This window comes from Actinoplanes sp. NPDC049316 (assembly GCF_040677315.1).
GTDB lineage: Bacteria > Actinomycetota > Actinomycetes > Mycobacteriales > Micromonosporaceae > Actinoplanes.
This window is the reverse complement of the sequence record NZ_JBFAQM010000008.1, coordinates 111,935-219,940: the sequence shown is the minus strand read 5'-3', so window position 1 is coordinate 219,940 and position 108,006 is coordinate 111,935. Positions and strand designations below refer to the sequence as shown.

Below are 108,006 nucleotides of genomic sequence, written 5' to 3'. Positions count from 1 at the left end.
ACCGCAACGCGGGTCACCAGTCCAGCGCAACGCGGGTCACCAGTCCAGCGCAACGCGGGTCACCAGTCCAGCGCAACGCGGGTCACCAGTCCAGCGCAACGCGGGTCACCAGTCCAGCGCAGCGCGCGGGTCACCAGTCCAGCGCAGCGCGCGGGTCACCGGTCCAGCGCAGCACGCACGACGCCAGCACAGCGCGACTCGCCGCGCGCGGGTCCAGCGCCGCACGTGCGACCCCAGCACAGCTCAGCGCGGCTTGCCTCTCGCTGAGGTGGGCCGGTCGAGCAGGCGAGCCGGGCACGATCCAGCGACCCGCCGGCCCGGCAAGCAACCCGGCCCGGCAAGCAACCCGACCCGGCAAGCAACCCGACCCGGCCCGGCCCGGCGGCCGGTCGCGGATCAGCGGGCCGCCGACCGGCCCAGCGTGCTCGGGCCGACCGGTGTCAGGCGCAGTCGCCCGTCTTTACGCCGCGGGTGCGCTCGATGCCGAGCCGCGCCGTGCTGGCTGCCTCCGCGGCCGTCAGCGCGAAGCCCACGTTCCGGTCGTCCGCCGCGGCCGCGAAGATGACGCCGAGGACGTCGCCGTTCGGGGCGATGAGCGGGCCGCCGCTGTTGCCGCTCTGCACCAGCGCGCGGATCGTGTAGATCTCGCGGGTCACGTTGCCCGAGTCGTAGATGTCCGGGCCGGTGATGTTGCTGACGTCGCGGACCCGGGCGCCCTGGGCGTTGTACGGGCCGTCGAGCGGGAAGCCCAGCACGATGGCGTTGGCGCTCGTGCCCGCCGGCTTCCTGACGAACTTCATGGTCGGCGCCTTGAGGCCGGGCACGTAGAGGACCGCCAGGTCGCGCTGGGGGTCGTACACGACGACTTTGCCCTGGAGGCGGCCGTCGTTCTGGGTTTCGACCTCGATCTGGCGGGTGCCCGCGACCACGTGCGCGTTGGTCATCACGCGCTCGTCGGCGTACACGAAACCGGAGCCTTCGATGCGCCGCGAGCAGCTCGGGGCGGTGCCCAGGACCTTGATGACCGACTTGCGGGAGTTGATCACCACCTGGCTCTTCGCCAGCGCCGGGTCGGGCGCGGCGACCTCGCGCGCGTTGGTGCGGGTCAGGCCGCCGAAGACGTCCGGGAAGCCGTTGGTGTTGAGCGACTCGCGCAGGCCCGCCGACAGCGCCTGCGCCTCCTCCGGCATCAGCTTGTTGATGCCGTTGAGGACCGCGCTGCTGCGTACCTGGCGGTTGATCTCGGGGAACGGCGTCGAGCCGAGGGGTACGGCGATGAGCCACGCGACCAGCAGCACGGCGACCAGCGACACGATCGCGCCGCCCGCGTCGTCGAGGCGCTGCATCGGGCGGCTCTCGATGGCCCGCCGCAGTTTCGTACCCAGCCACCCGGCCAGGGTCTGGCCGAGCACCGCCAGCGCGAAGATGGTGACGAGCGAGACCACCAGCCGCACCGTGCCGTCCGCGAACTGGTTGGCGATCAGCGGGCCGATCTGCAGGCCGATGAGCACGCCGCTGAAGAAGCCGCCGAAGGACAGCGCCCCGATGACGAAACCCTGCCGGTATCCGCTGATCGCGAAGACCAGCATGAGCAGGATCAGGATTCCATCGACCACAAGCACTCGCTCAAGGTAGAAGGGACGGTCACGAGACCACCTCGTCGGAGGCGGCCGGCGCCGAGGTCGCCGGGACGGAACCGTTGGGCAGCTGAGGGTCGGGCAACTCCATCATGGGCCCCGGGCGCCAGGGGCGGCTCCAACCGGCCATGTCGAGCAGCGCGGAGATCACCCCGGCGGTGAATCCCCACACCAGCATCCCGCGCACCTGGAACGCCGGGCCGATCCAGCCGCTGGGGTGGCGTACCCGGATCCGGTTGGCGGGGTCGACCAGCTCGGCGACCGGCAGCCGGGCGACGTGGGCGACCTCGGCCCGGTCGACCGGCCGGACCGGGTGCGGGGCGTGCCACCAGGCCAGCACCGGAGTGACGACGAACCGGCTGACCGGGATGTACAGGTCGGGCAGGGTGGCCAGCACGGTCGCGGTCGCCGGGTCCAGGCCGACCTCCTCGCGGGCCTCGCGCAGCGCCGTGTCCGCCGCGTCGCGATCCTCCGGATCGGCCGCTCCACCGGGGAAGGCCGCCTGACCGGCATGGTTGCGCATGGTGGCGGCGCGCTGCAGCACGAGCAGGTCCGGCTCGCTGGGACGGTCCTCTCCCAGCAGTACGAGCACAGCACTCGCCCGCCCACCGGTCGCCGGGGGCCGCAGGGTGGTGAAGTCTTCGGTACGCGCGGACGCCGCCCGGGTCAGCAACGGCTCCCACCACCCGGGCAGCTCCTCCGGCGCGCTCATCCGGCCACCGTCACGCCGGTGTGGTCGCGCACCAGGGCGCCGAGGGCCGGCTTGTCGAGCGCCTCGCCGGTGTAGACGTACCGTTCGCCGTTCTCGCGGAGGAACACCGTCACCGGCAGATTGATCTTGCCGAGTGCGGTGAGCAGCTTCTTGTCGCGGTCGTAGAGCGTCGGCATGCTGACGCCGTGGTCGGACGCGAACGAGGCGCCGGCGGCGCGGTCGTCCCGGGTGTCGACGCCGATCACGTGCAGCCGGCCCGTGGTGGCGTCGGCGAGCTCCTGCATGAGCGGCAGCTCTTCGCGGCAGGGGGCGCACCAGGAGCCCCAGAGGTTGAGGACCGCCGGGCCGCGCAGGGCGGTGAGGCGCACGGGCGCGCCGCCGGTGAAGCACGGCAGCGCGAGGTCCGGAAGACCCGGCCGGGCGCCGGCATCCGGCCCACCGCCGGCATCCGGCCCACCGCCGGCATCCGGCCCACCGCCGGCATCCGGCCCACCGCCGGCAGGCATCCCCGAAGCCTCGGCGGAGAGCCCGGCCGGGGAAGAACCGACGACGGAAGAGCCGGCAGAAGGGCCGGCCGAGGAAGAACCCGCGGCCGAAGAACCGACGGCCGAAGAACCGACGGCCGAAGAACCGGTCGAGGAAGAACCAGCAGCGGAAGAGCCGGTCGAGGAAGAGCCGGCGGAGGACGGCGGACCTGCCGCGGGCGACGCCGGGGCGGGCGGACCGGCCAGGGCGGCGCAGTCGGCGAACGGCGCGGGCGGCTGGTCGGGGCCGGGCTTGACCTCAGTCGCCGTGCAGGCGGCCAGGAGCAGCACCAGCGGTGGGGTCAGCCACCGGGCCAGTGCCGGTCCGGGCGCCGGGCGGCCCGCGAGGTCTCGGCTCACGGCGCCTCCGGTGCCGTGACCGCAGCCGCCGGGACGAGGTCGGGGTCGACGCCCGCCTGCGCGGCGAGGTCGCGGGCGCGGGGGCCCTTGAGCAGCTTGGCCGCCGGGGCCGCCTCGGTCGGGCCGGTGCCGTACGACGGGCACATCGTCGCGAGGGTGCAGGCGCCGCAGGCCGGTTTGCGCGCGTGGCAGACGCGCCGGCCGTGGAAGATGATGCGGTGCGACAGCATGGTCCAGTCGCGCTTCTCGATGAGGTCAGCGACGAGGTGCTCGATCTTGACCGGATCCTCCTCCTGGACCCAGCCGAAGCGGTTGACCAGGCGGCGGAAGTGGGTGTCGACGGTGATGCCGGGAACGTCGAAGGCGTTGCCGAGGATCACGTTGGCGGTCTTGCGGCCGATGCCGGGCAGCGCCACGAGCTCCTCGAGCGTGCCGGGCAGAACCCCGTCGTGCCGCTCGACCAGAGCCTGGCCGAGCTTGATGAGGGAGTCGGTCTTGGCGCGGAAGAAGCCGGTGGGGCGGAGGACCTCCTCCAGCTGCGCCCGGTCGGCGGACGCGTAGTCGGCCGCGGTCCGGTAGCGGTCGAAGACCGTCGGCGTGACCTCGTTGACTTTCTTGTCGGTGCACTGCGCCGAGAGGATCGTGGCGACGGCGAGCTGCAGCGGCGTCGTGAAGTCGAGCTCGCAGTGCGCGTCGGGGTGCGTCTCGGCCAGCACCTTGGCCATCTTGCGGGCGCGGCGCTTGCGGCCGATGGGGGTCTCCCCCGCGAATCGCTTGGCCGACCGGGCGAGGACGGCCGCACCGGCGGGTGCGGCGACGAGGGGACGACTCACGCGAGCAAGAGTACGTCGCACCACCGACATTCCCGGCCACGGAACGGACCGGGAATCGCGGCCTCGCGGCCACCGCACCGATGACCAGGCGCTACGGGGATCAGGCCGGCGCGGAGATCAGCCCGTTCTCGTCGATCTTGGCGGCGGTGTCGCCGAAATCGGCCGCCGACAGTTCCCGGACCCGCGCGCGCCCGCGCTCGTTCGCGGAGTCCCGGATGGGCCGCCCGGCGGAGTTCATCGCCGTCGACAGGAACTTGCCACCCTTGAACGTCCCGTCCTTGGTGACCGTGACGCGCAGGATGCCGCCGTACCCGAGGACGCCGCCGCGGCTCAGCGTCCGCCCGCCCCCGGCGAAGTTGCCCAGGCTGTACGCGATGAGCTTGCCCTTGTAGAACTGCATGCCGCGCAGCACGTGCGGCCCGTGCCCGACCACCACGTCGGCGCCCGCGTCGACGACGGCGTGGGAGAACTTGATCGGGTCGCCCCGGTTCTCGCCGAAGAACAGCTCGTTGCCCGGTTTCACGTGGCCCTTGTCGGCGCCCTCCGCGCCCATGTGCACCTGCACCACCACGACGTCGGCCTGCCCGCTCGCCTCCTGGATCACCGCCCGTGCCGCCGGGAGGTCGTTCAGGTTGTTCGCCCCCGCGTACGGCGAGAAGCCCACGACCGCGACCTTCACGCCCTTGACCTCGACGACCGTGATCTGGCCCTGGGCGCCGGTGTGCTTGAGGCCGGCGCCCTCGAGCGCCTCGACGGTGTTTCGGTATCCCTGCGTACCGAAGTCCTTGGAGTGGTTGTTCGCCGTGTTGAGCAGCTCGAAGCCGGCCTCTTTGAGGTGCCCGGCGTACGAGGGCGGCGACCGGAAGGCGAAGCAGTTGTCGCGCGGGGGCGTGCCGCACTTGGAGGTGCCGGTGTCCTCGGTGAGCGGCTGTTCGAGGTTGCCCATCACGAGGTCGGACTTGAGCCCCGGTTTGACCGAGTCGAAGAAGCCCTTGCCGTTGCCGGCGGGCAGCTTGTTGGGCGCGCTGCCCATGATGATGTCGCCCGTGGCCGAGAACGTGATCGTGTCCGGCTTCTCCGCAGGCGTCTCCTCCGGCTCATCCGCTGCGGGATCCGTCCCGGAGGCGCGCGAGGAGGTGGGCGCGGCGTGCCAGGTGGCGGCCGCGCGTTCCGGGCCGCGGTCGGCGAGCGCCACGCCACCGAGGCCGGCGCCGGCGAGGACCGCCACGACGAGGGTGACGGTCAGGATCGGCCGGCCGAACAGGCCGGGCCGGTGCGGTGGGGGCTGGGAATTCATCGATCCGGACGATACCGTCGGGCGACAAGCCGTCGCGACCGTCGAACGGCCGACCATCGCTCACCGAGAGCGACGGACTTTCGACGATCCGGCGGCCGTGGTGGTTACGCTGCGAGATCTGGATCGAGGGGTGCCGCCCGTTTCCGGCCCGCGTGCGCCTAGACTGATCGTGCGCGGCGAAGCGCGTATTCGGAGGTACAGCGATGGATGAGGTACTGGCTCGCAGCGGGATCTTCCAGGGTGTGGACCCGGAGGCGGCCGAGGCGCTCGCCAAGGAGATGGAGACGATCGAGTTCCGCAAGGGCGACATCGTCTTCAATGAGGGCGAGGCGGGTGACAGTCTCTACATCGTTCTCTCCGGCAAGATCAAGCTCGGCCGGCGGGCCGCGGACGGCCGGCAGAACCTCGTCTCGATCATGGGCCCGTCGGACATGCTCGGCGAGCTGTCGCTGTTCGACCCCGGCCCGCGGACGGCCACGGCCACCGCGGTGACGGACACGCGCCTGGCCCGGCTGAAGAAGTCCTCGCTGCGCCCCTGGCTGAACAACCGCCCGGAGATCGCGGAGCAGCTGCTCCGGGTGCTCGCCCGCAGGCTGCGCCGGACGAACGACGCGCTCGCCGACCTGATCTTCACCGACGTTCCCGGCCGCGTGGCCAAGAACCTGCTGCAGATGGCCGGCCGGTTCGGCACCCGCGACGGCGGCGTGCTGCGCGTGACGCACGACCTGACCCAGGAGGAGCTCGCCCAGCTCGTCGGCGCCTCGCGAGAGACGGTCAACAAGGCGCTCGCCGACTTCGCCTCGCGGGCCTGGCTGCGCCTCGACGGCAAGAGCGTGATCATCCTGGACCCGGAGCGCCTGGCCCGCCGCGCCCGCGTCTGACGAAGCCGAGCGGCGCAAAGAGCGCCGCCACGGACGAAGCAGCAGGGCGAAAGCGCCGCCACGGACGAAGCAGCAGGGCGAAAGCGCCGCTACTGAAGAAGCAGCGGCGAAAGAAGCCCGGAGCCCGTCGGAACACCGACACACCTGAGAGGCCGTCCGCGAGGACGGCCTCTTCACATGCGGACATGACGGACAACCGCGCCCGTTATGCCCCATTCGCCACCTGATCAGGCGACAAAGCCGCCCCCGCAAGATCCGTGTCGCACCCGGTCAGCCGCTCGTTACCGAGGTGGTCGAGAGGCACTACGACGGTCGAGAGGGCGCGGTTTTGAACGAGGTGGCGGGCGTGCAGCGCAGCGGGGTGACGACGTGACGGTGCTGGACACCGCGATCGACCCGCGCACCCCCGCGTACCTGGCGAGCCGCAGCGCGATGCTGGAACGGCTGGCCGAGCTGGAGACGGCGCTGGAGGCGGCCCGGGCCGGCGGCGGGGAGAAGTCGGTCACCCGCCACCACGCGCGCGGCAAGCTGCTGCCCCGCGAGCGCGTGGAGATGCTGCTGGATCAGGACAGCCCGTTCCTGGAGCTGTCGCCGGTGGCGGCGTGGGGCTCGGAGTACCCGATCGGCGCCAGCGTGGTCACCGGCATCGGCGTCGTCGAGGGTGTCGAGTGCGTGGTCATCGCCAACGACCCGACGATCGAGGGCGGCGCGGTCAACCCGTACACGGTCGAGAAGATCCGCCGGGCCGCCCGGATCGCGTCGGTGAACCGCCTGCCGCTGGTGAACCTCGTGGAGTCCACCGGCGCCGCCGCGCCGGCGGGCCCGCCGCCGGGCGGCGCGATCGCCCGCGACCTGAGCCAGCTCACCGCGGACCGGGTGCCGACGGTGTGCGTGGTGTTCGGGGCGACGACCGGGGACGCGGCGTACCTGCCGGCGCTCTCGGATTACACGATCATGGTGCGCGGGCACGCGAAGATGCTGACGATCCATCCGCAGCCGGTACGCTCCGCCACCGCCAACGGCCGTCCCGCCCCGGAGGTGCGCAGCGCCCCCACGGTGCCCGCGGGCGTGACCGGCCCGGCCGACCAGCTGGCCGAGGACGAACGGGACGGGCTGCGGCTGGCGCGGCAGTGCGTACGCCGCTTCAACTGGCGCAAGCGCGGTCCGGCGCCCCGCTCGTACCCGCCGGAGCCGCCCCGCTACGACGCCGAGGACCTGCTCGCCATGGCCGGCGCGGACCCGTCGTCGGTGTTCGAGCCGCGCGAGGTGCTGGCCCGGATCCTCGACGGCAGCGACTTCGACGAGTTCAAGCCGGCCCAGGGCACCGCGCTGGTGACCGGCTGGGGCGAGCTGCACGGGTACCCGGTGGGCGTGCTGGCCAACCTGGGCGCCCCCTTCTCGCCGGCCGACACCCAGAAGGCCGTGCACTTCATCCAGCTCGCCAACGCGACGGCGACGACTCTGCTGTTCGTGCAGTACACCGGGGCGCCGTCGGCCGAGCAGCACGAGGCAGCCGATGTACGCCACGGCGCCCCCCTGGTGCACGCGGTGGCCAAGTCGACCGTCCCGCACCTGACCCTGATGATCGGCGGCACCCCGGCGGAGGAGGCCGGGGGGATCTACGGCCGCGCGTACGAGCCACGGTTCCTGTTCAGCTGGCCGGTGGAACGCCCGGCGGACGACTCGGTACCGCTCGGGAAGCTCCCGGACGACGGCGTCATCGACCCGCGGGACACCCGTACCGTCCTCGGCCTCTGCCTTTCCGCCGTGCACAGCGCAACCGTCGAGGGCGCCGAGCACATCGGCGTGTTCCGACCCTGATGGCCGCCGACGCCTCGAGTGCCCCCGAAAGCTCGAGTACCCCCGAAAGGTAGAGCAGAGCAGTGATCCGACGTCTTCTGGTGGCCGACCGTGGGGAGATCGCCCGCCGGGTCTTCGCCACCTGCCGCCTGGTCGGCATCGAGACGGTCGCCGTCTACTCCGATGCCGACTCCGACGCGCCGCACGTGACGGAGGCGGACTACGCGGTCCGTCTCACCGGCGGCACGCCGTCCTCGACGTACCTGCGGGGCGACCTGATCATCGCGGCGGCGAAGCGGGCCGGCGCCAACGCGATCCATCCCGGCAACGGGGCGCTGGCCGAGGATCCGGAGTTCGCCGCCGAGGTGGCCGACTCGGGGATGATCTGGGTCGGCGCGCCGGCCAAGACGCTCGGCACGCTGCACAGCAAGATCGACACCAAGGGCATCGTCGCGGAGGCCGGCGTGCCGGTGCTGCAGACGCTGACCGATGTCGAGACGGTCACGGAGTTCCCGGTCCTGATCAAGCCCGCCGGCGGCACCGGCGGCGCGGGCATGCGGGTGGTCCGCGACCCGGTCACGCTGGCCGAGGCGGTGGCCTCCACCCGCCAGGAGACCGGCGACGACGTGTTCTGCGAGCCGTACCTGGAGAACGTGCGGCACATCGAGGTGCCGATCGTGGCCGACTCGCACGGCGCGGTGGTGCCGTTCGGCGAGCGGGAGTGCTCGGTCCAGCGGCGCTACCAGAAGATCATCGAGGAGACGCCCTCGCCCGCGGTCGACCCCGCGCTGCGCGAGCAGCTGTGCCGGGCGGCGATCCTCGCGGTCCGGTCCATCGGGTACGTGGGCGCCGGCGCGGTCGAGTTCCTGCTCGAGGAGGACGGCTCCTTCTGGTTCGTCGAGCTGACCCCGAGCCTGCAGGTCGAGCACGCGGTGACCGAGTGCGTGTCCGGGTACGACCTCGTGCGCCTGCAACTGCTGATCGCCGAGGGCGGGAACCTGCCGATGCCCGGCCCGCCGCCGATCCGCGGGCACGCCATCGAGGTACGCATCTGCGCCGAGGATCCCGCGTACGCGTGGCTCCCGGCCGCCGGCACCCTGCACCGCTTCAAGGTGCCGGACGTGGCGGGCTCGTTCCGGCCGCTGCCCCAGCCCGGCCTGCGCCTGGACGCCGGGGTGGTGGACGGCTCGGTGGTCGGCGGGCAGCACGACTCGATGCTCGCCAAGCTCGTCGCGTGGGCGCCCACCCGGCAGGAGGCCGCGCGGATGCTCGCGTCGGCGCTGACCCGTACCGAACTGCACGGGGTGGTCTCGAACCGCGACCTGCTCGTCCGCGTGCTGCGGCACGGGTCGTTCCGGGCCGGGGACATCGACACCGGCTTCCTGGACCGGCACCCGGAGGTGTTCGCCCCGCTGCTGTCCAGTGTGGACGCCGTACGCATCTCCTGCCTCGCCGCCGCCCTGGCCGGCGCCGCCGCCCGGCGCTCGACCGCCCCGGTGCTGCGCTCGCTGCCGTCGGGGTGGCGCAACGTGCCGTCCGGCTCGCAGACCGCCGTGTACGACGGCCCCGCCGGCCCGGTCGAGGTGGGCTATCGGATGAACCGGCACGGCGAGCTGGCGGGCTGGTGGGTCCGCGCGGTGGACCCCGAGGAGCTGGACCTCGCGGGCCTCGGCCAGGCGCCGACGCTGGACGATCACCCGCCCACGGTCGTGGTGCACGCGGACGGCTCACGGGTCGACCTCGACGTCAACGGCATCCGGCTCAGCCTCAAGGTGCACCGGGTCGGCGACGTCTCCTACGTGGACAGTCCCGAGGGCTCGGTCACGCTGCGGGAGCTGTCCCGTTTCCCGCTGCCGGCGCCCGAGGCCACCGAGGGCTCGCTGATCGCGCCGCTGCCCGGGGCCGTACGCCGGGTCCTCGTCGTGCCGGGTCAGCGGGTCCGCGCCGGCGAGCTGCTGCTGACCCTCGAGGCGATGAAGCTGGAGCATCCCGTCCACGCGCCCTCGGCCGGCGTGGTCGCCTCGCTGCCGGTGCACCCGGGCGCGGAGGTCGACACCGGCGAGCTGCTGGCGGTGCTGGACCCCGAGTAGTCAGCCGCGGCTGAGCACCGGGCCGTGCAGCTCCCCCGCACCCTGGCCGGCCAGGCAGCGGAAGGTCCGGTCCTCGGTCGTGGGCGGGAGCACGGACAGCGCCCACTGCGCCGCGTCCCGGCGGGCGGTGGTGCGCCGGAACACCGACCTGCTGCAGACCCGCAGCACGGCCGGATCGGTGGTGACGGCGTCGCGGTCACGGGGGTCCACATCGGAGGGCAGCGAGCCGACGGCGAAGACCTCCCAGCTGTGCCGCTTCGCGCAGGACACCTTGCGGGCCACCGGTCCCGTGCCGGCCCGCAGGGTGAAGCACTCGAGCTCGCCGGGACAGTACGACCGGGCGGCGAGGCAGCCGGGCAGCTGGGCCATCGCGGCGGGCAGCGCCGAGGCGGTCGGCGCGGCGAGCCGGGACGCCACCGAGCGGACGGCCGGCCCCTGCGCCGCGGCCAGCAACGACCCGCCGATCGACGCCGCGAGCAGCAGGGCGACGCCGAAGCCGCCGAACAGCCACTTCCGCTTGCCGCGCTTGGGGTTCTCGGTGTGGACGGTCGGCGTCTCGTCCGCGCCGGCGGCGTCACGCGTCGGCGTGACCGGCGGCACCGGTCGCGGCGGGGACGCGGTGTGGTGCGGGCGCGGGGCCGGCGGAACGAACGTCGAGGACCGGTACACGCCGGCGGACCCGTGGCCCGGGCTCAGGTGCACCCCCGCGAGCATGTCCCGCAGCTGCTCGGCCGTGGGACGGTCCCGAGGGTCGTTGGCCATGCCGTACCGCAGCACGTCGGTCAGCGAGCGCGGGACGCCGGGCAGGTCCGGGATGGGCTTGGTGAACATGTCCATCAGCGTGATGAGGCTGGGGCTGCGGTCGCCGTCCCACCGCGGCGGCCGCCCCCGCATGACCGCGTAGAGGGTGGCGCTGAGCGCGTACACGTCGACGGCGCCCGAGGGGTCGGCGTGCGAGAACATCTCGGGCGGCGCGTACGCCGGGGTCAGCACCTCGAGCGTCACCGAGGAGTCACGCATCTCGCCCAGCACGGCGAGGCCGAAGTCGGCGAGCACGGCCGGGTTGAAGTGCGAGTACAGGATGTTGGCCGGCTTGACGTCGCGGTGCAGCACGCCGTTGGCGTGCGAGTGCACCAGCGCGTCGGCGATCTTCACCCCCAGGTCGCGGGCCTCCACCGCGCCGAGCGGCGAGACCCGCATGCGGTCCAGGTACGACCCGTCGCACAGCTCCATGATCAGGTACGGGTGCTGGTCCACCGTCACGCCGACGTCGAACAGGTCCACCACGTGCGGGTGCGACGACATCCGCCCGGCGGCCTTCGCCTCGCGCAGGAACCGGGCCTGGTCCCGCGGGCTCTCCAGGGTCCGGTTCTCGACCTTGATCGCGACCTCGCGGCCGACCGAGTCCTGTGTCGCTCGGTACACGGTCGCGTACCCTCCGCGTGCCATGACGGACAAGCCGGACATGCCTGGCACGTAGGGCACGGGCAGGCGACCAGGCGGGGTTTCCGTCACGGCTTAGAAAATACGCGAAGCACGGGCTGGATCATCCCGGCACGTCAGACGCGTACGCGACAGATTCGGCCGGTTCCACGATGGAAAGTCCCAGAGCATCCCGCAATTCCTCGGCCGCGGCCCGCTCGCTGGCCTGCTCGGTCGAGTACGCGAGCAGCACCGCCTCCTCCGCCGCGTCCCGTGCCGCCGGCATGTCCCCGGCCGCCGCGTTCACCCTGGCCTGCACCATCGCGGCGACGACACCGCTGCGGACGTCCTCCGCACGCACCTCGCGGGCTCGCCGGATCCACGTGGCAGCCGCCTCCACCCGGCCCTCGGCCAGCAGCGCCGACGCGTACGACGCCAGCGCGTGCCGCCGCGGGAACAGCAGCGAGCCCCCGGTGTCGCTGGCGATCGGCGCGAGCAGGCCGATCGCCGTGCCCGGGTCGCCCGCCCGCATCCGCGCCTCGGCGAGCAGCACCCGCGGCCCCACCTGCGCGGGAGCGAGCGGATTGTGCGGTTCCACCGAGGTCATCACCCGGCGCGCGTCGGCCTCCGCCGCCTCACCGTCGCCGCGTTGCAGCGCCACGAAGCCGCGCAGCGTGCCGGCCATGCCCAGCAGCAGCGGGTGGCCGGTGCGGTCGGCGTACCCGAGGGCGTCGGTGAGCAGATCGTTGGCGTGATCGAACTCACCCAGGCCGCGCGCGATGACGCCGCGGACCACGAGCGCCAGGCCGCGGCCCCAGTCGTCGGACACCGCGTCGAAGTCCCGGTACGCCCGCCGCGCCTCGCCGTCCGCCTCCGCCAGGTCACCCAGCTCGGCGGACGCGTACGCCTCCACCGCCCGCAGCGTGCCGACCGCCCAGCCCTCGCCGACCCGGTCGCCGAACGGCAGGAAGATCCGGGCCAGCCGCCGCGACTCCTGCAGCCGCCCGGCGAGCAGCCGGGCGAACGCCGTGGTGCCGCGCAGCCAGGATCGGCCGACCGGGTCGCCCAGCTCGGCGAACAGCCGGGCGGCGCGGCCCAGGACGGCGTCCGTGCCCGCGAAGTCGCCCCGCGTGGTGGTGACCCAGGCGAGGTTCTGCAGTGCCCACGCCTGCCCGTGCCGGTCCCCCGCGGCCAGCGTCACCTGGTACGCGGACGCGAACCGGCTGCTGGCCTGGCTGAGCTTGCCGGCGAGGAAGTCGGCCATGCCCAGCCGGCGCATCGCGTTGGCGCGTTCCGGGGCGAGCTCGGCCTCGGTGGCCACGTCGAGCGCCTCCTGCCAGGCGAAGACCGCCTTCGGGACGTCGCCCAGCGCCTCCTGGGCCCGGCCCACGACGAGCAGGGCCTCGGCGCGGCACACCGGCTCCTCCTGGGCCGCCTCGGCGATCTTCTCGCCGTGCGTGAGCGCCTCGGTCGCCCGGCCCAGGCGCAGCAGCGCGCGGGCGTGCACCAGCTGGTCGGAGAGCGGCAGACCGTCCTTGGTGAGGGCGGCGGCGCGTTCGGCGTACGCGATCGACGCGGCGGGCTCGATGTTGGCGAGGGCCCGCCGGGCCATCCGGCCGAGCGCGGCCACCCCGAGCGGCGCGACGTCGCGGACGCTCGCCTCGGGACGCAGCCGCACCTGGTCGGCGAGCTCCACCGCGCACTCGACATGGGCGGCCACGAACGCGTCGCGCTCGTTCTCGCCCATGCTCAGCCGGGCAGCGGCGTCGTAGCCCAGTGCCGTGATCGATTCCGGCGCCGCCCAGCGGGCCAGGTACGCGTGCCGCTCCGCGAGGTCGGCCTTGCCGATGCCGGCGTACGCGGCCTCGCGCATCAGCGGGGTGGCGAACGCGTACCCGCCGCGGACGCGGTGCAGCATGCGCCGCTGCAGCAGCTCGTCGACCGCGCGTTCCAGCTCGACGGCGGCGACCGCGCCGGGGCGGGCGTCCCCCGCGGACCGGCGGTCACGCAGCGCCTCGACCGCGCCCGTGGGCACGGTGTCGCCCACGACCGCGGCGTCGCGCAGGACCGACCGCGGCTCGCCCGGCAACGCGTCGATGCGGGCAGCGAGCACGGCGGCCAGGTCACGCGAGAGCAGCTGGCTGCCCAGCGAGCCGGCGGCGAGCTGCCACTTGCCGGCTGCGTTGGCGCCGACCGCGGGCATCAGCGCGCCGCGCTCCATCAGCAGCGTGACCAGCTCGGCGAGGTAGAACGGGTTGCCCTGCGCGGTCGCGAGCAGGCGGTCCGCGTCCGGCTGCGGGAGCTTCCCGCCGTTCAGGTACGACGTCAGCAGCCGGGACGCGTCCGCGCCGCGCAGCGGGGGCAGGCTGTGGATCTCGGCGTCCGCGAGGCGGGTCAGCGCGCCGGCCGTACGCACGAGCTCGGGGCGGCCCAGCAGCAGCATGACCACCGGGCCGTCGAGGCGCGACAGCACGCCGCCGAGCGCGTCGATCGTCTCCGCGGTGGCGTCGTGCAGGTCGTCCACGATCACGACCAGCGGCGCCTCGCGGGACAGCGCGGTCAACAGCTCCGCGACCGCGATCGGGATGGTCTCGGTCTCCGGCCGGGCGCCACCGGCCGGCTGCCACTCGGCCACCGCCGCCGGCCCGACCGCGTTGCCCGGCGCCTCGCCGTACCCGAGCAGCGCGAGCAGCCGGTCGAGGTCGACGTCGGGGGTCTCGCCGTCGCGGGCCAGCCGGCTGACGACCTTGCGCAGCCGCTCCTCGACCACCGCGCGGGTCATCGTGGCGGCCACGTCCTTGGGCAGGCCGGCAGCCTTGCGCACGAGGTCGGCCAGCGGGGCGAAGCGGCGCCGCTCGCCGAAGGCCCGGCAGCGGGCCCGCAGCACCCGCGCGCCGGTGTGCGCGGCGAACCGGCCGGCGCCGACGTCGTAGCCGGCCGCCAGGCGCTTCACCTCGCCGGCGAAACGGGTCTTGCCGATGCCGGCCTCCGCGGTCATCACCATGACCCGCGGGGCGCCGGAGTCGATCACCTCGGCTAGCCGCCCGGCGACCCGGCCCAGCTCGGTCTCGCGGCCCACGAACGGCGCCTCGTCGCCGAGGCCCGAGCGCGTGCCCGGCGCATCGTGCAGGCCCAGCAGCTCGTACGCCGGCACCGGCTCCCGCTTGCCCTTGAGCCGCAACGCCCGCAGCTGCCGCCAGGAGGCGACGTGCCGGGTGCCCGCGGCGGTACGGGAGCCCGCGTACACCGCGCCGACCGCGGCGGCGTCGGCGAGCCGGGCCGCGGTGTTCACCGTGTCGCCGATGACCGTGTACTCGATCGCGGCCTGGATGCCCGCCACGACCTCGCCGGTGTTGAGGCCGACGCGCAGCCCGAGCGGCGCACCGCCGCCGCGTTCGTCGTCCAGCACCCGCCGGACCGCTCGCTGCATGCTCAGAGCCGCCCGTACCGCGCGCTCGGCGTCGTCCTCGTGCGCGACGGGGGCGCCGAAGACGGCCATGATGCCGTCGCCGGTGAGCTTGTCGACGTGCCCGCCGAACGTCTTGACCGCGCCGGCCAGGGCGGCGAGGACCCGGTCGGTGACCGCGCCGACCCGTTCCGGGTCGAGGTCCTCCGACCAGGAGGTGAAGTCCGAGAGGTCGCCGAAGAGCACGGTGACGATCCGCCGTTCGGCGGCCGGCAGCGTGGCCGCCGCGGGCAGCGCCGCGCCGCAGTTGTGGCAGAAACGGGCGCCGGGAACGGCCACGGTTCCGCACACAGGACAGGTCACAGCGGGTCCAACTCCTCCGAGGCGGGCTGTGATTCCCGCCTCAGGAAGTCGAGTTGCGCGCGGGCGGACCACTCCGCCGCGAAGCGCACCCCCGGGTCGACGCCGGGATACACCGCGTCGACGATCGCTTCCGGGGTGTCGGCGCCGGCGGCCATCGCGGCGCGCACCTGCTCGAGCCGTTCGTGGCGGTGGGCGAGATAGGTCCGTGCGAGCTCGGCGCAGTCGGCCCGCACCGGGCCGTGCCCGGGCAGCATGAGCATCGGGTACGCCCGCAGCGCGGCGAGGCTGTCCAGGTATGCCCCGAGGTCGCCGTCGGGCCACGCCACCACGGCCGTGCCCCGACCCAGCACGGTGTCCCCGGTGAAGATCGCGTCCTCGACGACGAAACAGACCGAGTCGGCGGTGTGCCCGGGCGTGGCGACGACCTCGATGTCGAGGCCGGCGAGGCGTATCCGCGGCGGCAGCGGGTCGCCGTGTTTCGGATCGGCCGCGAGGATCGGCACGCCGCCGAGCATCCGCGACAGCGTCTCGGTGCCCTCGACGTGATCGTGGTGCCCGTGCGTCACCAGGATCGCGCTCAGCGGCCGGTGCTCGGCCAGCGACGCGAGGTGCCCGGCGTCGTCCGGCCCGGGGTCGATCACCACGGCGTCGGGAGCGCCCGGTGCGCGCAGCACCCAGCTGTTGGTGCCGTCCAGCGTCATCGGACCGGCGTTGGGCGCACGCAGCGGCGTGACCCACTCCGGCAACCGCTCGACCTGCGACGACACAGACCCACCCCCCAGCGCATGGTACGTCGCCGAGTGCCGTGGAGCCGAGCACGGATTGTGCGACCCGGCCGGCCCACGGTCACGTTCGGCTATGAAACCCCCACGCCGTACGGTGCCGGGTCAGGCGATCTCCGCGATGACCTCGACCTCGACCGGCGCGCCGAGGGGCAGCTCCGAGACGCCCACCGCACTGCGCGCGTGCCGGCCCAGCTCGCCGAGCACGTCGCCGAACAGGTTCGACGCCCCGTTGACCACGGCCGGCTGGCCGGTGAAGCCCTCCGCCGACGCCACGAACCCGGTGACCTTGACGATCTTCACGATCCGCCCGAGGCCGACCAGCGCGTCGATCGCGGCGAGGGCGTTGAGCGCGCAGTAGCGGGCCAGCTCGGTGCCCTGCTCCGGCGTGACGTCCGCCCCGACCTTTCCGGTGTACGGCAGCTTCCCGTCCACCATCGGCAGCTGACCGGAGACGTAGACGTAGTTGCCCGACTGCACGGCCGGCACGTACGACGCCAGCGGCGGCACCACCGTGGGAAGCGTCAGCCCCAGCTCGGCCAGCTTCGCGTACGCGTCCGCGCCGCCGTCGCCGGAGACCGGGGTCGGTGCCGTCACTGCTTCGCCCGCTTCATGTACGCCACGAGCTGCTCCTGGTTGGGGCCCGGCACGACCTGCACCAGCTCCCAGCCGTCCTCGCCCCAGTTGTCGAGGATCTGCTTGGTCGCGTGGACCAGCAGCGGCACGGTCACGTACTCCCACTTCTGCATTGCTCGCCCAGCTCCCTGCGGTAGATCGGTTGCCTGCGCGACAGCCTAGTCACGGCCGGAGCAGCCTCGCGCCCGACCGGATTCCACTAACCTTCAGGGGAAGCCGCAACGGTGTTGATCAGGGGGTTCGATGACGGAACAGCCGCCGGGCCGGACCCCGCGGACGTCGTCCATCGCCGCCGAGGAGGCGCCGGCCTCGGACCTCGCCGACGCGCCACAGTGGCCGCCGCTGGGGGCGTACCCCGGCGAGCCGGGCCACCCCGGCCCCGCCGGACAGGCCGCGGCCGGCCCCGCCGGGCAGCCGGCGCCCGTGGCCGGGGCCGAGACGGTCGAGGGCGAGGTCGTGTGGCATCAGGAGCCACCGGCCGGGCCGTGGCACGCCAAGCACGAGAAGCCGGGCGAGTGGCGTACGCACCCGCCGGAGCATCTGGCCTTCGAGCACTCCCCGCCGGCCGAGGTGCAGCCCGGCGTCCAGCACGACCAGCCCACCGAGGCCATCCCGCTGAGCATGCTGCCGCAGCCGTGGGAGGTGCCGTTCGACCCGCACGCCACCGAGACCGTGCTGACCGACCCGCCACCGAAGCGGCGGCGTACCGCGCTGTGGGTGGCGCTCGCCCTGGTGCTGACGCTGCTGCTGTTCGGCGGCGGCACGTTGTCGGCGCTGATGCTGCTGCGCAACGCCGACAGCGGCAAGGGCTCGCCGGACCCGGCCACGGCCGTCGACCGGTTCCTCACCGCCGCGTACACGCAGCACGACGCGGCCGCGGCGGGCGACCTCGTCTGCCGCGAGGCCCGCGACGAGGACAAGCTCAAGCAGCGGATCGACCAGATCAAGGGGTACGCGAACGCCTACCAGGCCCCGGTCTTCCGGTGGAGCGAGCCCGCCGTCTCGGGGCAGAGCGAGAAGAAAGCCGTGGTGGCCGTCCAGCTCACGATGACGACGGACGACGAGAAGGCCGCCCAGCAGGAGCTGACGTTCACGGTGGTCCACAAGACCGGATGGCTCGTCTGCGACATCAACGGCTGAGCTGAGCTTGCCCGCAGCGGAGAACCGAAGGAAAAGATGAGGGCACGTACGCTCGAAAGCGTGGGTAGGAACAGTTGGCCCGCCCGTCTGCACGTGGTGACGGGTAAGGGCGGCACGGGCAAGACCACCGTGGCGGCGGCGCTGGCGCTGGGGCTGGCGGCCGGCGGGCACCGCACGCTGCTCGTCGAGGTCGAGGGGCGGCAGGGCATCGCCCAGCTCTTCGGCACCGAACCGCTGCCGTACGAGGAGCTGCGGATCGCCACCCCGGCCGAGGCCGACGGCGAGGTGCGCGCGCTGGCCGTGGATCCCGAGGAAGCCCTGCTCGAGTATCTCGACATGTTCTACAAGCTGGGCGCGGCCGGCCGGGCCCTGCGCAAGATCGGTGCGATCGACTTCGCCACCACCATCGCCCCCGGTCTGCGCGACGTGCTGCTCACCGGCAAGGTGAAGGAGGCGACCACCCGCTCGTCGGACGGCCGGCGCGCGTACGACGCGGTGGTGCTCGACGCGCCCCCGACCGGCCGGATCGGACGCTTCCTCAACGTCACCGCGGAGACCGCCAAGCTGGCGAAGATGGGGCCGATCAAGACCCAGAGCGAGGGCGTGGCCACCCTGCTCCGCTCGCCGATGACCTCCGTGCACGTGGTCACGCTGCTCGAGGAGATGCCGGTGCAGGAGAGCCTCGACGCGATCGGCGAGCTCGCCGCGCTGCACATCCCGGTCGGCCGGATCATCGTCAACGGCGCCCGTCCCCCGCTGCTGGCCGGCGCCAAGGTCACCAAGACCGAGCTGAAGCGCGGCCTGGCCGCCGCCGGCCTGCCCACCGACCCGGCGACCGTCACCGGGCTGCTGGCCGAGGCGAAGGCGCACCTCACCCGGCGCGAGCTGGAGGAGTCGCTGCGCGCCGATCTGGCCGAGTCGGACCACCCGATGGTGGAGCTGCCGCTGCTCGAGGACGGGGTCGACCTGGACGGCCTGCACCGGCTCGCCGCGCTGCTCATGAGTGTCTGATGTGTGTCCGACCCGACACACACTGCAGCTCTCCGCCCCGCGATGCAGCCTACGACTCAGTACGCTCGAAGCGTGGCTGATCAGACCGCACCGCGCCTGGACGTCGACGCCCTGCTCGCCGACCCGTCCACCCGGATCGTCGTGTGCTGCGGCGCGGGCGGCGTGGGCAAGACGACCACGGCCGCCGCCCTGGGGCTGCGGGCCGCCGAACGGCACGGCCGGCGCACCGTCGTGCTCACCATCGACCCGGCCCGCCGGCTGGCCCAGTCGATGGGCCTCAACGAGCTGGACAACACGCCGCGGCAGGTCAAGGGCATCGACACCGAGGCGACCGGCGGCGAGCTGCACGCCATGATGCTCGACATGAAGCGCACGTTCGACGAGGTCGTGCAGGCGCACACCTCGCCGCAGCGCGCCGCGGAGATCTTCGCGAACCCGTTCTACCAGGCCATGAGCTCGACGTTCTCCGGCACGCAGGAGTACATGGCGATGGAGAAGCTGGGCCAGCTGCGGTCCCGCGACGAGTGGGACCTGATCGTGGTCGACACCCCGCCGTCGCGGTCGGCGCTCGACTTCCTGGACGCCCCGGCGCGGCTGTCGCGCTTCCTCGACGGCCGGATGCTGCGCATGCTCATGGCACCGGCGCGCGGCGGGCGCAGCATGTTCAGCCTGGTGACGGCCTCGTTCGGGATCTTCTCCCGCGCGGTGCAGAAGATCCTCGGCGCGCAGCTGCTGACCGACCTGTCCGGCTTCGTCGCCGCCCTGGACTCGATGTTCGGCGGATTCCGGCAGCGCGCGGACGAGACGTACCGGATCCTCCAGGACCCGCAGACCGCGTTCCTGGTCGTCGCGGCGCCGGAGCGCGACGCCGTCCGCGAGGCCGCGTATTTCGCGGAGCGGCTGGTGGCCGAGCGGATGCCGCTCGCCGGCCTGGTGCTCAACCGCACCCATCAGGCGGCCCTGGATTCGGTGCCCCTGGCCGAGGCCGAGGCGGCGGCCGCTGCGCTCGACGCGGCGGGTGACCAGCAGACGACCGCGGACGCGCTGCGGGTGCACGCCGGGCTGTTGCGTCAGATAGACCGGGAGGTGCGGGTCGCCGCCCGGTTCACGGAGGCGTTCCCGCAGGTGCCGGCGGTGGCAGTGACAGCGCAGCCCGCCGACGTCCATGACGTCGACGGGCTGCGAACGATCGGCGATGCGCTCACCGCCTAGTGCAATCAGCGGGTCGAGACGAGCACCTTGTCGGCGCCCTTCTCGCGCAGTGCGGCTTCGAACATCTTCCGCCAGCTCGCCACGTGCGGGTGCCGGCGCAGCAGCGCTCGGCGTTCCCGCTCGGTCATGCCTCCCCAGACACCGAACTCGATCCGGTTGTCCAGCGCGTCGGCGAGGCATTCGTAGCGGACCGGGCAGCTGCGGCAGATCCTCTTCGCCACGTTCTGCTCGGCGCCCTGCACGAACAGCGCGTCAGGGTCGCCACTCTGACACGCCGCCATGCTGGGCCAGTCGCTGATCATCCCCATCTGTATACGTCCCCCCTTGCCATGACCCCCTGACGTCTGCGGGCTCATGTCCCCCAAGCCGTGCAGACGTCGTGCGATAGCTCGCCGGACCATCATGCTCCGTAGTCGGGCGATTACGCAACGTTGTCCCTCAAATACGTATCTCTCGGGAGTTACGGCCATCACGCCCAGACCGGACAGCCAAAAGTTCCCAGGAATTCGCAGAAAACGCCACGCGCTGCCGACCGTAGGGGCAGGATGATTCTGGGCGAACCGTGGCCATCTCGACACTTGGCCGGGCGCTTCTTTCGCGTACCCTGCTCACGTGAGCTCCTGGATGCGCAGACGCGATCACAACATCTTCGCCAATGCGACCTCGCTGCTGATCTGTGGACTGCTGGCCGGTGTCGTCGTGGCCGCCGCCGCATTTCCCGCCGTCGCGATGTCCGGCCTGGCCGCCAAGGCCGGCGGGGAGACCTTCGCGAGCCTGCCCAGCGAACTCAAGCAGGCCAGCGCCCCCCAGATCAGCCGAATCTTCGCGTCGGACAACAAAACGCAGATCTCGGTCTTCTACGACGAGTTCCGCAGTGACGCGCCGCTGAAGGACATCTCGGTTAACATGCAGCACGCGATCATCGCGGCCGAGGACCACGAGTTCTACAAGCACAACGGCGTCGACCTCAAAGGCGTCGCCCGCGCATTCGTGAACAACAACAGCGGCAAGTCCTCCACGCAGGGCGCCTCGACGCTGACGATGCAGTACGTCCGCATGTCCCTGGCCTATTCGGCGACCAATCCGCAGGAGGTCGTCGACGCCACGATCGACAGCCCCAAGCGCAAGATCACCGAGATGAAGTACGCGATGCAGGTCGAGAAGGAGCTCACCAAGGAGCAGATTCTCGAGCGCTACCTGAACGCGGCGCCGTTCGGCAACGGCGCGTACGGCGTCTACGCCGCCAGCCAGGTGTACTTCCAGAAGAAGCCGAAGGATCTCACGGTCGCCGAGGCCGCCCTGCTGGCCAGCATGGTCAAGGCGCCCACCGCGTTCAACCCGACCACCGCCAGCGGCTACCCGCAGGCGCTGGCCCGGCGCAACTACGTGGTCAACGACATGCTGGAGCTCGGCTTCATCACCCCCGACGAGGCGAAGAAGGCCACCAACACCAAGATCAGCAAGACGGTCAAGCGGACCGGCAACGGCTGCGTCTCGGTGGCGAAGAACCACTGGGGCTTCTTCTGCGACTACTTCTACCGCTGGTGGCTGAGCCGCGACGAGTTCGGCGCCACCACGTACGACCGGGAGCGGCGGCTCAAGAGCGGCGGCTACCGCATCCAGACCTCGATGGACATCACCGCGCAGAACGCGGCCCGGGAGAACATCGCGGACCACATCAAGGAGAAGAACAAGAACGCTCTGCTCCTGGCCGGCGTCCAGCCCGGCACCGGCAAGGTCCGCGCGCTGGCCGCCAACCGCCGCTTCAAGCTCGACGACCCGGACAAGCCGCAGAACAAGATCTCCTCGGACCCGCGCAAGGCCCGCAAGAAGATCCGCGGCACGTACCCGAACACCACCAACCCGCTGCTCAGCGGCGGCGGCGACATCACCGGCTACCAGGCCGGCTCGGTGTTCAAGATCTTCACGGTGGTCGCGGCCCTGGAGAACGGCTACCCGCTGGCCTACCCGATCGACGCCCCGCCCCGGTACGTGTCGAAGTACATCATCGCGCCGGGCCCCTCGACGTGTAACGGCAAGTACTACTGCCCGTCCAACGCGTCGAAGAACGAGTCCGGCGTCTTCAACATGTGGACCGGCTTCGGCGCATCGGTCAACACGTACTTCGTGCCGCTGCAGGAACGGGTCGGCGCCGAGAAGGTCGTGGACGTGGCGAAACGCTTCGGCGTGCAGTTCCGCGCCAAGAACGACGCCGACTTCGCCGCCACCGAGCAGTCCGCCCACCAGTGGGGCGCATTCACCCTCGGCGTCTCCTCCTCCACCCCGCTGGACATGGCCAACGCGTACGCGACACTCGCCGGCGACGGCATGTACTGCACGCCGACCCCCGTCGAGCAGATCACCGCGCAGGACGGCGAGAAGATCGACGTCGGCAAGCCGCACTGCACCCGGGCCACCTCGCCGGACGTGGCACGCGCCGCGATCGACGCGGCCCGCTGCCCGGTCGGCGACAGCGCCCAGCTCGGCAGCTGCCGGGGCCGGACGGCGCCGCAGGCGCACGGCATCATCAAGCACCCGATCTACGGCAAGACCGGCACCACGGACCACGACAAGACCGCCGCGCTGATCATCAGCAGCAACTCGCTGACCGTGGCGGGCTACCTGGTCAACCCGGACTACGCCGACCACTCGGACCGGATGTCGCACGGCATCGTCAACCCCGCGGTCTGGGACACGATGCGCGACTACATGAAGGGCAAACCCAAGGTCCAGTTCAAGAAGCCGGGCGACCGGAAGATCTCCGTCGGCGATCAGCGGTCGATCCCGGACGTGACCTGCGCGACGCTGGACGGCGCCAGGGCCCGGCTGGAGAGCGCCGGCTTCAGCGCCTCGATCGGGCCGGAGGTCGAGTCGAGCTGTCCCAAGGGCACCGCGGCCGGCACCAGCCCCGACGGCCGGACCATCAAGGGCGGCTTCGTCAGCATCCAGGTCAGCAAGGGTAAAGAGGACAAGAAACCCGACAACCCCAAGCCCGGCGACCGCGGCGGCATCTTCCCGCCGAGACCCGGGCGCCGATAGAGCGCGGACGGGCGGGTCACCCCTGAGGTGGCCCGCCCGTTCTCTGTCCCGTACGCGGGTCAGCCGAGCTGCCGGCGTACCTCCGCCGCCACGCGGCCTCCCTCGGCGCGCCCCGCCACCGCGGCCTGAGCCGCCCGCATGGCCGGGCCCATCTGGGCCTTCCCGCTGAAGCCGCCGTCGCGCAGCGCCCCCGCGACGAGTTCGGCGATCTCCTCGTCGCTCAGCTGGGCGGGCAGGTAGCGGTCGAGGATCTCACCTTCGGCGGTCTCCTTCTCGGCCTGGTCCGCGCGGCCGGCGTCCCGGAAGGCGGCCGCGGCCTCGCGCCGCTTCTTCGCCTCCTTGGTCAGCACCGCGAGCACCTCGTCGTCCGAGAGCTCCCGCGCGGCGTCGCCGGACACCTCGGCGTTGCGGACGGCGGAGAGCGCCATGCGCAGCGTCGACGTGGTCAGCTCGTCGCGACCCTTCATGGCGGAGTGCAGGTCGTCGTTCAGGCGGTCCTTCAGCGTTCCCATGGACGGTCAAACTACTCTGGCCGTCATGCGCAAGCGCTCCCTTATCGCCCTGGCCGCCTCGGTGACCGCCGCCGGCGGCGCCACGTTCGCGTACGCCTCCCTGGTCGAACGCAACCTGTTCACGCTGCGCCGCTTCACCGTCCCGGTGCTGGAGCCCGACGCCGAACCGTTGCGCATCCTGCACCTGTCGGACCTGCACATGATGCCCGGCCAGCACCGCAAGCAGGCGTGGGTCGCCGCGCTCGCCGGCACGGACCCCGACCTGGTCGTGGCCACCGGCGACAACATGGCGTCGCCGGAGGCCGTGCCGGGCGTGCTGCGAGCCCTCCGGCCGCTGCTGGACGTGCCCGGCGGGTTCGTCTTCGGCTCCAACGACTACCGCGGCCCGGTCTGGAAGAACCCCCTGCAGTACCTGCTGCCGGAACGCGAGTACGTCCAGGGCGCCGAGCTGCCGTTCGAGGACCTGCGCGCGGCGCTCACCGGCGCGGGCTGGGCGGACCTCAACAACGCCCGTACGGTGCTCAAGGCCGGCGGCCGCTCGGTGGAGCTCGTCGGCGTGGACGACCCGCACGTCGAGCGCGACGACTACCCGTCCGTGGCGGGCCCGGTCTCGCCGGACGCGGACCTGCACCTCGGCGTGACCCACACCCCGGCCTCCCGGGTCCTGGACGCGATGGCGGCGGACGGGTTCGCGCTGCTGCTGGCCGGCCACACCCACGGCGGCCAGGTCTGCGTGCCGGGCTACGGCGCGCTGACGACGAACTGCGACCTGCCGCACGCCATGGCGAAGGGCCTGCACCGGTGGCCCGGCTCGGACGCCTGGCTGCACGTCTCCGCGGGCCTGGGCACCCACCCGACGGCGCCGATCCGCTTCGCCTGCCGCCCCGAGGCGTCGATCCTCACGCTCATCCCCCGCTGACCACCGCGGGTGCGCTGCTTGACGGCGCTGCCCGGCAGTTGACCGCCGCACAGACAGAACCGGCACGGCCTGTGGAGGCCGTGCCGGTTCTGCGCTCCCGTGGTCAGCGGCTGACCTTGACCTCGTCCCACTTGGTCGCGGTCTGCCGCCACGACTCGCCCTGGTAGACGGCCTTCCACCAGCCGGAGTCCCAGGCAGTGATCTTCTTGCTGTACTTGCCGTCCGCGCCGGTCTGCACCGAGCCCTTGTAGAGGTAGTTCTTCCAGCTGTACGCGCGGAAGTAGAACTTCACGGTGGCGCCCTTGGGGCCGTACATCGGGCCGAACTGGTAAGCGTCCCGCTTGAGCTGCCCGGAGTGGGTCAGCGACTTGCCCCGCTTCACCGGCTCCGGCGACGCGTTGTAGGTCAGCGTCGTGGGCCGCTGCACGTTGAGCGAGAGCGTCCGCTCCAAGGTGTGGAGGACGATGTCGTCGTCGTACCAGTCGGCGTTGATGACGACGCTGTACTTGCCCGGCTTCTGGAACCCACAGAGGTTGATCCGCCCGGTGTAGGTCAGCGCGCCGCCGCTGCTCGACGACAGCCCCAGCACCACGAAGTCCGCGAGGTCGCCGCTCGGATCAGAGACGTCGGCCGTGGGGCTCGCGTCGCGGCCCGGGTCGGACAGCTTGAGCGTGATCGTCGAACGGTCGCCGCAGCCGGCGTCGCCGTCGATGACGACCGTGGTGGCGGAAAGCGTGGCGCTGGTGATGCTCACGTCGGCGAACGCCGGACCCGCAACCGCGAGCCCGGCCGTGACGGTGACGACGGCGGCCGAGGCAGTGGCCGCACACCGGCTGAGAAGCCGTATGGACATGGACGATCCTTCCCCTGATCAAGCGGACTTGATCTTGGATGAACGTCCGCCGGCCGGGCAAGCCACATGATCGATTCCCGCCGTTCGGCGGCCGCGCCCACCCGTCCCGGCACTACAAGATCAACCTGTCGGCCCCCGGCATCCGGGCCATGAGCTGCGGTTTTACGAGGAGGGGGATACCGATTTCGCGTGTGCGGGGCGGTCGGATACTATTGCTCAGCACGCCTCGGGGTGTGGCGCAGCTTGGTAGCGCGCTTCGTTCGGGACGAAGAGGCCGTCGGTTCAAATCCGGCCACCCCGACCACGGGAAAGTGCAGGTCAGGGCCGGTCTTCCGCACAGGGAGACCGGCCCTGACTTCGTCTCCGGGGGCGCCTTGGGGCAAAGCCCCGCGTAAACGGCCCTCAGAGAGCCTGTAGCAGCCGGTCGAGCACACTCACCGGTGATCGGCGGCGCGATCGCCTTACGCGCTCGCAGGGCGGCGTTCCACTGCTCGGCCAAGCCCTCGCCAAGCGCTCGCCGCATCGCAGCGGTGATGTGGGAAGTAGCGCGATCCGACCGATCCGTCAGCGTGCCCCATCCGGTCGTCCTTGAGCTTCTGCGGCACTCCTAGCTCGTCCATGCCGGTCTTGTGGGAGTGCCGCAATCCATGCGGAGTCAAGCCGGGGGCGAGCGGCGACCAGCAGGCATCAGCGCGGGCACCCGCGTCCCGGGCGCGCCGGGACACCGGGCCACGGCTCACCGATGATCGGCACGGGCCATGGCCGACCGGCGGTTAAGGCTATTTAGCAATCGATGTTGATCGACGTCAAAATTGAATGATCAGTCGCAACGACCGCTCGTAGGCGGCCACTCAGTGCGGGATATCAGAACTGACGACCACCTTCGGTGGCATCCGGCACTAGTTCTCCGATCAGGTCTATGGTTTTGGTCTCATGAAGGTTGGCGTCAACGCGACCTTCTAGTTCCGTGCCCTTGATAACGAAGCTTCTCGCAGTGGCTGTATAAGCTCCAGCACCAGGTACCCTAAATTTCGCCACACCTGACGAATCGGTATCTGCCAGCGCCTTGAAGTTCTTTCCCTGCACTAGCACCTCAGCGTTCGGCACAGGAAGTTGATAACAATCACTGGAGCTGGGCGGGCAAACCTTGACGCTCACGGCGACTGACACTGTGGTCGGATCCCTAAAGCGGACAAGATACACCGCCACCGCGCCCATGAGCACGACTGCGGCCAACGCGATAAAAGCGACCCTTGCAATACCGCTTTGGGGTGGAAACTTCCTAGTCATGCCCATCGCTATCCTCCAGATGGTCCCTGCCCGTCCGAGGGCTGAACCGGACGGGCAGGGAACCGTTACCCAATGAAATTCGTATCAGTTAAGGCTGACCTTCGTGAGGCTGGTCGACTTCTGGAGCGGCGGGCTCGGCTTGTCCGATCCAGTGTACGAGAGGGTGAATACGCCGGTGTTGATCGAGGCGCTCCATCCACATTTGCACCCCTCGATGTTGTGTTCGAAGTACGCCTTGCCGTATCCGTATCCGGAGCAATTCTTGCGGGCGTGAAACGCCATCCAGGCGCCGCCGTGGTCCACGTAGTCGGCACCACTGGAGTCTTGAACCTCGAAGACTGACGAGTCGAAATCGGCTGTCTTCAACCATGCCCGGTGGGACTGGTTGACGTTCAGATCGCTATACGCCCAGATGCCGTCCCCCTCCCGCGTCCAGCATGATGAGGTGAGGTCTTTTACGGCTAGACCGAATCCGTCGTACGGGTTGCCCCCCTTGCGGTAGTTTGTTTTGAAGTCCCAGTTGGCGAACCAGCTCAAGCTCAGTCCGTCGCTGTCGGACACGCGGGACCAGTAGCCGGTTACCTTGAAGGCGTCTCCGGGGATGGTTGTGAGCGTGGTGATGGTATCTGAACTGGTGCTCAGTTTCTGCGCTTCGGCGGCGCCTACAGTTTCCGAACTTCCCGTCACTGCAAAGGCAAGCGGATCACTCCCTGCCGCTTGGGCGACTTCGTCGAGCCCGATGTAGTCGTTGGGGTGGAGCCCGGCGTACGCAGCGATAGTCTCGTTGATGCGCTGTTGTTTCACCCGGGCACGATCAGCGGATGCGGTCTCGCTGTTTCGTTCGAGGGTGGAAGCATGGGCGCTGTCCGTGACCAGAATTGTCGATCCGAAAAGCGTCAATGCGCTGGTCAGGATCGCGGCGGATTTCTTGAGCAAGCTTAGTTTCCTCCCGTGTGGACGCGCACCCCTTATACGCTTAGATAGATTAACTTGATTGAGTATGCAAGATCAATGATCTCCGGTGTCCCCAACCTGACAGTGGAGTTTGGCCGGAGATCGGCTCGGAAGCTGTCTCACGGGTCCACCTCGCGCCCGACGGCGCGCGCAGTGGAGAAACCTTGAGCTCAGCTGTGATCTCGTTCGCCGGTGTACGGCAGCGCCCACCGTGATGCGCTGCGGCAGTCACGGTCCCGGTCACGGACCGTGTCAGCACAGACTGAACGCTCGATCACAGACCTCGAAAGCGGGCGACGATGCGGTGGCGGGCTTGGGGCGAACGTTGGGGCAACACCCGCCAAGCGAGTCTCGATCGACCAACGCAAACCACGCGCCCCGAGCACCCTCAGCAGCACAAGTTGGTGAAGTACCAGGTGGGTCGGTCCGCAAGATCCTCTTTCGGGACGAAGAGGCCGTCGGTTCAAATCCGGCCACCCCGACGGAGGACGGGCCACTTTTCACCAGGAAAGTGGCCCCTGGTGCTTTTCCAGGTCACGATGCGTCGCCGTGCTTATCCGGGTCGGGCCACGGCACGTCGTCGTCGAACGACAAGGACAGCGTGCTGTGGTAGGCCTCGCCGGCGTCGGACCGGGACCGGCGGTCCACCGGCTCGGATTCGCGCGGCCAGAACCTTGTCGCCCGGCTCGCATAGCCGTCCTGGCCCGGCGCCTCCCACTCGAGCCACACCGGGTCGCCCGGGTCGAAGGATGCGTAACCCTCGACCGCAGCCGCGCTGAAGTGCGCCCAGCATCCCGTGGGGGTCTCGGAGGAGTCGATGACTCCCCAGCCCTCGTCGTCGTGCCACTCCCGGATCGTTCCCGCCACCGGCATGGTGTCGAATGTAGGCGAGGAGGTCATGTCGTGACTGAGGACGTGGTGGAGGTCGTGGTCACCGCGGCCGATGCGGAGTGGCTGGCCGGGTTCGCCCGGCGGCTGGTCGAGGACCGGCTGGCCGCCTGCGGGCATCAGATCGCCGCGATCCGGTCCGTCTACCGGTGGGAGGGGGCCGTGCACGACGACCCGGAGGCGCGAGTGGCTCTGCACACCCGCGCCTCGCTCGTACCGGAGATCGTGGCGCGGGCCGACGCGGAGCACCCGTACGACGTGCCGTGCGTGCTGGCCCTGCCGGTGGCCGGGGGTAACCCGGCCTACCTGGCGTGGGTGGTCGCCGAGACGAAGGATCCGGCCTAGGCCGCGGCCTCGAGGTCTGCCCGGGTGAGCAGGGCGCGCAGCTTGATGCCGGCCTCGGACAGCGCCTCCGCGCCGCCCTCTTGGCGGTCGATCACGCACAGCGCGTGGTCCACGTGCGCGCCGAGCTTGCGGAGTTCGTTCGTCGAGATGACCACCTGGCCGCCGGAGGTGACGACGTCCTCGACGACCAGGACGCGGCGGCCGGCGACCTCGGCGCCCTCGGAGAGGCGGGCGGTGCCGTACTGCTTGGCCTGCTTGCGGACGAACGCGCAGGGGAGCTTGGCGTGCCGGCCCAGCGCCGTGACCACCGCGATGCCGCCCATCTCGAGGCCGGCCAGCACTTCGGTGCCCTCGGGGATGAGGACGGCCATCTGCTCGGCGAGCTGGTCGAGCAGCACCGGGTCGGCCTCGAACTGGTACTTGTCGAAGTATTCCGTGGCGGTGCGGCCGGAGCGCAGGACGAACTCGCCGGTCAGTCGGCTCACGTCGCGGACCTGCCGCGCAAGGTCAGAGTCAGTCACGAGCACACAGCCTTCCACCTCGGCTTCCGGCCTGTCCGCGCGGGTGGGGCGGCGGTTCACCCGTACGCGTAATTGCTTCTGACCGAAATTCGGGTTTGTCTGAATTCGACTAATTTGGGTTACAACCTCGACCCTTGTGAAAGGCCTGTCGTGACACCCTTCGCGCTCCTCTTCCTGATCGCCCTCGCCGGTTCGTCGTGCTTCGCCATCGGCCGCGCTCTCGGCCGCGGGGAACGCTACGAGAAGGGCTACCGGGAGGGCTTCCGGGACGGCGAGACCGGGTCGCTGGCCCGCGCCGCCCGGCTGATCCAGCTCAGCGACCGCCGGTCCGTCGCCCCGGCCGTCGAGGCGATCCTGGTGCCGAGCTCCGTCCCGCAGCAGCCGATGCCGGCGCGCACCGCGGCGCCGGCGGTGGTGGGCATCCCGGCCCGTCCGCAGCTCGCGCTCTGAATCCACAAGACGAAGGGGGGTACGGCCGAAGCGGCCGTCCCCCCTTCTCGCAGCTCAGCAGTAGAGGTTGCTGCCGGGGCTGACGCCGAGGATCGCGGTGAAACGGTTGTACGCGTCCACGCGGCTCTGCACCTGCGCGGGGTTGCCGCCGTTGCACTCGAGCGAGCCGTTGATGCTGCGGATCGTCTCGCCGAAGCCGCGGCTGTTGACCATGGCGTCGTGCGGGGTCATCGAGCCCGGGCCGCGCTGGGTCATCCAGTACCAGACGGCGGTCTGGTAGGCGACCGACGCCTCGTTCTTGACCCGGTCCGGGTTGTTCAGCAGGTCGATGCCGAGCGCGTCACCGGCCGCCTTGTAATTGAAGTTCCAGCTCAGCTGGATCGGCCCACGGCCGTGGTACGCGGACTGCCCGGCCGGGCACCCGTACGGCTGGCTGCGGTCGCAGTACAGCGGCCAGTTCGCCTGGTTGATCTCCTCGACGTACACCAGGCCGCCGGACTCGTGGTTGACGTTCGCCAGGAACGCCGCGGCCTCCTGCTTGCGGACCGTGTCGCTGCCGGTGGTGGTGAACGCCGGGAACTTCTTCACGGCGTCGAGCAGGCCGGCGTACGAGTAGAACGGGATCCGGTTCGGGAACATCTGGTTGAACTGCGCCTCGCTGACCGGGAAGCCGTTTCCGGTGCTCGGCGGGGGCGGCGGGTTGGTCGTGCCCGTGCCGCTGCAGCTGTACGGCTCCCAATACCAGGTGCTGATGACCGGGTCGTAGCCCGGGTTCTCGTACTTGGCACGGTAGTAGTTGCCGTTGGTGTACTTCACGATCGAGCCGGCCGCGTAGTAGGTGCCCGCGGCCCAGTTCGGGTAGTTGCAGTTCCCGCCGGTGTCGGGCGGGGGCGTGGTGCCGCCGCCGCACGTGCCGTTGTCCTGCCACACGCCGGAGCCGCCGGTGCTCGGCGCCTCACCCTGGGTCCACCACTTCGCGGTCCAGTTGTGGCTGCTGTACGACACCTTCATGCCGTTCGTGTAAACGGCGCTGCTGCTGTACGCCGCGGCGCACGCCTCGGCCGCGTTGGAGGCCGTCATGGGGATGACCGCGGCGGCCGCGCCTGCGACGGCGACACCCACCGTCGCCAAGATCGACAGGAGCCGTTTTCTGGGCATGGTTCACCGTTCCGCTTCGTGGGGATCAAGGGGGATGGATCGACTCAACTAGATGGGCGGCGGCCGCGTCAATATCTGTAAAGAAACTTCAGGGATTAATCTGAAACCGACTTGCCACCGCCCGATTGCTCCCGCTTGCGCCCGGACGAACCGACAGGGATCGCGACTCGACCCGAAAGGTTCAGCCATGACGATGCTCGGCCGCCTCGTACCGGACGCCGCCCTGTCGGAGGCCGCGTTCTCCGCCCGGCACCGGGTGCTCCGGGTACTGCTCTGGCTGCATGTGCCGGTGGTCCTCGTGCTCGGCTACTTCACCGGAGAGCTCAGCCCGGGTCACCACGCCACGCTGCTGCTCGCCGTCATCGGCGGCGTCCTCGCCTGCGGGGTCCTCGCCGGCACCGCTGGGAGCCAGCGCGGCCGCGCGATCTCCACCAGCGTGGGCTTCCTGCTCGCCGCGGATGCGCTCGTGCACGCCGGCGGCGGCTCGATCGACCTGCACTTCCACTTCTTCGTGGTGATCGTGCTGATCGGCCTCTACCAGGAGTGGACGGCCTTCGCGGTGGCCGTCCTCCTGGTGGCCGCCCACCACTTCGGCGTGGGTCTGCTCGCCCCCGACCTCGTCTTCGCCCACAGCGGGCACTCCACCTCGGCGCTGTTCTGGCGTGCCCTGCTGCACGCCGGCTTCGTGCTGGCGATGTCCGCGGCCCAGATCACGTACTGGCACTTCGACGCGGCCGCGCGCCGGGAGAACGAGGCCCGCCAGGCGCAGCTCGCCGAGGAGTCGGCCGTACGGCTTCGCGAGGCCGCAGAGGAAGCCACCCGGCGGGAGGAGACAGCACGCGAGGAGGCGACCGCCCAGCTGGCCCGCGCGGAGCAGATGGCCGTACGCCTCGAGCACGTCCTCGAGCGCACCAGCGAGACCGGCGCCCGGCTGCGCACCGACGCCGACGAGGCCCTCGGCGGCTTCGAGTCGGCCCTGTCGGACGTGGCCCGCACGGTTGAGCACGCCAGCGACCAGGTCGGCACCACCCTCTCGGACGCCGACGCGGCGCTGACCTCCCTCGAGGAGCTGCGGACGTCGGTGGCGGACATCGCCACGATCGCCGGCATGATCCAGGCGGTCGCCGACCAGACCAACCTGCTCGCGCTCAACGCGACGATCGAGGCGGCCCGCGCGGGCGAGGTCGGCAAAGGCTTCGCGGTCGTGGCCGGCGAGGTCAAGCAGCTCGCCGGTCAGACCGCCGAGGCGACCGCCCGCATCGAGGCCACGGTGCACGAGGTGACCACGGGAGCCGCGGCGGTCGGCAAGGCGGTGTCGGACATGACGAGCCGGCTGAGCTCGGTGGCCGACGCCCAGCGGCTCGCCTCCTCGGTGATGGGCGAGCAGGTCACGCTCGCCGGCCGCACCCGTGAGCTGGTCACGAGCGCGGCCGACGAGGTGGCCCACTCCACCGCGGGCATCGCCTCCTGAGAGATCAGGGCTCGGTGCGCTCGCAGTTCACGAACTCGCCGGTCCCGAACCGGCCGGCCACACAGAGGTCACCCACCTCGGTGTTCGCGCCGCCGTCCAGCACGTACCGGTCGTCCTCGTCGTAGTCGCCGGCGGTGAGGACGTCGTCGCCGGCCTCGCCGTAGACCCGGTCGACGCCGCCGCGGATGCCCTCGCTGCCGTCCAGCGTGTCGTCGCCGTCGCCGCCGCGGATGACGTCCGACCCGTGGCTGCCGTTGATGCGGTTGGCTCCCGCGTTGCCGGTCAGCGTGTCGTTGCCCCAGCCGCCGAAGAGGTTCTCGACGTCGGCGCCGATGGTGTCCTTCTCGCCGGACGAGCCGTCGTCGCCGGTCTTGCCGTCGAGGTCGGCGACCACGGTCACCAGCCGGTCGTGGTACGAGACCTCGTCGACGCCCGCGCCGCCCAGCATGACGTCGCTGCCGAAGTCGCCGTGCAGCGTGTCGTCGCCGTTGCCGCCCTCGAGCCGGTCGTTGCCGGGGCCGCCGTCGAGGTCGTCGGCGCCGCTGTAGCCGTACAGCTCGTCGTTGCCCTCGTTGCCGTTGATCCAGCCGTCACCGGTGTTCCCGGCCAGCCAGTCGTTGCCCTGGCTACCGTCGATGCCCTCGATGTCGGCGCCGACGGAGTCGCCCTCGCCGCGTGCCCCGTCGTCCCGCTTCTTGCCGTCGGCGTCCACCACGACCGCACCCGTACGGAAGTAGTAGTTGACCCGGTCCCAGCCCGGCCCGCCGTGCATGTCCTGCGCGCCGCGGCCCTCGCTCTCGTTCTGGAAGAACTCGTCCATGCCGTCGTCGCCGTACAGGACGTCGTTGCCGGAGCTCTCCTCGAAGTAGTCGTCGCCGGCCCCACCGTGCGCCACGTCGTTGCCCGACTCCGGGCGGATCCGGTCGAAGCCGGGACCGCCGTAGATGGTGTCGTTGCCGGGGCCGCCGATCAGCTCGTTGCTGCCGGCGCCGCCGTAGATGGTGTCGTTGCCACCGGCCGAGTAGATGTAGTCGTCGCCGCCGGCGCCCCAGATCGTGTCCGGGCCGTCGTCGGCGAACAGCTCGTCGTGCTTCGGGCCGCCGGTGATCCAGTTGGTGCCGGAGCCGGCCCGCGCGGTCATGCCGAGGTCGGTCCGGTTCTTGATCGAGTCGTTCTTGTCGCCGGTGTAGACCATGAACCAGGTCGGATTCTTCGGCGTCGTGCAGCGGACCTTCGTCGAGTCGCCGCTGACCGCCTTGCACCCCGCGCCGGCCTTGACGGTCACCACGTCGTCGATCGTGAACGTGCGGCCCGACCGGGTGACCACGACCTTGTTGGCCTTGCCGCTCGCGGCGGTGAACTGCACCTTGGTGTCGCCGACGACCTTCGCGACGCCGGTGGAGGCCGCCGACGCAGGCCCGGCGATCAGGGTGGTGCCGGCCGTCAGGAGACCCGCGACGGCCGCGGACAGGGCGATGCGCATGCGTACGTCGCTCACTGGTGTGCCACCCGTCCGAAGGAGGATTCCTCGACGCCCACCGAACGGCCGCTGACCGCCGAGCCGCCGCCGAGGCCGTTGCTGCCGCCGTACAGTCTCGTCACCGTGCCCGACGCGTAGCCGGCCTGGTCGCCGGCGACCAGCTCGCCCGGCGCGCCGACGACGGCGTCGAGGCCCTTGATCCCGTTGAGGTTGAGCAACGAGACGCCGGCGCCGAACCAGTCGTTGCGCTCGGGCGCGTCCGGGACACCCGTCGAGGACTGGGTGAGCGTCCACGAACCGGAACCGGTCAGGCCGTTGCGCGACCCGCGCAGCAGCACCACGGCGCCCGCGTCCACGGCGCTGCCGACGTCCTCGCCCGGCACCCCGACCAGCACGTCGGCGATGCCGTCCTGGGTCACGTCCCCGACGGCGATCGAGTCGCCGAAGTAGTCGTCGTCCTCCGACGCGCCCGCGATGCTCTTGTCGTGCTGGGACAGCAGCACCATGCCTTTGTGGGTGATGCCGGAGCCGCCCACCTTCAGGGTCACCACGACCCCGCCGTTGATGGTCCAGTTCGCCTGGGCCGCCGAGTCACCGACCACGACCTCGCCGTACCCGTCACCGGTCGTGTCGGCGATCGCCAGGACGCCGCCCAGATACCAGACGACCGCGTCCTTGGCCTCGGCCGCGGCGCCGGTCGCGGACCCGGCGACCACCGTGACCTTGTTCGACGAGACGCCGCCGCCGGTGCCCCAGAACTGTGTGACGGAGCCGCTGCCCATCCACGCCTGACCGTCGTCCTCCTGCGGCGCGCCGATCACCACGTCCTGGTACTTGTCCTTGTTGAGCTTGCCGACCGCGATCGCGCCACCGAAGTGGTCGCCGGTCTCCGCGCCGCCCGGCACGCCCGTGCTGTTCTGATCGATCCACTTCGCGCCGCTGGTCACGATCCCGCTCGCGCCGCCCTTGAGCACGACCGCGGCGCCGGCCTCCTTCTTGCCGCCCACCTTCTTGCCCGGGATGCCGATCAACAGCTCGTCCCGGCCGTCCCCGGTGACGTCACCGGCAGCCAGCGCGTCGGCGAACCAGTCCGACTCGGCGGAGGCGCCCGGCACCCCGGACGTGCTCTGGTTGATGTGCTTGACGGCATCGACCCGCAGCCCCGACGGGCCGCCGAGGAAGATCCAGACCGCCCCCGCGTGGTATCCCATCGCGTTCAGGTCGGCCTCACCCGCGTCGGACACGGCCAGGTCGTCGTACTTGTCGCCGTTGAAGTTGCCGGTGACCATCTCGGACCCGAAGCACACGCAGCCACCGCCGGGCATCTCCGTGGTGAGCCGGTCCCGCACCGGCGCCGACGAGTACGAGACGACCACGCCGAGGTTGCTGAACGCCGCGACGTCATCGCGCCCGTCACCGTCGAAGTCGGACCGGGTGGCGCCGCGGCCGGTCACCGGGGTTTTCGTGACCGGCGTGCGCAGGTGCAGAAGGGTGATGCCGTCGCGCACGATCTCCGTCGCGCCGGGCAGGTCGGAAGACAGAGCGCGGGCGGTCGCGCCGGCCTGCGCGCGGGCGGTCGCGCCGGCCTGCGCGCGCACCGCCCACGGGCGCGCGGCGTGGTCGCCGGACGGGGGAACGGGACGCTGGCCGGCTTCGGCCGGGGTCATGGCGAGAACGGTGGCGGAGGCCGCCGAGGCGGCCACGACGGCCGCCACGATGCGTACGGTTTTCACGGGGCTCCTAGAAGTCAGGAGCAGCACGATAGAAGATCAGCAATCGCCCTGCTGTCCCGTCCCTTGTGACCCGGGGCACAGAGTCAGGCTTTGCTCAGTTCCTCGGCGATGAGCTCCGCGATCTGCACCGTGTTCAGCGCCGCGCCTTTGCGCATGTTGTCGCCGGTGATGAAGAGGTCGAGGGCGCGCGGGTCGTCCATGGCGCGGCGGATCCGGCCGACCCAGGAGGGGTCTGTGCCGACCGCGTCGATGGGCATGGGGAACTCGCCGGACTCCGGGTCGTCGACCAGGATGACGCCGGGGGCGTTGCGCAGGATCTGGCGCGCCTCCTCGGCGTTCATCTCGGAGGCGAAGACCGCGTGCACCGCGATGGAGTGGCCGGTCACGACGGGGACGCGGACGCAGGTGGCGGAGACCTTGAGGTCGGGCAGGCCGAGGATCTTGCGGGACTCGTTGCGGAGCTTGAGCTCCTCGGAGGACCAGCCGTCGGCGGCCAGGGCGCCGGACCAGGGCACCACGTTGAGCGCCAGGGGAGCCGGGAAGGGGCCGAGGTCGTCCCCGACGGCCTGCCGGACGTTGCCCGGGCGGGACCCGAGCGTCCGGTCGCCGGCCACCTTGCTGAGCTGATCGTGCAGGACGTCCACGCCGATCTGGCCCGCGCCGGACACCGCCTGGTACGAGGCCAGTACCAGCTCACGGAGCCCGTACTCGCGGTGCAGCGGCGCGATCGCCATGATCATCGCCATCGTGGTGCAGTTGGCGTTGGCGACGATGCCGCGCGGGCGCCGGCGCAGGTCCTCGCGGTTGACCTCGGGCACGACCAGCGGGACGTCCGGCTCCATGCGGTACGCCGACGAGTTGTCGACCACCGTCACGCCCCGGCCGACGGCGACCGGCGCCCACTGGGCCGAGACGTCGTCGGGCACGTCGAACATCGCCACGTCGACGCCGTCGAAGACCTCGGGGGTCAGCTCGCGGACGGTCAGCTGCTCGCCGCGGCAGGCGAGCTCCTTGCCGGCCGAGCGGGACGACGCCACGAGGCGGATCTCGCCCCAGACGTTGCGCCGGGAGGTCAGCAGCTCGCGCATCACCGTGCCGACGGAACCGGTGGCTCCGACGACGGCGAGCGTGGGCTGCGACGACCCCATCAGAGGCGTTACCGGCCGGTGCCCGCGTACACGACGGCCGTCTCGGTGCCGCCCAGCTCGAAGGTGTCGTGGACCGCGCGCACGGCGGTGTCGAGGTCGGTGTCGCGGCAGACGACCGAGACCCGGATCTCCGAGGTCGAGATCATCTCGATGTTGACGCCGGCCTCACCGATGCAGGCGAAGAACTGCGCCGCGACACCGGGGTGCGACCGCATGCCGGCGCCGATCAGCGACACCTTGCCCACGTGGTCGTCGAAGAGCAGGCTCTTGAACTTGATCTGCTCCTTGATCTTGTCCAGCGCCGCCATCGCGGTGGGGCCGTCGGCCTTGGGCAGCGTGAACGAGATGTCGGTGCGGCCGGTGCCCTCGGTCGACACGTTCTGCACGATCATGTCGATGTTGATCTCGGCCTGGGCGACCGTCTCGAAGATGCGCCCGGCGGCGCCCGGCTCGTCCGGCACGCCGACGATCGTGATCTTGGCCTCGCTCCGGTCGTGGGCGACCCCGGTGATCAGCGCTTGTTCCACGTTCGGGTCCTCCATCGATCCGGTGACGACAGTTCCGGGCTTGCTCGAGTACGACGAGCGTACGTGGATCGGCACCTTGAACCGGCGCGCGTACTCCACGCATCTCAACATCAGCACCTTGGCCCCGCCGGCCGCCAGCTCGAGCATCTCCTCGTACGTGATCTGCTGGATGTGGCGCGCGTTGGCGACGATCCGCGGGTCGGCGGTGAAGACGCCGTCCACGTCGGTGTAGATCTCGCAGACGTCGGCGTTGAGCGCCGCGGCGAGCGCGACCGCGGTGGTGTCGGAACCACCCCGGCCCAGCGTGGTGATGTCCTTGGTGTCCTGGGAGACGCCCTGGAAGCCGGCCACGATCGCGATCGCGCCCTCGTCGAGCGCGGTCCGCAGCCGGCCGGGCGTCACATCGATGATCCGGGCCTTGCCGTGCACCGAGGTGGTCAGCACGCCGGCTTGCGAGCCCGTGTACGACCGGGCCTCGTAGCCGAGGTTGTGGATCGCCATCGCGAGCAGCGCCATCGAGATGCGCTCGCCCGCGGTCAGCAGCATGTCGAGCTCGCGGCCGGGCGGCAACGGACTCACCTGGTTGGCCAGGTCGAGGAGGTTGTCCGTGGTGTCGCCCATGGCGGACACCACCACGACCACGTCGTCGCCGGCCTTACGGGCGTCCACGATCCGCTCCGCCACGCGCTTGATGCGCTCGGCATCGGCCACGGACGAACCGCCGTACTTCTGCACCACCAGAGCCACGGCAGCCGACTCCCTTCCCACGCCGTACCAGCCTGCACGTCCCGACCCCGCGGGTTTCCAACCCCGCACGTGCCGACGCCGCCGGCACTGTCCGGCCGGCGGCGTCGGTCGAGTCGATCGCAGACCAGCCTAGCGGCGGGCGTCGGCATCGCTGACATGCGATCCCAGAATCCGGCCTGTGCGGCGCACCACCGCGCGACACGCCGGAGGCGTTCGGGTCCTTGCATCGACTCGTACGCGTCCAGCGGAGGCGAGAATGTCTCGATGCGCTCCCGTCCCGCCTCGCGTGCTTTGTCCGCGTTGGCCGCCGCCATGCTGACCGCCGGCGTCGCCGCATGCGGAGGCGCGGCGCCCGCGCAACCCGCACCGACGACCGCCTCGGCACCGCCCGCGGACGACGACGCGCGCATCGACCTCGCCGCCCGCGCGGCGCTCGCGATCGACCGCCGGTACACCGCGGTCTACACGCTCGACGTGGCCGGCCGGGACCCGCGGACGGTCATGGCCACGGTCGCCACGGACGGGAGCTGGCGGGTCGACATCCCGGGCGGCGCCCTCGGCGGCACGGCCGACGTCTCGATCGTGCAGACCGAGGCCGGCGTCTTCCAGTGCGCCGTCCCGTCCGCCACGAACCCGGTCGCGCCGTACTGCATCCACGTCGCCGACAAGGGCAAGCGCATCCCCAAGCGGTACGACCCGAAGGTGGAGCGCGTGTTCCGCCAGTGGCTGCCCGTCTTCACCGACCGTCAGTCCGCGCTGTCCGTGTCCGCCGCACAGCCGCTGCCCGGTTCATCGGGGAAGTGCTATTCGGTCGACGGCATCTCGGCCTCCCTCGCCGCGCCGGTCGACGTGGGCATCTACTGCTACAGCGACGACGGCTTGCTGACGGCCGCGCGGGTCGATTTCGGGACGCTGACGATCTCGGGTACGCCCGCAGCCGCGCCCCCGACCGTCGACCTGCCGGGCCCGGTGGCCGGCGGCAAGCCGATGGGCATGTCCTCCCCGCCGCCCACCACACCGCCCGTGACCTCGTCATCCGCGTCGCAGCAGCCGTCGATCGCTCCCTCGGCCGGGTGAGCTGACCGGGGGTTTCTCACGATCCGGGCGTAGAGTTAGCGCCGGGCGGGCCGACCGCCTAGGGTGACTTTTGACATGTGGTACGCGCTCCTTCTTCGCTGCCGCGACGAGGCCCCATCCGAGGCCGGCACCTCGTCGCGGAGTTGACGCGCGCCGGTCGGTCCTCGTGAACTGACCAACCTCCTGTAGGAGCTCGCATGTCCAGCGACGTCACCGTCGACCCGATCGCCCGGCAGCGCCCCAGCCGGATGCCGTTCGAGCGTTACACCCCGTACCAACAACAGTTCGCCGTCGACCTGCCCGACCGCCAGTGGCCGTCGCGGCGCATCGAGGCCGCCCCGCGCTGGTGCGCGGTGGACCTGCGCGACGGCAACCAGGCCCTGATCGACCCGATGTCCCCCGAGCGCAAGCGGCGCATGTTCAGCCTGCTCGTCGCGATGGGTTACAAGGAGATCGAGGTCGGCTTCCCGGCCGCCAGCCAGACCGATTACGACTTCGTCCGCCAGCTCATCGAGCAGGACCTGATCCCGGACGACGTGACGATCCAGGTGCTGGTCCAGTGCCGCGAGCACCTGATCGACCGCACCTTCGAGTCGATCCGCGGCGCCAAGCGCGCGATCGTCCACTTCTACAACTCGACCTCGACGCTGCAGCGCCGCGTCGTCTTCGGCCTCGACAAGGCCGGCATCACCGACATCGCGGCGACCGGGGCCCGGCTCTGCCAGAAGTACGCGGAGATCCACACCCCCGACACCGAGATCTTCTACGAGTACTCGCCGGAGTCGTACACAGGCACCGAGCTGGACTACGCGCTGGAGATCTGCTCGGCGGTCATCGACGTCATCGACCCCACCCCGGACCGCCCGCTGATCATCAACCTGCCGGCGACCGTGGAGATGGCCACCCCCAACGTGTACGCGGACAGCATCGAGTGGATGCACCGCCACCTGCCCCGCCGCGAGAGCATCATCCTCAGCCTGCACCCGCACAACGACCGGGGTACGGCCGTGGCCGCCGCCGAGCTGGGCGTACTGGCCGGCGCGGACCGCGTCGAGGGCTGCCTGTTCGGCAACGGCGAGCGGACGGGCAACGTGGACCTGGTGACGCTGGGCCTGAACCTGTTCTCCCAGGGCATCGACCCGATGATCGACTTCTCGGACATCGACGAGGTCAAGCGCGCGGTCGAGTACTGCAACCAGCTGCCGGTGCACGAGCGGCACCCGTACGTCGGCGACCTGGTCTACACCGCGTTCTCGGGCTCGCACCAGGACGCGATCAAGAAGGGCCTGGCGGCGCTGCAGGAGGACGCCACGCAGGCCGGCGTCGACGTGGACAAGTTCGCCTGGGGCGTGCCGTACCTGCCGATCGACCCGAAGGATCTCGGGCGCACGTACGAGGCCGTCATCCGGGTCAACTCGCAGTCCGGCAAGGGCGGCGTGGCGTACATCATGAAGGAGGAGCACAAGCTCGACCTGCCGCGCCGGCTGCAGATCGAGTTCTCCGGCGTGGTGCAGCACGTCACGGATGCCGAGGGCGGCGAGGTCGGCCCGCAGCAGATGTGGGACATCTTCGCGACCGAGTACCTGGTCGACCACCAGCAGTTCGGTGTGGTCGAGCTGGAGCGCTACACGACGGCCACCGTGGACGGCAAGGTCGAGATCGACGCGGAGGTGCGGCACCGCAACACCCGCCGCCCGGTCGTCGGCCTCGGCAACGGCCCGATCGACGCGTACGTGCAGGCGCTCGAGCCGCTGGGCATCAAGGTCCGCGTCCTCGACTACGCCGAGCACGCGTTGACCTCCGGCGAGGACGCGCAGGCCGCCGCGTACGTCGAGTGCGAGATCAACGACCGCACGGTGTGGGGCGTGGGCCTCGACGCCAACATCGTCACGGCCTCGATCAAGGCCGTGACCAGCGCGGTGAACCGCGTCCGCTGAGCGAAGACCCAACCGCAGTTCCCGGGCGCGCCGCCGGTCACGAGCCGGCGGCGTGCTGAAAGCCGGCCACGAGCCGGAGCCTCGCCGCGCCCTTGAAGCCGGTCCCGGACCAGCGGCATGCCGGTCCCGGACCAGCGGCACACGGGAGCCGGCCACGAGCCGGCGGCCCTTCTTGCCCGGCCCGGCCACGAGCCGGCGGCACGCGGGATGATTGGGGCGGGGGTGACGGGCGGGGCGAAGCGGGCGTACGTTGCATACGCTTGCTTCGTGCCCCCTCGCCACGCCCCCCGCCGGACGGTGCACGTCACCGTCGCCATGCTCGCCCTCACCGCCCTCACCGCAGCCGGTTGCGAAGTCACGGTCACCGACGAACCCGGTTCGAAGCCCACCGGGAAGACGACTTCCACCCGTGACGCCGGCTCCGCCCGGACCACGCTGAACAAGCTGACCGTGGCCAAGGCCGGCTCGATGAGCCGGTACAGCCGGGACAGGTTCCCGCACTGGCGCAGCACCGGCAGCAACTGCGACGTCCGCGACACCGTGCTCAAGCGGGACGGCACCAAGGTCAAGGTGTCCGGCTGCAACGTCGTCGCGGGAACGTGGGTCAGCGTGTACGACGGCGTCAAGATCACCGACCCGTCGAAGGTCGACATCGACCACATGGTGCCGCTCGCGAACGCCTGGCGCTCCGGGGCGAGCTCGTGGACCGACGCCAAGCGCGAGGACTTCGCCAACGACGTCGACGATCCGCAGCTCATCGCGGTTTCGGCGGCGTCCAACCGGTCAAAGGGTGATCAGGACCCGTCGACCTGGAAGCCCGAGCGGACCGGCGCCTGGTGCCAGTACGCCGAGGACTGGATCGCGGTGAAGTGGCACTGGAAGCTCACGGTGACCACCGCCGAGAAGTCCGCGCTCGCCGACATGCTGGAGAAGTGCTGATGACAGAGCCCGCCGCACCGCAGCCCACCGCGCCGCAGACCGCGGCCGCCGCCCGGCCCGGCGCTTCGGAGACGCCCGCGCAGCCGGCCGTCGCCGCACCCGCCGCACCCGCCGCCACCGCCGGGGAGGCGCCCGACTCCGCCGCCCGCCCGGCCGCCACGGACACCCCGGCCCAGCCGGCCGCGCCCCAGGCGGCCCCGGACCAACCGGCCGCGACACAACCGGAGCCGGCGAGCGAGACGGCCGCGCCCCAGCCGAGCGCGGCGGGAGCGGACAGCCGGACCACGGACATCACCGCCGGCCAGGGCGGCGTCATGACCGACGAGGTCGGCGTCATCACCGGCGACCTGACCCTGCGCACCGAGCTCTCCGGCGGCCGGGTCGTCGTCCGCGCCCAGTACAAGGACGCCGACGAGTGGTACGCCGTCACCGGCGCGAACGCGCAGCTCAAGGACCCGGCGGACCTCGACGCCGTACACGCCGTGGCGGTCGGCATCCTGAACCGCCCCGAGGGCTGATCCGCAACAACCTTTACAGATCGAGAGCTGCCTATGTAGCGTCGGGCATGGCCAAATCCGCGTTGTCCCGCGTGCTCACCGCGGCAGCGGCGAGCCTCCCGCTGCTCGCCGCCCAAGCCGCACCGGCAGCCGCCGCCCGGGCCACGCCCGCGGCGGCCGTGCCCATTGCCCAACGCGGCCCCGCGACCGCGCCGGCCGCATCCCCCGCGCTGTCCGACGTCCTTCCGGCGCCGGTCCAGGTCAGCCCCGACGCGGGCGCCACGTTCCGCCTCGGCCCGCTCACCGTCATCCGTACGCAGCCCGGCTCCCCGGCCGCCCGCGCCGTCGGCGATCAGCTGGCGCGGGACCTGCGACCGGCGACCGGGTACCCGTTGCCCGTTCTGCCCGTCGCGGCGCGGCGGGTGCCGTCCATCTCGCTGCTGCTGGGCGCGAACGACAGCCGGCTCGGCAGCGAGGGCTACCGGCTCAGCGTCACCCGGAGCGCCGTCACGATCCGGGCGAACAACCCCGCCGGCCTCTTCGCCGGCTCGCAGACCCTGCGGCAGCTGCTGCCCGTCGACATCGACTCACCGGCGGTCGTACGGCGGTCGTGGACCGTGCCCGGGGGCAGCATCCTCGACTACCCGCGGTTCGCGTACCGGGGGGCGATGCTGGACGAGGCGCGGCACTTCCACACCCCGGACGAGATCAAGGCGTACGTCGACGAGATCAGCCGGTTCAAGGTGAACCACCTGCACCTGCACCTCTCCGACGACCAGGGCTGGCGCATCCAGATCGACAGCTGGCCGAAGCTCACCGCGGTCAGCGGCGGGGCGGGCACCGGGGTCGACGGCGAGGGTCCCGGCTTCCTCACGAAGGCCCAATACAAGGACATAGTCGCGTACGCGGCGAAGCGCTACGTGACCATCGTGCCGGAGATCGACATGCCGGGGCACGTGAACGCGGCACAGGTCGCGTACCCGGAGCTGACGTGTGACGGGGTGGCGCCGCCGCCGCGGACCGACACCGAGGTCGGGTACAGCTCGCTGTGCATCGGCTCGGAGACGACGTACCGCTTCGTCGAGGACGTGATCCGCGAGCTGGCCGCGATGACGCCCGGGCCGTACCTGCACATCGGCGGCGACGAGGCGCACGCCACGCCCGAGGCGGACTATGTGGCGTTCCAGCAGCGGGTGCTGCCCCTGGTCGCCGAGTACGGCAAGACCGCGTACGGCTGGAACGAGATCACCAAGGCCCCCGCCTCGGCGACCGCGGTGGCGCAGTACTGGGACACCGCCACCACGAACCCGACCGTGGCGGCGGCGGTCACCCGGGGTACCAAGGTCGTGATGTCCCCGGCGAACAAGGCGTACCTGGACATGAAGTACGACCCGAGCACCCCGCTGGGCCTCGACTGGGCCGCCTACATCGAGGTTCGCGACGCGTACGGCTGGGATCCGGCGACCCGCGTGACCGGCGTCGGCGAGAACGCGATCCTCGGCGTCGAGGCGCCACTGTGGTCGGAGACGCTGCGCAGCCTGGACGACATCGAGTTCATGGCGTTCCCCCGCCTGCCGGCCATCGCGGAGCTCGGCTGGTCACCCGCGTCGACCCACGACTGGGCGTCGTTCTCGGCCCGGCTGGGCGCGTACGGCCCGCGATGGACGTTGCAGGGCGTCAACTTCTACCCGTCCCCGCAGATCAATTGGGGTTGATCTCCCCCACTCACGCAGAATGAAGGGGCGAGGGCCAGCGCATGCTGGGCCCCCGCCCCGGCCTCGGCGGGAGCGACGATCTGTACACCCCACCGAGCTACGACAGGAAGTCTTTGATCTCTCAGGAGCTGGGCACGTCGGCCGGCCGCCGCCCCTGCACCGTCTCCCCCTCGACGATCGGGAAGTGGCAGGCCGTCTGGTGCGAGGCCGTGTCGTCGAGGCGCGGGATCAGCGGCGGCTCCTCGGTGGCGCAGATGTCCTGCGCCTTCCAGCAGCGGGTCCGGAACCGGCATCCGGACGGCGGGTTGATCGGGCTCGGCACGTCGCCGGTGAGCAGGACCCGCTCGCGCTGGGCCCGGTCGCGGCGCGCCGGGTCCGGGACCGGGACGGCCGACATCAGGGCGACCGTGTACGGGTGCCGCGGGCTGGTGTAGAGCTTCTCCCGGTCGGCGATCTCGACGATCTTGCCGAGGTACATGACGGCGACGCGGTCGGAGATGTGCCGGACCACCGACAGGTCGTGCGCGATGAACACGTACGTCAGGTCGAACTCGTTCTGCAGGTCGTCGAGGAGGTTGACGACCTGCGCCTGGATCGACACGTCCAGGGCCGACACCGGCTCGTCGGCGATGATCAGCTTCGGCCGCAGCGCGAGCGTCCGGGCGATGCCGATGCGCTGGCGCTGTCCGCCGGAGAACTCGTGCGGATACCGGTTGTAGTGCTCGGGGTTGAGGCCCACGAGCTTGAGCAGGTCCTGCACCGCGCGCTTGACGCCGTGCTCCGTCTTGACGTTCTGAATCCGGAACGGCGCCCCGACGATCGTGCCGACGGTGTGCCGCGGGTTCAGCGACGAGAACGGGTCCTGGAAGATCATCTGCATGTCGCGCCGCAGGGGCCGCAGCTTGCCCTGGCGCAGGTGCGCGATGTCCCGGCCGTCGAACTCGATCGAGCCGCCGGTCGGCTCCACCAACCGGGTGAGCAGGCGGCCGGTCGTGGTCTTGCCGCAGCCGGACTCGCCGACCAGGCCCAGCGTCTCGCCCTTGTAGACGTCGAACGTCACCCCGTCGACCGCGCGCACCGCGCCGACCTGGCGGCGCAGCAGGCCCTTGGTGATCGCGAAGTGCTTCTCCAGGCCCTTGACCGACAGCAGCGGCTCGCCCTTGGCGGCGCGCTCCTCCCGCATGACCGCATCGGGTACGGGGTCGCTCAACCGCACGGCCTCCGTCGCTCCCGCCGTCTGCGCCGAGGCCGCCGCGCCGGCCGCGGGATCCGCGGGCACCGATGTGCGCCCGGTCGGGTCGGCCGGGGTCGGCGCCGAGCCGCTCTCGTCGTTCACTGCGCCTCCAGCTTCGGCTTCACTTCTTCACGCCAGATCCGCTGACGCTCGGCGGTGGGGATGTGGCAGCGCACCAGGTGCCCGGGCTGGCCGGCGGGGGTGAGCTCCGGCGTCAGGGTGGTGCCGAGCCCGCCGGTGCGTGGCTCGTAGGCGCAACGCGGATGGAACGCGCACCCCGACGGCAGGTTGATCAGCGACGGCGGCAGGCCGGGGATGGGCACGAGCCGGTCCAGGTTGGGCCGGTCGATGCGGGGCATCGAACCCAGCAGACCCCAGGTGTACGGGTGCTCCGGCTCCTCGAAGATCGTCCGGGCGCTGCCGTACTCGACGCAGCGGCCGCCGTACATGACCAGCACGTCGTCGGCCAGCTCGGCCACCACGCCCAGGTCGTGCGTGATGACGATGAGCGCCGAGTTGAACTCCTCCTGCAGGTCGTGCATGAGGTCGAGGATCTGCGCCTGGACCGTCACGTCGAGCGCGGTCGTCGGCTCGTCGGCGATCAGCAGCTGCGGGTCGTTGACCAGCGCCATGGCGATCATGGCGCGCTGGCGCATGCCGCCGGAGAACTGGTGCGGGTAGTCGTCGACGCGGCGTTCGGGCTGCGGGATGCCGACCCGGCCCAGCATGTCGATGGCGTGCTTGCGGGCCACCTGCTTGGAGACCTTGTGGTGGACCCGGTACGCCTCGATGATCTGGTGCCCGACCGTGTAGAACGGGTGCATCGAGGACAGCGGGTCCTGGAAGATCATCGCCATCTTGGCGCCGCGCAGGGCCCGTACGGTCTCCGGCGCCGCGCTGACGAGCTCCTCGCCGTCCAGCCAGATCTGGCCGGAGACCTGGGCGTTGCGCTTGTTGTGCAGGCCGAGGATGCCCAGGCTGGTGACCGACTTGCCGGAGCCGGACTCGCCGACGATGCCCAGCGTCTTGCCGCGCTCCAGCCGGAACGACAGCCCGTCGACGCTCTTGACCAGGCCGTCGTCGGTCGGGAAGGAGATCTTCAGATCCTTGACCTCGAGGAAGGGTTCGGCTGCCACTAGCTGATCCTCACTCGCGGGTCCACGACCGCGTACAGCAGGTCGACGATCAGGTTGGCGACGACCACGAACGCCGCGGCCATCATCGTCACGCCGAGCACCTTCGGCAGGTCGTTGTTGGTGATCGCGTCGACGGCGTACTTGCCGAGGCCCGGCAGGGAGAAGACCTGCTCGGTGAGGACGGCGCCGCCGAGCAGGAGGCCGAAGTCGAGACCGAAGATGGTCAGCAGCGGGGTCAGCGCGGCCCGCAGGCCGTGCTGCACGTTCACCGAGCGCTCCGGCAGGCCCTTGGCGCGGGCCGTACGGATGTAGTCCTCGCCGAGCGTCTCCAGCATGCCGGCCCGGGTGAGCCGGGCGTACTGCGCGGAGAACTGGAAGGCGAGCACGATCCACGGCAGCAGCAACGCATAGAACCAGTCGGCGGGATTCTCGGTGAACGGCGTGTACGAACCGCCCGGCGCCGTCCAGCCCAGCTTGTAGCTGAAGACCAGCAGACCGACCAGGCCGGTGAAGAAGATCGGCAGGGAGACGCCGGCGAGCGAGACGCCCATCGCCGTACGGTCCAGCAGGGAGCCCCGGCGCAGCGCGGAGACCACGCCGGTCGAGACGCCGAAGAACACCCACAGCACCGCCGCGCCCACGGCGAGCGACAGCGTCACGGGCAGCCGGTCGAGCAGGTCCGGCCAGACCGGCTGGCGGGTGATGAAGGAGTAGCCGAAGCAGGGCGCCGGGCAGTGCTCGGTGCCGCTGCCGTAGTCGTACTCGGCGCCGAAGAAGATGCCCTTGACCCAGCGGCCGTACTGCACCCAGATCGGGTCGTAGAAGCCCAGCTTGTGGGCGATGAGGTTGACCGTCTCCGGCGTCGCGGCACGACCCACGTACCGGGTTGCCAGCGTCTCGGGCGTCGCGCCGACGAGCCGCGGAACCAGATAGAAGATCGCGAAGACGGCGGCGCTGACGATGAAGAGCAGCACGACGGCCGCTAACAGACGCCTGATGATGTACGTGATCACAGTGCCCGGCTACGACGGCCGGCCCGGGTCGCCCCGGACCGGCCGCCTGCTGCCTTCACCTACCCAATCGGAACTAGGACGCCAGAGGTGGTGGTCACGCGACGCCGAGCGCCACGTAGTCGTACATCGCGTACGCCGGGTTCACGTACACGTTGGTGAGCTTCTTCGGACGGATCAGCAGCGCCTTGGAGTAGACGCCGGGGAGGATGAACGCGTCCTCCATGACCTTCTTGTCGATCGCGCCCCACTGCGCCTCACGCGCCTTGACGTCGGTGTTGCTCACCGCCGCGTCCAGCATCTTGTCGATCTCGGGGTCGCGGACGCTGGTGTTGGAGGAGCCACCGGTCTCCCGGATGACCCGGCTGTCGACGATCTGCGAGAGGAAGCCGAAGCCGTCGTTCCAGTCGGCGCCCCAGCCGTTGACGGTCAGGCCGAGGTTGTTGGCCTTCACGTACGGCGGGTTGCCGGCGTACTGCGAGAAGTAGTCACCCTGCGGGAACGGCTTGAGCGTCAGCTTGATGCCGACCCGGGCCAGCGACTGCTGCAGCGACTCTGCGGTCGCCTTCTCCTTCGGCCGCTCGGCGCGGTAGGCGATGTTGGTGGAGAAGCCGTTCGGCTGGCCGCAGGCCGCCAGGGCCTCCTTGGCCTTCGTCAGGTCGCCGGTGTTGTCCGGGCCCGCCGGGTACAGGTCGAACTTCTGGTAACCCGGAATGGTGGGCGGCAGGACCGTGGTGGCGATGTCGCCGCCGGCGAGCGGGCCGCCGTACGCGGTCTGGTAGCCGGTGCGGTCCGCGGCGTACTGGATCGCCTTGCGGCAGTCGAGGTTGTCGAGCGGCTTCACCGTGCCGACGATCGAGGTGTACCAGAGGCGGCTCTGGCTGGCGTTGTCCGTGCCCGCCTTGGCCGTCGGGTCACCCACGACGCGGCCCAGCGTCGCCGGCTGCACGCCGGTGCCGACCACGTCGATGTCCAGGTCGCCGGAGAGCAGCCGGTTGTCGATGTCGTCTGCGTTGACGTTCAGCGAGACCTCGAAGCTGTCCGGCAGCGCCTTGCGGAACGGGTCGGTCGCCTGGTCCCAGTTCGGGTTGCGCTTGAGCGTGAAGTTCTTGCCCAGGTTGTTCTGGTCGAACATGTACGGGCCGGTGGAGATCACGTGCTCTTTGTACTTCGCGCCCGTGTCCTTGGCCTGCGGGACCGGAACGGTCTGCGGCAACGCGGCCATGTAGTCGAAGCCACCGAACGCCTGCTTGAGGTGGAAGACGATCGTGCTGTCGTCCGGCGTCGAGATGGCCTGGTCGGTGTTGACGTCCTTGGACTTGTACGGGCCCTTGTAACCGGCCGGCAGGTTGAGGAACTGCTCGAAGTACGCGGGGCCGTTCGGGAACGTCTCCTTGTCGATCGAGCGCAGCACCGCGTACTTGACGTCCGCGGCCTTGACCTCGGTGCCGTCCTCGAACTTGACGCCCTTACGGATCTTGTACGTCCACGTCTTACCGTTGTCGTTCGTCTCGCCCAGGCCCTCGGCGAGGTCCGGGGTCAGCTCGTTGCCGGCCGCGCCCGGGGAGGCCTTGAACGTGAGCAGGCTGCGGCCGTACAGGCGCAGGAAGTCCCACGAGTAGCCGTAATATGTCTCGCCCGGGTCGAGGGTGTCCCAGTCGCCCGAGTTCGCCAGGCGGATGGTGCCGCCCTTCTTCTCGGAGGGGTTGAACACCTTGTCCAGGGCGGCGTTGAACTCCGCCTTGGAGGAGCTGCCCGAGCTGGAGTCGTCCTTGCCACCGCCGCACGCGGCGGTCAATCCGAGCGCCAGAGCGGCCGTAGCGGCCACCAGCACCCTTGTTCTCTGGATCACTTGTAGCAACCTCCCTGAAGGAACGGTCCGTTTGCGGACCGCCTGGCTGGCGAGAAAGTCGTCCGGCACTTGATCAGCGTCGGCCCTTGGGGTCGAGGGCGTCGCGCAGGCCGTCACCGAACAGGTTGAAGGCCAGCACGGTGATGAAGATGGCCATGCCCGGGAAGAACATGAAATGCCAGATCGTGTAGAAGCGGGCGGCGTCGGAGAGCATGCCGCCCCAGCTGGCGGTGGGCGGGCGGACCCCGACCCCGAGGAACGACAGCGCCGCCTCGAACAGGATGTTCGTCGGGATGAGCAGCGTCGCGTAGATCAGGATGGGCGCTACAAGATTGGGCAGAAGCTCCTTGAAGATGATGTACGGCCCGCGCGCGCCGAGGCTGCGCGCGGCGTCGACGAACTCACGTTCCCGCAGCGACAGCGTCTGCCCGCGCACGATGCGGCCGATGTAGGGCCAGCTGAAGAAGCCGATGATGAAGATCAGCATGGCGATCCGCAGCGCGTCCCCGCTCAGCCCGAACGCCGTGTCCGGGATGACGCCGGCCAGCGCGATCGAGAAGACCAGCAGCGGGAAGGCGAGGAAGACGTCCATGGCCCGGCTGATCAGCGCGTCGACCCAGCCGCCGAAGAAGCCGGCCACCACACCGAGGGTGGCGCCGATGACGACGGAAAGGCCGGTCGCGAGGAACGCGATCAACAGTGAGATGCGGGCGCCGTAGACGACCCGGCTGAAGATGTCGCGGCCGTTCTGCGGCTCGACGCCGAACAGATGGTCGCCGCTGATCCCCGTACCGCCCTTCGGCGCCAACGTGTTGACGTCGATGAGGTTCTGGTGGAACTCGTTCGGCGGATCGCCCAGGAACTTGACGATCAACGGGGCGAAGACCGCGACCAGGATCAGGAAGACGACGACGTAGCCGCCCGCCATGGCGACCTTGTCGCGCTTGAGCCGGGTCCAGGCGATGCGGCCGAGCGAACGGCCCTCGATCGCCTTGCCGGGAACGCTGCCCTCGGCGGGGTCCGGTGCCACCGGAGCCTGGTCAGAGACCGTGCCGGGTCCAACGACCATGGAGCGCCCGGTCCTCTCCCGGCGTCCGCACCACGGCACCTCCGCCGAGCCGGGCCAGCGTCACCCCGGATCGGTCCGGCCCCGCCGTGCGGGCAACCGATCGGTTGTCGCGTACGTGGAGTGCTTCAGCCGGCCCCAGCGATGGTGACGCCGGGCCGGCATGCCGAACGTGCGAACGGGTTGCGCCGCCGCACGAGAGGAACGCTCACGTACTCGGCGGCGCGGGTCAAGACCCTCCGGCCCTCGTAACCAAGTTCAGGCCGCGCCGTGATGGCAGCGTGATCTGTTACCGACACCACATCCGTACGCCCGCACCGTAACGGACCGAACGGGCACACCGCGCGCTTTGCCGGAAGAACCCACCAAACGGCTCGGGCGATGTGACGCATCTGCGGGAGGGTCGGGTGGGCTTTCGGATGAGGCCGGCTTTTGCCTGTGCGGCGAGCTTTCTGCACGGCCGGGCACTGCCGGGATGGCGAGTCTTCTGCACGGCCGGGCACTGCCGGGACGGCGAGCTTTCGGTGACGGCGCCGGCTGGCCGCGCGCAGCGACCCAGCCCGACGGGCCAGACCGGCCCTCACGCGGCGCGGCCCTCACGCGGCGCGGCCCTCACGCGGCGCGGCCCTCACGCGGCCCGGCACACACGCGGCTCTGGCCCTAGCGCTGTGCGGCCGTCAGACGGCGCGGCGGCCTTCGAAGGCACGGCCGAGCGTGATCTCGTCCGCGTACTCCAGGTCGCCGCCGACCGGGAGGCCGCTCGCCAGCCGGGTGACCGCGATCCCCATGGGCTTGACCATCAGCGCCAGGTAGGTCGCCGTCGCCTCGCCTTCCGTGTTCGGGTCGGTGGCGAGGATCAGCTCCTTCACCTCGCCGGTGCCGAGGCGCAGGAGCAGCTCCCGGATGCGGAGGTTGTCCGGCCCGATGCCCTCGAGCGGATTGATGGCGCCACCCAGGACGTGGTAGCGGCCCCGGAACTCGCCGGTCCGCTCGATCGCCACGACGTCCTTGGGCTCCTCCACCACGCAGAGCACCTCGTTGGTGCGGCGCGGGTCGCGGCAGACCCGGCACTGCTCCGACTCGGCGACGTTGAAGCAGGTCGTGCAGAAGCGGACCAGCTCCTTCACCTTGCGCAGCGAGGTGGCCAGCCGGTTCACGTCGGCGGGGTCGGCGGAGAGGATGTGGAACGCGATCCGCTGGGCGCTCTTCGGGCCGACGCCCGGCAACCGCCCCAGCTCGTCGATCAGGTCCTGGATGGCGCCTTCGTACACGGGCTCAGAACCCCGGCAGGGTCAGGCCGCCGAGACCGCCGGTGGCCGGGCCCATCTTCTGCTCGGTGAGCTCGCGCTGCGCCTCGGCGGCGTTGTGGATCGCGGCGAGCACCAGGTCCTCCAGCGTCTCGACGTCGTCGGCGTCGACCGCCTTGGGGTCGATCTTCACGGACTTGTACTCGCCCAGCCCGGTCACCACCACGGTGACGAGCCCGCCGCCGGCGGTGCCGGTGAGCTCGGCGGCGGCCAGCTCGGCCTGCGCCTGGGCGACCTGCTGCTGCATCTTCTGCGCCTGCTTCATGATCTGCTGCATGTTCGGCTGTCCACCGGGGCGCATCGCATAACTCCTCTGTCAGGGGGTGGTCGGCTCCATTGTCCCGTGCCCGGCCCGGCCGGCCGGGAGCCGGGTCAGGACTCGCTGATCTTCTCCGCCCCGAAGGCTTCCCGCAGCAACTGCACGGCCTGCTGCTCGCTGCTCTGCCGAGCGGTCCGTTCGTCGATCACGTCGTCGAGCGGCTCGTCCCCGGGATCGAACCCCTCCCACACGGCCCCGTCGGCGGCGCGCGGCGGCCCGTCGTACTCAGGGTCGTACGGGGCTTCCTCGGTCGGCGAACCGTCCGACCAGGAGTCCCCGCCTGCGCGCGCGGCGGTCCCGGCCGGCCCCGCGGCCGGGCGCGTTCCGCCACCGCCGACGCCCCCGGCCGGACTCGGCGCCGTGCGCGCGGCGGCCACGGCACCCGCTCCCCGCGCGGCGGCCGCCCGGGCTGCGGCCAGGCCACTGCTGGGCGCGCCCCCGCCCCCGCGACCGCTCGTCGCAACCTGCCCCGAGCCGGCGGTAGTGCTCCTTGCAGGCTCGACGACCCGCGGCGCCGAAGCCGAATCCGATGCGGTCGCTGCCCGGACGGATCCGGCAGCCGACGGCGCTGCGCGGCCAGCAGGTGACGGAGCTGCCCGGTCCGTGGATGGGGACGTAGCGTGGCCGCCAGGTGAGGGCGCAGCGTGGCCGGCAGGTGAGGGCGCAGCGCGGCCGCCAGGTGAGGGCGCAGCGTGGCCGCCAGGTGAAGGCGCAGCGTGGCCGCCAGGTGAAGGCGCTTGCCGGCTGGCGGACGGCGTCGCCGTCGCGGAGCCGGCCACCGTCGCTGCTCCGGAATCAGCGGCGGCCGCCACCCCGTCGGTGCCCGACGGGCCGGGTGCTCGGGCTACCGAACCGTCGCGGTCCTCGGGTGATCCGGCGCTACCGGGATCGGCGTTGTGGCCCGCGGCCGGCGTGTTGCCGCCCGGCCGGACGGGCTCCGGCCATTCGTCGTCCTCGTCGTCCGCCGCGGAACCGGCCGGGACGGCACCGGCGGGGGACGCCGCGGACGGGGCGGTGCCGAGACCGCCGGGCCGGACCGGTTCCGGCCAGCCGCCGTCGTCGTCATCCCCGGAGCCGGCCTGCGGCGCGGTGACCGCCTCACGAGCCGATCCCGTACGCCCCTGAGCCGGCGCAACCTGCTGAGCGGCATCGGCGCGCGCGGGACCGCCGGCTTTTGGCCCGGCCGCTCCCCCGGCTCCACGCCCTCCCGGACCACTTCCGCTGCCCTGAGGCCCACGGCTGGTGCCCTGCGACGGCCCGCTCTCCCCCGCGACGTCGCAGCGGATCTGCCAGCGACCGCCCAGCTCCTCGTACAGGGCGTCGGCGATCAACTGGGGCTCGGCGGCGACCATCTTCGCGTGCGCGGGAAAGCGGAACGTCAGGACGACCGTCTGCCCCTCGAGGTCGCGGACCGTGGCGCCCTGCGCCAGCGCGGCGATCTTCTTGCTCTTCCGGCCGACCACGCGGATGACCTCGGGCCACACCTCACGGATGGCGGCGGCGGAGAGCCGGCCGGGCACCCCGGCGTCGGCGCCGGTCGCGAGCTCGTCGGGGGCGTCCGGCATGATCCCGGCCGGCTCGGCCCGCCGTGGTTCGGGGGCCCGCGCCGCAGCCGGGGACACCGGGGCGGCAGCCGGCCCCGCGACCGACGACACCGGGGCGCCAGTCGGCGCGGCGGCCGGGGGCACCGGTTCGGGAGCCGGCGCCGCTATCGGGGACACCGGTTCGACGGGAACGTCGGCCTGCGGAGCCGGTTCAGGTTCGGCGGCCGGCTGCGCTGACACCGGCGACGGATCAGCAGCCGCGGACACGACCACTGCGGATTCCGGTTCAGCCGCGGGAGAGACGGCAACCGGCGCAGCAGCAGCCGGCGCAGCGGACGCGACCTGTGCAGCAGGGGCAACTGGAGGTGCGGAAGTAGAAGCAGCCCCGGCAGCCGCCGTTGCATCAGCTGCCGGCGCGGCAGGAGACGACTGAGGAGCCGCCGGCGGCCCGGTGCGCCGCCCCGCCGCAGCAGCCGCCGCACGCGCCGCAGACAAGCCGCCACCGCCCGGACCCGCGGACAAGCCGCCGGGTCCCGCCGCCCGCGCGTCTGCCGAGCCGGCCGGAGCGGCAGCCGCCCCGTTCGGCTCCGTGGGCTGCGGGGACGCGTGCTCCTGGCGTACGGGATCAAAATCGGTCGTCAGCGTGAGCCGCCGCTCCATGCGCTCCAGTCGCTGGAGCAGCGCGCCGCTGGAGTCGTCCGCGCCCGGCAGGAGCATGCGGGCCGTGATCAGCTCGAGGAGCAGGCGCGGGGCGGTCGTGCCGCGCATCTCGACCAGGCCGTTGTGCACGATGTCCGCGCAGCGCGACAGCGTCGCCGGGCCGAGGCGGGTGGCCTGGGCCGCCATCTGGTCGAGCTGGTCCGCGGGGCCGTCGATCAAGCCCTTGGTGACCGCGTCGGGGATCTGCTGCAGGATGATCAGGTCGCGGAAGCGTTCGAGCAGGTCGGAGGCGAAACGGCGGGGGTCGTGGCCGGCCTCGGCCACCCGGTCGATCGTCTGGTACGCCGCGGCGCCGTCCCCCGCGGCCAGCGCGTCGCACATCTCGTCGATGAGCGCCACGTCGGTGACACCGAGCAGCGCGACCGCCCGCGCGTAGCTGACGCCCTCCGGCCCGGCCCCGGCGATGAGCTGGTCGAGCACCGACAGCGTGTCCCGGGCGCTTCCCCCACCCGCACGCACGACCAGCGGAAACACCGTCGGGTCGACGTGGACGCCCTCGGCCTCGGTCAGCTGCTGGAGGTACGGCCGCAGCACCGCCGGCGGGATCAGCCGGAACGGGTAGTGATGGGTCCGCGACCGGATCGTGCCGAGCACCTTCTCCGGCTCGGTCGTGGCGAAGATGAACTTGACGTACTCCGGCGGCTCCTCCACGAGCTTGAGCAGCGCGTTGAAGCCGGCCGACGAGACCATGTGCGCCTCGTCGATGACATAGATCTTGTAGCGGCTGCTGGCGGGCGCGAAGAACGCCTTCTCCCGCAGGTCGCGCGCGTCGTCCACACCACCGTGGCTGGCCGCGTCGATCTCGATGACATCGATCGACCCGGCGCCGTCGTTCGCCAGCGACCGGCAGGACGCACACGTGCCGCACGGCTCGGGAGTGGGTCCCTGCTCACAGTTCAGCGACCGGGCGAGAATCCGCGCGCTGGACGTCTTGCCGCACCCGCGCGGGCCGGAGAACAGGTACGCATGGTGCAACCGCCCGCTGCGCAACGCCTGCGACAGCGGCTCGGTGACGTGCTCCTGCCCGATGACCTCGGCGAACGTACGCGGCCGGTACTTGCGGTAGAGGGCCAGTGCCACTCCTGCCTCCTCTGGACGACCGCGCCATTCTCCGTCGAGGGTGTGACAAGAACAAACGCCGTGCCCCAGAAGTGAAGGACCCCTCGTGCACCCGCCAGAGCCCGCTTATCCTTGCTGCCTTCCGGCCCTGGGGAGGTTCACGGGGTACGCGCCGCACGAGGGGCTGGTGACCAGGGTACCCGGCGGTGCGGAGCGGACACGGGGTGGTCCCGGCAAACCCGGTCGGCGGGGTCTGTATCCTGTCGGACGGAGGATTCGCCTAGAGGCCTAGGGCGCACGCTTGGAAAGCGTGTTGGGTTCACACCCTCACGAGTTCGAATCTCGTATCCTCCGCCAGCTCTCACCAGGGCAGACGTTGAAGGCCGGACCCAACGGGTCCGGCCTTCAAGCATCTCCGTCTCAGTTTCCGTCTCAATTGCCCGGCTAGCGGTCGTAGCGGATGTGAGTCATCCGGCTATGTGGCGGTTCCAGCAGGCGGCTCATCCGGCTCCTCCGCCGGTCGGCCGGTCACCCTTTGCCCGGTTCGCATGGCCCCGATGATCACTGCCAGGTTCCTTGCTCGCTGGCTACTTGCCGCCGCCCAGCACAGTGCACCGACAACGGCGATCACTAGCAGGAAGGCACCTGCGACGACAGGTAGGCCTCCCGCCGCCACGGCCGCCGCGAACTGCCCCGCCAACAGGGCGCTTGTTTTCATGGGTCTTGGTCTTCCCCTCTGTCAGGTCACCCGTAGGAGCGTTCTGCACTCCTCACGCTTGGCGCCCACCATTAGGCCTCGGGGTACCGACACTTACCCACGGAGTCAGCGAGCAGGTCGGACCCCACAATCGGCCTCTGGGTTCTGTTTCCGCCTAAGTGTCCGTCTCACGACCGACCTACTCCGGCCTTCCGGCCGCCCCTGGGTCTCGCTGTCGGGTGCCTCATGGCCCGTCCAGATCAGGCCGCCGACGCGCCGGGCGATGTCGGCACGCACAGGGTCCGTGACGTGTTGATACCGCGCGGCCATGCTCGTCGTAGCCCAGCCCATCACGTCCATGGCCGCGCGTTCCTGAACGCCGAGGAGCATCAGCACGGTTGCCGCCGTGTGTCGCGCGTCGTGAAGTCGGCCGTCCCGGACCCCAGCGTCCTTGAGCAGCTTCTTCCATTCGTGATAGTCGGTGTTCGGATTCAGCGGGCGACCGGTCGGCGAGGTGAACACCCAACCACCTTCCTGCCAGAGCTGGCCGGCGGTCCGCCGATCCTTGTCCTGTGCTTGCCGGTGCTCTTGCAAGAGCTGAACGATGCTCGCGGGAAGGCCGATCACCCTGCGGCCGGCGGCCGATTTCGTGTCGTCCGTGTCCTCGTTCGTCTGCTTTCGCTGTGGGCAGTAGCCCGCCTTCTTGCCGCATGGCTTGCCGCCGCATCCGTGCTCGTACTTCGGCCGCAGCCGGTTACGGCGAACGCGTAGCGTTTGCTTCTCGAGGTCGAGGTGCTCCCACTTCAGGCCGAGCGCTTCTCCCTGCCGCAGCCCGAGCGCCAGCGCGATCGCCCATCGCGCGCGGTTCCGACGCTCTCTGGCTGCCTCAAAAATGCGCTGCACCTCGGCCACCGAGTACGGCTCAACTTCGAGGGCAGTGAGCCTGGGCGACTTGACGAGGCTCGCCGGATTTTGGGTTAGGTGTCCGCGGCGCATCGCTTCGTTCAGCGCGGTCCGCAGCGTCCGGAACGCCTGATGTGCCGTCCCGGGCTTACTGCCGTTCTTCTCCATCCTGCGGGTCAACTTCTCGATGTGCTCGGGCGTGAGCTTCTCAAGTCGGTGAGCTCCGACGCCTGGGATCAGATGCACGTTGACGGCAACGCGGTAACCGGCGGCGGTGTTTGCCTTGACCGATGGTGCCGCGATCTCCTCGACCCAGTGGGTGAGCCACTTAGCGACGGTCCAAGAAGAGCCGGCCTTCCGCACCCGGCCTGAGTCGCGTTCCCGCTCCAGCTTCCGGACTGCGCGAATCACGTCAGCTTCGGTCCTGCGCTCGACGTGGCGTCGATCGGGCTTGCCGTCGTCTCGGACGCCCATCGTGACTCGGCCGTGCCACCTGCCGTCGCCGCCCTGGTAGATGCTTGACGCTCCGTTCGGCTTACGCCTTAGTGAGTGTTTGAGATGTTGATCAGGGCCAGGTGAAGGTGCGGCGGCGTTGGCGGCGGGCAGGGTGTCCGCGGGTGATCCGGCGGAGCATGCCGTTGATGGCAGCCCAGCGGATGACGGCTTCGGAGACTCCCGGGTGGCGTTCGTAGTCGCGGGCCAGGCGGCGGTGCGCGGTGAGCCAGGCCAGCGTTCTCTCCACCACCCAACGGCGTGGATGGACGGCGAACCCGCGCTGCTCGGCGGGTTTGCGCACAATCTCGACCGTGGTTCTGAGCGTGTCGCGGGCCCAATCGACGAACCGGCCGGCGAACCCGGAATCGGCGAAGACGTGCCGGACCGGGCAGGTCAGATACATGCCGAGCAAGGCGGTCTTGCCGCCGTCGCGGTCCTGCCACGACGCGGCCAGAACGGCAACGGTGATCAGCAGGCCGGCGGTGTCGGTGACGATGAACCGCTTGCGACCGTTGATCTTCTTACCCGCGTCGTAGCCGCGCGAGTCCCGGCCCACGGTGTCGGCGCCCTTGATGCTCTGCGAGTCAAGCACCCCGGCCGACGGCTCTGGCTCACGGCCCTGCGCCACGCGGGCTTTGACCCGCAGCACGGCGAGCAATCTCTCCGTGACGCCGGTGTCTTCCCACCGGGTGAAGTACCAGTACACCGTCTGCCACGGCGGCAGATCCGCCGGCAGGTACCGCCACGGACACCCCGAGCGAACCAGGTAGAGGATCGCGTTGACGATCTCGCGGCGCGGATGCTTCTCGGGCCTGCCGTCCCCACTCGGCTCGGGAAGCAGATCCTTGACCAGCTCCCACTGGGCATCGGTCAGGTCAGAGGGGTAACCACGGCGCGATGACACCGCGCCACTCTGCCCGAGCCGACCACCGACGTCATGTCGGCGCACCGTCTACATGAGAACTTTTCAAACACCCACTTAGTCCCGACAACTTTCAGGCCGGCCTCCTCGAAGCGCTGAAGCACACGGCCGATAAGGCCCCGTGCGACGGCATCCGGCTTCAAAAGGACCAGCGTCCGCTCGACTGCAACCACAGCGATACTCCAGTTCATAATCGAAGAACCACAATGATACAGGACAGGCAGGCAGATCAACCGGCACAATAGCGTACGACCCGCTCGCAATCCGACAAGGGACCTGTGGTCTGCTAAGGATTGCGAATCAAGTCGCGAAACTCAACGAAGCCGAGAGACCCTAGCCAGTGAGCGGTATCCCGCGCCGCCTCGGCCGCATCTGGATCTTTCACCTCAAGCGCGCGGCTTAGAATCTGTCTGATTTCATTACGCCCAGCGTAGATGCTCCAACCTTCTTTGATGCGCTCTAGATAAGTCCTTAGAGCGCGTACAGCACGCAGCGGATACTGCTCCGCTACATCCGCCAACGCGGCAAGTGTCACGAACTCCGGCTCCGGCGATACACCCAACGAGAGAACGAACTCAATCTGACTGAGCCGCCATTCCTGTTCAAGCCGGCTACTAGAAGCCCACCAGGAGATTGCGGCAGCCTCGGTGTCCCGATGCTGGGGGCGCTCATGTTGGAGTCTTTCCTTTCGCCATTCCCAAAAGGCCTGAGCCTTCGCAACAGTTTCCGCCTGGAGGTCGTCCGCATCACGCAACACGCGACCTAAGAACTCAATGGCCCACTTCCTGGTTTCAGGCAGCGCATTTGCGAAAAACCTATCCAGGAGTCCGCCTTCGTCTCGCAAATCCAGCAGTCCACGCAGATAAAAGGCAACAAGATGCTCGCCCAGCTTCTTGGCGGATGTAGCAGGACCTCCACCAATCCAGCTGGAATCCCCGTAGTCATGGCTCGCACGATCAACAGCGGTCTCATACTGTTGCCGCAAGGCCCTAAAGCAGGAGTTATACGGCTGGCAGTACAGTAGGTAGGCGGTCCACGCCACGTCTTTCAAAGGCGAAGCATCACCATTGGTTGGGAAGATGACAGGGGCAGCTGCGCTCGCCCAATCCTCGTCAACCAACAAGATCCAAGGGAACCTCTGGCCGTAGACAGCGCGAATCGCCTGCGATGGTTCCACGGTCACGTCTAGGTGTCGCGCCAAGACATCTCGCACTTCGGGCATCAATCTGAACCCAGTTGGGCCATTGCCTGCTTTTGCATTCGCTTCTACAAGTCGGCTCACCCAGAGGGCATAAGAGACCACTGCTCGTAGCGCCCGTCCTCGCGTCGTGTTCAGCGATAGGGTTACCGGATCCATGTTCGAGCCGCCGTAGCGAGCCTCGTATTCCGGAGTAGGATCAGAATCCTCGCAAAGCTTAGCAAGCACATCCCAACACTGGAATCGAAGATCTAGCGGAACAGCAGACTCTTCGCGCTGGAATCCTTCCTCCAGGACGCCAGCGACCTCTTTTTTCACCCATCCCCACCGACCATAGTCGTCGTCGCCTCGGGCATCCTCGTCGCGGTCGACGTCCATTTGCGCTACCGAAGCCAACAATGGAACGAGTGACCGCCAAGCAACCTGCCGTCCTTCCCGCAGGCCGCTAGTGATGCCTATAAGTGCCCACTGAGCATAGATGGGTCGGAGTCGGCTCAACTGCGGGGCGAAGCGAGACACGCGATCTGGATCCATCTCAGCGAGGCGGTTAAGTTCCCTCGCCAAACCCTCTGGAGATGGTTCATTCCACCGATCTACGTGGCCTTCAAAAGACTGAAGCAGACCCAATATTTCATCGTCTGAAAGGCCAACAAGAGTTTCGGCGTCCGCAGGGCTCTTCACGCCAAAGCTCATCGTGATTTCAAAACTTGTGATGAACTCTGCAGGGCCGAATTCATCCACTAGCGCCAAGTGGCGGCGCTTCCACTCCTCCGGAAGCTGGTCGCCCATAAGGTGCAGGCGCCGTATGCGCCATACTGCGCTATACCTAGCGCTCTCTGAAGGAGTCATGGATTCGCCACGTTGTGCACGTGATTCCAGAACCTTGTTGAGGTCTGGCCCTTCCTCGATCCACGACAAAATGGTTCGCTGGTCGGCGCCGTCAAGATACCCAAATTGGCGGCTCATCAGCCGTCGGTATTCATAACTCGGTTCAGCCGCGAAGAACGCCTCCCTATCGACGAGGATGCGAGCGACGTTCTCATTCCTCTCAGGTGCAGGCTCTGACGCTAACGCCAGAGCCGCTACTCGACGTAGAACTCTGCTTCGACCTCGGAGTAGCTGGTCAAGCAGGAGCTCATCGGAGACGATTCCCGCTCGCCGCGCCTCCTTGACAGCATTTCTAAGCGCCGTAACGGAGGCTTGAAAGATATTCCTATCGCTACGCTCATCCGAATCTAGCCGAGGTCGCCATACTTGCGAATAGTCCTCTCCGCGCTCCGACTCCCTTGGGTAGGAAATCAATGCAGCCTCATCGACCAGACTTACAAGGTAGTTGATTAACTCTGACGGCGCAGTATGGACCAGATCCTCCACGGCCTGATCTATCAGCGTCGCATACAGCCATTGGGAGATTTTGTCGCTCTTGAGGTCGTAAATAGGAGCTAGTGGATCGGCTTCATCACCTTCGTCGCGAGCCGGTGGACGGAACAGCTCACGAACGAAGTCAATAGCAAACTGCGGCTCGCCTTCCTTCGCCAGCTTCGCCGCGAGCTCGACAATTGCGCCTGGCAGTGAAAAGTACAGATGCTTCCGACGCCGAAGCCACTCCAATTCCTTAGCAATGAGCGGGCGGCCAGACGAGAGCGGAACCCTCTTTGCAATACCGACCAAGTTTTCATGAACGCGCTCATTGTCAGTCTCGATTCCGAGCGCCACATCCACGACGGTATCTGGGTCCTTCGCGGCGACCCGTTCCAGGAACTCGGAAGGAGGCCATGCTAGCGCCCTCACCCCTTCATCCGTAACCTCCAGCTGCGGAGGATCCGCAAAAAGCCCTCTGTTCGCCAATGGCGCCACCCACTCAGGCGAGTCCAGTCGCTTAAAAAAGTAGTCGTAATTTGCGCGCCGCTTCGAGATTTGTTGTATAGCACGCTCAACGAGCTCAGGATCGATCGCCACGGTTCGCCTCCTCGATGATCTGATCGACCACGTCGAAGTCCGCGAAGGTGCGCGGCCTAAGTCGGTCAAGCATGAACCGCTCCAAAGAATCTAGATATGCATAGAACTCTGCCTCTTCTGGATCCTTGCGATAGTGGCAAACGCTTATGAAGTAATCTCGCGTTATATCCCACTCGCTCGCTGCTATTGCCGCTAGAGGTCCAGGCACATCCCTACCGGAGGCGTCCATGCGACGCAATGTCGCAGCAAGCTCGTCCCGCCGCTTGGGCCTATTCTCCGCCTTCCAGGAGAAAAATTCATCCAGCGCGATTAGCGCCTGCCGGAGGGGCTGATCGATTTCACCGGTCCACTGCCCATCGCTGTTGCACTTGCTGCGATCGACGGCGCCCTTCCATTTCAGCTCCGGTTTTTGAAGCTTGTCACCAAGTCGATCCTGCTTGCCCGAGCTCACGAAACCCAAGCTCTCCGGAACCAGATTGATCATCTCTCGCAAGGTATGCGCAGCCTGTACAAAACGCTCAGTGTTTTCCGCCTGACGCAGAGCAATCAGTGAGCCGAGGTACATCCTCTTAAGTCGGGTTTCTAGCGATTCGAGCGCTTCTACCAGCGCTCGTTGCTGTCCTGTGAGACGCAGGCCAAGTTCCGCCGCGGTCGGGGCCTCCGGTCCAGGACTCTCCGCTTCGCTGCCATCCATGCCTATCCAGCGCCTCGTCCGCTCGTACCTGCTGCCGATCAGAAGACACTCCAGCATGCCGCACTAGCGGAGCCGATGCGGTCCTCAGATGTAGGAAGTTGACGATCGTGTCGTCTCGTCTCAATTTCCGTCTCGGTCGGGGTGGTTCAGTACCATCCGGCCCTGACCGCTTCCCGGCTGTCTTGGCAGGTGACGCCGCGTGAAGGATCTTCGCGAACTCGCGTACGCAGACTTGGAAAGCGTGTTGGGTTCACACCCTCACGAGTTCGAATCTCGTATCCTCCGCCAGCCTGAGCAGGCAGACGTAGAAGGCCGGACCCGAAGGTCCGGCCTTCGTCGTTTCCGTGGTCGGCGCAGGGACAGCGGCACCTGGCGCGGGCGGCGTACCTTCTGATCATGTTGAGCCGCCTGATGGCCGCGACCGCCCGCCACCGGCGCCTCATCCTGAGCTGCGAGCTCCTCGTGGCGCTCGCCGTCGTCGTCCTCGACCCCGGACGCCACTTCTTCCCCTGGGCGATCGCCGTCGTGCTGGTCGGCCTGGCCCTGGCGATCGCCGCCGTCAATCGGCGGCAGGCGGCCTTGGTGCTCGAGTCGGAGCCGCCCGCGTTCGGCACGCCGGTCAACCCCGGCCCGGTCTTCCTGTTCGGCGCGTACGTGCCGATCATGGGCTCGAACGTCGGGACGAGCCTGCGCAACGTCGCGGAGCGGGACGAGCTCTGGCAGCTTGACCTGGTCGTCGTGGTCCTGTGCGCGGTAGCGCTCGGCCTGCTGATCCGCGCCACGTGGGTCGGCCAGGACTTTCAGCTGCGGCGCGACGGTGTGGTGCACCGCACTGCCGTCGGATCACTGGTCGTCCCGTGGGAGGCGTTCGCGCTCGATCAGCCCGCGTATCCGGGTGGCAAGGACGGCCAGGTGGCGTTCACCTACCGGCGTCCCGAGCTGGTGCGCCGGCGTGGGCTGCCGCGAGGCTGGGAGCTCAGGACGGTGACCGGCGTCGACGTGTGGTTCCTCTCGCGGGTCATCCACCACTACGTCACCCATCCCGAGCACCGGGCGGCCATCGGTACGGAAGGGGAGTACCGGCGCCTCCGGGAGAGCCTGGAGCTCACGCCGGAACCGCGCTGACCTCGTCCATCGTCCGTACGCGGGGCAACGGCGACCGGACCAGCCACAGCGAGCCCAGCACCCCGCCCACGGCCGCGACCAGCAGCGTGGGCCGCAGGCCGAGCAGGTCTCCGAGCAGCCCGCCGACCGCGGCGCCGAGCGGACGCGCGCCGTAGTTGATGGTGCCGTAGACGCCGGCGACCCGGCTGCGCATCTCGTCGGCCATGGCCACGGCCATCACCGAGTTCAGGTTGATGTCCATCAGCATCACTCCGAAGCCCGCCACCGCCTCGGCCGCACCCAGCACCGCCGCGGCCAGCCATGACGGCCCGGCAGCCACGGCGATCGCGGCGGTCGGGGCCGGGAACAGGACGGCGCCGAGGAGCATGGTCCGGCCGACGCCGAAGCGCCGGGAGATGCGGGGGGCCAGCGCCGCGCCGGCGAGGCCGCCGAACGCGCCGAAGCCGAGGGCCAGACCGAGCAGGGAGACCGGGAGGCCGAGCGTACGGGTCGCGAAGAGCGCCAGCAGCGCCTGCGCCACGAACCCGAAGAAGTTGACCGTCGTCACGCAGCCCAGCCCGGCGCGCAGGTACTCGTGGCGCAGCACGTACCGCAGACCCGACAGCGGGGATGCCGAGGCCGAGACCGGCGCGGGCCCGGTCTTGATCCGCGTGATCAGCAGGGCCGAGGCGAGGAACGACAGCGCGTCGGCGAGCAGGGCGATCGGCGCGGTCAGGGCCTGGATCAGCAGGCCGCCGAGCGCCGGCCCGGCCACGAACGACGCCGAGCGGCTGATGCTCAGCTTGCTGTTGGCGTCGACGTACCGGTCGCGGTGGACGAGGGCCACGAAGAACGACGGGTACGCCGAGGAGAACAGCACCTGTCCCGCACCGGCGAGCAGGGCCACCGCGAAGAGCTGGGTGAGCGTGACAGCGCCGAGCCAATGGGCGACCGGGAGGCTCATCAGCGCGGCCGCCCGCAGCAGGTCCGCGGCGATGAGCAGCCGGCGGCGGTCGGGACGGCGGTCCACCCAGGAGCCGACGAGCACCGCGAACAGGTTCGGCGTCCAGACGGCGGCGGTGAGCAGCCCGACCTGCGTCGGGCCCGCGCTGAGGCCGACCACCGCGATGACGGGCAGCGCCAGCTCGGTGATCCGGTCGCCGAACTGGGAGATCGTCTGCCCGGCCCAGAGCTTGCCGAAGCCGGTCATGACGGCAGGTAGTGCCGGAGTATCCGGACCTTGCGTGCCCCGTCCGGCGCGTCGGCCTCGGCGCGGTGCACGTACGGCGCGATCAGCTCGTCGATCTTCGCCTCGAGGCCGGCGAGCTCCTCGGCGGTGAGCGGCACAGTCGTGTTGGAGACGCCGGAGAGCCGCAGCCATTCCGGGGGCAGGTGCGGCGCGATGTCCGTCGTCCAGGCGGTGGCCTGCTCCTGCGCGGTGATCATCAACTGATCGCCGAGGGCCCGGCCGGCGGTCTGCGACTCGGGGTCGGTGCCCATCCGCACCGAGAAGCCGCGCGCCACGGCCTTCCACCACCGCTGCCGGCGGTCGCCTGGCACCTCGTCCGGGTCGGCGTCGGTGACCAGCCCGAAGCCGGCGAGGTGCCGCAGATGCCAGCTGGTCACGGACGGCGTCGCGCCGACGTGCGCCGACAGTCCGGTCGCGGTCGCGGGCCCGTTGCGCTGGAGAGAAGACAGGATCGCCAGGCGTACGGGATGAGCAAGCGCGCGCATCGCCTGCGGGTCGGTGACCTCCACGTCGCCGAACGGATTCGTGAGAGACATCTCTCGAGAGTAGTCTCTCACGTTTCACGCAGCACAGGCGGGCCTGCTGTGTATCAACAGAGCGCCCAGTGTCGTCACACAGCAAGCCGAGGCGAGATACAGTGATACACAGCTGAAGTACAGAGGTGGGTCTACCTCGGGGCGACGGAGGGGGTGCAGGTGAACGCGGACGACGTCATTGAGCTGATCAACAGCCTCCGCAGCATCGGAAATGACACGCTGACCTGCGAGGTCAAAAGGGCGCAAGGCGGCCTGCCGGCGAACATCTGGGAGACCATCAGCGCTTTCTCGAACGCCATGGGCGGGTTCATCCTGCTCGGCGTCGACGAGAAGTCCGGCTTCCAGGTCACTGGCGTGCAGGATCCGGGTGGTCAAGAGTCGCAGCTGGCCGCTGTCTGCTCGGAGATGGAGCCTCCGGTGCGGGCTGAGATCTACTCCATCGCTGTCGAGAACCGCATGGTGATCGTTTGCGAGGTGCCTCAACTACCGAGAGATCAGCGGCCCTGCCACAAGAGGTCGCTCGGTCCGTGGGCAGGTTCGCGGATCCGCGTCAGCGACGGCGATCGCAAGCTGACCGACTACGAGGTCAGCGTGCTTCTGTCGAACCGAAGGGAGCAGAAGCACGACTTGGAGCCTGTCGTATCCGCCGGCTTCGACGACTTGGATCAGGATTTGATCCGCGCCTTTCTGCGCCGGATACGGGAGACGAGAAGCGATGTCTTCCGCCGGGTGGACGACGAGCGGGCCCTGAGGATGCTCAACGTCCTGACGACGCACGAGGGCCGCACTGTTCCCACGCTCGCCGGCCTCCTCGTCTTCGGCCTGTATCCCCAGACTTTCGAGCCTCAGCTCGACATCACCTTCGTCGCCTACCCGGCGTCAGAGCCGGGACATCTGGGTCGGGCAGGCGAGCGCTTCACCGAGAACAGGTCGATCGACGGTCCCATCCCCTTCATGGTCGCGGAGTGCATCCGGATCCTGAAACGCAACATGCGCCGGCGGAGCATCGTGTCGGGGATCTTCCGGGTCGACGAGTGGGAGTATCCCGAAGAAGTGCTGCGGGAAGCCTTGGTCAACGCCCTCGTGCACCGGGACTATTCGGAGTTCGCCAGAGGCACTCAAGTTCAGGTGGAGCTGTACCCGGACCGGCTTGTCATCCGGAATCCCGGCGGGCTGTACGGGCCGGTCGACGTGCGGTCTCTCGGCGTGACGACCGTGACGTCATCCCGGAACAGGGTGCTCCTGAAGATCCTGGAGGACACGCCGTTCGGGGACGGCCACATGGTCTGCGAGAACCGAGGCACAGGGATCGCAAGGATGCTCGTGGCATTGACAGAAGCCGGCATGGAGCCGCCTGGCTTCGTCGACGATGTCTCGACTTTCACTGCAGAGTTCCCCAACCACACCCTCCTGGACGAGGAAGCGCTGCAATGGCTCAGCACACTGAGCGACGGACCGTTGACACGGTCGCAGATGACCGCCCTCGCGATGATGCGCAACGGCGCTGTTCTGAACAACAGCAGCTATCGGGCCTCCACCGGTGTGCACGACAGCAGAGCGGCGAGTCGCGAGTTGCGCGATCTGGTGGACCGGGGCGTGATCGAACAGATAGGCACTCGCGGAGCCGCGGTCTACCGCCTGGTGGGCTCAGGCGTAGAGGAGACCGAACTGCTGGATCGCTCAGACTTCGGCAATCCCGCACACCAGGTCAATCTCACCGAGATCGAGCGGGAGGTTCTTGCCGCCGTGCGGCACGGCATGACCTCGAGAGCTGAGGTGGAGAGCGCCACGGGTTTGGCACACCAACCGGTCATCCGGGCACTGCAACGCCTTCGGGACATCGGTCTCGTTCACATGCAGGGCAAGCCCCGCTCACGGACGACGAAGTGGATCGCTTCCTGAGCTTCGGGGGTCCCGGCCGGCTCGACGGCACAGCCGGGCGTCGCAGGCCGGACACCGCTGACGACGTCGGCGAGACCGGGCGGCGACGTAGCGGGCGGCCGCGCTAGATGCGCGCCGCCGCGATGGCGTCGTCCACCTCGGGGAAGATCGCGAAGTAGCGGCTCAGCCCCACGGTGTCGAGCAGCTCCGCGACGAATCTGCTGGCGCAGGCGAAGCTGAGCCAGCCACCGCGGGCGTCGATGACCTGCTTCGCGGTGATGAACGCACTGAGCCCCACGGAGTCGCAGAAATTGAGCGCCGAGAGGTCCACGACGATGCGTGGGACCGGCCGTTCGAGCAGGTTCGCGATGAGGTCGTGCAGCTTCGGGGCGGTGTCGGCGTCGAGTTCGCCGCTCAGGCGGACCACGGCGACGTCGGTGCGGTGATCGGTGACGGTGGCCTGCATGGGATCGCTTTCGTCCTGGTTGCGCGGCTCCCCAATCTAGATCGCTTTGATCTTCGGATGGCGCACACCACGTCCGTCCGGATTACGAACGAGCATCCGCATTGCGCAGCCGGATGCCGCTGAACTGCAGCGATGACGCGACGATGGCGTCACACAGGCTCCACAGGTCCGGGACGAGCCGCAGTTCGATCCCCGCGTCCTCGTGCAGGGCCAGCAGATCCCCGACCGGCTCGGGCGGGCCCAGCGGCGTCACCGGCTCGGTGGCGACCATGGCGTGCGGCCGTGGTGTCCCCATCGGACGGAACGGCCCGGCGTCGAAGCGGTAGGCGTACAGCCGGGTGGTCTGCATCCGATGCAGCCAGGCGTATTCGACGGCGTGCATGCGTCCCGCGCTGAGCAGGCGGCGGTCGGCGTCCGTGGTGTCCGGCCCGGTCCAGGCCAGCACGCGGGGGCAGTCGCGGGGGAACCAGTACGAGGGCGCCTGCCCGGCGTCGACCGCCCACACGTACGGCTCCGGTTCGCGGGCGGTGGCCGCGACGTGCGGCTCGAAGCGCGCGATGTGCGGATCCTCGGAGAAGTGCAGAACCTGACCGGCGGGAGGGCGCATGAGGACGGTGTAGCAGAACCGGGCCGGACCCCGTGGGGTCCGGCCCGGTCGTCGGCTGGCCGAGAGAAAGTCGCATGCGGCGCAGCCCGGCGGTTCCTGGCGTCAGATCTGACGCCACCGCCAGCGTGGACCGCGCCACGCGTCAGCCAGGATCAGCGCGGAGGCCTTACCCGGACACTGCTGCACCTTGGATTTGCCCTGGGGGCCGCCCATCTGGGCTTCGACCTCCCAGACTTCTCCATTGGTGCGGACGTAGACGTCCCGGCGCGCGAGCCGGACGTCACCATTCCACCAGTGCTGCTCAACTCTCACACGTCAACTTTACGACAGACATAGACAACTCTGCGCGATGCGAATCTGCGAAAGTTTTTCGACGGGCGGCCGAAGCGAGTTGTCCGATCCGGTGGTTTTCCGCCTGATACCTTGCGTCACGGCGACATATTAGGGCGGCGTCTTAACAGACACTCTCAGTAGTTGTCGCAGGTCGAGGGCCCGCTGCCGACTCGACGAAACGGTACCGACACGCGTACGTCATCCGACCTGCTAATTGATCATGGAATCGAGCCGAGCGGCGGCGGCGAGCCCGGCCACACGAGCAAAACTTGGCACGGTGCGTGATCGACGACAAAACGCGTACGGTGGCCCAGACTGCGGGGTCCGAGGCGTCGCCGGTCCCCGTCCCGGGCCAGGATCAACAGGTCCGCGGAGGCGCACAAGGCCAGCACTTCGTGTTCAGGACGACCACGCACGGTGACAATTTCGGCGTGCCGGTCGAGCCGTTCCGCGGCCGCCTCCAGCAACCGGCGCTCGGCCGCCGCGAGCAGCCCGGCGGGATCGGCGCCGGCGACCCGGCCCAGCAGCCCGGCGGAGCCGCTCAGCGCCGCCTCGGTGTCCACGTCGGAGACATGCAGCAGCGTCACGTCACCGGGCAGGTCGCGCGCCGCGTCGATGCAGGCCTCCCATGTGCCCTCGTCGAGCCACACCAGGATCTTCACAGTCCCGACACTCGCAGACCCAGCCACAGCGACGCCACCCCCACGAGCAGACACGCCGGAACGGTGAGCGCGCCGAGCCGGAGGAATTCCCCGGTCACCGGCGGATGGCCGCGGTGGTGCAATATCCGCCGCCAGAGCAGGGTCGCGAGCGAACCCACGTACGTGAGGTTGGGTCCGATGTTGGCCCCCAGCAGGACCGCGAGCACCAGGCCCGGGGAGTGCGCGGCCAGCGGCAGCAGCATCAGCGTCGCGGGCAGATTGTTGAGCAGGTTCGCCAGCACGGCGGCGAGGCCGGCCATCAGCAGCAGGCCGAGCAGGTCCGGCCGGTGCGGCGCCACGCGGTCGACGACCGTGCCGAACCCGCCGCGGCTCACCGCGAGCACCACGACGCCGAGGGCCAGGACGAAAAGACAGAAACCCGGATTGGCTTTGCGTACGAGCGTCCCCACCGGCTCCCTCTGCCGTACGGCCAGAGCGATCGCACCGCCCAGCGCGACCCAGGCCGGGTGGACGCCCACCGGCCCGCTGATCGCAAAACCGGCCAGCGTCAGCCCCAGCACGACCAGCGCGAACCGTGGCGGCCGCTCGGCCGGGACGTCGGCGGGATGCGGCGGCGTACCCAGGTCGTCGGCGAAGAAGCGGCGCAGGATCAGATACTCGACCGCGATGACGGCGAGCCACGGCAACGCCATCAACCCCGCGAACGTCAGGAACGACAGGCCGGCGGCCGACATCGCGAGCAGATTCGTGAGGTTGGACACCGGCAGCAACAGGGACGCCGAGTTCGCCAGGTGGTTGCAGGCGTACACGTGCGGCCGCGGGCGTACGGCCAGCGTCGACGCCGTGGCGAACACGACCGGGGTCAGCAGCACCACGGTGGCGTCCAGGCTCAGCGCCGCCGTCACCACGGACGCGATGACGAAGACGAGCCCGAGCAGCCGCTGCGGCGACCCGCGACTCCACCGCGCGGCGATCGTCCCGGCGTACCGGAAGACCCCGGCCTCGTCCGCGAGATAGGCGAGCAGCAGCACCGCCGCCAGGAACCCGACGGTCGGACCCAGCTCGGCCAGCTCGCGTACGGCGTCGCGCCACGGCACCAACCCGGTGACCACGGCGATCAGCGCGGCCGGTACGGCGGCGACCGCCTCGGGAAGCCCGCGCGGCCGGGCCACGGCGAAGCCCAGCACGCCGACGAGGAGGACGAGCGAGGCCACGGTGATCACAAGCGGCCCCTGGTGCCCGGATCCCGTAGCGTCGAAACCATGCTGCGCCGTTGGCTCCTCGCCGCTGTCCTGCTCTCGTTCGGCATCATCCTCGCCGTGAGGTCCGGATGGCCGTTCCTCATCGTGTTCGCGCTGCTCGCGGTGGTGGCCTCCCCGCTGGCGTTCCCCCGCTCCATCCCGGCCGCCGAGGCCCAGCGCCGCAGCGCCACGGACGGCAAGGCGATCGTCTACTGGCGGCCCGGCTGCCCGTTCTGCGTCCGCCTGCGCGCCACCCTCGGCCTCCGGTCACGCCGAGCCCATTGGGTCGACATCTGGCAGGACCCGGAGGGCGCGGCGGCGGTCCGCGCGGTCGCGGACGGCAACGAGACGGTCCCCACGGTCATCCTGGCCGGCGCCGCCCACGTCAACCCGGACCCGCGGTGGCTGAGGTCCGCGCTCTGACCAGCAGGTGCGCAACCACCAGCGGTACGACCCCGGCGGGATACCAGGCGACATCCACCCAGTCGAAGTGCGACCCGAGCACGAGCCGCGCGATCAGGCTGCGTTCGGAAAGAGCCGCCGGTAAGCCGGTGAGCTGGAACGCCTCGACCAGCCAGCAGAACGCGACCGCGACGACCCCGGTGGGCAGGGGTGCGATCGTGGGCCGGAGGACGAGGACGCCGGCGTAGATCATGGAGGCGTAGAGCGCGGTGCCGGCGTTCTGCGCGAACGGGCCGCCGGCCAGGGCGCGGACCGCCAGCCCGAGCCCGAGGATCAGCCCGGCGCTTCCCAGGGCCACGAGCCTGCCGTGCACGTTGCTCCTCCCACCGCAGCCGGAAGCGGCGTGATCAGGCCGGGTACGGCAGGTACGCGGCATGTGCCACGGGCGCTTGCTGTGGCCGGCGCATCAACGCGGTGAACGCGTGGCGTCGGGGGCGCAGAAGATGGACCTCGCCACGGCTCTGTCGGCGGACAGGCACAGGCCATCGACGAGAGACCTGCCGTTCACCGGCTCGCCGAGCTCAACGTCGTAGGGCACCTTGTCGTTGCCCTGGCATGGTGCGAACTCCTGGTCCTTGGCGGCGGCGACCTGGAAGGTCACGATCACCTCGGTCGGGGTCAGGCGGACTTCCGGCGGCAACACCTCTCCTGTGACCCCGTTGTTGCAGGCGACCCGGGTGACGAGCGCGGTGAACGCGGTTGATGACTCCTGGAGGTTCTGCTCCGGCGCCACGTACCAGGCGGCGGGATCCCCGCCCCCGCTTGCAGCCGCTCGGGGGTCCAGAGCGCCGCTCGGTTCAGGTGTATCCGCGTCGCAGGCCGCCAGCGCCGCCACGGCCGTCGCCAGCATTAGTCGCCACGCGCGGGGCACTGTTGCCATGAACTCATGGTGCGCCCTGGGTCTCCACCTACGGGGCGAAACGGTGTTGTACTCGCCGGCCGACCAGGGCTGCACAGAGAAACGCCCGGCGCCTCACGCGGAGGTGCCGGGCGTTCTGCACGCTGGCGGTGGTGAAGGGATTTGAACCCTTGGAGGGCTTGCACCCTCACACGCTTTCGAGGCGTGCTCCTTAGGCCGCTCGGACACACCACCGCGAAGTAGGTTACCCGACCGCTGCCGGGCTCCGCCGCCGGGTTCCCCCCGAAGCCGTCGGCGAGTCGCGTCAGCGCGTGGCGGGGGCCGAAGTGCCAGGTCGTGCCGCCTGCGTGCGGCTCGCCTGGCAGGATCTTCCGACATGAGTGTGCACATCGGCGCGCAGCCGGGCGACATTGCCGAGCGGGTTCTGCTTCCCGGGGATCCCCTGCGGGCGAAGTGGATCGCCGAGACCTTCCTGACGGATCCCGTCTGCTACACGCAGGTGCGGGGGATGCTGGGCTTCACCGGTACGTGGCAGGGGGTGCGGGTCTCCGTGCAGGGGTCCGGCATGGGCATGCCGTCCGCCTCGATCTACAGCCACGAGCTGATCAACGAGTACGGCGTCCGTTCCCTGATCCGGATCGGCTCGTGCGGGGCCATCACCGACGACCTGAATTTGGGCGACGTCGTGGCCGCGATCGGGTCGGCGACCGATTCGAACATGAACCGGGTGCGCTTCGACGGGCTCATCGACTATGCGCCGGTGGCCGACTTCGGGCTGCTGCGTACGGCCGCCGACGTCGCGGACCGCCGCGGGATCGCCATGCGGGTGGGTCCGATCCTGGCCGCGGACGCGTTCTACACCGACCGCCCCGACCTGTACGGCAAGCTGGCCGACTACGGGGTCCTGGCCGTGGAGATGGAGTCGGCCGCGATCTACACGATCGCCGCCCGGTACCGCGCGAAGGCTCTGACGATCCTGACGGTCAGCGACCACATCACGCGCGAGGAGCGGATGCCGGCCGAGGAGCGGGAGCAGGGCTTCTCGAACATGGTCCAGATCGGCCTGGACACCGCGATCGCCTGATCCGATCCCCGGGGCCGCGCCGACGCGAGCCCCGGCCGCGGGCCCCGGGCCGCCGACGCGAACCCCGGGCCCCGGGCCGCCGACGCGAGCGCGAGCCCCGGGCCGCGGCGCGGCGTCAGCCGCGGAAGAATCCCCGCATCTGCGCGGAGCATTCCGCTTCGAGGACGCCCGAGTACACGTCCGGCCGGTGGTTGAGGCGGCGGTCGCGGACCACGTCCCACAGGGACCCGACCGCCCCCGTCTTCGGCTCCCAGGCGCCGAAGACCAGCGTGCCGATGCGGGCCAGGACCAGCGCGCCGGCGCACATCGTGCACGGTTCCAGGGTGACCACGAGCGTGCACCCGTCGAGCCGCCACGCGCCGGTGACCTGGGCGGCGCGCCGCAGCGCCAGGATCTCGGCGTGCGCGGTCGGGTCGCCGGTCGCCTCGCGTTCGTTGCCGGCGGCGGCCAGCTCCGTACCGGACGGGTCGTAGACGACCGCGCCCACCGGCACGTCCTCCGGGGACGTGGCGGCGACGGAGAGGGCCCGCCGCATCCACGCCTCGTGCAGAGGACGGGCTCTCACGCCTCGCGGAGCTCTTCCAGCTCGTCCCCGCAGCCGAGCTTCTGGCAGATCTCCGCGGTCACGTCCGACGGCATCATGCCCTCGAGCCCGCAGAGCGCCAGCAGCCGGTGCGAGCTGATCCCCAGGTCGGCGAGGAGCTCGACGTCCCCGAGCGGGTCGGCGTCGGGGTCGGCGGCGGGCCGCTCGTCCTCGTCGTCGTCCCCGGCGCCGGACCGCGGCGCGGCCAGATCGTCGATCTCCAACGCCGGCGTCTCCACGTCGGCGAGCAGCAGCGCCCCGAGCCGCGACTCGTCGGCGTACGCCGAGTCGGACCCGAACACCCGCAGATCCTCGCCCTCGTCCAGGCGCAGGATGACCAGGTACTGGTCGTCGGCCTCGACGAAGAGCAGCGACAGCTCGGCGTCGGGCTCGGCGTCACGCAGCCGGTCCACGACCTCCTCGATGTCGGCCGCCCCGGTGAGCTCCACCTCGGACGCCGTCCAGCCGTTCTTGCCCCGGGCGACGGCGGCAGCGAAAGTCGACACGAATCCCCCCACGAACATGTGTTCTCAGCGAGTGACGGTAGCCCCTGCACCGGCCGCAGCGCAGCGCCACGCCCCGAAGGAGACAAAGACCGGCAGCTTCTTCCCCGAGTCCGGGCCACATGACAACATTGTTGTCATGTCCGTCGACCGGGGCGCCGCGCTGTACGGCCTCCTCCGCCACGTCCGCCCGCTGACGCTCAACTCCGCCCGCGTGGTCGAGGCGGCCGTGAAACCGCACGCCCTCACCGTCGGCATGCGCGCCGTTCTGGAGGTCCTGTCCGACCACGGTCCGGCGACCGTGCCGGCCATCGGCTCGCGTCTCGACCTCGCCCGGCAAGGCGTGCAGCGCCACGTCGACGACCTGGTCCGGCTCGGGCACGCCGAGATCCGCGCCAACCCGGCCCACCGGCGGTCCGTACTGGTCGCCCTGACCACGGAGGGCGCCGGCCTCATCGCCCGTATCCGCGACGACGAGCTGCACCACCTCGCGGCGATGGCGCCGGAGTGCACGCCGGAGGAGATCGCCACCGCGACCAAGGTGCTCCAAGCGCTGAGCCGGGACGTCCGGAAGCGGGCCGCCGGATGACCATCTTCGCCATGACCAGGGCCAACCGCCTGATGATCGCCGACGTCCTCGATTCCCTCGCCGAAGACCGGTGGGACCATCCGACGCTGTGTGCCGGATGGACAGTCCGGCACCTCGCGGCGCATCTCGTCCAACCCATGCTGATCGGATTCGGCCGGTTCTTCCTCACGGCGTTGCGCTACCGCGGCGACACGGACCGTACGGTCGATCACCTCGCCCGCCGCCTGGCCCGCCGCCCACCCGCCGAGCTGATCCAGCTGCTCCGCGAGCACGCCGGCGACCACGTCGATCCACCCCGCGTCGGCCCGATGGGGCCGTTCGCGGACACCTGCCTGCACCTGCGCGACCTGGCGCGCCCACTCGGCCTCGCCGCCGACGTACCGACCGCGCATTGGCGCACCCTGATGGACTACCTGACCTCACCGTCGGCCGCTCCAGCCCTGGTCCGTCCGGGCCGGCTGGCCGGCCTCCGCCTGATCGCGACCGACACCGACTGGACCTGGGGCTCGGGCGCGGACGTGACGGGCCCCATCGAGGCCCTGGCCATGGCCACGGCCGGCCGGTCGGCCGCCCTCGCCGATCTGGGCGGCCCGGGCGTCGCGAACCTGCGCTGATCCACGAGTACGGCCACAGCACAGCTGGACTGACACACGCCACCCCGCTGCCGTCCCGGCCTGATCACGCCGCCGGCCGGCCGCCGTCGGCTCGGCGCCCGGCGCCGTGGCGGTACTCGGTCGGTGTCACGCCGTGTTCGAGACGGAACTGCCGGTTGAAGTTCGACAGGTTGTTGTAGCCGCTGGAGCGGGCGATCGCGGTTATCGGGTCGTCGGTGAACGCCAGCATCTGGCGCGCCTTGGCGAGGCGGAGTTTGCGCAGGGTGTCGCTGAACGACTGTCCGGTGGCGCGGGCGAAGTAGCGGGAGAAGCCCGACTGCGACATGCCCACCCGGGCAGCGATGGAGGTCAGGCTGACCGTGCCGTTGAGGTTGGTCAGCACTTCCCGCATGGCGAGGTCGATGATCCTGGTCGCCTGATGGTCGCTCGGCGGGGCGATGCCCGGGCTGGCGAGCAGCCGGTATTCGTCGGCCGGGGCCTCGGCGAGGGTGCGGAGGAGCGCGGTGATGTGCTCGAGTCGCGCCATCCCGGAGCTGCCGCCGATCGCCAGGAGTTCGGCCGTACCACGTTCGGCGGATCGGCCGGAGTACTCGATGCCTCGCGCGGCGAGGGCCAGCAGCGGCTCCAGCGCGGCGAGTTCGGGGAGCAAGGCCCGCGCGTCCCTGATCCACTGCGGATGAAACTGGAAGACGACATCGCGGTCGGCGATGTGGGCACCGGGTTCGATGTCGCTGATCCAGTTGTGCGGCAGATGTGATCCGACGAGCACGAGTTGCCCGGGCGAGTATCTGCCGATCCGGTCGCCGACGATGTACCAGCCCGATCCGCGCTGCAGCAGATGCACTTCGAGCTCGGGGTGGTGGTTCCAGCGCGCGATCGGATCGGGGTAGCCGTGCATCAGCCAGCGGCCGGTCTGATCCGGTACGGCCGGGATGATCTCGCGCGCAGCGGTCTGGCCGACCAGCCGCCGGGCCCGTTCGACGTGAGAGTTCAAGTGCCGGCACCTCGCGGAGCGTTGCATATAAGTATCGGAACGTGTGATCCAGGGCACTAGTTTCGGTTATGAGGCCCATTTAACTTCGCTGTAACCAGCACGGCAACCAGTGAGGTGATGGGAATGGAGCCAAGGACTGATGCTTTCAGCCGTCGGCAGCTTCTGGCGGGCGGCGCCTCGCTCGCCGCGCTGATCGCGTTGCAGGCATGTTCCACCGGAGACGAGACAGAGACCCCGAAGGGCAGCGCCGGCGGCGGCGATCCCTGGAAGCAGTTCAGCGGCACCGCGATCAACTTCATCTCGGAGAACACCTCGCCGTCGGCCGCCATCGCGGCGAACCTGGCTCCGTTCGAGCAGCTGACGGGCATCAAGGTCAAGGTTCAGCAGATGGAGCTGGACAAGGTGGTGGAGAAGTGCAAGCTCGACTTCTCCTCCGGCACGGCGCAGAACCACGTCATCTACGCGGACCCGTACCAGATCCTCGCGCCGATGGCGGACGGACTGGCCGACCTCCGCCCGCTCATCGACAGCGGCAACTATCCCGCGGTCGAGAAAGGGCTCGGCGACTTCATCGACACCCAGCTGCAGGCGACGGGCTCGTTCATCGACGACAAGAAGATCTTCGCCCTGCCGTACGACGCGCCGACCATGATCCTGCACTACCGCAAGGATCTCTTCGCGAAGTACGGACCGCGGGCCAAGGCGGACCTCGGCTTCGACCCGACCCCGTCGGACTCCATGACGTGGCAGCAGTACCTCGCGGTCGCGAAGTGGTTCAACGAGAACGCCCGCGGCGACGTGGCGTACGGCATCGGCGCCCAGGCCAAGCAGCACGACGCGCTGCAGTGCGACTTCTCGAACGTGCTGTGGTCGTTCGGCGGGGACTACTTCGAGAAGGGGCAGAGCCTCGGCCTGCGAGGATCCGAGGAGCCCGGCGCCGTGACGGTCGGATCGGCGGCGGGCGTCGCTGCAGCCACGTTCTACCGCGACCTGCTCAAGGTGGCACACCCGTCGTCGACGACCTGGGACTGGACCGGCCTGGCCGACGCCTTCGTCGCCGGCGAGATCGCCATGTGCCCCAACTGGCACGAGTTCGCGGCCGGCGAGGAGAAGGCCTTCCCCGGCAACGTCGGGTACGCGCTGCTCCCCAAGGGACCGGCCCGCCGGGCGCACATCTTCGGCGGCACCGGCATCGGGATCAACGCCAACGCCAAGGGCGACGAACTCGGGGCGGCGTGGCTGTTCGTCAACTGGGCCACCTCGCCGCAGACCCAGCTGATGAGCCTGGGCTCGAAGGTGGGCGGCGGCACCCCGACCCGTACCTCCGTCTACGAGATGCCGGAGGTGAAGGCCGAGGAAGGCAAGAGCCCCTCCAAGTTCCCCAACATCCGTACGGCCGAGACCGTGCTGAAGGCCTGGCAGCCGGAGAACATCGGGCTGCGGCCGAAGGTCTCCCAGTGGGTCGAGCTGGACACGATCATCTTCACGGAACTGTCGAAGATGCTCACCCGTGGCGCCGACCCGGCCGCGACGATGGCCGCGATGCAGCAGCAGATGCAGAAGGCCATGCAGTGAGCGCCGGCCTCGACGCGGCGCCCCGCACGGCCTTGAGGGCCCGGGCGGTGCCACCGCCCCGCGCGGGACGGGTGAAGCGGCGAGTGCGGCCGCCCCGCGGGCTGAAGACCTTCGAGTTCGCGATGATGGCGCCGGCACTGACCGTGTTGTTCGTGTTGTCCTGGGTGCCGTTCGTGGTCCTGGTCGCCATGAGCTTCGCGAAGGTACGCACTCTCGGCGGAGTGTCACTGACCTTCACCGGGGCGGACAATTGGTCGGCGGTCCTGGGCGACGGCTCCATCTGGGCGTCCTGGGCCCGGTCGCTGGTCTATTTCGTCGCCATCGTCGGGCTGGAGATGGCGCTCGGGCTGGCCGTGGCACTCGTCCTGCATCAGCTGGTGCGGGCCCGGTCGGTGGTGCTGTCGGTCGTGCTGCTGCCGATGTTCCTGGCTCCGGTGCTGGTGGGGCTGCTCGGGCGGTTCATGCTCGACTCCACCATCGGCCTGTACGCCAAGATCTTGCAGGCCGTGGGCCTCGGTGACGACCTGCTCGCCTCGCCCTCGACCGCGCTACCGACGATCGTCTCCATCGACGTCTGGCAGTGGACCCCGCTGGTCGCCCTGATCCTGCTGGCGGGACTCACGGCGGTGCCACCCTCGACCCTGGAGGCCGCGACGGTGGACGGCGCCGGCTACTTCCGGACGCTCGTCGCGATCATCCTGCCGCAGATGAAGCCCATCATCCTGGTGGCGCTGCTGGTCCGGTCCATGGACGCCATCCGGTACTTCGACATCGTCGTCGCCACCACCAACGGCGGACCGGCCGACGCCACCAAGATCATTCCGATCAAGCTGTACGAGTTCGCCTTCCGGTTCAACAACCAGCTGGGTAAGGCCGCGGTGCTGGGCCTGACGATGCTGGTGTTCTCGATCGTCATGGCGCGGATCTTCCTGCGGTTCTTCGGGGACCGTCCGTCGGTCCCGGCGGGGGACGGAGGTGACCGGGGATGACCACCGCCGGAACCCCCGCCACTCGGTCGACGAGCCGATTGCTCGTACCCGTGCTGGCCGTCGTGATCGCCGTGTGGGCCGCGCTGCCCCTGCTGTGGATGCTGCTGACCGCGTTCAAGCCGGAGACGGCGATCCGTACGAGCCACCCGACGGTGAGCTTCGCTCCCACCCTGGACAACTTCCGGAACCTCTTCCTCGGCGGCAACCGGGTGGGTGCGTACCTGATGAACAGCTTGATCGTCACCGGCGTCTCGACCGTGGTCGCGGTGACCCTCGGCTGTCTTGCCGGATACGGCCTCGCCCACTGGGTGTCCCGGTACAAACGCGATGTCGCCTTCTGGGTCCTCTCCACGCGGATGGCGCCGATCGCCGCGGTTCTCGTCCCGCTGTTCGTCATGTTCCGCAGCGCGGGACTCGTCAACACGATCCCCGGGCTGGTCCTCGCCCACCTGAGCTTCAACCTGCCGTTCGCGATCTGGCTGATGTCAGCCTTCTTCGCCCGCATACCGGAGTCGGTCGAGGAGGCCGCGCTGCTCGACGGGTGCACCAAGTGGCGCCGGTTCCGCACGGTCTCCCTGCCCATGGCTCGCGCCGGCATCGTGACGACAACCGTCCTCTGCATGGTCTTCAGCTGGAACGACTACGCCTTCTCGTCGGCGCTGAGCGGACCGGACACGGCCACCTTGCCGCAGGCCGCCGGGGCCCTGGTGACCCAGAGCGGCATCGACTGGGGGCTGCTGTCGGCGCTCGCCGTCGTGGTCGCCGTACCCATGCTCCTCGCCGGCCTCGCGGTGCGGCGACACCTCGTCAGCGGGCTGTCCCTCGGCGCGGTCACGGGTGAGTGATCGCGGGCAAGCAGCCCCGTCCCATCGGAAGGAATCCGTCATGCGCGCTGCCGTTCTGCGTGAGCCCCTGGATCTGGTCGTCGAGGAACGGCCCGCGCCGCTGCCCGGACCGGGCGAGGTGCTGGTCCGGGTCACGGCGGTCGGGGTCTGCGGATCGGACACCCACTACTTCGACCACGGCCGGATCGGGGACTTCGTCGTCGAGGCGCCGCTGGTGCTCGGCCACGAGGCCGCCGGGGTGATCGAAGCCGTCGGTCCCGGCGTGGCCGACCGGCACGTCGGGCAGCGGGTGTCGATCGAGCCGGGCGTACCCGATCGCACCTGCCCGGAATGCCTGGCCGGGCGCTACAACCTCTGCCACCGGATGGAGTTCTTCGCGACGCCTCCGGTGGACGGAGCCTTCGCCGAGTTCGTCACCGTCCACGCCGCCTTCGCACACCCGGTGCCCGACGAGGTCAGCGACGATGCCGCGGCACTGCTGGAGCCGTTGTCGGTGGCCGTGTGGGCGTGCGAGAAGGCACGCGTACGCCCGGGCGATCGCGTGCTGGTCACCGGCGCCGGTCCCATCGGGCTGCTGGCTCTGCAGACCGCCCGCGCCTTCGGGGCCACCGACGTCACCGTGCTGGACGTCAACCCCGGCCGGCTCGAGGTCGCCCGGTCCTACGGCGCGACCCGAACCGTCGTGGACGACCGTGAACCGGCGCCGACCGTCCTGCTGGAGTGCTCCGGGTCCGCCGCGGCGGTCATGTCCGGTCTGCGCGCCCTGGACCGCGCCGGACGGGCGGTGCTGATCGGGATGGGCGCCGAGGAGGTCTCCGTCCCGGTGGCCCACCTGCAGGTGCGCGAGGTCGTTCTCACCGGTGTCTTCCGGTATGCGAACACGTGGCCGACCGCCATCCAGCTCGCCTCGTCGGGCCGGGTCGACCTGGATGGGCTGGTCACGGCCCACTACGGGCTCCAGGACACGCGGCTCGCGCTGACCGCCGCCCGGGATGTGCCCGGCTCGATCAAGGTGATCGTGCGCCCGCACCAGTGACGACGAAGAGATCACCCGAGAGCGGGACCGGACGCCGGGTGGGGCGGCAAAAGCCGCCTCGCCCGGCAACGGCCGCCGGAGAACCACTCATGCGTGCTGGTCGCCGGACGGCTTCCACTTCTGCATCCAGGGGCTGTCCGGCCAGTTCTCCGCCGCGGCCATGAGGGGGTACGCCGTACCGCCGTCGATCGCCTCGCGGATGATGTCCGCGTGGCCGGTGTGGCGGGCCGTTTCCTGGATGAGGTGGAGCAGGACCCAGCGCACCGACCAGTTGTCGAGGTCCTTGGGATTCCAGGGCACCGAGTGGTCCACCGGCACCGCCCGGCCGAGGTCCTCGATGCCCGCGATCGTCTCCTCGGTCTTCGCCGCGACGCGGTCGTATTCGGCGATCACGGATTCGAGTGTCTCGTCGCCGGTCAGGTGGAAGTTCGCGTTGTACGCCTCGTAGTCCACTTCGGCCGGCTGGAGGCGTACGGTGTCGATCCAGCCGTCCTCGGTGGCCGAGCAGTGTTTGATGAGGCCGCCCACGCTGAGCGTGCCGGCCGTCGGCGTGGCGCGCAGCTGGTCCGCGGTGAGGCCGTACGCGGTGAGTTTGAGGACGTAGCGTGCCTGCGCGAGGTAGGCGAGCAGACCCTCGCGTTCGTTGCTGATGGCTCCGACCTGGCCCGGCATGACTGTCTCCCGTCGTTCGCGGTTACCGGTTCAGCCTAGGAATCATTGCGGCCACTTACCGGCCGCAATCCGACGAGTCTCGGCTCGACCCCGACGATCCAGCCACCCGACCGCCCCCAGGCGAGGAGATTCCCAGGATCGACTTCTTCGGGTACGCCCGGAGCGGCCGGCCACGCACGCCGGAGTTCGCCGGGGCGGCGCAGCAGCGGGGTCAAGGCCTGCACCGGGTCGGGGGCGGTCAGCTCGCGGCCGTACGCGTCGAGGTCCTCGAGCACGGCCGCGAGGACCCGGCGTACGGCCGCCGCGTTGCCGCCGCACATGGCCGCGATGAGTTCGGCGCGGGTCGCCGCGACCCGGGTGCCGTCCCGGAAGGATCCCGCCGCCAGCGCTCCGGCGAGCGGGTTGTCCTCCAGCAGGTTGCTCAGCGCGGCGGCCAGCAGGTGCGGTACGTGGCTGATCCGCGCCACGGCCTCGTCGTGCTCGTCCGCCGTCGCCGGTACGACCCTCGCCCCGAGCGACGTGTAGAGCGCGGCGAGGCGCAGCCAGTCGTCGAGGTCCGTCTCGCCCGGTTCGAGGCAGAGCACCCAGGCGCAGCCGTCGAAGAGGTGCGGGTCGGAGGCGAGGAAGCTGGACGACTCCTTGCCGGCCATGGGGTGGCCGCCCACGTAGCGACGGCCCTTGAGCAGGTCGCGTACCGGGCCTTTGACCGAGGTGACGTCGGTGATGAGACCGGTGAAGCCCGCAAGGGCCGGCATGACCTCGGGAAGCGCGGGCAGCGGCACGGCGAGCACGACGATCTCGGCGTCCACGATCGCAGCCGGAATGTCATCCGCCACGCGCCAGCCGGGATTCTCCACACCCGCCGCGGAAGCCGCCGCCTGCCGGGTGGCTTCGCTGACGTCGTACCCGGTGACCTGGTGGCCACGGGTGGCGAGAGCTCGCAGGAGGGAGCCGCCGATGAGACCGAGACCGATGACCGTGACGTTCACGCCGGTGACTGTCGCACATCGCGTGGAACATCAGCCGTACGGTGGTGTGACTTTTAGTCCGTTTCGTCACTAGATAACCCATGTCAATGCGGTTACGTTCGGGGCGTGACGTACAGGGGCAAACTTCGCAAGCAGTGCATGGTGGTCCTCGGGGCGCTGACCGTGGCCGTCGCCGCGGTCGCCGGGCCGGCCCAGGCCGCGCCGGCGCAGTTCTCGGACGCCGTGCCGGGCTTCAACGGGACGGTGCGGGCGGTCGCCTACTCGGGCGGCACGATCTACGTGGGCGGCGACTTCACCTCGGCGGTGGTCAAGGGCAAGAGCATCGCCCGCACCCGGCTCGCCGCGGTCAACGCGTACACCGGGGAGCTGCTGCCCTGGGCGCCCACGGCGGACGGCCGGGTCAAGGCGATCGCGGTCAGCGGGTCGAGCGTCTACATCGGCGGCGAGTTCACGTACGTCAGCGGGCAGAAACGGGACAGCCTCGCCCGGCTCGACGCCACCAGCGGCGCGGTCTCCACCACGTTCAAACACGCGATCGACGGCAAGCCGTACGCCCTCGCCGCCGCCAACGGCCGGCTCTACCTGGGCGGCACGATCACCAAGGTCAGCGGCCAGGCCCGGACCCGGCTCGCGGCGTTCGACCTCAACACCGGCGCGCTCGACACCAAGTGGAAGCCGGTCGTCGACGACCAGGTGGAGTCGCTCGCCACGGCCTCCGGCCGGATCTACGTCGGCGGCAAATTCCACAAGGTCAACAGCACCAGCGGGTACGACCGGCTCGTCGCCCTCGACCCCACGTCGGCGGCGATCGTCACGGGGTTCAAGCCCAAGCCGGCCGTCATCGTCTTCGGGATCGCAATCACCGCGGACAGCGTCTACACCGCGCACGGCGGCCAGGGCGGCACGGCCACCGCGTACACCCTCACCGGCGCGAAGCGGTGGAGCGCGACCTTCGACGGCGACGCGCAGGCGGTCACCACCCTCGGCGACACGGTCTACGTCGGGGGCCACTTCGACAACGCCTGCCGCACCGCGCGCACGGGAACCCAGGGCGTCTGCCTCGACGGCTCCGACCAGCGCGTCAAGCTCGCCGCCCTGGACATCACGGACGGCCACCTGCGCGACTGGACCGCGAACGGCAACGGCATCGAAGGCGTCCTGACGATGGCCGTCAACCCGGGACTCGGGGCCTTCGTGGCGGGCGGCGCCTTCACCACGATCAACGGGGTGTCCCAGAAGCGTCTCGCACAGTTCAGCTGAGCCTCACCGCAGAGCAGGGCCGCATCCTCGGGCGACGGATGCGGCCCTGCTGCATCACGCCCCGGCTCTGCGGTTGTCGGGCCTCTGCGCCCGTACCTCAGGCTCGGCAGTTGTTGGCGTTCTTCCAGGCCTTGACCTTCGCGACCGGGCTCTTGCGGCCGCCCTTGCGCCACGAATCCAGGTACGGCGCCGGCCAGATCACGCCGCGGCGCACCTTCCAGTCACCGACCTTCGCGCACGGCGGCGAGATGCCGTAGTGCAGGTGGCAGACGCCGTTGGCGTTGCCGGTGTGGCCCACCTTGCCGAGCAGCTGACCGGCCTTGACGCGGACGCCCTTCTTGATGCCGGTCTGCACCTTGCTCAGGTGCGAGCCGTAGTAGCGCACGCCGTCGTCGCCGAGCAGCGACACGGACAGGCCGCCGTTGAGCGGGCCGTCCGGGCGGCCCTTCACGTACTCGTCCTTGAGGCTGATCTCGAGCACGACCCCGCTGGTGGTGGCCACGACCTTCTGGCCGCAGTCGGCGAAGATGTCGGTCGCCGGATACTTCGAGTGGGTCGGGTGATATGCCACATTCGACGCCTTCACCGGGAAGACGTATGTGACGGCGACCGGGGCCACCGGCTTCTTGGACGGCGTCTTCGACGGCGTCTCGGGCACGCTGACGTTGCCGGCGGCCGCGGGCGACGCCGCGGACTCCGGCGCCCCGGACGCGGCGGCGGACGCCGTGGGCTCCACGAACTGCGGCGTCGCGGCCGCCGACGGCCCGTCGCCCGGCGTGCCGCAGGCGGCGAGCGAGAGCGCGGTGACGGTCAGAACCGAGAGGGTACGCAGGGAAAGCACCGCGCCATCCTGACAGAAGTCGCCCGGCTCCGCAGACCCGCAGCTCGCCGGACGGGGTCCGCCCGGCGTCCAGGCGCGCCCGTCCGCGGCGGCGCGTGGGTGCGGCTTCCGCGCCCGACTCGGACGCGGGCGCGGACGCGGCCTCCCAGCCGGGCTTCGGGCGCGGACGCGGCCTCCCAGCCGGGCTTCGGGCGCGGACGCGGCCTCCCGGCCGGGCTTCGGGCGCGGACGCGGCTTCCCGGCCCGTTCGGGCGCGGGCGGTGGATAGGGTTCGGGAGGGACTTCGTCGACGAGCCTCGAGGGGCGGGCATGAGCGAGCACGCGGGATGGGCCGGGAGCACACCGCCGGCCGGATGGCTGCCGCACGTGCGCACGCCGGAGCCGCTGCCCGGCCTGCCGCCCCGCCCGGTGTACCGCGAGGCGCACCGGATCCGCACGGGCCCGCTGCTCAGCGGCGCCGGCGCGGCGGCCCTCTGGTTCACGCTGTTCGGCAGCCTTGGCCGGGACCTGTTCGGCTACGCCTGGTGGACGATCGGGGCGGCGGTGTCGGCGTGGTTCGCGGCGGCCGTGCTGACGCTCCTCGGCGACCGCGGCGTGGCCGTCGGCGTGGCCCTCGCGAGCGGTGTCGGCCTATCGATAGCCGCCGGTTTCGTCGGTGCGAGGTGGATCACTACCAACGACTGGCCGCTGTGGTGAATGTCCAGCTCTGCGGCGGTCTGTCATTGACGAACCGTACGCCTGCCGTGGCGCAACGCACTCGGCCTTGACGAACGCCGAACGGCTTCGGCACTCTCGGCGCATGGCCCACGTACCGCAGCGACTCGACCCCGACCGTCGCCGTCGCCGGCTCGAGCTCCTCGCCGCTCTGGCCGACGCGAAGTCGGCCCGCGAACTGAGCCAGCCGCAGCGCCTGCGCGGCGCCCGCATCCGCGAGCTGATCGCCAACCGGCGCCGTCTCGCCAACTGATCCTCCGCCGCGGCCACCGCCGCCGCGGCTGTGCGGAACCGCTCCCACTGCCGGCTGGGTCCGTCTCCGCTGCGCCCGCGCCGAATCGCCTCCGCCGCCGCCCAACGGGAGCGGCGCTGCCGTGCGGGACCAGCGCTGCCGGGCAGGACCCGCGCCAGCGAACAGGACCGCTACCGCCGAGCGGGACCGCACACTGTCGGGCGGGACCAGCGCCGCCGGGCAGGACCAGCGCCGCCGGGCAGGACCAGCGCTGCCGGGCAGGACCGGCGCTGCCGGGCGGGACCGGCGCCGCCCGGCACCAGCGCCGCGAACTGGAACGTGACGCCGCGGCCTTCGGACCACTCCCGCCGTGGCTACCCAGGGCCGTTTCCCCGCGCCCGTGCGGTGCCTCCGCCGCCGCCGTCGGGCGGAACCGGCCCCCGGCGCCCGCCTCCCGGACCCTGCAGGGCCGCCCTCCGCGACCGCGCTGCCCGCTCCCGCGGCCCCAGCGCTCCGGTCGAAGCTCCTCACCGCGCTTCCACGCGAGACCTCGCGATCCACGCGGACCGCTTCCGGTCAGGGCTTCTCCCCCCGGTCCAGGCGGATCACCCGCCGGTCCGTGACGATCGCCGTTACCAGGTCGTGCGGCGTCACGTCGAAGGCCGGGTTGACCGCCGCCGAGTACGCCGTCACCTCGGCCGCGCCCCGGTCCTCGATCTCCACCGCCGCCCCGTCCGGGGTGTCCAGGTCGACGGTGGTCTCCGGCGCCACGACCACGAACGGCACCCCGGCCCGGCGCGCGCCGAGGGCGTGGGCGTACGTGCCGACCTTGTTGATGACGTCGCCGTTGGCGCAGATCCGGTCCGCGCCGAGGATGACCGCGTCGGCTTCGCCGCGGGCCAGCAGGAACGGCCCGGCCGAGTCGACCGCGACCCGGAACTCGATGCCGGCCTGCTCCAGCTCCCACGCGGTGAGCCGGGCGCCCTGCAGCAGGGGGCGGGTCTCGCTGGCGATGACCCCCGACAGGGATCCCCGCCGCTGCAGCTCGACCACCACACCGAGGGCTGTGCCGCCGACGACCGCGGCGAGCCCGCCGGTGTTGCAGTGGGTCAGCACCCGCGGCGGCCCGCCGCACAGCTCCACCATCAGGTCGGCGCCGAGCGCGGCCATCGCGGCCGAGGCGGCGATCTCCTCGTCGCGGACCGCGCAGGCCTCGGCGAGGACGCCGTCGAACCCTTCCTCGAGCCGTGCGGCGGCCCGGCGCACCCCGCGGGCGAGGTTCACGGCGGTGGGCCGGGCGACCTCGACGTCGCGTACGGCCGTGGCGAGCCCGGCCGGGTCGCAGGCGAACTCCCGGGCCGCGAGCGCTACCCCGAAGGCTCCGGCGACACCGAGCGCCGGGGCGCCCCGTACGGCGAGCGACCGGATGGCGGCCACGAGGTCGGCGACCGTGGTGACGCGCAGGATCCGCAGCTCACCGGGGAGCGCCGTCTGATCGATGAGCTCGACGGCCCCGTCCACCCAGTCGATCGTGCGCATGTGCGTTCCATCCTGCGAAGACATGGATGCACTCACAGCCGGGCGAGGGCCTTCCGCAGCGGGTCCAGCCCGAGCGATCCCAGGTTCAGCGCGTCCCGGTGGAAGTCCTTCAGGTTGAAGGCCGCCCCCTTGCGGGCCTTGGCGTCCTCCCGGGCCTGGAGCCAGATGCGTTCGCCGACCTTGTACGACGGCGCCTGCCCCGGCCAGCCCAGGTAGCGCTTCCACTCGAAGCGGAGCACGTCCTCCTGCATGCGGCAGTGCTGGCGGAGGAACTCCCAGCCCAGCTCGGGCGTCCAGCGTTCGCCGGGGTGGAAGCCGAACGGATTGTCGCGGGGGATCTCGAGCTCGAGGTGCATGCCGATGTCGACGATGACGCGGGTGGCGCGCAGGGCCTGGCTGTCGAGCATGCCGAGGCGGTCACCCGGGTCGGCGAGGTAGCCGAGGTCGTCCATGAGGCGTTCGGCGTACAGGGCCCAGCCCTCGCCGTGGCCGGAGCACCAGCAGAGCAGCCGCTGCCAGCGGTTGAGCAGGTCGGCACGGTAGATCGTCTGGCCGATCTGGAGGTGATGGCCGGGCACGCCCTCGTGATAGACCGTCGACGTCTCGCGCCAGGTGGAGAATTCGGTCTGGCCCTCGGGCACGGCCCACCACATGCGGCCGGGGCGGCTGAAGTCCTCGCTCGGCGCGGTGTAGTAGATGCCGCCGTCGCTGGTGGGGGCGAGGCACGCCTCGACCGTGCGGACCGCCGGCGGGATGTCGAAGTGGGTGCCGTTGAGCTCGGCGACGGCCTTGTCGGCGACGGACTGCATCCAGTCGCGGAACGCCTCCTTGCCGGGGATGCGCCGGGCCGGGTCGGCGTCGAGGACCTCCACCGCGCGGTCCACCGTGGCGCCGGGGCCCGCGATCTCGGCGGCGACCGCGCGCATCTCGCGCTCCAGCCGCGCGAGCTCCTCGAAGCCCCAGGCGTACGTCTCGTGCTGGTCGACCTTCGCGCCGAGGAAGTACTGCGAGGCGCGGGCGTACCGGTCGGGTCCCGCCGCCTGCTTGTCGCGGCCGTACGGCGCGAGCTCCGTGCGCAGGAACTGTCCGAAGCCCGCCGTGGCCGCCGTGGCCGCGGCCGCGTTGCGTTGCAGGTCGGCCAGCATCGCGCCGTCCGCGCCGAGCCCGTCGGCGAGGGTGTGGAAGACGTTGTCGCGCTGCGGGTCCGCCCAGGTGGCGCACTGCTCGGCGACCTCGAGCAGCTGCACCCGCGCGCTCACGTGGCCGCGGCGGGCCTCCTCGAGGAGGGTGCGCTGATACTGCTCGAGGGCGCGGGGGAACGCGCCGAGCCGGGCGGAGATGTCGGCCAGCGCCTCCTCGCCCTGGACCGGCATCAGGTCGAAGACCATCCGCAGGCCGTGCACCGAGCTGGAGATGACGTTGACCTCGCTGGCCGTGTCGCCGGACTCGTAGCGGGCCAGGTCGAGGCCGAGCCGCTCCTGCATGGCGTCCTTGGCGACGTTCTCGGCCTCGGTCTCCGGGTCGATCAGATCCAGCTCGGCCAGGGTGCGGCGGACGAGGTCGGCCTGGGCCGCGAAGCCGTCGGGCGACAGGTCGTCCAGCTCGTGATCGTGGCCAGGCACGCCGATGAAGGTCGCGCCGGTCGGGTTGAGCGGCGCCCATTCGTCGACGTAGCGGTTGGCGAGGTCATCAATCTGTCCCACGCGCCGACCATACGGGAGACCTCCGACAGATTTCTGTACTTATTCCGCCGCCGAGTGACCCGCCGTCCACTCGAGCAGGCGCTCGGCGGACCAGGTGTTCACGACCCGGTCGGCCGGTACGCCGCACAGCGCCGCGCGCTCACACCCGTACCGTTGCCAGTCGAGCTGTCCCGGTGCGTGGGCGTCGGTGTCGATGCTGAAGAGGCACCCGGCCTCGACCGCGACGGTGAGCATCCGCTTCGGCGGATCGAGCCGGTCCGGGCGGGAGTTGATCTCCACGGCCTTGCCGTGCTCGACGCAGGCGGCCAGCACCTTGTCGAGGTCGAACGTGCTGGGCGGCCGGGTACGCCCGCCGCGGTGCGCCCGGTCCCCCTCGCCGGCCGCGGACACCTTGCGCCCGGTCATGTGCCCGAGGATGTCGAGGTGCGGGTTCGCGATGGCGGCCAGCATGCGGCGCGTCATCTTCGGCGACTCGTCGCGCAGGTTGCTGTGCACCGACCCGACCACCACGTCGAGGCGGGCGAGCAGCTCGTCCTCCTGGTCCAGCGAACCGTCGGCCAGGATGTCGACCTCGATCCCGGTGAGGATGCGGAAGCCGTCGGGCAGCGCGTCGTTGAGCCGTGCCACGTAGTCGAGCTGTTTGCGCAGCCGGTCGGCGGTGAGACCACGTGCGACGGTCAGCCGCGGGGAGTGGTCGGTGAGCACCAGGTACTCGTGACCGACCTCCACCGCGGCGAGCGCCATCTCCTCGATCGGCGAGCCGCCGTCGGACCAGTCCGAGTGCGCGTGGCAGTCGCCGCGCAGCGCCTGGCGCAGGGCGGCGGCCGCGCCCTGCAGGTCGGTGCCCTCGGTCGTCTCGAGCCGGCGCAGGTACACCGGCTCCTCGCCGGCGAGCGACTCGGTGATGCACCGGGCGGTCACGTCGCCGACGCCGGGGAGCTTCGCCAGCGTGCCCTCGGCCGTACGCTCGGCGAGCTCGGCGGCCGGCAGCGCCGCGACCGTCTTGGCCGCCGACCGGAACGCGCGCACGCGGTACGTCGCCTCGTTCGCCCGTTCCAGCAGGAACGCGATGCGCCGCAGGTCGGCGGCCGGATCACGGGATGCCATGCCGCCCAGCGTAGGGCCTGTCCCGCCGATCACGGCCGTCATGATCGGCAGAACCGGCCCCACGGCTCAGCGGCGTCCCACCGCCCGGTGGACCTCCTCCTTGGCCTGCGTGAACGTCCGCGCCGGGGAGGGGAAGTACTCCCACGGCATCCGGGTCGGGGTGTCGCCGATCGCGTCGAAGTGGGCGACGGCCGCCCGGTGGTCGCCGGCGAGCGTGAGGGCCAGCGCGAACCATCCGTGCGCGGCCCGGTGGCCGGGTCCGTCGCGGAAGGCGGGGTGGAGCACGGACTTCTCGGCGGCGGCCCGGATCTCCGCCACCACCTCGGGCCGTCGCAGGTGCCGCTCGCCGGGATCCTGCAGGTGCTGTTCGAAGTGGGCGACGGCCACGAGTGAGCCGAGCGAGCAGCCCGGCGGCATCTCGGCGACCGTGTCGCGGGCGAACGTCAGAGCGAGTTCGTCGCTGCCGCCCCACTTGGCGCACTTCTGCTGGAGCAGCTTGTGGTGTGCCGAGCGGTGCCAGCGGTGTCGTGCGGTCACCTCTTTGAAGCGGCGCTCGGCCTCCGGGAGGCCGAGCTGTCGGCCGATCGCCGTCTGGATGAGCTGGGCCCAGATGTTGGCGTCGCCCGGGTCGCGGGCGAGCGCCTCGTCGAGGTTGTCCTCGGCCACCTTGAGCCGCCGGAAGAAAACGGCGAACTGCTCCTGCGAGACGTACTTCGCCTGCTTGGACGTCCGCGCCTCCCACGCCCAAGCGGTGAAGTGACAGCCCTTGACCAGGTACGGCAGCGCGGAACCCGGCTCGGCCGCCACCCACTCGTCGATCCACGGCTGGGCCCCCTCGAGGTCGGTGACGACCCCAAGGTAGAAGTTCCGCAGGTCGGTGTCGGTGACCCGGTCCAGCGTGGCGCCCACCGTACGCCAGTCGCCGCGGCGGGCCGCCGCATCCAGCATGCGCGCTGTCTCGTCGCCGGCGTTGTCGTCGAAGACCACCTTCGGGGCCTTCCCCCGGAACGGCCACATGTCGATTTCCTCCCCCGTTGTTCGGACCGGGATCGTAGAGCGTGGGCTGCGCGGGCCGGAAGGGGGTTGCTGGGCAAAGATCGGTATCGGTATCTTCCTCGCGCCGCGCGGCCGGATCGGCCGCCGGGACCGCGGCTGGGCGCGCGGTCTCACGGGGGAAGGAACACCGGAGATGTTTCGTGCTGCCGCATCCGTGGTGATGCTGCTGGGCTTCTACGTCGTCGCTCTCATCCAGCTGGTCGCCGTGCTGGCGCTGGTCGTGTGGATCTCGGTGGAGGCCAACGCCGGCGTCGGGATCAAGCTGGGCTTCCCGCTGCTGCTCGCCGTGGGAGCCACGGTGGTCGGGCTGTGGCGGGCCATCCGTACGCGGCCGGAGCCGATGCACGGGCTCGTCGTCTCACCGCAGCAGGCGCCGGAGCTGTGGGACACGGTGCGCGCGCTGGCTGCCGAGGTCGGCACGCGTACGCCCGACGAGATCCGCCTGGTGCCCGAGGTGAACGCCGCGGTCAGCGAGGACACCAAGCTGCTGGGCCTCATCGGCGGCCGGCGCCGGCTCTACCTCGGCATGCCGCTGCTGCAGGCGTTGTCGGTGGATCAGATGCGCTCGGTCGTCGCGCACGAGCTGGGCCACTACTCGGGGCGGCACACCCGGCTCGGCGCGGTGGCGTACCGGGGCCGGCTGGCGATCGGCGGCACGGTCAGCCGCATCGGCCGGTGGAACCCGGTGGGCATGGTGTTCCGGGGCTACGCGCGGCTGTACCTGCTCGTCGACAACGCCGCCTCGCGGCGCCAGGAGCTCGACGCCGACCGCGCGTCCGTCCGCGTCGCGGGTCCCGAGGTCGCCATGTCGGCGCTGCGCGAGCTCCCGGTCATCGACGCGGCGTGGGACTTCTACTTCGGACGGTACGTGGCCCAGGGCTGGGAGGCCGGGTACGCGCCGGACGACTTCTTCGGCGGGTTCGGGCAGCTCTTCGCCGCCCGTGGTGACGAGCTGGCCGAGCTGCGTGACCGGGAGCCGGAGGAGCACCGGTCGCGCTGGGACACCCACCCGTCGACGGCTGAGCGGATCGCGGTGATGCGTACGGCGCCGCAGGCCGCGCACCCGGTCGACGGCCGGCCCGCCGCCGCCCTGCTGCCCTCGGTCCGCGAGGCCGGGATCGCGCTGCAGCGTGAGGTGGTCGACGTCGGCAACCGGCAGGTGCTGCCCTGGCCGCAGTTCGCCGCCGCGGCGGCGACCGCCCGGCTGCAGCGCAACGCCGACCGCATCTTCCGGTCGCTGGGCCGGCTCACCGGCGCGCCCGACCCCGGTCTGGGCACGTTGTTCGACCTGGTCACCGCGGGACGCCTCGGCGAGCTGGCGGAAGAGTTCTTCCCGGACGCGACGCGCAAGGAAGCGGCGCTCAAGTTCGCCGGCCCCATGGACATGCTGTTCGCTCTGGCGGCGATCCGCTCCGGCACGGCGTTCTGGCGGCACTCGTGGTCGGGCCCGGCGCGGCTGACCGACGCGCACGGCGCGGAGCTCGACTTCGAGGAGATCGCCAAGCTCGCCGTCTCCCCCGAGACGATCGGCGAGGCCCGGTCCCGGCTGGCCGAGCTGGGCGTCCACGTGGAGGCGGCCGGCATCATCGAGCGCAGGGCCTCGGCGAGCGGGTCGGACGTCATCGCGGCGATGGCCAACCTCAAGGTCGACGGCGCGCACACCGACCTGGTGCTGCTGGACCGCGGGTTCCTGTTCGTCCCCGGCCCCAAGTCGACGGACAACGGCAAGAAGCGGCTGCAGGAGCTGCTGTCGTCGGCGCCGATCGAGGACCTGGCGGCGCGGTACCGCTTCGTGCCGTTCGAGGAGGTGCGCGGGGCCACCGTCACGAAGCGCACGCCGGCGCGGGCCGACCTGCGGATGCACGACGGCACGGTCATCGCGATCGAGGAGCGCTGGACGGGCGAGCAGCTCGGCGACAGCCGCGAGACCTTGCTGAAGGTTCTGGACCGCTTCGCCCGGGAGTCCGACGGCTGACCCGCCCTTCGGCCGCGTCGAAGGTCCGAAAGCCGCCACGGAGATCCGAAAGCCCGCCCGTTGCTCCACCGGGCGGGCTTTCTCATCCGTGCGTCCGAAATGTGGGACAAAAACTGTATCCGAGTGACTACTCAGAGCGACGCTGAGCCATTACGTGATGCAGTCTTTACCGGTCAGTAACACGAAACGGACAGAACAGCGTACTCCATTGTGGAAGCCGCGCCGCCGCCGGGGTTCCACTCGGGCAGCGAGCCACCACGGGCGCGGACGCTCCCGCCCACCAGCGGGGACCTCCCTGGTGAAGCGCGGTTCCGGAACCACCTACGACCTGGTAGCCCCGCGGTCCATCCTCCGATCAGCCGAGCCAAAACTGACCCTAGGAAAGGGGTCACATGATTTTTTCTCGGATAGATTGACCCGGATCGGTGCGCTTGCACGGCTACGGAGGGTAGCCGCCGAACCGGCCCATCGCGGGCGCATGGTGGAGGAATTGGCGATGTCAGTCTCGGTGGAGAACCGGCGAGCCCGGACGCGGTCCGTGCTCGCGACTGTTTTGACGCTTTTGATACTCGTGCCGGCGGGCATCCTGTTCGCCCGGGTCTGGGACGACGTCTCCGGCCGCAAGGACAGCACCCGGCTCGAGCAGAAGGGCGTCGAGTACCTGACCGCCCTCGGACCGCTGGTCAGCGCGCTCACCGAGGCCCAGTCCTCGGCGCTGTCCGGCGTCGCCACACCGCCGAGCTCGCTGACGGCCGCCGTCGCCGGTGTGTCCGCGGTGGACCAGCGGCTCGGCGCGGAGCTGCGGACCCGGGACAGGTGGAGCGGCCTGAAGCAGCGCATCGACCTGCTCCCCAAGGCCACCGGCGGCCCGCTCGCCGTCTACCAGGCCCACGTCGAGGTCGCCGACCTCACGCTGGCCCTCTACGACGCGGTGCGCAACAACTCGGAGCTCGCCCGCGACCCCGACAACGACGTCTCGCACCTGCAGCAGGCGGTGGCCGACGATCTGCCCGTCGCGGTCGTGCAGATGAGCCGCATGAGCGACCTGAGCCAGCTCGTCGCCAAGGCCGACGAACAGCAGCGGGCCCAGCTCGGCCCGCAGTTCGGCGCCGCGGTGGCCGAGGTGAACACCTCGGTCAACAGCCTCACCGACAACCTGCAGGCGGCCGTCGACGACACCAACAGCACGACGCTGAGCGGCAACCTGGTCAGCGGCCTGGACGCGTTCCGCCGCGGCGTCGAGCTGCTCACCCGCGGCGCCAACCCGACCGGCGCGCCGAACGCCTCCACCATCGCCACGGCGCAGACCCGGCTGCAGGTGTCGCTCGGCAACCTCGCCGGCATCACGACCCGGGAGATGACGCGGCTGCTGGACGACCGGCTCGACAGCCTCGGCTACCGCACGCTCGAGACGCTCGCCGCCGGCATCGCGGCGGTCCTGCTGGCCCTCGCCGCGATCATCCTGCCGCTGACCGGCCGGCGCCGGGCCGGCGACGGGCAGCCCTCGTCCGGACGGGTCCCCGGCGAGTCCACCCGCGACATGACGGTGGGGCCGGCCGGTGCCGACCTCGGCGGCCAGGTGCCGTCGTACGGCGACGCCACCCCGACACGGCGGGAGCGATCCGGTGCTCTTCGGTAAGTTCCGCATCCTCGGAAAGCTCACGCTGCTCGTGCTCGTACCCCTCATCGGGGTCGTGGCGCTGGCCGTGCCGATCGTCGTCAACCGCGTCGACGTCGCGCGCGGCGCCCAGGACACCTCCGACGCCGTCCAGCTCGCCACCCGGGTCGGGTCGGCGGTCCAGGAGCTGCAGGAGGAACGCCTGCTCTCGGTGGGCTACATGTTCGGCCTGGTCCAGGAGCCGGAGCTGGCGGTGCAGACCGCCAAGGCGACCGACCGCATCCAGGGGCTCAAGCACCTCGACGAGCCGCTCTCGGCCGACCTGACCAAGGCCGTCGACAACATCTCCAAGCTCTCCAGCACCCGGACCGGCGTGCTCGACCGGTCCATCCGGCCGGACCTGATCGTCAGCGACTTCAGCGCCGTGATCAACCAGATCATCGACGCGCTCGGCCTGTCCCGGAAGGCGGACCTGACCACCTCGACGGGCCGGCAGATGTACGCCCTCGAGCAGGCCCTCCGCAGTGACAACATGATCAGCGAGGCGTCCGGATACCTGGCCGCCGCCGTGGTGACCAAGAACGCCGGGCTGGTCCGCCTGTTCTACTCGACGCTGCTGCAGCTGCAGTTCGTCATCACCAACGCGCGGCCTTACTTCACCGACGCGCAGTACAAGCTCTACCTCGGCGCCCAGGACGCCTTCGCCTCACGCGTGGGCACCCGATTCCTGGTCGAGGCGGCCACCGACCCGGACAACGCGATCAAGCAGCTGGGCATCCAGACGCTGTTCCCGTCGCTGCGGTCCGTCATCGTCCTCGGCGGCTTCGTCGAGAAGCGGGTCGCCGCGGACGTGGACACGGTCGTGACGAGCAACCGCAACGACGCGCTGCGTACCGCCGCGCTGGTCGGTGGCGGCTCGCTGCTCCTGCTGCTGCTGGTGGTCGCGCTGTCGCTGTTCATGGCCCGCGCGGTCGCCCGGCCGCTGCGCCGCCTGACCTCCTCCGCCGAACGGATCGCCCGCACCGCCGAGGCGGAGCTGGAACGCGTGGCCGACGACGAGTACGAGGCGTCCCGGCCGATCCGTCTGGACCCGGTCGACGTGGAGGCCCGCGACGAGATCGGCGACCTGGCGCGCGCGTTCGACCGCGTACAGACCACGGCCGCCCGGCTGGTGGAGCGGCAGGTGCTCGGCCGCCGCAACGTCGCCCAGATGTTCGGACACGTCGGGCGGCGTACGCAGAACCTGGTCGGCCGCCAACTCGCGCTGATCGACAACCTCGAGCGCCGCGAGACCGACACCGACCGCCTCGGCGACCTCTACCGGCTCGACCACATGTCCAGCCGTCTGCGCCGCAACGCGAGCGCGCTGGTCGTGCTCTCCGGTGGTGCCGGCGCGAACGATCATATGGCGCCGCTGCCGCTGTCCGACGTCGTACGCCTCGCCCTCGGTGAGATCGAGGACTACACCCGCGTCGACGTGGAGGTGCCCGAGGAGATCGTGGTCGTGCCCGCGGTCGTGGCCGACCTGACGCTGCTGCTCGCGGAGCTGATGGAGAACGCGACGTCGTTCTCCCCGCCGCACACCCGCGTCACGGTCACCGCGGCGGAGCTGCGGGGCGGCGCCCGCCTGGCGGTCGTCGACCACGGCCTCGGCCTGGCCCCGGAGCGCCTCGCCGAGGAGAACGCGCGGCTCACCCGCCGCGAACGCCTCGACCTGGTGCCCAGTGAGGTGCTCGGCCTGTTCGTGGTCGGCCGCCTCGCCCGGCGGCACGGCATCGAGGTCACCCTCACCGACACCGCCGACGGTGGCGTCACTGCGTGGGTGGACCTGCGGCCGGCGCACCTCGTGGCCCGGCCGGAGGCGATGCCCGTACCAGTCTCCCCGATCCAGGCGACCGTCCCCAGCATGCACAGCGAGTTCGCGCCGCTGATCGCCGGCGGGTCCGCGCGGTCCGTGCCGGGCAGCGCCCAGCCGTTCGACGCCAACGTGCTGACCCGGGCCACCCGGACCCTGGAGGCGGCCCGCAGCTGGAACGCCTTCGCCGTACGGGCCGTCGCGCCGGAGCTGGAAGCGGCCCCCGCCGACCACCAGGTCTACGAGGCCACCCCGGTGGCGGGACGGTTCCCGGCCGCGCTGCCGGAGCTGCCCGCGGCCGGCCGGTTCTCCGGACCGCAGCACCCCGTGATCGACGCCCCGGTGGTGCTGCCGGCATCGGCGTCGGCGTCGGTGGAGGCCCTGTACCAGCGCCCGCAGCCGGCGGCTCAGCCCATGTCCCCGGCGCAGCCGGCGGCTCGGCCCGTACCTCCGGCGATCGTGCCGCAGCCGCGCACGAGCCCGGAGTCGCGCAACGGCACCGCAAGTCCGCTGCGCCGGCGCATTCCCGGCAGCCAGTTGCCGGCCGAGACCGGCCCCAAGCTGCCCGCTGCGCCGCCGACCCCGGACGACGCGCTCGCGGCCCGGGAGGCGTTCGACGCCTTCGAGGCCGGCGTGTCCCGCGCCCAGTGGGACGTCATCGAGCAGGACATGTCGGCGCCGCCGGCGGTGGGTCACCCGCCGCTGACCCGGCGGGTGCCCGGCGCGACGCTGCCGGTCAGCGAACCCATGAACCCGACCCCGCCGGCCACGCCGGCCCAGCCGCTCGATCCGGACGCCGCCCGGGCGCTCATGGAGCAGTTCGAGTACGGCGTAGCCCGAGCCATGCAGGACAGCCAGCCACAACACGAGGGACAACCGCGATGACTTCCCCCTACTCCACCGACACCGGCAACGGGCGCGACTACGCGCAATCCCAGCTCAGTGCGGAGGCGAAGACCTTCAACTGGCTGCTGGACTCGTTCACGTCCGGCACCGCGGGCGTCGTCGAGGCCATCGCCGTGTCCTCCGACGGCCTGCTGATGGCGATGTCGGCGATCAAGGACCGGCCGAACGCCGAGCGCCTCGCGGCGGTGGTCTCCGGTCTGACCAGCCTCGCCGGCGGCGCCGCCAGCTGGTACGCGCTGGGCAGCCTGAACCGGGTCATCATCGACATGGCCGACGGCTACCTGCTGGTCACCGCGATCAGCGCCGGCTCGGTGCTCGGCGTCATCGCCGACCGTACGGCCAACCTGGGCACGCTCGCGTACGAGATGACCCTCTTCGCCACCCGTGCCGGCGGTGCCCTCAGCCCGCGCCTCATCGCTGAATTGAAGAACGCCGTTCAGCAATGAGATTCCCGGCCGACCCCGACGACCCGGACCACCCGGCGACAACGGGTGTCCGGCCGTTCCTGCGCGCCACGGGCCCCGGCGTGCCGCACGACCCGCCGCCGGCCCAGCTTCCCGGGCCCGCGCCCGGGGAGCCGCCGCCCGGCGAGCACGCGACGGCGCTGCGGCCCTTCGTCATCACGTCCGGCCGGGTCGCGGCCGCCGATCCGGACATCGGACTGGAGACGCAGGTCAGCGCGCACCCCGGCGCGGCGAGCGCGCGGCTGTCCCCGGAGCAGCGGGCCATCGTGCACCTGTGCGGCGAGCCGCTGTCGGTGGCCGAGATCTCGGCCCGGCTGCGGCTGCACTTCGGCGTCACGCGGATCCTGGTCGGTGATCTGCGGGCCGCCGGCCACCTGGACGTACACGTGTTGGAGAACGATTTCCCCGACCCCGAGACCATCATGCGAGTGATCCGTGGACTTCGATCCATTTCCTGACCGCCGCGTCGTCGGCACCGCGCGCGTACCGGGCGCGCCGCAGCGGACCGCGCCGCCGGTGCCGGTCAAGATCATCGTTGCCGGCGGCTTCGGGGTCGGCAAGACGACGACCGTGGGCGCCATCTCGGAGATCTCGCCGCTGACCACCGAGGCCGAGATGACCATGGAGTCGGTCGGCGTCGACGACCCGGGCCAGGCCACGGCCAAGACCACCACCACGATCGCGATGGACTTCGGCTGCGTCACGATCGACCAGACGCTCAAGCTGTACCTGTTCGGCACGCCGGGCCAGTCGCGCTTCGCGTTCATGTGGGACGACCTCGTCCGCGGCGCGCTGGGCGCGCTCGTGGTGGTCGATACGTCCCGGATCGACGACTGTTATCCCGCGGTGGATTATTTCGAGCGCGCCGGGCTTCCGTTCGTCGTCGGGGTCAACACGTTCAACGGGCAGGCGGGCTACAACCTCGACGAGGTGCGCTGGGCGCTCGCCGTCCGCGAGGACGTGCCGGTTCTGCAGTTCGACGCCCGTTTCCGCGGCTCCGTGCGGGATGCCCTGCTCGTGGTGCTCGATCAGGCCCTCGACAAGGCCATGCGGATGCGATCGTCGTAAGGTGTGCGCCGAGTCGCTGGTCGCCCGGTTCACAAACCGCCCTCCGAGCGGGCACAGTGGTACGGGCGACCGCGTGTGACGGGAGGACGGTGACGTGCGAGGCGGACTGGACGACGCGCTCGACAGGCTGGCGCGCCGGGACGAGCTGCGCCGCCGCGCCGCGGGAGAGGCCACGGGCACCCCGCCGGCGGTGTCAGAGCTGGTCGAGGCGATCGCCGCGGTCGTCGGGCGTCACGCGGAGCTCGCCGTGACGGTCGGCGTCGAGGGCGCCGGCGACCCGGTGCTGCTGCACTTCGCGGTCGAGGACGGCATCGTGCAGGTGCGCGCGGACAACTCGGTGGCACACCGTTCGCCGGAGCCGAGTCGCGACGACTACATCGACATCGACCCCGTCGAGGAGCCGGAGCCGGAGCCGTACACACCGCCGAACGGCTACTCGTTCGGTTCCCCGGCCGCGGAGACCGAGCCGGCGGGCTCGCACCGCTACGAGGATCCGCAGCCGCACCCGTTCGCCGCCACCCCGCCGCCCGAGGTGCCCCCGCAGACCACCCACCCGGTCCAGCCCGAGCAGCATGCGCCCCCGCGGGAGCCGAGCGCGGCCGGGCCCAACCCCGGGCCGCCGCCCGGCATGCCGACCCCGCTGCCCGAGCCGGTCCCGCTGCGGGTCAGCGAGGAGGAGACGGAGATGGCGGCCAGGCGTCTGGCGGCCCTGCTCCGCGAGGACCCGAGCCTGCTCCGCGCCCAGGACTGAGCGTCAGGAGCCGCTGAGCGCCTCGTCGATCGCCGCCTCCGCCTCCTGCCGCGTCATCCCGGCGCCCAGGGCGATCTCGGAGATCAGCACCTGCCGGGCGGTCACGAGCAGGCGGGCCAGCTGCGGGTCCAGACCCGGCCCCCGCGCGGTCAGGTTGCGCACGGTACGCGCGACCTGACGCGCTTCCAGCACGGCCGGCATCTCGTCGTACCCCGCGTCGGCCGTGATGCCGCCGATCATCGTCCAGTACGTCTCCCACACCGTGCCCCACGTCGTGGGGTCCTCGTCCGGCACGGGCCCGGACAACTCCTCCAGGACCGCGGGCACGCCTCCGCGTCCGAGCACCTGGTCGAGCGGCGCCAGACAGCCGTGGTTCGCCTGGACGCGGGATATCTCCGGCTCCTCCGCGTCGAAGGGGTAGCCCAGCTCCAGCCGGGTCCACGTCTTGCCCGCCGCCTCGTGGGTGACGATGCCGCGCACCCTGGTCGCCCCGTCGGTCCCGAAGACGACGGCTTCTCCCACCGTGTACTCCATGCCGACACGTTTCCACAGTGGACCCCGGACGGGTATCGGGTCATCGGCCCAGAATCGCCCGCTCCACGCCGGCCACCCGGTCGGCGAGCAGCCCCACCGCGCCGACGGCCCGGGTCATCGGGTCGTCCTCCGCGCCGCCCAGCGCCTGCTCGCGCCGGAACGCGGCCTTGACCTCCTCCCAGCGCTCGGCCTGCGCAGGCGTCAGCCGCCCGCGCAGCTCGGCCAGCTTCAGCAGGTTGGCCTCCGCACCGCTGGTCAGCGTCTGCGCCTCGCCCAGGTAGTGGTCGTCGATCACCGCCTCCAGCTCGGCGTCGTTCATCACCGGGACGATGCGCTCCGCGAGCTTGTTCATGTTGCGGTACGAGCCCTGCAGCTTGAACGGCGGCTCGGTGCGGGCCGCGTCCGACTGCGCCGCCGACGCGATGTACGCCTGGTTGTTGCGCAGCACGATCCGCTGCACCCGGCGCATCTTGCGCAGCACGGACAGCACCTGCTCCAGCTCCGTCGCCGAGTACGCGTAGCTGAGCCGGTCGGGGCGTACCGAGTCGTCGCCCTCGGCGAGGCGGACGAGCAGCGGCAGGTCGTCGCGGTCGCGCGAGGACAGCGGCGCCAGCACCGGGTTGGAGGTCAGCGCGTTCTCCAAGTACGACATCTCGAAGACGTCCTCGCGGCCGGAGAGCACGTCGCCGAGGTTCCAGACGTCGGCCCGGTTCGCCAGCATGTCGGGGATGCGGAAGCGGGTGCCGCTCTCGGTGTACGGGTTGCCCGCCATGCACACCGCGAACCGCTTGCCGCGCAGGTCGTACGTGCGCGTCCGGCCGTCCCAGACGCCCTCCATCCGGCGCTGCGCGTCGCAGAGCGAGATGAACTTCTGCAGCAGCTCGGGTGAGGTGTGCTGGATGTCGTCGAGGTAGAGCAGGACGTTGTTGCCCATCTCCAGCGCGAACGAGATCTTCTCGACCTCCTGGCGGGCCGTGGCGTCCGGTGCCTCCGCCGGGTCGAGCGAGGTCACCCCGTGCCCGAGCGCCGGCCCGTTGACCTTGACGAAGACCAGGCCGAGGCGGTTGGCGACGTACTCCATGAGGGTCGTCTTGCCGTAGCCGGGCGGGGAGATCAGCAGCAGCAGGCCGGACTGGTCGGTGCGCTTGCCGTCGCCGGCGGCGCCGAGCTGGCGAGCCAGGTTGTCGCCGATCAGCGGCAGGTACACCTCGTCGAGCAACCGGTTGCGCACGAACGCGGACATGACGCCGGGCTTGAACTCGTCCAGGCGCAGGCGGTCACGTTCGGCGGCGGCCAGGGCGGTGCGCTGTTTCTGGTACGCCCGGTACGCCGGCATCCGCTCGTCCCGGAACCGCCGGGTGGTCGCGAGGAACTCGTCGAGGCGTACGGTCAACCGCCCGCCGGCCAGCCGCGGATGCGTCGACAGCAGCCCTTCGACGGTCTCGCTGATCGCGGCGGCCGAGTCGTACCGGGTCAGGGCCGTTCCGGTCAGCTCGATCGCGACCGCCTCGGCCACGTCGCTCGCGTCACCGGCCTCGGGGTGCGCCCGGTGGTACGCCGACAGCCACGCGTGCACGAGCTGCCGGCGCGCGGCCGGGTCGCTCTCCAACGCCCGCAGATCGTCGGCATAGAAACGGGCGGCCTCCGCGGACAGCGTGCGATGGAAGCGGTCGAGGAACGTCCGCGCCGAAGCGCTGGTCACGAATCCGGCCGGGGCGGTCGCGAGCTCTTCCACGAGGTATTCGCCGACGGCCGCTTCGGCGCCGGCGCCGGCGGCGAGCGACGCGCACAGGTCGGCGAGGTCCTGGCCCGCGCCGAACATGTCCCGGGCCCGCACGAGCGATCCGGCGCGGACACTCCAGGACGCCTGCTCGTCCGCCGGAAGCCGGGCCCAGAACAGCTGCGCCGCGGCCCGGACGGGCGCCGGGTAGCGTAGCAGGCCGGCCGCCGCATGCAGCCGGATCACCGCGCCGAGGATCAGGGCGGCGTCGCTGTCGTGGACGCCGCGTTCGTAGCCCTCGTCGTAGCGGGCCTCGGCTCCCCGGCGTACCAGATCGCGGAGCGTGCCGTCGGCCAGCGCGGCCGCCGCACCCGCCGGATCCTCGGCGAGCAGCGCCGCGGCCAGGTGTTCCGCGCGCGAGACCTGGGGTGATTCGGAGGCCAGCGGCTGGTCCCAGAACTGCCGGGTGGCCCGGAACGCCTCGTCGCGGATCGGCGCCCGGAAATCGGTGCCGGTGACGGCGAACGCCAGCTCGGCGCCGTCGGGCACGAGCGTCAGGTCGATGGCCTGCGTGTTCACCGCGAAGGTGTGCCGGCCCAGCTTGATGGTGGTGCCGTCGGCGCCGTAGAGGTCGAGCCGGTCGCGCAGGGCCCGGCCGGCCTCCTGCCGCGCGGCCTTGACCCGCCCGTCCAGCTCCTCGGCCCGCACGGTGTCGCCGAGGGTACGCAGCTCGTCGGCGACCTGCCGCAGCTTGCCCACCATCGGGTCGGTGGCGAAGTACGTGTTGACCTCGTCGACCGTGCCCAGCGTGGCGACCCGGCGCTGCACGCTGGCCAGGGTGCGCTGGGCCGAGCCGAACAGCCGGTCGGCGCGGCGGGCCCGCTCGTCCAGCAGCGCCTGCCGCCGGGCGGCGAACGCCTCGTAGACCTCCGTACGCTTCGCGGTCAGCTGGTCGGCGAAGTCGTCGAAATCGCCGAACCGCGACTCGAGCGCCTCGATCTGCAGCATCAGCTTGGCCAGCTGCTCGTCGCCGCGCTCGGGGGTGTCGGCGGCGGCCAGCCCGGCGGTGACGGACTGCCCGAGCAGGGCGAACTCGGCGGCGAACGCGGCGCGGCCCTCGGCGGCGGCCAGTTCGCGCCGGCGGCCGTCCAGGGTGGCGCGGGCGCGGTTGACGCCGCCGAGGATCTCGCCGATGTGCTCGAGGATCGCCACGCGCACGGTGGCGTCGGCGATGTCGAGGCCGCCGACGACCTCGGTGACCACCTGCAGCCCGTCGGCCTGCTCGGTGAGCCGCTCGGCCACCGGGCCCGCCTCGGCGACCGTGGTGATGGCGGCCGCGTCGGCGACCAACTGCTCCACCGACTGCTGGTAGCCGGTGAAGGCGTCGTCGCGGCGCAGGAACTCGACGGCCCGGCGGGCGGTCGAGTCGACCTCGCCGGCCAGCTCGGCGCCCAGCGCGTCGAGGCGGGCGGTGTCGGCGTACCGCATCTCGCGCAGGGTCACGACGTGACCCTGGGCCTGGCGGAGCGCGGCGAGCTGCCGGATCCACGCGTCGGTGCTGGTCGGCACCTCGCCGCGGGCCCGCCGGATCAGCGAGGTCGTCGCGGCGGCCGCCTCGTCCACCGCGGCGGTGGCCTGGGCGGTCAGCGCCTGCACCGACTCGAACTCGTCGAGCACCTGCTCCGCGGTGGCCCGTACCTCGGACACCGGGGCGGCGAGGTCCTCGAGCTCGTCCTCGGCCAGCCAGTGGTAGTTGTCGAAGAGCCGGGTGCAGGCGGCGATGATGGCCTCGAAGACCGGCCCGGACGGGCTCATCTCGTCGACCATGCGGGCCACCGACAGCGCGTCGGCGATGCCGCGGACCAGGTCGGCGTTGCCGACGCGCTCCAGCGGTCCCTCGCCGACCGGCTGCGCGGCGGCGAAGGTGTCGGAGACGTACGGCGTCTGCCACACCTGCATCGGGTGCACCCGGGTCGGCTCGTCGGAACCGGCCCGGAAGGCGACCAGGGTGCCGTCGTCGAACAGCGAGTAGCCCTGGCAGGCGATCGGGGTGGCGACCTCCTTGCGGATCACGTTGTACGGCAGCAGCAGGTACCGTCCGTTGACCCGGGCGTGGAAGACGTACAGCACGTCCTCGCCGTTGACCGAGCGCACCACCCGTTCGAACTCGAGGTCGGCCACGTCGGCGTCGAACGTCTTGGCGATGCCCGTCGACAGGTAGTAGCCGCCGGGGAAGATGACGCCCTGGTCCTCGGGCAGCCGCTGGCACGCCTGGCCGATCCCGTCGAGGCGGACGACGTCGCGCGTACGGGTGTTGAACACCAGATACCGGTGCGCGGTCTCCTTGTACGGCAGCACGCGCAGCAAGATCAGCGGACCGATCCGGGCGTACGCGATCTCCGCGTCGGCGAGGCTCTGCAGCGGCTCGTCGACGGGCTCGGAGAAGATGCCCTCGCCGTCCTCGGTGTTGTTCTCGACCTTGACGGTGAGCGTGCCGCCGACCGTCTCCACGAAGACCTCGTCCTCGATCGACACGTGCGGGTGCCGGCCGAGGATGTGCTGCTCACGGGTGGTGAGCCGCCACTCGAAGTCGTGCGAGGGCGGGAAGACGTGGTCGCGTTCGCCGCGGTTGTCCACGTACGACACCGAGCCGTCCGTGCCGACCCGCCAGCGCAGCACCTTGAGGTCGTCGGCGCGGGCGCCGGTCTGGAAGACGGCCAGCAGCACGCCCTCCAGCCGGCGCAGCTGCAACAGATGCGTCTCACGGTAGTAGCGGTACAGCTCGGCGAAGTCGCGCAGGAACTGCGGATCGTCGAGCAGCCCCGGCAGCGTCGTCTCGTGGAACTTGCCGTCCGCGAACCCGTGCACGGCGAACACGTCGGCGACTGTGGTCTCGGTCTTCAGCCCGATGAACACGTTGTAGCCGAACAGCATCACGCCGCCGACCTGCACGATGTCGCGCGGGACGCAGTTGTTCTCCGTACGGATCCGCTCCGCGCCGAGCAGCCGCATCTGCTGCCCGCCGAACGTCTCCATCCGGCGGGCGTTGAGCGCCTCCGCCCGCGCGGCCAGCTCCTTGGCCTGAGCCCCGAGCCGGCCGCGCAGGACCTCGTAGGTGCCCGCGTCGAGGGTTCCCGTGGTCGCGTCGGTCACCGGGTCGCCGGCACCTTCGCGTCGGCGATGCCCATCTCTTTGGCGGCCGCGAGCAGCTCGCGCAGCTTGCCGGAGTCCCCGTTGCCGGCCTTGATCTGCTGGGTGAGGAACGCCGACAGCGTCAGGTTCGCCACGTCACCGGTGTTGACCGCGCCGACCACCCGGCCGAGGTCGTCGGCGAAGTTCGCCGAGCCGTCCAGGTAGCGCGCGCCGAGCCCCTGCACGACGTCGGAGTGCTGGACGAAGCCGTCGACGCTCTTGCCCAGCGTGATCGAGCCGATCAGCTTGTCGAAGAACACCGAGTCGCCGCCGACGATGTCGATGTCCGCCTTCTCCAGGCCGGTGGCGATGAGCGTGGCCTGCGCCTCGGCGATGTCCTTGTGCACGTGGATGCCGGCGAGCCGGATCTCCTTCTCCATCTCCAGCCGCAGCCGGTACTCCTCGTGCTCGCGGCTCGCGTCGTCCAGCGCCGCCATCGCGCCGGCCTTCTCGTGCAGACCCTCGGCCTCGCCCTTGAGCTTCTCGCGGATCGCCTCGGCGGCGACCAGCGCCTTCTCCCGCTCCACGGCGGCCTCGGCGCGGCCCGTCTTCTCGACGACCTCCGCGTTGCGCTCGCGCACCTGCACGTCGGCGAGGCCGGTGGCGGCCGCCTCGGCCTGCGTACCCTCGGCCAGCCGGATCTTCGCCCGGGCGTCCAGCTCGGCGGTCTGCTGGCGGGCCTCCGCCAGCAGGAGCTCCTCACGGGCCTTGAACTTCGCGGCGGCCTCGGCCGCCTCCGCGGCCTTGATGTCCTTGACCAGGGCCTCCTGCGCCTCGGCCTCGGCCTGGATGATCACGGCCTGACGGGTACGCTCCGCCTCCTCGACGACGCGCAGCCGCTTGATGTTCTCCTCCTGCTCGGCGACGGTCTTCTCGACGGCGATGCGCTCGCGGATCACCTCGGCGATCGAGCGCTTCTCCGCCTCGACCTCCTTGTCCTTGGCGATCGTGGAGAGCTGCGTCTCCCGCTCGCGGCCGATGACCTCGAGCATCCGGTCCTTCTCGATGCGCTCGGTCTCGATCGCGATGACCCGCTCGCGGTTCTTCTCCGCGACCGCGATCTCCCGGGCCTTGTTCTCCTGCTGCACCCCGAGCTGCTGTTCCGTCTGCAGGTGGGCGGCCTCGGCGCGCAGCCGCTCCTGGGCGTGCGCCAGGGCGATCTCGGCTTCCTCGCGGGCCCGCATGGTCTCGATCTCCCGGCGCTGCTTGATCTCCGCGTCGGCCTGCCGGCGCTCCAGCTCGAGGATCGCCTCCTTGGCGTCCACGTTCTGCCGGGTGATCTCCTTCTCCTCGTTGCGCCGGTAGTCGTTGGTGCGGACCGACTCGATCGCGGTGAGCTCGGTGATCTTCCGGATGCCCTGCGCGTCGAGGATGTTCTTCGGGTCGAGCGACACCAGCGGCGTCTGCTCGAGGAAGTCGATCGCCGCGTCCTCGAGGCTGTACCCGTTCAGGTCGGTGCCGATCACCTCGATGATCTGGTCCCGGAACTCGTTGCGCTTGGTGTAGAGGTCGACGAAGTCCAGCTGCTTGCCGACGGTCTTCAACGCCTCGGAGAACTTCGCGTTGAACAGCTCCTGCAGCGTCTGCTCGCTGCTGGCGCGGGTGGTGCCGATCGCCTGCGCGACCTTGATGACGTCCTCGGTCGTCTTGTTCACGCGCACGAAGAAGGTGATCCGGATGTCCGCGCGGATGTTGTCGCGGCAGATCAGCCCCTCGCGGCCCGTACGCGAGATCTCGATGGTCTTGACCGAGATGTCCATGACCTCGGCCTTGTGCAGCACCGGCAGCACGACCGCGCCGGTGAACGTGACGTCGACGCGGCGCACCTTGCTGACGATCAGGGCCTTGCCCTGCTCCACCTTGCGGAACATGCGGCTGATGAAGAACACGACGCCGAGCGCGATGAGCAGCACCACGGCGATGAGCACACCGATACCGGTGGAGATCACGTCCATTTGAACAGCCTTCTGTCGTACCTATGGGTGGCGGGTGGGGCGGTTGGATTGGTTACTTCTGTGCGATGTCGGCGGGGATGATCCAGAAGAAGTCGCCGTCGCGGTCGACGTCGTAGAGCACGGCGACCGTGCCGGCGCGCAGGTCGTCGTCGCCGGCCTGGCGGACCTGCACGATGGCGGAGGAGCCGTCGGGCGCGTGCACCTCGGCCTGCCCGAACGTGCGGGTGACCCGCCCGGTGCGCACGACGCAGGTCAGCCCGAGGAAGTCGGCCCGCGACGGCTCGGCGCCGGGCGGCAGGAAACGCTTGATGATCAGTACGGCCACCCGCGCGGCGATCCAGGCCACGACGACGGCGGCGCCCAGGACGAGCGCGGCCGGGATCGCGCCGAGCAGCTGCGATCCGGCCAGCGTGGCGAACCACGCGAAGACGATGAGCAGGGAGACCACGACGGACGCGGGCACCCCGCCGAGACCGAGGAACCCGAGGAAACCCCCGCCCTCGACGCCGTCACCCTCGGGGTCGGCGCCGCCGACGACGACGACCAGCCAGTAGCCGATGACGACGACCAGTAGCGGCGTGAGCACGACGGTGGGGAAGCTGAGCGCAGCCTCGAAGAACCCACCCATGAATGAACCCCGCCCCCGTGACACACCCGCCGGATCGATCTCCTGCGGTGATGTCGATGATGACAGGCCCGTTCAACCTCGGACCTCCCCCGTCAGGACATGATCGCGGCCGGGCCGGGCCGGGTCAGTCGTCGGTGAGGGCGAGGGTGTCGGGGAGCTCGAGCAGAACCTCGCGGCGGTCCGGGTCGCGGGTGAGATCCGCCTGCTCCTCGATGTAGTCGATGAGTTCGTCGCGGTCGGCGTCCGAGAGGTCGTCGAGGGTCGCGGCCAGGTCGTCGAGGAGCGTCGTCGCCGTACGGGGGTCGATCTCGTCGTCGGTCGACAGCTCGATCGCCACCGCCAGGTCGATCAGCGCCCGCACCAGGATCCGGTTCACGCACGCAGCATAGACCTCACCGAGAGTCACAGGAATCGCCGCCGCGGCGACACCTGCTGCGTGACGGCCGCTATCACAGAAAGTCACCGACAGCTCCGGCGAACGGACGCCGCAGCGGCGCGGGCAACTTCTGTACTTGGCCCGGTTTTGTCCGCATTGCGCTGCCTGAGATGTCTGGGATGGGCCGAACAGACAGTTCGCGCCGTCGCTCCGGTCGC

The 108,006-nt window shown here is 70.5% G+C and carries 94 protein-coding genes, 4 tRNA genes, 1 other RNA gene and 2 pseudogenes; 39 read left to right on the top strand and 62 right to left on the bottom strand.

Going from position 1 to position 108,006, the window contains the following annotated elements; translation table 11 throughout:
• Nucleotides 1-440: 440 nt before the first annotated feature.
• The 5 genes from AB0K03_RS15495 to AB0K03_RS15475 form a co-directional block, all read right to left on the bottom strand.
• The gene (locus AB0K03_RS15495) at nt 441-1,622 is read right to left on the bottom strand and encodes a MarP family serine protease (RefSeq protein WP_364684686.1); all 1,182 of its coding nucleotides are present in this window, start codon (nt 1,620-1,622) and stop codon (nt 441-443) included.
• A 22-nt stretch (nt 1,623-1,644) separates the two neighbouring features.
• The gene (locus AB0K03_RS15490; RefSeq protein WP_364684684.1) at nt 1,645-2,349 is read right to left on the bottom strand and encodes a CoA pyrophosphatase; all 705 of its coding nucleotides are present in this window, start codon (nt 2,347-2,349) and stop codon (nt 1,645-1,647) included.
• Nucleotides 2,346-2,855: a TlpA disulfide reductase family protein gene (locus AB0K03_RS15485; RefSeq protein ID WP_364684682.1), complete on the bottom strand. Its 510-nt coding sequence runs from the start codon at nt 2,853-2,855 to the stop codon at nt 2,346-2,348. The genes AB0K03_RS15490 and AB0K03_RS15485 overlap by 4 nt, the downstream gene beginning before the upstream one ends.
• 374 nt (nt 2,856-3,229) lie before the next feature.
• Complete coding sequence (nth, locus tag AB0K03_RS15480; RefSeq protein ID WP_364684680.1) at nt 3,230-4,066, bottom strand: endonuclease III; 837 nt, start codon at nt 4,064-4,066, stop codon at nt 3,230-3,232.
• A 100-nt stretch (nt 4,067-4,166) separates the two neighbouring features.
• On the bottom strand, nt 4,167-5,363 hold the full coding sequence (locus tag AB0K03_RS15475) for a CapA family protein (protein WP_364684678.1): 1,197 nt from the start codon (nt 5,361-5,363) through the stop codon (nt 4,167-4,169).
• A 203-nt stretch (nt 5,364-5,566) separates the two neighbouring features.
• Between AB0K03_RS15475 and AB0K03_RS15470 the strand changes: the two genes are divergently transcribed.
• The 3 genes from AB0K03_RS15470 (at nt 5,567) to AB0K03_RS15460 (ending at nt 10,134) form a co-directional block, all read left to right on the top strand.
• Nucleotides 5,567-6,244: a Crp/Fnr family transcriptional regulator gene (locus tag AB0K03_RS15470; RefSeq protein WP_023562908.1), complete on the top strand. Its 678-nt coding sequence runs from the start codon at nt 5,567-5,569 to the stop codon at nt 6,242-6,244.
• Between the two features lie 369 nt (nt 6,245-6,613).
• Nucleotides 6,614-8,065, top strand: coding sequence for a carboxyl transferase domain-containing protein (locus tag AB0K03_RS15465; protein ID WP_364684675.1), 1,452 nt, complete (start codon nt 6,614-6,616; stop codon nt 8,063-8,065).
• Between the two features lie 62 nt (nt 8,066-8,127).
• The gene (locus AB0K03_RS15460; protein ID WP_364684673.1) at nt 8,128-10,134 is read left to right on the top strand and encodes a biotin carboxylase N-terminal domain-containing protein; all 2,007 of its coding nucleotides are present in this window, start codon (nt 8,128-8,130) and stop codon (nt 10,132-10,134) included.
• On the opposite strand, the gene AB0K03_RS15455 is transcribed toward AB0K03_RS15460, so the two are convergent.
• The 5 genes from AB0K03_RS15455 to AB0K03_RS15435 all read right to left on the bottom strand — a co-directional run bounded on the left by AB0K03_RS15455 (nt 10,135) and on the right by AB0K03_RS15435 (nt 16,856).
• Complete coding sequence (locus AB0K03_RS15455; RefSeq protein ID WP_364684671.1) at nt 10,135-11,649, bottom strand: serine/threonine-protein kinase; 1,515 nt, start codon at nt 11,647-11,649, stop codon at nt 10,135-10,137. It abuts the gene before it with no gap.
• Nucleotides 11,650-11,680: 31 nt separating this feature from the next.
• Complete coding sequence (locus AB0K03_RS15450; protein ID WP_364684669.1) at nt 11,681-15,325, bottom strand: adenylate/guanylate cyclase domain-containing protein; 3,645 nt, start codon at nt 15,323-15,325, stop codon at nt 11,681-11,683.
• Nucleotides 15,322-16,092 (bottom strand): MBL fold metallo-hydrolase, encoded by a 771-nt coding sequence (locus AB0K03_RS15445; protein WP_364684667.1) that lies wholly within the window; start codon nt 16,090-16,092, stop codon nt 15,322-15,324. The genes AB0K03_RS15450 and AB0K03_RS15445 overlap by 4 nt, the downstream gene beginning before the upstream one ends.
• A gap of 120 nt (nt 16,093-16,212) precedes the next feature.
• Entirely contained in the window at nt 16,213-16,704 is a 492-nt protein-coding gene (locus tag AB0K03_RS15440; RefSeq protein ID WP_249610484.1) for a RidA family protein, read from the bottom strand.
• A complete protein-coding gene (locus AB0K03_RS15435; RefSeq protein WP_199510193.1) occupies nt 16,701-16,856 on the bottom strand; it encodes a DUF4177 domain-containing protein in 156 nt (51 codons plus the stop codon). Before AB0K03_RS15435 ends, AB0K03_RS15440 begins: the two co-directional genes overlap by 4 nt.
• A 130-nt stretch (nt 16,857-16,986) precedes the next feature.
• Here AB0K03_RS15435 and AB0K03_RS15430 point away from each other — a divergent pair, with 130 nt between their 5' ends.
• Genes AB0K03_RS15430 through AB0K03_RS15420 form a run of 3 tightly spaced genes read left to right on the top strand, consistent with a single transcriptional unit; the run spans nt 16,987 to nt 20,106 of the window.
• Nucleotides 16,987-17,883 (top strand): hypothetical protein, encoded by an 897-nt coding sequence (locus AB0K03_RS15430; RefSeq protein WP_364684664.1) that lies wholly within the window; start codon nt 16,987-16,989, stop codon nt 17,881-17,883.
• Nucleotides 17,884-17,919: 36 nt separating this feature from the next.
• Nucleotides 17,920-18,894, top strand: coding sequence for an ArsA-related P-loop ATPase (locus AB0K03_RS15425; RefSeq protein ID WP_364684662.1), 975 nt, complete (start codon nt 17,920-17,922; stop codon nt 18,892-18,894).
• Nucleotides 18,895-18,936: 42 nt separating this feature from the next.
• Nucleotides 18,937-20,106, top strand: a complete 1,170-nt coding sequence (locus tag AB0K03_RS15420; RefSeq protein ID WP_364684660.1) for an ArsA family ATPase — start codon at nt 18,937-18,939, stop codon at nt 20,104-20,106.
• Nucleotides 20,107-20,111: 5 nt separating this feature from the next.
• Here AB0K03_RS15420 and AB0K03_RS15415 read toward each other — a convergent pair whose 3' ends face one another.
• Nucleotides 20,112-20,414: a WhiB family transcriptional regulator gene (locus tag AB0K03_RS15415; protein ID WP_041832981.1), complete on the bottom strand. Its 303-nt coding sequence runs from the start codon at nt 20,412-20,414 to the stop codon at nt 20,112-20,114.
• 316 nt (nt 20,415-20,730) lie between these two features.
• Between AB0K03_RS15415 and AB0K03_RS15410 the strand changes: the two genes are divergently transcribed.
• A complete protein-coding gene (locus AB0K03_RS15410; protein WP_364684874.1) occupies nt 20,731-23,145 on the top strand; it encodes a transglycosylase domain-containing protein in 2,415 nt (804 codons plus the stop codon).
• Nucleotides 23,146-23,204: 59 nt separating this feature from the next.
• On the opposite strand, the gene AB0K03_RS15405 is transcribed toward AB0K03_RS15410, so the two are convergent.
• The gene (locus tag AB0K03_RS15405) at nt 23,205-23,657 is read right to left on the bottom strand and encodes a GatB/YqeY domain-containing protein (RefSeq protein WP_364684658.1); all 453 of its coding nucleotides are present in this window, start codon (nt 23,655-23,657) and stop codon (nt 23,205-23,207) included.
• Between the two features lie 25 nt (nt 23,658-23,682).
• On the opposite strand from AB0K03_RS15405, the gene AB0K03_RS15400 reads away from it, so the two are divergent.
• Nucleotides 23,683-24,576, top strand: a complete 894-nt coding sequence (locus AB0K03_RS15400) for a metallophosphoesterase (protein WP_364684657.1) — start codon at nt 23,683-23,685, stop codon at nt 24,574-24,576.
• Between the two features lie 103 nt (nt 24,577-24,679).
• On the opposite strand, the gene AB0K03_RS15395 is transcribed toward AB0K03_RS15400, so the two are convergent.
• Complete coding sequence (locus AB0K03_RS15395) at nt 24,680-25,429, bottom strand: hypothetical protein (protein WP_364684655.1); 750 nt, start codon at nt 25,427-25,429, stop codon at nt 24,680-24,682.
• 227 nt (nt 25,430-25,656) lie between these two features.
• Here AB0K03_RS15395 and AB0K03_RS15390 point away from each other — a divergent pair.
• A tRNA-Pro gene (locus AB0K03_RS15390) sits at nt 25,657-25,733 on the top strand.
• A gap of 98 nt (nt 25,734-25,831) precedes the next feature.
• Here the strand turns inward: AB0K03_RS15390 and AB0K03_RS15385 are convergent.
• The 4 genes and pseudogenes from AB0K03_RS15385 to AB0K03_RS15370 all read right to left on the bottom strand — a co-directional run.
• Nucleotides 25,832-26,185, bottom strand: a pseudogene (locus AB0K03_RS15385) (tyrosine-type recombinase/integrase); the annotation flags it as partial.
• Nucleotides 26,186-26,293: 108 nt separating this feature from the next.
• Nucleotides 26,294-26,719, bottom strand: a complete 426-nt coding sequence (locus AB0K03_RS15380; RefSeq protein ID WP_364684653.1) for a hypothetical protein — start codon at nt 26,717-26,719, stop codon at nt 26,294-26,296.
• 84 nt (nt 26,720-26,803) lie between these two features.
• Complete coding sequence (locus AB0K03_RS15375) at nt 26,804-27,655, bottom strand: hypothetical protein (protein ID WP_364684652.1); 852 nt, start codon at nt 27,653-27,655, stop codon at nt 26,804-26,806.
• Nucleotides 27,656-28,207: 552 nt separating this feature from the next.
• Nucleotides 28,208-28,546, bottom strand: coding sequence for a cold shock domain-containing protein (locus tag AB0K03_RS15370; protein ID WP_364684650.1), 339 nt, complete (start codon nt 28,544-28,546; stop codon nt 28,208-28,210).
• Between the two features lie 30 nt (nt 28,547-28,576).
• Between AB0K03_RS15370 and cutA the strand changes: the two genes are divergently transcribed.
• Nucleotides 28,577-28,906 (top strand): divalent-cation tolerance protein CutA, encoded by a 330-nt coding sequence (cutA, locus tag AB0K03_RS15365; protein ID WP_364684648.1) that lies wholly within the window; start codon nt 28,577-28,579, stop codon nt 28,904-28,906.
• Here the strand turns inward: cutA and pyrE are convergent.
• Nucleotides 28,903-29,427, bottom strand: coding sequence for an orotate phosphoribosyltransferase (gene pyrE, locus AB0K03_RS15360; protein WP_364684646.1), 525 nt, complete (start codon nt 29,425-29,427; stop codon nt 28,903-28,905). The two genes, cutA and pyrE, sit on opposite strands and share 4 nt — an antisense overlap.
• A 150-nt stretch (nt 29,428-29,577) precedes the next feature.
• Here pyrE and AB0K03_RS15355 point away from each other — a divergent pair, with 150 nt between their 5' ends.
• Nucleotides 29,578-29,877 carry a hypothetical protein gene (locus AB0K03_RS15355; RefSeq protein WP_364684644.1) on the top strand — a complete coding sequence of 100 codons (300 nt, stop codon included), beginning with the start codon at nt 29,578-29,580 and terminating at the stop codon, nt 29,875-29,877.
• Nucleotides 29,878-29,931: 54 nt separating this feature from the next.
• On the opposite strand, the gene AB0K03_RS15350 is transcribed toward AB0K03_RS15355, so the two are convergent.
• Nucleotides 29,932-31,035, bottom strand: a complete 1,104-nt coding sequence (locus tag AB0K03_RS15350) for a glycoside hydrolase family 19 protein (protein ID WP_364684642.1) — start codon at nt 31,033-31,035, stop codon at nt 29,932-29,934.
• A 187-nt stretch (nt 31,036-31,222) separates the two neighbouring features.
• Here AB0K03_RS15350 and AB0K03_RS15345 point away from each other — a divergent pair, with 187 nt between their 5' ends.
• Nucleotides 31,223-32,506 carry a methyl-accepting chemotaxis protein gene (locus AB0K03_RS15345; RefSeq protein ID WP_364684640.1) on the top strand — a complete coding sequence of 428 codons (1,284 nt, stop codon included), beginning with the start codon at nt 31,223-31,225 and terminating at the stop codon, nt 32,504-32,506.
• A gap of 4 nt (nt 32,507-32,510) precedes the next feature.
• Here the strand turns inward: AB0K03_RS15345 and AB0K03_RS15340 are convergent, their stop codons facing one another.
• From AB0K03_RS15340 to AB0K03_RS15325, 4 genes are all read right to left on the bottom strand, one after another.
• Nucleotides 32,511-34,004, bottom strand: a complete 1,494-nt coding sequence (locus AB0K03_RS15340) for a calcium-binding protein (protein ID WP_364684638.1) — start codon at nt 34,002-34,004, stop codon at nt 32,511-32,513.
• On the bottom strand, nt 34,001-35,719 hold the full coding sequence (locus AB0K03_RS15335) for an integrin alpha (protein ID WP_364684636.1): 1,719 nt from the start codon (nt 35,717-35,719) through the stop codon (nt 34,001-34,003). Before AB0K03_RS15335 ends, AB0K03_RS15340 begins: the two co-directional genes overlap by 4 nt.
• Before the next feature lie 83 nt (nt 35,720-35,802).
• Complete coding sequence (locus AB0K03_RS15330) at nt 35,803-36,867, bottom strand: aspartate-semialdehyde dehydrogenase (protein ID WP_364684634.1); 1,065 nt, start codon at nt 36,865-36,867, stop codon at nt 35,803-35,805.
• A gap of 8 nt (nt 36,868-36,875) precedes the next feature.
• Entirely contained in the window at nt 36,876-38,141 is a 1,266-nt protein-coding gene (locus tag AB0K03_RS15325) for an aspartate kinase (RefSeq protein WP_364684632.1), read from the bottom strand.
• A 264-nt stretch (nt 38,142-38,405) separates the two neighbouring features.
• Here AB0K03_RS15325 and AB0K03_RS15320 point away from each other — a divergent pair, with 264 nt between their 5' ends.
• The 5 genes from AB0K03_RS15320 (at nt 38,406) to AB0K03_RS15300 (ending at nt 44,306) form a co-directional block, all read left to right on the top strand.
• A complete protein-coding gene (locus AB0K03_RS15320; RefSeq protein ID WP_364684630.1) occupies nt 38,406-39,218 on the top strand; it encodes a hypothetical protein in 813 nt (270 codons plus the stop codon).
• Nucleotides 39,219-39,415: 197 nt separating this feature from the next.
• Nucleotides 39,416-41,155, top strand: coding sequence for a 2-isopropylmalate synthase (leuA, locus tag AB0K03_RS15315; RefSeq protein ID WP_364684628.1), 1,740 nt, complete (start codon nt 39,416-39,418; stop codon nt 41,153-41,155).
• A gap of 315 nt (nt 41,156-41,470) precedes the next feature.
• Nucleotides 41,471-42,094, top strand: coding sequence for an HNH endonuclease family protein (locus tag AB0K03_RS15310; protein ID WP_364684872.1), 624 nt, complete (start codon nt 41,471-41,473; stop codon nt 42,092-42,094).
• Nucleotides 42,094-42,612, top strand: a complete 519-nt coding sequence (locus AB0K03_RS15305) for a hypothetical protein (RefSeq protein ID WP_364684626.1) — start codon at nt 42,094-42,096, stop codon at nt 42,610-42,612. Before AB0K03_RS15310 ends, AB0K03_RS15305 begins: the two co-directional genes overlap by 1 nt.
• Before the next feature lie 47 nt (nt 42,613-42,659).
• Complete coding sequence (locus AB0K03_RS15300; RefSeq protein ID WP_364684624.1) at nt 42,660-44,306, top strand: beta-N-acetylhexosaminidase; 1,647 nt, start codon at nt 42,660-42,662, stop codon at nt 44,304-44,306.
• A gap of 121 nt (nt 44,307-44,427) precedes the next feature.
• On the opposite strand, the gene AB0K03_RS15295 is transcribed toward AB0K03_RS15300, so the two are convergent.
• The 9 genes from AB0K03_RS15295 to ffs form a co-directional block, all read right to left on the bottom strand.
• Complete coding sequence (locus AB0K03_RS15295) at nt 44,428-45,489, bottom strand: dipeptide ABC transporter ATP-binding protein (RefSeq protein WP_364684871.1); 1,062 nt, start codon at nt 45,487-45,489, stop codon at nt 44,428-44,430.
• Nucleotides 45,490-45,638: 149 nt separating this feature from the next.
• Nucleotides 45,639-46,676 carry an ABC transporter ATP-binding protein gene (locus AB0K03_RS15290; protein ID WP_364684622.1) on the bottom strand — a complete coding sequence of 346 codons (1,038 nt, stop codon included), beginning with the start codon at nt 46,674-46,676 and terminating at the stop codon, nt 45,639-45,641.
• Entirely contained in the window at nt 46,676-47,689 is a 1,014-nt protein-coding gene (locus AB0K03_RS15285) for an ABC transporter permease (protein WP_364684620.1), read from the bottom strand. The genes AB0K03_RS15290 and AB0K03_RS15285 overlap by 1 nt, the downstream gene beginning before the upstream one ends.
• A gap of 94 nt (nt 47,690-47,783) precedes the next feature.
• Complete coding sequence (locus AB0K03_RS15280) at nt 47,784-49,538, bottom strand: ABC transporter substrate-binding protein (protein WP_364684618.1); 1,755 nt, start codon at nt 49,536-49,538, stop codon at nt 47,784-47,786.
• A gap of 73 nt (nt 49,539-49,611) precedes the next feature.
• A complete protein-coding gene (locus tag AB0K03_RS15275) occupies nt 49,612-50,568 on the bottom strand; it encodes an ABC transporter permease (protein WP_364684616.1) in 957 nt (318 codons plus the stop codon).
• A 713-nt stretch (nt 50,569-51,281) separates the two neighbouring features.
• Nucleotides 51,282-51,875 (bottom strand): recombination mediator RecR, encoded by a 594-nt coding sequence (recR, locus tag AB0K03_RS15270; RefSeq protein ID WP_364684615.1) that lies wholly within the window; start codon nt 51,873-51,875, stop codon nt 51,282-51,284.
• Nucleotides 51,876-51,879: 4 nt separating this feature from the next.
• A complete protein-coding gene (locus AB0K03_RS15265; RefSeq protein WP_364684869.1) occupies nt 51,880-52,188 on the bottom strand; it encodes a YbaB/EbfC family nucleoid-associated protein in 309 nt (102 codons plus the stop codon).
• A 95-nt stretch (nt 52,189-52,283) separates the two neighbouring features.
• Nucleotides 52,284-55,574, bottom strand: coding sequence for a DNA polymerase III subunit gamma and tau (locus AB0K03_RS15260; RefSeq protein WP_364684613.1), 3,291 nt, complete (start codon nt 55,572-55,574; stop codon nt 52,284-52,286).
• A 74-nt stretch (nt 55,575-55,648) separates the two neighbouring features.
• An RNA gene (gene ffs / locus AB0K03_RS15255) (signal recognition particle sRNA small type) lies at nt 55,649-55,739 on the bottom strand.
• A gap of 83 nt (nt 55,740-55,822) precedes the next feature.
• On the opposite strand from ffs, the gene AB0K03_RS15250 reads away from it, so the two are divergent.
• Nucleotides 55,823-55,910, top strand: a tRNA-Ser gene (locus AB0K03_RS15250).
• Nucleotides 55,911-56,376: 466 nt separating this feature from the next.
• On the opposite strand, the gene AB0K03_RS15245 is transcribed toward AB0K03_RS15250, so the two are convergent.
• The 5 genes and pseudogenes from AB0K03_RS15245 to AB0K03_RS15225 all read right to left on the bottom strand — a co-directional run bounded on the left by AB0K03_RS15245 (nt 56,377) and on the right by AB0K03_RS15225 (nt 62,421).
• Nucleotides 56,377-57,627, bottom strand: coding sequence for a tyrosine-type recombinase/integrase (locus tag AB0K03_RS15245; RefSeq protein WP_364684611.1), 1,251 nt, complete (start codon nt 57,625-57,627; stop codon nt 56,377-56,379).
• A 91-nt stretch (nt 57,628-57,718) separates the two neighbouring features.
• A complete protein-coding gene (locus tag AB0K03_RS15240; protein WP_364684609.1) occupies nt 57,719-58,552 on the bottom strand; it encodes an IS5 family transposase in 834 nt (277 codons plus the stop codon).
• 74 nt (nt 58,553-58,626) lie between these two features.
• Nucleotides 58,627-58,761, bottom strand: a pseudogene (locus tag AB0K03_RS15235) (nucleoside-diphosphate kinase); the annotation flags it as partial.
• A gap of 95 nt (nt 58,762-58,856) precedes the next feature.
• Nucleotides 58,857-61,727, bottom strand: a complete 2,871-nt coding sequence (locus AB0K03_RS15230; protein ID WP_364684607.1) for a hypothetical protein — start codon at nt 61,725-61,727, stop codon at nt 58,857-58,859.
• Nucleotides 61,711-62,421, bottom strand: a complete 711-nt coding sequence (locus AB0K03_RS15225; RefSeq protein ID WP_364684605.1) for a hypothetical protein — start codon at nt 62,419-62,421, stop codon at nt 61,711-61,713. Before AB0K03_RS15225 ends, AB0K03_RS15230 begins: the two co-directional genes overlap by 17 nt.
• 201 nt (nt 62,422-62,622) lie before the next feature.
• On the opposite strand from AB0K03_RS15225, the gene AB0K03_RS15220 reads away from it, so the two are divergent.
• Both AB0K03_RS15220 and AB0K03_RS15215 read left to right on the top strand, forming a co-directional pair.
• A tRNA-Phe gene (locus tag AB0K03_RS15220) sits at nt 62,623-62,709 on the top strand.
• A gap of 108 nt (nt 62,710-62,817) precedes the next feature.
• Nucleotides 62,818-63,546, top strand: coding sequence for a hypothetical protein (locus tag AB0K03_RS15215; RefSeq protein ID WP_364684603.1), 729 nt, complete (start codon nt 62,818-62,820; stop codon nt 63,544-63,546).
• Here the strand turns inward: AB0K03_RS15215 and AB0K03_RS15210 are convergent.
• Nucleotides 63,527-64,735, bottom strand: coding sequence for an MFS transporter (locus AB0K03_RS15210; protein ID WP_364684601.1), 1,209 nt, complete (start codon nt 64,733-64,735; stop codon nt 63,527-63,529). The genes AB0K03_RS15215 and AB0K03_RS15210 overlap by 20 nt on opposite strands.
• A complete protein-coding gene (locus AB0K03_RS15205; RefSeq protein WP_364684599.1) occupies nt 64,732-65,310 on the bottom strand; it encodes a helix-turn-helix domain-containing protein in 579 nt (192 codons plus the stop codon). Before AB0K03_RS15205 ends, AB0K03_RS15210 begins: the two co-directional genes overlap by 4 nt.
• A 159-nt stretch (nt 65,311-65,469) precedes the next feature.
• Here AB0K03_RS15205 and AB0K03_RS15200 point away from each other — a divergent pair, with 159 nt between their 5' ends.
• Nucleotides 65,470-67,212, top strand: coding sequence for an ATP-binding protein (locus AB0K03_RS15200; protein WP_364684597.1), 1,743 nt, complete (start codon nt 65,470-65,472; stop codon nt 67,210-67,212).
• Nucleotides 67,213-67,315: 103 nt separating this feature from the next.
• Here the strand turns inward: AB0K03_RS15200 and AB0K03_RS15195 are convergent, their stop codons facing one another.
• The 5 genes from AB0K03_RS15195 to AB0K03_RS15175 all read right to left on the bottom strand — a co-directional run bounded on the left by AB0K03_RS15195 (nt 67,316) and on the right by AB0K03_RS15175 (nt 70,482).
• A complete protein-coding gene (locus AB0K03_RS15195) occupies nt 67,316-67,657 on the bottom strand; it encodes an STAS domain-containing protein (RefSeq protein ID WP_364684595.1) in 342 nt (113 codons plus the stop codon).
• Between the two features lie 82 nt (nt 67,658-67,739).
• On the bottom strand, nt 67,740-68,264 hold the full coding sequence (locus AB0K03_RS15190) for a DUF6886 family protein (protein ID WP_364684593.1): 525 nt from the start codon (nt 68,262-68,264) through the stop codon (nt 67,740-67,742).
• Between the two features lie 102 nt (nt 68,265-68,366).
• Nucleotides 68,367-68,576 carry a hypothetical protein gene (locus AB0K03_RS15185; RefSeq protein WP_199510156.1) on the bottom strand — a complete coding sequence of 70 codons (210 nt, stop codon included), beginning with the start codon at nt 68,574-68,576 and terminating at the stop codon, nt 68,367-68,369.
• A 239-nt stretch (nt 68,577-68,815) separates the two neighbouring features.
• Nucleotides 68,816-69,259, bottom strand: coding sequence for a universal stress protein (locus tag AB0K03_RS15180; RefSeq protein WP_364684591.1), 444 nt, complete (start codon nt 69,257-69,259; stop codon nt 68,816-68,818).
• Nucleotides 69,256-70,482, bottom strand: coding sequence for an SLC13 family permease (locus tag AB0K03_RS15175; RefSeq protein ID WP_364684589.1), 1,227 nt, complete (start codon nt 70,480-70,482; stop codon nt 69,256-69,258). Before AB0K03_RS15175 ends, AB0K03_RS15180 begins: the two co-directional genes overlap by 4 nt.
• A gap of 39 nt (nt 70,483-70,521) precedes the next feature.
• Between AB0K03_RS15175 and AB0K03_RS15170 the strand changes: the two genes are divergently transcribed.
• The gene (locus tag AB0K03_RS15170; protein ID WP_364684587.1) at nt 70,522-70,923 is read left to right on the top strand and encodes a glutaredoxin domain-containing protein; all 402 of its coding nucleotides are present in this window, start codon (nt 70,522-70,524) and stop codon (nt 70,921-70,923) included.
• Here AB0K03_RS15170 and AB0K03_RS15165 read toward each other — a convergent pair.
• The 3 genes from AB0K03_RS15165 to AB0K03_RS15155 form a co-directional block, all read right to left on the bottom strand.
• A complete protein-coding gene (locus AB0K03_RS15165) occupies nt 70,886-71,275 on the bottom strand; it encodes a DUF2809 domain-containing protein (protein ID WP_364684585.1) in 390 nt (129 codons plus the stop codon). The genes AB0K03_RS15170 and AB0K03_RS15165 overlap by 38 nt on opposite strands.
• A gap of 93 nt (nt 71,276-71,368) precedes the next feature.
• Nucleotides 71,369-71,842: a hypothetical protein gene (locus tag AB0K03_RS15160; RefSeq protein WP_364684583.1), complete on the bottom strand. Its 474-nt coding sequence runs from the start codon at nt 71,840-71,842 to the stop codon at nt 71,369-71,371.
• A 123-nt stretch (nt 71,843-71,965) separates the two neighbouring features.
• A tRNA-Ser gene (locus tag AB0K03_RS15155) sits at nt 71,966-72,055 on the bottom strand.
• 142 nt (nt 72,056-72,197) lie between these two features.
• Between AB0K03_RS15155 and deoD the strand changes: the two genes are divergently transcribed.
• Nucleotides 72,198-72,905, top strand: a complete 708-nt coding sequence (gene deoD, locus AB0K03_RS15150) for a purine-nucleoside phosphorylase (protein WP_364684581.1) — start codon at nt 72,198-72,200, stop codon at nt 72,903-72,905.
• Nucleotides 72,906-73,020: 115 nt separating this feature from the next.
• Here the strand turns inward: deoD and AB0K03_RS15145 are convergent, their stop codons facing one another.
• Nucleotides 73,021-73,440: a nucleoside deaminase gene (locus tag AB0K03_RS15145; protein ID WP_364684868.1), complete on the bottom strand. Its 420-nt coding sequence runs from the start codon at nt 73,438-73,440 to the stop codon at nt 73,021-73,023.
• Between the two features lie 26 nt (nt 73,441-73,466).
• Nucleotides 73,467-73,994, bottom strand: a complete 528-nt coding sequence (locus tag AB0K03_RS15140) for a tRNA adenosine deaminase-associated protein (RefSeq protein ID WP_364684579.1) — start codon at nt 73,992-73,994, stop codon at nt 73,467-73,469.
• Between the two features lie 136 nt (nt 73,995-74,130).
• Between AB0K03_RS15140 and AB0K03_RS15135 the strand changes: the two genes are divergently transcribed.
• The gene (locus tag AB0K03_RS15135; RefSeq protein ID WP_364684577.1) at nt 74,131-74,580 is read left to right on the top strand and encodes a MarR family winged helix-turn-helix transcriptional regulator; all 450 of its coding nucleotides are present in this window, start codon (nt 74,131-74,133) and stop codon (nt 74,578-74,580) included.
• An 11-nt stretch (nt 74,581-74,591) separates the two neighbouring features.
• Complete coding sequence (locus AB0K03_RS15130) at nt 74,592-75,194, top strand: maleylpyruvate isomerase family mycothiol-dependent enzyme (RefSeq protein ID WP_364684575.1); 603 nt, start codon at nt 74,592-74,594, stop codon at nt 75,192-75,194.
• Between the two features lie 64 nt (nt 75,195-75,258).
• Here AB0K03_RS15130 and AB0K03_RS15125 read toward each other — a convergent pair whose 3' ends face one another.
• Nucleotides 75,259-76,188, bottom strand: a complete 930-nt coding sequence (locus AB0K03_RS15125) for an AraC family transcriptional regulator (RefSeq protein WP_364684573.1) — start codon at nt 76,186-76,188, stop codon at nt 75,259-75,261.
• A 123-nt stretch (nt 76,189-76,311) separates the two neighbouring features.
• Here AB0K03_RS15125 and AB0K03_RS15120 point away from each other — a divergent pair, with 123 nt between their 5' ends.
• The 4 genes from AB0K03_RS15120 (at nt 76,312) to AB0K03_RS15105 (ending at nt 80,633) form a co-directional block, all read left to right on the top strand.
• Nucleotides 76,312-77,763, top strand: coding sequence for an extracellular solute-binding protein (locus AB0K03_RS15120; RefSeq protein WP_364684571.1), 1,452 nt, complete (start codon nt 76,312-76,314; stop codon nt 77,761-77,763).
• Nucleotides 77,764-77,846: 83 nt separating this feature from the next.
• Nucleotides 77,847-78,752 carry a sugar ABC transporter permease gene (locus AB0K03_RS15115; RefSeq protein WP_364684569.1) on the top strand — a complete coding sequence of 302 codons (906 nt, stop codon included), beginning with the start codon at nt 77,847-77,849 and terminating at the stop codon, nt 78,750-78,752.
• The gene (locus AB0K03_RS15110; RefSeq protein ID WP_364684568.1) at nt 78,749-79,597 is read left to right on the top strand and encodes a carbohydrate ABC transporter permease; all 849 of its coding nucleotides are present in this window, start codon (nt 78,749-78,751) and stop codon (nt 79,595-79,597) included. Before AB0K03_RS15115 ends, AB0K03_RS15110 begins: the two co-directional genes overlap by 4 nt.
• 40 nt (nt 79,598-79,637) lie before the next feature.
• Nucleotides 79,638-80,633 (top strand): NAD(P)-dependent alcohol dehydrogenase, encoded by a 996-nt coding sequence (locus tag AB0K03_RS15105; RefSeq protein ID WP_364684567.1) that lies wholly within the window; start codon nt 79,638-79,640, stop codon nt 80,631-80,633.
• Between the two features lie 87 nt (nt 80,634-80,720).
• Here AB0K03_RS15105 and AB0K03_RS15100 read toward each other — a convergent pair whose 3' ends face one another.
• Nucleotides 80,721-81,305 carry a DinB family protein gene (locus AB0K03_RS15100; RefSeq protein ID WP_364684565.1) on the bottom strand — a complete coding sequence of 195 codons (585 nt, stop codon included), beginning with the start codon at nt 81,303-81,305 and terminating at the stop codon, nt 80,721-80,723.
• 35 nt (nt 81,306-81,340) lie between these two features.
• Nucleotides 81,341-82,294, bottom strand: coding sequence for a prephenate dehydrogenase/arogenate dehydrogenase family protein (locus AB0K03_RS15095; RefSeq protein WP_364684564.1), 954 nt, complete (start codon nt 82,292-82,294; stop codon nt 81,341-81,343).
• Nucleotides 82,295-82,399: 105 nt separating this feature from the next.
• On the opposite strand from AB0K03_RS15095, the gene AB0K03_RS15090 reads away from it, so the two are divergent.
• Nucleotides 82,400-83,554: a hypothetical protein gene (locus tag AB0K03_RS15090; protein WP_364684563.1), complete on the top strand. Its 1,155-nt coding sequence runs from the start codon at nt 82,400-82,402 to the stop codon at nt 83,552-83,554.
• Between the two features lie 97 nt (nt 83,555-83,651).
• Here the strand turns inward: AB0K03_RS15090 and AB0K03_RS15085 are convergent, their stop codons facing one another.
• On the bottom strand, nt 83,652-84,395 hold the full coding sequence (locus AB0K03_RS15085; RefSeq protein ID WP_364684562.1) for a M23 family metallopeptidase: 744 nt from the start codon (nt 84,393-84,395) through the stop codon (nt 83,652-83,654).
• A 309-nt stretch (nt 84,396-84,704) separates the two neighbouring features.
• Here AB0K03_RS15085 and AB0K03_RS15080 point away from each other — a divergent pair, with 309 nt between their 5' ends.
• Together AB0K03_RS15080 and AB0K03_RS15075 are read left to right on the top strand one after the other, a co-directional pair.
• Entirely contained in the window at nt 84,705-85,091 is a 387-nt protein-coding gene (locus AB0K03_RS15080) for a hypothetical protein (protein WP_364684560.1), read from the top strand.
• 103 nt (nt 85,092-85,194) lie between these two features.
• Nucleotides 85,195-85,362, top strand: a complete 168-nt coding sequence (locus AB0K03_RS15075) for a hypothetical protein (RefSeq protein WP_364684558.1) — start codon at nt 85,195-85,197, stop codon at nt 85,360-85,362.
• Between the two features lie 555 nt (nt 85,363-85,917).
• Here the strand turns inward: AB0K03_RS15075 and mtnA are convergent.
• The 4 genes from mtnA to AB0K03_RS15055 form a co-directional block, all read right to left on the bottom strand.
• Nucleotides 85,918-86,880 (bottom strand): S-methyl-5-thioribose-1-phosphate isomerase, encoded by a 963-nt coding sequence (gene mtnA / locus AB0K03_RS15070; RefSeq protein WP_364684557.1) that lies wholly within the window; start codon nt 86,878-86,880, stop codon nt 85,918-85,920.
• 32 nt (nt 86,881-86,912) lie between these two features.
• Complete coding sequence (locus AB0K03_RS15065) at nt 86,913-88,583, bottom strand: DUF885 domain-containing protein (protein WP_364684555.1); 1,671 nt, start codon at nt 88,581-88,583, stop codon at nt 86,913-86,915.
• A gap of 39 nt (nt 88,584-88,622) precedes the next feature.
• Nucleotides 88,623-89,690, bottom strand: a complete 1,068-nt coding sequence (locus AB0K03_RS15060; RefSeq protein WP_364684553.1) for a PHP domain-containing protein — start codon at nt 89,688-89,690, stop codon at nt 88,623-88,625.
• A 66-nt stretch (nt 89,691-89,756) separates the two neighbouring features.
• A complete protein-coding gene (locus AB0K03_RS15055; RefSeq protein ID WP_364684551.1) occupies nt 89,757-90,707 on the bottom strand; it encodes a hypothetical protein in 951 nt (316 codons plus the stop codon).
• Nucleotides 90,708-90,879: 172 nt separating this feature from the next.
• Between AB0K03_RS15055 and AB0K03_RS15050 the strand changes: the two genes are divergently transcribed.
• The 7 genes from AB0K03_RS15050 (at nt 90,880) to AB0K03_RS15020 (ending at nt 99,383) form a co-directional block, all read left to right on the top strand.
• Nucleotides 90,880-92,721, top strand: coding sequence for a M48 family metallopeptidase (locus AB0K03_RS15050; RefSeq protein ID WP_364684549.1), 1,842 nt, complete (start codon nt 90,880-90,882; stop codon nt 92,719-92,721).
• 571 nt (nt 92,722-93,292) lie between these two features.
• Complete coding sequence (locus AB0K03_RS15045; RefSeq protein WP_364684547.1) at nt 93,293-94,360, top strand: hypothetical protein; 1,068 nt, start codon at nt 93,293-93,295, stop codon at nt 94,358-94,360.
• Nucleotides 94,347-97,079 (top strand): nitrate- and nitrite sensing domain-containing protein, encoded by a 2,733-nt coding sequence (locus AB0K03_RS15040; RefSeq protein ID WP_364684545.1) that lies wholly within the window; start codon nt 94,347-94,349, stop codon nt 97,077-97,079. Before AB0K03_RS15045 ends, AB0K03_RS15040 begins: the two co-directional genes overlap by 14 nt.
• A complete protein-coding gene (locus AB0K03_RS15035) occupies nt 97,076-97,546 on the top strand; it encodes a roadblock/LC7 domain-containing protein (RefSeq protein WP_364684543.1) in 471 nt (156 codons plus the stop codon). Before AB0K03_RS15040 ends, AB0K03_RS15035 begins: the two co-directional genes overlap by 4 nt.
• A complete protein-coding gene (locus tag AB0K03_RS15030; RefSeq protein ID WP_364684541.1) occupies nt 97,543-98,022 on the top strand; it encodes a DUF742 domain-containing protein in 480 nt (159 codons plus the stop codon). Before AB0K03_RS15035 ends, AB0K03_RS15030 begins: the two co-directional genes overlap by 4 nt.
• The gene (locus tag AB0K03_RS15025; protein WP_364684539.1) at nt 98,000-98,632 is read left to right on the top strand and encodes an ATP/GTP-binding protein; all 633 of its coding nucleotides are present in this window, start codon (nt 98,000-98,002) and stop codon (nt 98,630-98,632) included. The genes AB0K03_RS15030 and AB0K03_RS15025 overlap by 23 nt, the downstream gene beginning before the upstream one ends.
• Nucleotides 98,633-98,726: 94 nt before the next feature.
• On the top strand, nt 98,727-99,383 hold the full coding sequence (locus AB0K03_RS15020; RefSeq protein WP_364684537.1) for a hypothetical protein: 657 nt from the start codon (nt 98,727-98,729) through the stop codon (nt 99,381-99,383).
• Between the two features lie 3 nt (nt 99,384-99,386).
• On the opposite strand, the gene AB0K03_RS15015 is transcribed toward AB0K03_RS15020, so the two are convergent.
• The 5 genes from AB0K03_RS15015 to AB0K03_RS14995 all read right to left on the bottom strand — a co-directional run bounded on the left by AB0K03_RS15015 (nt 99,387) and on the right by AB0K03_RS14995 (nt 107,788).
• Nucleotides 99,387-99,917 (bottom strand): hypothetical protein, encoded by a 531-nt coding sequence (locus AB0K03_RS15015; protein ID WP_364684535.1) that lies wholly within the window; start codon nt 99,915-99,917, stop codon nt 99,387-99,389.
• Nucleotides 99,918-99,957: 40 nt separating this feature from the next.
• Nucleotides 99,958-104,790: a DNA repair ATPase gene (locus AB0K03_RS15010; protein ID WP_364684533.1), complete on the bottom strand. Its 4,833-nt coding sequence runs from the start codon at nt 104,788-104,790 to the stop codon at nt 99,958-99,960.
• Entirely contained in the window at nt 104,787-106,784 is a 1,998-nt protein-coding gene (locus tag AB0K03_RS15005) for an SPFH domain-containing protein (RefSeq protein ID WP_364684531.1), read from the bottom strand. The genes AB0K03_RS15010 and AB0K03_RS15005 overlap by 4 nt, the downstream gene beginning before the upstream one ends.
• 52 nt (nt 106,785-106,836) lie before the next feature.
• Nucleotides 106,837-107,412, bottom strand: a complete 576-nt coding sequence (locus tag AB0K03_RS15000) for a hypothetical protein (RefSeq protein ID WP_364684529.1) — start codon at nt 107,410-107,412, stop codon at nt 106,837-106,839.
• A 124-nt stretch (nt 107,413-107,536) separates the two neighbouring features.
• The gene (locus AB0K03_RS14995) at nt 107,537-107,788 is read right to left on the bottom strand and encodes a hypothetical protein (protein ID WP_364684528.1); all 252 of its coding nucleotides are present in this window, start codon (nt 107,786-107,788) and stop codon (nt 107,537-107,539) included.
• Nucleotides 107,789-108,006: the final 218 nt, after the last annotated feature.

Bases quoted from the DNA above. Each gene is read 5' to 3' on its own strand.
- AB0K03_RS15490 (WP_364684684.1), bottom strand. From the start codon at position 2,349: ATGAGCGCGCCGGAGGAGCTGCCCGGGTGGTGGGAGCCGTTGCTGACC.
- AB0K03_RS15485 (WP_364684682.1), bottom strand. From the start codon at position 2,855: ATGCCTGCCGGCGGTGGGCCGGATGCCGGCGGTGGGCCGGATGCCGGC.
- AB0K03_RS15475 (WP_364684678.1), bottom strand. From the start codon at position 5,363: ATGAATTCCCAGCCCCCACCGCACCGGCCCGGCCTGTTCGGCCGGCCG.
- AB0K03_RS15470 (WP_023562908.1), top strand. From the start codon at position 5,567: ATGGATGAGGTACTGGCTCGCAGCGGGATCTTCCAGGGTGTGGACCCG.
- AB0K03_RS15435 (WP_199510193.1), bottom strand. From the start codon at position 16,856: ATGCAGAAGTGGGAGTACGTGACCGTGCCGCTGCTGGTCCACGCGACC.
- AB0K03_RS15430 (WP_364684664.1), top strand. From the start codon at position 16,987: ATGACGGAACAGCCGCCGGGCCGGACCCCGCGGACGTCGTCCATCGCC.
- AB0K03_RS15425 (WP_364684662.1), top strand. From the start codon at position 17,920: ATGAGGGCACGTACGCTCGAAAGCGTGGGTAGGAACAGTTGGCCCGCC.
- AB0K03_RS15420 (WP_364684660.1), top strand. From the start codon at position 18,937: ATGCAGCCTACGACTCAGTACGCTCGAAGCGTGGCTGATCAGACCGCA.
- AB0K03_RS15415 (WP_041832981.1), bottom strand. From the start codon at position 20,414: ATGGGGATGATCAGCGACTGGCCCAGCATGGCGGCGTGTCAGAGTGGC.
- AB0K03_RS15410 (WP_364684874.1), top strand. From the start codon at position 20,731: ATGCGCAGACGCGATCACAACATCTTCGCCAATGCGACCTCGCTGCTG.
- AB0K03_RS15405 (WP_364684658.1), bottom strand. From the start codon at position 23,657: ATGGGAACGCTGAAGGACCGCCTGAACGACGACCTGCACTCCGCCATG.
- AB0K03_RS15400 (WP_364684657.1), top strand. From the start codon at position 23,683: ATGCGCAAGCGCTCCCTTATCGCCCTGGCCGCCTCGGTGACCGCCGCC.
- AB0K03_RS15395 (WP_364684655.1), bottom strand. From the start codon at position 25,429: ATGTCCATACGGCTTCTCAGCCGGTGTGCGGCCACTGCCTCGGCCGCC.
- AB0K03_RS15380 (WP_364684653.1), bottom strand. From the start codon at position 26,719: ATGACTAGGAAGTTTCCACCCCAAAGCGGTATTGCAAGGGTCGCTTTT.
- AB0K03_RS15370 (WP_364684650.1), bottom strand. From the start codon at position 28,546: ATGCCGGTGGCGGGAACGATCCGGGAGTGGCACGACGACGAGGGCTGG.
- AB0K03_RS15350 (WP_364684642.1), bottom strand. From the start codon at position 31,035: ATGCCCAGAAAACGGCTCCTGTCGATCTTGGCGACGGTGGGTGTCGCC.
- AB0K03_RS15345 (WP_364684640.1), top strand. From the start codon at position 31,223: ATGACGATGCTCGGCCGCCTCGTACCGGACGCCGCCCTGTCGGAGGCC.
- AB0K03_RS15330 (WP_364684634.1), bottom strand. From the start codon at position 36,867: ATGGGGTCGTCGCAGCCCACGCTCGCCGTCGTCGGAGCCACCGGTTCC.
- AB0K03_RS15320 (WP_364684630.1), top strand. From the start codon at position 38,406: ATGCGCTCCCGTCCCGCCTCGCGTGCTTTGTCCGCGTTGGCCGCCGCC.
- leuA (WP_364684628.1), top strand. From the start codon at position 39,416: ATGTCCAGCGACGTCACCGTCGACCCGATCGCCCGGCAGCGCCCCAGC.
- AB0K03_RS15310 (WP_364684872.1), top strand. From the start codon at position 41,471: ATGCTCGCCCTCACCGCCCTCACCGCAGCCGGTTGCGAAGTCACGGTC.
- AB0K03_RS15305 (WP_364684626.1), top strand. From the start codon at position 42,094: ATGACAGAGCCCGCCGCACCGCAGCCCACCGCGCCGCAGACCGCGGCC.
- AB0K03_RS15300 (WP_364684624.1), top strand. From the start codon at position 42,660: ATGGCCAAATCCGCGTTGTCCCGCGTGCTCACCGCGGCAGCGGCGAGC.
- AB0K03_RS15295 (WP_364684871.1), bottom strand. From the start codon at position 45,489: ATGCGGGAGGAGCGCGCCGCCAAGGGCGAGCCGCTGCTGTCGGTCAAG.
- AB0K03_RS15265 (WP_364684869.1), bottom strand. From the start codon at position 52,188: ATGCAGCAGATCATGAAGCAGGCGCAGAAGATGCAGCAGCAGGTCGCC.
- AB0K03_RS15245 (WP_364684611.1), bottom strand. From the start codon at position 57,627: ATGGGCGTCCGAGACGACGGCAAGCCCGATCGACGCCACGTCGAGCGC.
- AB0K03_RS15225 (WP_364684605.1), bottom strand. From the start codon at position 62,421: ATGGATGGCAGCGAAGCGGAGAGTCCTGGACCGGAGGCCCCGACCGCG.
- AB0K03_RS15215 (WP_364684603.1), top strand. From the start codon at position 62,818: ATGTTGAGCCGCCTGATGGCCGCGACCGCCCGCCACCGGCGCCTCATC.
- AB0K03_RS15210 (WP_364684601.1), bottom strand. From the start codon at position 64,735: ATGACCGGCTTCGGCAAGCTCTGGGCCGGGCAGACGATCTCCCAGTTC.
- AB0K03_RS15205 (WP_364684599.1), bottom strand. From the start codon at position 65,310: ATGTCTCTCACGAATCCGTTCGGCGACGTGGAGGTCACCGACCCGCAG.
- AB0K03_RS15195 (WP_364684595.1), bottom strand. From the start codon at position 67,657: ATGCAGGCCACCGTCACCGATCACCGCACCGACGTCGCCGTGGTCCGC.
- AB0K03_RS15190 (WP_364684593.1), bottom strand. From the start codon at position 68,264: ATGCGCCCTCCCGCCGGTCAGGTTCTGCACTTCTCCGAGGATCCGCAC.
- AB0K03_RS15170 (WP_364684587.1), top strand. From the start codon at position 70,522: ATGCTGCGCCGTTGGCTCCTCGCCGCTGTCCTGCTCTCGTTCGGCATC.
- AB0K03_RS15160 (WP_364684583.1), bottom strand. From the start codon at position 71,842: ATGGCAACAGTGCCCCGCGCGTGGCGACTAATGCTGGCGACGGCCGTG.
- deoD (WP_364684581.1), top strand. From the start codon at position 72,198: ATGAGTGTGCACATCGGCGCGCAGCCGGGCGACATTGCCGAGCGGGTT.
- AB0K03_RS15145 (WP_364684868.1), bottom strand. From the start codon at position 73,440: ATGCGGCGGGCCCTCTCCGTCGCCGCCACGTCCCCGGAGGACGTGCCG.
- AB0K03_RS15135 (WP_364684577.1), top strand. From the start codon at position 74,131: ATGTCCGTCGACCGGGGCGCCGCGCTGTACGGCCTCCTCCGCCACGTC.
- AB0K03_RS15130 (WP_364684575.1), top strand. From the start codon at position 74,592: ATGACCAGGGCCAACCGCCTGATGATCGCCGACGTCCTCGATTCCCTC.
- AB0K03_RS15120 (WP_364684571.1), top strand. From the start codon at position 76,312: ATGGAGCCAAGGACTGATGCTTTCAGCCGTCGGCAGCTTCTGGCGGGC.
- AB0K03_RS15110 (WP_364684568.1), top strand. From the start codon at position 78,749: ATGACCACCGCCGGAACCCCCGCCACTCGGTCGACGAGCCGATTGCTC.
- AB0K03_RS15105 (WP_364684567.1), top strand. From the start codon at position 79,638: ATGCGCGCTGCCGTTCTGCGTGAGCCCCTGGATCTGGTCGTCGAGGAA.
- AB0K03_RS15100 (WP_364684565.1), bottom strand. From the start codon at position 81,305: ATGCCGGGCCAGGTCGGAGCCATCAGCAACGAACGCGAGGGTCTGCTC.
- AB0K03_RS15080 (WP_364684560.1), top strand. From the start codon at position 84,705: ATGAGCGAGCACGCGGGATGGGCCGGGAGCACACCGCCGGCCGGATGG.
- AB0K03_RS15075 (WP_364684558.1), top strand. From the start codon at position 85,195: ATGGCCCACGTACCGCAGCGACTCGACCCCGACCGTCGCCGTCGCCGG.
- mtnA (WP_364684557.1), bottom strand. From the start codon at position 86,880: ATGCGCACGATCGACTGGGTGGACGGGGCCGTCGAGCTCATCGATCAG.
- AB0K03_RS15060 (WP_364684553.1), bottom strand. From the start codon at position 89,690: ATGGCATCCCGTGATCCGGCCGCCGACCTGCGGCGCATCGCGTTCCTG.
- AB0K03_RS15055 (WP_364684551.1), bottom strand. From the start codon at position 90,707: ATGTGGCCGTTCCGGGGGAAGGCCCCGAAGGTGGTCTTCGACGACAAC.
- AB0K03_RS15050 (WP_364684549.1), top strand. From the start codon at position 90,880: ATGTTTCGTGCTGCCGCATCCGTGGTGATGCTGCTGGGCTTCTACGTC.
- AB0K03_RS15035 (WP_364684543.1), top strand. From the start codon at position 97,076: ATGACTTCCCCCTACTCCACCGACACCGGCAACGGGCGCGACTACGCG.
- AB0K03_RS15030 (WP_364684541.1), top strand. From the start codon at position 97,543: ATGAGATTCCCGGCCGACCCCGACGACCCGGACCACCCGGCGACAACG.
- AB0K03_RS15015 (WP_364684535.1), bottom strand. From the start codon at position 99,917: ATGGAGTACACGGTGGGAGAAGCCGTCGTCTTCGGGACCGACGGGGCG.
- AB0K03_RS15005 (WP_364684531.1), bottom strand. From the start codon at position 106,784: ATGGACGTGATCTCCACCGGTATCGGTGTGCTCATCGCCGTGGTGCTG.
- AB0K03_RS15000 (WP_364684529.1), bottom strand. From the start codon at position 107,412: ATGGGTGGGTTCTTCGAGGCTGCGCTCAGCTTCCCCACCGTCGTGCTC.